This is a genomic window from Nonomuraea sp. NPDC059007 (assembly GCF_042740555.1).
Classification (GTDB): Bacteria; Actinomycetota; Actinomycetes; order Streptosporangiales; family Streptosporangiaceae; genus Nonomuraea.
This window is the reverse complement of record NZ_JBHYJD010000033.1, coordinates 1-112,491: the sequence shown is the minus strand read 5'-3', so window position 1 is coordinate 112,491 and position 112,491 is coordinate 1. Positions and strand designations below refer to the sequence as shown.

General features: G+C 72.9%; 97 protein-coding genes and 1 pseudogene (1 of these 98 only partly in view). 46 read left to right on the top strand and 52 right to left on the bottom strand.

From position 1 onward, the window contains the following. On the top strand, positions 1–1,500 hold the 3' portion of the coding sequence (locus ACFWY5_RS39720) for a PIG-L family deacetylase (RefSeq protein WP_379637889.1). It extends 477 nt beyond the left edge of the window; 1,500 of the gene's 1,977 nt are visible here — the last part of the coding sequence; its start codon lies off the left edge, out of view; it ends in the stop codon at positions 1,498–1,500. Here the strand turns inward: ACFWY5_RS39720 and ACFWY5_RS39715 are convergent. After that, positions 1,472–1,861, bottom strand: coding sequence for a MerR family transcriptional regulator (locus ACFWY5_RS39715; protein WP_379624846.1), 390 nt, complete (start codon positions 1,859–1,861; stop codon positions 1,472–1,474). The two genes, ACFWY5_RS39720 and ACFWY5_RS39715, sit on opposite strands and share 29 nt — an antisense overlap. Before the next feature lie 44 nt (positions 1,862–1,905). Here ACFWY5_RS39715 and ACFWY5_RS39710 point away from each other — a divergent pair, with 44 nt between their 5' ends. From ACFWY5_RS39710 to ACFWY5_RS39680, 7 genes and pseudogenes are all read left to right on the top strand, one after another. Further along, positions 1,906–2,799, top strand: a complete 894-nt coding sequence (locus tag ACFWY5_RS39710; protein WP_379637888.1) for an NAD(P)-dependent oxidoreductase — start codon at positions 1,906–1,908, stop codon at positions 2,797–2,799. A 176-nt stretch (positions 2,800–2,975) separates the two neighbouring features. Further along, positions 2,976–3,314 carry a YciI family protein gene (locus ACFWY5_RS39705; protein WP_379624842.1) on the top strand — a complete coding sequence of 113 codons (339 nt, stop codon included), beginning with the start codon at positions 2,976–2,978 and terminating at the stop codon, positions 3,312–3,314. Next, positions 3,311–4,486 (top strand): RNA polymerase sigma factor, encoded by a 1,176-nt coding sequence (locus ACFWY5_RS39700; protein ID WP_379637887.1) that lies wholly within the window; start codon positions 3,311–3,313, stop codon positions 4,484–4,486. Before ACFWY5_RS39705 ends, ACFWY5_RS39700 begins: the two co-directional genes overlap by 4 nt. A gap of 66 nt (positions 4,487–4,552) precedes the next feature. Continuing rightward, positions 4,553–5,030 (top strand): annotated as a pseudogene (locus tag ACFWY5_RS39695) (RNA ligase family protein); the annotation flags it as partial. A 93-nt stretch (positions 5,031–5,123) separates the two neighbouring features. Further along, positions 5,124–6,350: an AAA family ATPase gene (locus ACFWY5_RS39690; RefSeq protein ID WP_379637897.1), complete on the top strand. Its 1,227-nt coding sequence runs from the start codon at positions 5,124–5,126 to the stop codon at positions 6,348–6,350. Further along, positions 6,350–9,289 carry a poly(A) polymerase gene (locus ACFWY5_RS39685; protein ID WP_379637886.1) on the top strand — a complete coding sequence of 980 codons (2,940 nt, stop codon included), beginning with the start codon at positions 6,350–6,352 and terminating at the stop codon, positions 9,287–9,289. Before ACFWY5_RS39690 ends, ACFWY5_RS39685 begins: the two co-directional genes overlap by 1 nt. Positions 9,290–9,296: 7 nt before the next feature. Next, positions 9,297–11,030 (top strand): GNAT family N-acetyltransferase, encoded by a 1,734-nt coding sequence (locus ACFWY5_RS39680; RefSeq protein WP_379637885.1) that lies wholly within the window; start codon positions 9,297–9,299, stop codon positions 11,028–11,030. Here ACFWY5_RS39680 and ACFWY5_RS39675 read toward each other — a convergent pair. Beyond that, complete coding sequence (locus tag ACFWY5_RS39675) at positions 10,978–11,703, bottom strand: hypothetical protein (RefSeq protein ID WP_379637884.1); 726 nt, start codon at positions 11,701–11,703, stop codon at positions 10,978–10,980. The genes ACFWY5_RS39680 and ACFWY5_RS39675 overlap by 53 nt on opposite strands. 143 nt (positions 11,704–11,846) lie before the next feature. Here ACFWY5_RS39675 and ACFWY5_RS39670 point away from each other — a divergent pair, with 143 nt between their 5' ends. Together ACFWY5_RS39670 and ACFWY5_RS39665 are read left to right on the top strand one after the other, a co-directional pair. Next, positions 11,847–13,181, top strand: a complete 1,335-nt coding sequence (locus ACFWY5_RS39670; RefSeq protein WP_379637883.1) for a hypothetical protein — start codon at positions 11,847–11,849, stop codon at positions 13,179–13,181. Next, entirely contained in the window at positions 13,178–13,978 is an 801-nt protein-coding gene (locus tag ACFWY5_RS39665; RefSeq protein WP_379626664.1) for a substrate-binding periplasmic protein, read from the top strand. The genes ACFWY5_RS39670 and ACFWY5_RS39665 overlap by 4 nt, the downstream gene beginning before the upstream one ends. Here ACFWY5_RS39665 and ACFWY5_RS39660 read toward each other — a convergent pair. After that, positions 13,975–14,985: an ABC transporter substrate-binding protein gene (locus ACFWY5_RS39660; RefSeq protein ID WP_379637882.1), complete on the bottom strand. Its 1,011-nt coding sequence runs from the start codon at positions 14,983–14,985 to the stop codon at positions 13,975–13,977. The genes ACFWY5_RS39665 and ACFWY5_RS39660 overlap by 4 nt on opposite strands. A 185-nt stretch (positions 14,986–15,170) precedes the next feature. Here ACFWY5_RS39660 and ACFWY5_RS39655 point away from each other — a divergent pair, with 185 nt between their 5' ends. Both ACFWY5_RS39655 and ACFWY5_RS39650 read left to right on the top strand, forming a co-directional pair. After that, entirely contained in the window at positions 15,171–17,639 is a 2,469-nt protein-coding gene (locus ACFWY5_RS39655; RefSeq protein ID WP_379637881.1) for an FtsX-like permease family protein, read from the top strand. Positions 17,640–17,645: 6 nt separating this feature from the next. After that, complete coding sequence (locus ACFWY5_RS39650) at positions 17,646–18,404, top strand: ABC transporter ATP-binding protein (protein WP_379637879.1); 759 nt, start codon at positions 17,646–17,648, stop codon at positions 18,402–18,404. On the opposite strand, the gene ACFWY5_RS39645 is transcribed toward ACFWY5_RS39650, so the two are convergent. The 3 genes from ACFWY5_RS39645 to ACFWY5_RS39635 are packed head-to-tail and all read right to left on the bottom strand — an operon-like array spanning position 18,365 to position 20,978. Next, complete coding sequence (locus tag ACFWY5_RS39645) at positions 18,365–19,030, bottom strand: response regulator (protein WP_379626656.1); 666 nt, start codon at positions 19,028–19,030, stop codon at positions 18,365–18,367. The genes ACFWY5_RS39650 and ACFWY5_RS39645 overlap by 40 nt on opposite strands. After that, the gene (locus ACFWY5_RS39640) at positions 19,027–20,094 is read right to left on the bottom strand and encodes a sensor histidine kinase (protein WP_379637878.1); all 1,068 of its coding nucleotides are present in this window, start codon (positions 20,092–20,094) and stop codon (positions 19,027–19,029) included. The genes ACFWY5_RS39645 and ACFWY5_RS39640 overlap by 4 nt, the downstream gene beginning before the upstream one ends. Positions 20,095–20,123: 29 nt before the next feature. Next, on the bottom strand, positions 20,124–20,978 hold the full coding sequence (locus ACFWY5_RS39635) for an AraC family transcriptional regulator (RefSeq protein WP_379626652.1): 855 nt from the start codon (positions 20,976–20,978) through the stop codon (positions 20,124–20,126). Between the two features lie 84 nt (positions 20,979–21,062). Between ACFWY5_RS39635 and ACFWY5_RS39630 the strand changes: the two genes are divergently transcribed. The 4 genes from ACFWY5_RS39630 (at position 21,063) to ACFWY5_RS39615 (ending at position 25,695) form a co-directional block, all read left to right on the top strand. Continuing rightward, the gene (locus tag ACFWY5_RS39630) at positions 21,063–21,863 is read left to right on the top strand and encodes an NAD(P)H-binding protein (protein ID WP_379637877.1); all 801 of its coding nucleotides are present in this window, start codon (positions 21,063–21,065) and stop codon (positions 21,861–21,863) included. 107 nt (positions 21,864–21,970) lie between these two features. Further along, on the top strand, positions 21,971–22,849 hold the full coding sequence (locus tag ACFWY5_RS39625; protein ID WP_379637876.1) for a GNAT family N-acetyltransferase: 879 nt from the start codon (positions 21,971–21,973) through the stop codon (positions 22,847–22,849). After that, positions 22,846–23,958 carry an o-succinylbenzoate synthase gene (menC, locus tag ACFWY5_RS39620; RefSeq protein WP_379637875.1) on the top strand — a complete coding sequence of 371 codons (1,113 nt, stop codon included), beginning with the start codon at positions 22,846–22,848 and terminating at the stop codon, positions 23,956–23,958. Before ACFWY5_RS39625 ends, menC begins: the two co-directional genes overlap by 4 nt. An 87-nt stretch (positions 23,959–24,045) precedes the next feature. Next, the gene (locus ACFWY5_RS39615; protein WP_379637874.1) at positions 24,046–25,695 is read left to right on the top strand and encodes a helix-turn-helix domain-containing protein; all 1,650 of its coding nucleotides are present in this window, start codon (positions 24,046–24,048) and stop codon (positions 25,693–25,695) included. Here ACFWY5_RS39615 and ACFWY5_RS39610 read toward each other — a convergent pair. From ACFWY5_RS39610 to ACFWY5_RS39575, 8 genes are all read right to left on the bottom strand, one after another. Next, a complete protein-coding gene (locus ACFWY5_RS39610; RefSeq protein WP_379637873.1) occupies positions 25,673–27,727 on the bottom strand; it encodes a prolyl oligopeptidase family serine peptidase in 2,055 nt (684 codons plus the stop codon). The genes ACFWY5_RS39615 and ACFWY5_RS39610 overlap by 23 nt on opposite strands. Further along, positions 27,724–28,857 (bottom strand): erythromycin esterase family protein, encoded by a 1,134-nt coding sequence (locus ACFWY5_RS39605; RefSeq protein ID WP_379637872.1) that lies wholly within the window; start codon positions 28,855–28,857, stop codon positions 27,724–27,726. The genes ACFWY5_RS39610 and ACFWY5_RS39605 overlap by 4 nt, the downstream gene beginning before the upstream one ends. After that, positions 28,854–30,722: an ABC transporter substrate-binding protein gene (locus ACFWY5_RS39600; RefSeq protein WP_379637871.1), complete on the bottom strand. Its 1,869-nt coding sequence runs from the start codon at positions 30,720–30,722 to the stop codon at positions 28,854–28,856. The genes ACFWY5_RS39605 and ACFWY5_RS39600 overlap by 4 nt, the downstream gene beginning before the upstream one ends. Positions 30,723–30,774: 52 nt before the next feature. Beyond that, the gene (locus ACFWY5_RS39595; RefSeq protein WP_379626636.1) at positions 30,775–31,638 is read right to left on the bottom strand and encodes an ABC transporter permease; all 864 of its coding nucleotides are present in this window, start codon (positions 31,636–31,638) and stop codon (positions 30,775–30,777) included. After that, positions 31,635–32,585: an ABC transporter permease gene (locus ACFWY5_RS39590; protein ID WP_379637870.1), complete on the bottom strand. Its 951-nt coding sequence runs from the start codon at positions 32,583–32,585 to the stop codon at positions 31,635–31,637. The genes ACFWY5_RS39595 and ACFWY5_RS39590 overlap by 4 nt, the downstream gene beginning before the upstream one ends. Beyond that, positions 32,582–34,681, bottom strand: a complete 2,100-nt coding sequence (locus tag ACFWY5_RS39585) for a dipeptide ABC transporter ATP-binding protein (RefSeq protein WP_379637869.1) — start codon at positions 34,679–34,681, stop codon at positions 32,582–32,584. Before ACFWY5_RS39585 ends, ACFWY5_RS39590 begins: the two co-directional genes overlap by 4 nt. Positions 34,682–34,802: 121 nt before the next feature. Beyond that, positions 34,803–36,191 (bottom strand): serine hydrolase domain-containing protein, encoded by a 1,389-nt coding sequence (locus ACFWY5_RS39580; protein WP_379637868.1) that lies wholly within the window; start codon positions 36,189–36,191, stop codon positions 34,803–34,805. Positions 36,192–36,409: 218 nt separating this feature from the next. Further along, positions 36,410–37,561, bottom strand: coding sequence for an ROK family transcriptional regulator (locus ACFWY5_RS39575; RefSeq protein WP_379637867.1), 1,152 nt, complete (start codon positions 37,559–37,561; stop codon positions 36,410–36,412). A gap of 311 nt (positions 37,562–37,872) precedes the next feature. On the opposite strand from ACFWY5_RS39575, the gene ACFWY5_RS39570 reads away from it, so the two are divergent. After that, positions 37,873–41,748, top strand: coding sequence for a discoidin domain-containing protein (locus tag ACFWY5_RS39570; protein WP_379637866.1), 3,876 nt, complete (start codon positions 37,873–37,875; stop codon positions 41,746–41,748). A gap of 28 nt (positions 41,749–41,776) precedes the next feature. Then, on the top strand, positions 41,777–44,140 hold the full coding sequence (locus ACFWY5_RS39565) for a cellulase family glycosylhydrolase (protein WP_379637865.1): 2,364 nt from the start codon (positions 41,777–41,779) through the stop codon (positions 44,138–44,140). A gap of 43 nt (positions 44,141–44,183) precedes the next feature. On the opposite strand, the gene ACFWY5_RS39560 is transcribed toward ACFWY5_RS39565, so the two are convergent. The 3 genes from ACFWY5_RS39560 to ACFWY5_RS39550 all read right to left on the bottom strand — a co-directional run bounded on the left by ACFWY5_RS39560 (position 44,184) and on the right by ACFWY5_RS39550 (position 46,100). Next, positions 44,184–44,678, bottom strand: a complete 495-nt coding sequence (locus ACFWY5_RS39560; RefSeq protein WP_379637864.1) for an SRPBCC family protein — start codon at positions 44,676–44,678, stop codon at positions 44,184–44,186. Next, a complete protein-coding gene (locus ACFWY5_RS39555; protein ID WP_379637863.1) occupies positions 44,675–45,040 on the bottom strand; it encodes a metalloregulator ArsR/SmtB family transcription factor in 366 nt (121 codons plus the stop codon). The genes ACFWY5_RS39560 and ACFWY5_RS39555 overlap by 4 nt, the downstream gene beginning before the upstream one ends. A gap of 79 nt (positions 45,041–45,119) precedes the next feature. Beyond that, positions 45,120–46,100: a LacI family DNA-binding transcriptional regulator gene (locus tag ACFWY5_RS39550; protein ID WP_379637862.1), complete on the bottom strand. Its 981-nt coding sequence runs from the start codon at positions 46,098–46,100 to the stop codon at positions 45,120–45,122. 69 nt (positions 46,101–46,169) lie between these two features. On the opposite strand from ACFWY5_RS39550, the gene ACFWY5_RS39545 reads away from it, so the two are divergent. Both ACFWY5_RS39545 and add read left to right on the top strand, forming a co-directional pair. Further along, entirely contained in the window at positions 46,170–47,102 is a 933-nt protein-coding gene (locus ACFWY5_RS39545) for a nucleoside hydrolase (protein ID WP_379623495.1), read from the top strand. After that, on the top strand, positions 47,099–48,031 hold the full coding sequence (gene add / locus ACFWY5_RS39540) for an adenosine deaminase (RefSeq protein WP_379637861.1): 933 nt from the start codon (positions 47,099–47,101) through the stop codon (positions 48,029–48,031). Before ACFWY5_RS39545 ends, add begins: the two co-directional genes overlap by 4 nt. 1 nt (position 48,032) lies before the next feature. On the opposite strand, the gene lexA is transcribed toward add, so the two are convergent. Both lexA and ACFWY5_RS39530 read right to left on the bottom strand, forming a co-directional pair. Continuing rightward, positions 48,033–48,689, bottom strand: a complete 657-nt coding sequence (lexA, locus tag ACFWY5_RS39535; RefSeq protein WP_379637860.1) for a transcriptional repressor LexA — start codon at positions 48,687–48,689, stop codon at positions 48,033–48,035. Further along, positions 48,686–49,621, bottom strand: coding sequence for an NAD(P)-dependent oxidoreductase (locus tag ACFWY5_RS39530; protein ID WP_379637859.1), 936 nt, complete (start codon positions 49,619–49,621; stop codon positions 48,686–48,688). The genes lexA and ACFWY5_RS39530 overlap by 4 nt, the downstream gene beginning before the upstream one ends. 59 nt (positions 49,622–49,680) lie before the next feature. Between ACFWY5_RS39530 and ACFWY5_RS39525 the strand changes: the two genes are divergently transcribed. Both ACFWY5_RS39525 and ACFWY5_RS39520 read left to right on the top strand, forming a co-directional pair. Next, positions 49,681–50,031: a MerR family transcriptional regulator gene (locus ACFWY5_RS39525; protein ID WP_379637858.1), complete on the top strand. Its 351-nt coding sequence runs from the start codon at positions 49,681–49,683 to the stop codon at positions 50,029–50,031. Positions 50,032–50,260: 229 nt separating this feature from the next. Next, entirely contained in the window at positions 50,261–50,671 is a 411-nt protein-coding gene (locus ACFWY5_RS39520) for an ATP-binding protein (RefSeq protein WP_379637857.1), read from the top strand. Between the two features lie 124 nt (positions 50,672–50,795). Here ACFWY5_RS39520 and ACFWY5_RS39515 read toward each other — a convergent pair whose 3' ends face one another. Genes ACFWY5_RS39515 through ACFWY5_RS39495 form a run of 5 tightly spaced genes read right to left on the bottom strand, consistent with a single transcriptional unit; the run spans position 50,796 to position 57,260 of the window. Next, positions 50,796–51,629 (bottom strand): sugar ABC transporter permease, encoded by an 834-nt coding sequence (locus ACFWY5_RS39515; protein WP_379623483.1) that lies wholly within the window; start codon positions 51,627–51,629, stop codon positions 50,796–50,798. Further along, positions 51,626–53,005 (bottom strand): ABC transporter permease subunit, encoded by a 1,380-nt coding sequence (locus tag ACFWY5_RS39510; RefSeq protein ID WP_379637856.1) that lies wholly within the window; start codon positions 53,003–53,005, stop codon positions 51,626–51,628. The genes ACFWY5_RS39515 and ACFWY5_RS39510 overlap by 4 nt, the downstream gene beginning before the upstream one ends. Then, the gene (locus ACFWY5_RS39505) at positions 53,005–54,195 is read right to left on the bottom strand and encodes an extracellular solute-binding protein (RefSeq protein WP_379637855.1); all 1,191 of its coding nucleotides are present in this window, start codon (positions 54,193–54,195) and stop codon (positions 53,005–53,007) included. Before ACFWY5_RS39505 ends, ACFWY5_RS39510 begins: the two co-directional genes overlap by 1 nt. 9 nt (positions 54,196–54,204) lie before the next feature. After that, on the bottom strand, positions 54,205–55,524 hold the full coding sequence (locus ACFWY5_RS39500; protein WP_379637854.1) for an alpha/beta hydrolase: 1,320 nt from the start codon (positions 55,522–55,524) through the stop codon (positions 54,205–54,207). Beyond that, positions 55,521–57,260: a glycoside hydrolase family 13 protein gene (locus ACFWY5_RS39495; protein WP_379637853.1), complete on the bottom strand. Its 1,740-nt coding sequence runs from the start codon at positions 57,258–57,260 to the stop codon at positions 55,521–55,523. Before ACFWY5_RS39495 ends, ACFWY5_RS39500 begins: the two co-directional genes overlap by 4 nt. A 134-nt stretch (positions 57,261–57,394) precedes the next feature. Between ACFWY5_RS39495 and ACFWY5_RS39490 the strand changes: the two genes are divergently transcribed. Next, positions 57,395–58,393 carry a LacI family DNA-binding transcriptional regulator gene (locus ACFWY5_RS39490; RefSeq protein ID WP_379623473.1) on the top strand — a complete coding sequence of 333 codons (999 nt, stop codon included), beginning with the start codon at positions 57,395–57,397 and terminating at the stop codon, positions 58,391–58,393. Between the two features lie 2 nt (positions 58,394–58,395). Here ACFWY5_RS39490 and ACFWY5_RS39485 read toward each other — a convergent pair whose 3' ends face one another. Then, the gene (locus tag ACFWY5_RS39485) at positions 58,396–59,571 is read right to left on the bottom strand and encodes a sensor histidine kinase (protein WP_379623471.1); all 1,176 of its coding nucleotides are present in this window, start codon (positions 59,569–59,571) and stop codon (positions 58,396–58,398) included. A gap of 120 nt (positions 59,572–59,691) precedes the next feature. Between ACFWY5_RS39485 and ACFWY5_RS39480 the strand changes: the two genes are divergently transcribed. From ACFWY5_RS39480 to ACFWY5_RS39470, 3 genes are all read left to right on the top strand, one after another. After that, positions 59,692–60,354, top strand: coding sequence for a response regulator (locus tag ACFWY5_RS39480; RefSeq protein WP_379623469.1), 663 nt, complete (start codon positions 59,692–59,694; stop codon positions 60,352–60,354). A 244-nt stretch (positions 60,355–60,598) separates the two neighbouring features. Further along, positions 60,599–61,027 (top strand): hypothetical protein, encoded by a 429-nt coding sequence (locus ACFWY5_RS39475; RefSeq protein WP_379637852.1) that lies wholly within the window; start codon positions 60,599–60,601, stop codon positions 61,025–61,027. 85 nt (positions 61,028–61,112) lie between these two features. After that, entirely contained in the window at positions 61,113–61,490 is a 378-nt protein-coding gene (locus ACFWY5_RS39470) for a hypothetical protein (RefSeq protein ID WP_379637850.1), read from the top strand. 60 nt (positions 61,491–61,550) lie between these two features. On the opposite strand, the gene ACFWY5_RS39465 is transcribed toward ACFWY5_RS39470, so the two are convergent. Continuing rightward, positions 61,551–62,648 (bottom strand): MFS transporter, encoded by a 1,098-nt coding sequence (locus ACFWY5_RS39465; RefSeq protein WP_379637849.1) that lies wholly within the window; start codon positions 62,646–62,648, stop codon positions 61,551–61,553. A gap of 170 nt (positions 62,649–62,818) precedes the next feature. On the opposite strand from ACFWY5_RS39465, the gene ACFWY5_RS39460 reads away from it, so the two are divergent. Together ACFWY5_RS39460 and ACFWY5_RS39455 are read left to right on the top strand one after the other, a co-directional pair. Next, positions 62,819–63,238, top strand: a complete 420-nt coding sequence (locus ACFWY5_RS39460; RefSeq protein WP_379623461.1) for a YciI family protein — start codon at positions 62,819–62,821, stop codon at positions 63,236–63,238. Beyond that, positions 63,238–64,476, top strand: a complete 1,239-nt coding sequence (locus ACFWY5_RS39455) for an RNA polymerase sigma factor (protein ID WP_379637848.1) — start codon at positions 63,238–63,240, stop codon at positions 64,474–64,476. Before ACFWY5_RS39460 ends, ACFWY5_RS39455 begins: the two co-directional genes overlap by 1 nt. Here ACFWY5_RS39455 and ACFWY5_RS39450 read toward each other — a convergent pair. From ACFWY5_RS39450 to ACFWY5_RS39440, 3 genes are read right to left on the bottom strand one after another with little or no spacing between them, the layout of a single operon-like run. Further along, the gene (locus ACFWY5_RS39450) at positions 64,473–65,270 is read right to left on the bottom strand and encodes a pentapeptide repeat-containing protein (RefSeq protein ID WP_379623457.1); all 798 of its coding nucleotides are present in this window, start codon (positions 65,268–65,270) and stop codon (positions 64,473–64,475) included. The two genes, ACFWY5_RS39455 and ACFWY5_RS39450, sit on opposite strands and share 4 nt — an antisense overlap. A gap of 25 nt (positions 65,271–65,295) precedes the next feature. Continuing rightward, positions 65,296–66,474 (bottom strand): RNA polymerase sigma factor, encoded by a 1,179-nt coding sequence (locus tag ACFWY5_RS39445; RefSeq protein WP_379637847.1) that lies wholly within the window; start codon positions 66,472–66,474, stop codon positions 65,296–65,298. Then, entirely contained in the window at positions 66,471–66,839 is a 369-nt protein-coding gene (locus ACFWY5_RS39440) for a YciI family protein (RefSeq protein WP_379637846.1), read from the bottom strand. The genes ACFWY5_RS39445 and ACFWY5_RS39440 overlap by 4 nt, the downstream gene beginning before the upstream one ends. A 58-nt stretch (positions 66,840–66,897) precedes the next feature. Here ACFWY5_RS39440 and ACFWY5_RS39435 point away from each other — a divergent pair, with 58 nt between their 5' ends. Together ACFWY5_RS39435 and ACFWY5_RS39430 are read left to right on the top strand one after the other, a co-directional pair. After that, on the top strand, positions 66,898–68,094 hold the full coding sequence (locus ACFWY5_RS39435; protein ID WP_379637896.1) for an acyltransferase: 1,197 nt from the start codon (positions 66,898–66,900) through the stop codon (positions 68,092–68,094). A gap of 169 nt (positions 68,095–68,263) precedes the next feature. Then, complete coding sequence (locus ACFWY5_RS39430) at positions 68,264–68,653, top strand: hypothetical protein (protein ID WP_379637845.1); 390 nt, start codon at positions 68,264–68,266, stop codon at positions 68,651–68,653. 39 nt (positions 68,654–68,692) lie between these two features. Here the strand turns inward: ACFWY5_RS39430 and ACFWY5_RS39425 are convergent, their stop codons facing one another. Continuing rightward, positions 68,693–69,868, bottom strand: a complete 1,176-nt coding sequence (locus ACFWY5_RS39425) for a macrolide family glycosyltransferase (protein ID WP_379637844.1) — start codon at positions 69,866–69,868, stop codon at positions 68,693–68,695. Positions 69,869–69,908: 40 nt separating this feature from the next. On the opposite strand from ACFWY5_RS39425, the gene ACFWY5_RS39420 reads away from it, so the two are divergent. Next, entirely contained in the window at positions 69,909–70,511 is a 603-nt protein-coding gene (locus tag ACFWY5_RS39420) for a TetR/AcrR family transcriptional regulator (protein WP_379637843.1), read from the top strand. Between the two features lie 10 nt (positions 70,512–70,521). Here the strand turns inward: ACFWY5_RS39420 and ACFWY5_RS39415 are convergent, their stop codons facing one another. From ACFWY5_RS39415 to ACFWY5_RS39400, 4 genes are all read right to left on the bottom strand, one after another. Next, the gene (locus ACFWY5_RS39415; RefSeq protein WP_379637842.1) at positions 70,522–71,736 is read right to left on the bottom strand and encodes an aminopeptidase; all 1,215 of its coding nucleotides are present in this window, start codon (positions 71,734–71,736) and stop codon (positions 70,522–70,524) included. Then, entirely contained in the window at positions 71,717–72,859 is a 1,143-nt protein-coding gene (locus tag ACFWY5_RS39410; RefSeq protein ID WP_379637841.1) for an MFS transporter, read from the bottom strand. The genes ACFWY5_RS39415 and ACFWY5_RS39410 overlap by 20 nt, the downstream gene beginning before the upstream one ends. After that, positions 72,856–73,371: an ArsR/SmtB family transcription factor gene (locus tag ACFWY5_RS39405; RefSeq protein ID WP_379623439.1), complete on the bottom strand. Its 516-nt coding sequence runs from the start codon at positions 73,369–73,371 to the stop codon at positions 72,856–72,858. Before ACFWY5_RS39405 ends, ACFWY5_RS39410 begins: the two co-directional genes overlap by 4 nt. A gap of 96 nt (positions 73,372–73,467) precedes the next feature. Further along, a complete protein-coding gene (locus tag ACFWY5_RS39400; RefSeq protein ID WP_379637840.1) occupies positions 73,468–74,037 on the bottom strand; it encodes a TetR/AcrR family transcriptional regulator in 570 nt (189 codons plus the stop codon). 80 nt (positions 74,038–74,117) lie between these two features. Between ACFWY5_RS39400 and ACFWY5_RS39395 the strand changes: the two genes are divergently transcribed. Continuing rightward, complete coding sequence (locus tag ACFWY5_RS39395; protein ID WP_379637839.1) at positions 74,118–75,551, top strand: MFS transporter; 1,434 nt, start codon at positions 74,118–74,120, stop codon at positions 75,549–75,551. 71 nt (positions 75,552–75,622) lie between these two features. On the opposite strand, the gene ACFWY5_RS39390 is transcribed toward ACFWY5_RS39395, so the two are convergent. From ACFWY5_RS39390 to ACFWY5_RS39355, 8 genes are all read right to left on the bottom strand, one after another. Continuing rightward, positions 75,623–75,886 carry a DUF1883 domain-containing protein gene (locus ACFWY5_RS39390; protein ID WP_379623433.1) on the bottom strand — a complete coding sequence of 88 codons (264 nt, stop codon included), beginning with the start codon at positions 75,884–75,886 and terminating at the stop codon, positions 75,623–75,625. A gap of 451 nt (positions 75,887–76,337) precedes the next feature. Then, positions 76,338–77,438, bottom strand: a complete 1,101-nt coding sequence (locus ACFWY5_RS39385) for an alcohol dehydrogenase catalytic domain-containing protein (RefSeq protein ID WP_379637838.1) — start codon at positions 77,436–77,438, stop codon at positions 76,338–76,340. After that, positions 77,438–78,346 carry a DMT family transporter gene (locus ACFWY5_RS39380; RefSeq protein WP_379637837.1) on the bottom strand — a complete coding sequence of 303 codons (909 nt, stop codon included), beginning with the start codon at positions 78,344–78,346 and terminating at the stop codon, positions 77,438–77,440. Before ACFWY5_RS39380 ends, ACFWY5_RS39385 begins: the two co-directional genes overlap by 1 nt. Before the next feature lie 35 nt (positions 78,347–78,381). Beyond that, positions 78,382–78,996: a glycerol-3-phosphate responsive antiterminator gene (locus tag ACFWY5_RS39375; protein WP_379623427.1), complete on the bottom strand. Its 615-nt coding sequence runs from the start codon at positions 78,994–78,996 to the stop codon at positions 78,382–78,384. 10 nt (positions 78,997–79,006) lie between these two features. Next, on the bottom strand, positions 79,007–80,560 hold the full coding sequence (locus ACFWY5_RS39370; protein ID WP_379637836.1) for an FAD-binding oxidoreductase: 1,554 nt from the start codon (positions 80,558–80,560) through the stop codon (positions 79,007–79,009). Further along, positions 80,557–82,227: an FAD-dependent oxidoreductase gene (locus tag ACFWY5_RS39365; RefSeq protein ID WP_379637835.1), complete on the bottom strand. Its 1,671-nt coding sequence runs from the start codon at positions 82,225–82,227 to the stop codon at positions 80,557–80,559. The genes ACFWY5_RS39370 and ACFWY5_RS39365 overlap by 4 nt, the downstream gene beginning before the upstream one ends. Next, on the bottom strand, positions 82,224–83,750 hold the full coding sequence (locus ACFWY5_RS39360) for an FGGY family carbohydrate kinase (RefSeq protein WP_379637834.1): 1,527 nt from the start codon (positions 83,748–83,750) through the stop codon (positions 82,224–82,226). Before ACFWY5_RS39360 ends, ACFWY5_RS39365 begins: the two co-directional genes overlap by 4 nt. After that, on the bottom strand, positions 83,747–85,180 hold the full coding sequence (locus ACFWY5_RS39355) for an MFS transporter (protein ID WP_379637833.1): 1,434 nt from the start codon (positions 85,178–85,180) through the stop codon (positions 83,747–83,749). The genes ACFWY5_RS39360 and ACFWY5_RS39355 overlap by 4 nt, the downstream gene beginning before the upstream one ends. Before the next feature lie 394 nt (positions 85,181–85,574). On the opposite strand from ACFWY5_RS39355, the gene ACFWY5_RS39350 reads away from it, so the two are divergent. Then, a complete protein-coding gene (locus tag ACFWY5_RS39350; RefSeq protein ID WP_379637832.1) occupies positions 85,575–86,777 on the top strand; it encodes a serine hydrolase domain-containing protein in 1,203 nt (400 codons plus the stop codon). Here ACFWY5_RS39350 and ACFWY5_RS39345 read toward each other — a convergent pair. Continuing rightward, positions 86,755–87,588, bottom strand: a complete 834-nt coding sequence (locus ACFWY5_RS39345) for a hypothetical protein (protein ID WP_379623415.1) — start codon at positions 87,586–87,588, stop codon at positions 86,755–86,757. The two genes, ACFWY5_RS39350 and ACFWY5_RS39345, sit on opposite strands and share 23 nt — an antisense overlap. Before the next feature lie 124 nt (positions 87,589–87,712). Next, positions 87,713–88,822 (bottom strand): PucR family transcriptional regulator, encoded by a 1,110-nt coding sequence (locus ACFWY5_RS39340; RefSeq protein WP_379637831.1) that lies wholly within the window; start codon positions 88,820–88,822, stop codon positions 87,713–87,715. 113 nt (positions 88,823–88,935) lie between these two features. Here ACFWY5_RS39340 and ACFWY5_RS39335 point away from each other — a divergent pair, with 113 nt between their 5' ends. From ACFWY5_RS39335 to ACFWY5_RS39325, 3 genes are all read left to right on the top strand, one after another. Beyond that, positions 88,936–89,754 (top strand): acetylxylan esterase, encoded by an 819-nt coding sequence (locus ACFWY5_RS39335; protein ID WP_379637830.1) that lies wholly within the window; start codon positions 88,936–88,938, stop codon positions 89,752–89,754. Between the two features lie 188 nt (positions 89,755–89,942). Continuing rightward, entirely contained in the window at positions 89,943–90,722 is a 780-nt protein-coding gene (locus tag ACFWY5_RS39330; protein WP_379623512.1) for an IclR family transcriptional regulator, read from the top strand. Positions 90,723–90,824: 102 nt separating this feature from the next. Further along, entirely contained in the window at positions 90,825–92,183 is a 1,359-nt protein-coding gene (locus tag ACFWY5_RS39325; RefSeq protein ID WP_379637829.1) for an FAD-binding oxidoreductase, read from the top strand. Between the two features lie 30 nt (positions 92,184–92,213). Here ACFWY5_RS39325 and ACFWY5_RS39320 read toward each other — a convergent pair whose 3' ends face one another. Next, positions 92,214–93,506 carry an MFS transporter gene (locus ACFWY5_RS39320; RefSeq protein WP_379637828.1) on the bottom strand — a complete coding sequence of 431 codons (1,293 nt, stop codon included), beginning with the start codon at positions 93,504–93,506 and terminating at the stop codon, positions 92,214–92,216. A 250-nt stretch (positions 93,507–93,756) separates the two neighbouring features. Between ACFWY5_RS39320 and ACFWY5_RS39315 the strand changes: the two genes are divergently transcribed. The 5 genes from ACFWY5_RS39315 (at position 93,757) to infA (ending at position 96,489) form a co-directional block, all read left to right on the top strand. After that, positions 93,757–94,224: a hypothetical protein gene (locus tag ACFWY5_RS39315; RefSeq protein WP_379628285.1), complete on the top strand. Its 468-nt coding sequence runs from the start codon at positions 93,757–93,759 to the stop codon at positions 94,222–94,224. Between the two features lie 51 nt (positions 94,225–94,275). Next, a complete protein-coding gene (locus tag ACFWY5_RS39310; RefSeq protein ID WP_379627344.1) occupies positions 94,276–94,752 on the top strand; it encodes a hypothetical protein in 477 nt (158 codons plus the stop codon). A gap of 60 nt (positions 94,753–94,812) precedes the next feature. After that, entirely contained in the window at positions 94,813–95,238 is a 426-nt protein-coding gene (locus ACFWY5_RS39305; protein ID WP_379627346.1) for a hypothetical protein, read from the top strand. 195 nt (positions 95,239–95,433) lie between these two features. Then, positions 95,434–96,231: a GNAT family N-acetyltransferase gene (locus tag ACFWY5_RS39300; RefSeq protein ID WP_379637827.1), complete on the top strand. Its 798-nt coding sequence runs from the start codon at positions 95,434–95,436 to the stop codon at positions 96,229–96,231. Positions 96,232–96,264: 33 nt separating this feature from the next. Further along, entirely contained in the window at positions 96,265–96,489 is a 225-nt protein-coding gene (gene infA / locus ACFWY5_RS39295; RefSeq protein ID WP_379637826.1) for a translation initiation factor IF-1, read from the top strand. A gap of 4 nt (positions 96,490–96,493) precedes the next feature. Here the strand turns inward: infA and ACFWY5_RS39290 are convergent, their stop codons facing one another. Further along, positions 96,494–98,449: a prolyl oligopeptidase family serine peptidase gene (locus tag ACFWY5_RS39290; protein WP_379637825.1), complete on the bottom strand. Its 1,956-nt coding sequence runs from the start codon at positions 98,447–98,449 to the stop codon at positions 96,494–96,496. 75 nt (positions 98,450–98,524) lie between these two features. On the opposite strand from ACFWY5_RS39290, the gene ACFWY5_RS39285 reads away from it, so the two are divergent. Further along, the gene (locus ACFWY5_RS39285; RefSeq protein WP_379627354.1) at positions 98,525–99,298 is read left to right on the top strand and encodes a TetR/AcrR family transcriptional regulator; all 774 of its coding nucleotides are present in this window, start codon (positions 98,525–98,527) and stop codon (positions 99,296–99,298) included. Here the strand turns inward: ACFWY5_RS39285 and ACFWY5_RS39280 are convergent. Together ACFWY5_RS39280 and ACFWY5_RS39275 are read right to left on the bottom strand one after the other, a co-directional pair. Next, positions 99,285–99,923: an alpha-ketoglutarate-dependent dioxygenase AlkB family protein gene (locus ACFWY5_RS39280; RefSeq protein ID WP_379637824.1), complete on the bottom strand. Its 639-nt coding sequence runs from the start codon at positions 99,921–99,923 to the stop codon at positions 99,285–99,287. The genes ACFWY5_RS39285 and ACFWY5_RS39280 overlap by 14 nt on opposite strands. Beyond that, positions 99,920–100,612 (bottom strand): FadR/GntR family transcriptional regulator, encoded by a 693-nt coding sequence (locus tag ACFWY5_RS39275; protein ID WP_379637823.1) that lies wholly within the window; start codon positions 100,610–100,612, stop codon positions 99,920–99,922. Before ACFWY5_RS39275 ends, ACFWY5_RS39280 begins: the two co-directional genes overlap by 4 nt. A gap of 198 nt (positions 100,613–100,810) precedes the next feature. Here ACFWY5_RS39275 and ACFWY5_RS39270 point away from each other — a divergent pair, with 198 nt between their 5' ends. Next, positions 100,811–102,313, top strand: coding sequence for a 2-isopropylmalate synthase (locus tag ACFWY5_RS39270; protein ID WP_379637895.1), 1,503 nt, complete (start codon positions 100,811–100,813; stop codon positions 102,311–102,313). Here ACFWY5_RS39270 and ACFWY5_RS39265 read toward each other — a convergent pair. The 4 genes from ACFWY5_RS39265 to ACFWY5_RS39250 all read right to left on the bottom strand — a co-directional run bounded on the left by ACFWY5_RS39265 (position 102,276) and on the right by ACFWY5_RS39250 (position 105,686). Then, positions 102,276–103,490 carry an RNA polymerase sigma factor gene (locus ACFWY5_RS39265; RefSeq protein ID WP_379637822.1) on the bottom strand — a complete coding sequence of 405 codons (1,215 nt, stop codon included), beginning with the start codon at positions 103,488–103,490 and terminating at the stop codon, positions 102,276–102,278. The two genes, ACFWY5_RS39270 and ACFWY5_RS39265, sit on opposite strands and share 38 nt — an antisense overlap. After that, positions 103,491–103,835, bottom strand: a complete 345-nt coding sequence (locus ACFWY5_RS39260) for a YciI family protein (RefSeq protein WP_379627362.1) — start codon at positions 103,833–103,835, stop codon at positions 103,491–103,493. Positions 103,836–103,914: 79 nt separating this feature from the next. Further along, positions 103,915–104,484, bottom strand: a complete 570-nt coding sequence (locus ACFWY5_RS39255) for an NADPH-dependent FMN reductase (RefSeq protein WP_379627364.1) — start codon at positions 104,482–104,484, stop codon at positions 103,915–103,917. Beyond that, the gene (locus ACFWY5_RS39250) at positions 104,481–105,686 is read right to left on the bottom strand and encodes an FAD-binding oxidoreductase (RefSeq protein ID WP_379637821.1); all 1,206 of its coding nucleotides are present in this window, start codon (positions 105,684–105,686) and stop codon (positions 104,481–104,483) included. The genes ACFWY5_RS39255 and ACFWY5_RS39250 overlap by 4 nt, the downstream gene beginning before the upstream one ends. A gap of 59 nt (positions 105,687–105,745) precedes the next feature. Here ACFWY5_RS39250 and ACFWY5_RS39245 point away from each other — a divergent pair, with 59 nt between their 5' ends. The 3 genes from ACFWY5_RS39245 to uvrA all read left to right on the top strand — a co-directional run. Continuing rightward, complete coding sequence (locus tag ACFWY5_RS39245) at positions 105,746–108,940, top strand: BTAD domain-containing putative transcriptional regulator (protein ID WP_379637820.1); 3,195 nt, start codon at positions 105,746–105,748, stop codon at positions 108,938–108,940. Between the two features lie 18 nt (positions 108,941–108,958). Then, positions 108,959–110,083 carry a winged helix DNA-binding domain-containing protein gene (locus ACFWY5_RS39240; RefSeq protein ID WP_379637819.1) on the top strand — a complete coding sequence of 375 codons (1,125 nt, stop codon included), beginning with the start codon at positions 108,959–108,961 and terminating at the stop codon, positions 110,081–110,083. Between the two features lie 23 nt (positions 110,084–110,106). Then, positions 110,107–112,491, top strand: a 2,385-nt coding sequence (uvrA, locus tag ACFWY5_RS39235) for an excinuclease ABC subunit UvrA (RefSeq protein ID WP_379637818.1), incomplete at its 3' end; no start/stop codon positions are given.

Here is a 112,491-nt window from a genome sequence, read left to right as displayed (position 1 = left end):
ACGTTCACCGAGCGCGGCTCGCCGTACGAACAGTGCTACACCTACGGCGGGCTCGTCGGCACGCTGCGCAGGCTCATGGAGATGTTCACCCCGCACGCGATCCGTACGCAGGACCCCCAGCCGGACCTCTACCGCACGCACGACCACCCCGACCACGTCCAGACGGCCCGCTTCACCGCCGAGGCCGCCCGCCAGCACCGAGACGCGAACCCGCGGCTGGTCGAGATCAACTTCCGCGACTACTTCATCCAGGACGTGCCGGCCAACCTGGGCCCGGCCGAGCGGGACACGAAGAAGGAGATCTTCGACGCGTACGCCCCGCACGACCCGCTGGCCAGGGACTCCGACCTCAACTATCCGGCCTACGTCTGGCGGATGAACCGGATGGTCTACCGCTGGACCGGCGAGCTGCTGCGCGTGGCCGCCAACGCCGACAAGCGGCTGAGCGTCCTGTCCGTGCAGGGGCGCCGCGTGGTCTCCTGGGACCAGGGCGCCGACGGCCGCTGGCGGGGGCCCAAGTCGCTCGGGTACGCCGGTTCGTGGCTCGCCCCCGGCGTCGCCGTCGAGCGTGACCGCGACGGCAGGCTGCGCGCGTTCGCCATCCGGCTGCGCGAGAACGGGCTGACCGACGCGATCATCACGACCGCGCAGCGCAGGCCCGGCGGCCCGTGGACCGGCCAATGGACCGACCTCGGCCGGCCGCCGTACGGGGGCAACCGCACCGGCACGCCCGCGCTCGCGCTGGACCAGCTGGGCCGGATCAACGTCTTCGTCCAGACCGGCACCCACCAGATCAGCTACCGGACCCACTACGGCAACGGCAGGTGGTCGCCGTGGTGGACGCTGTCGGAGCGGGGCCTGCGCAGCGGCATCACCGCCATGCGCGACCGGTTCGGGCGGATCGAGCTGTTCGCCACGTTGTGCGCCCGCGCGGATCCGGCCAGGACCCGGTGCGACTCCGCGCGCATCCTGCGCTGGCGGCAGACCAAGCCCAACGGCGGCTTCCGCGCGGCCCCCATCGGCTCCACCACGCCCGGCAGCCCACCGACGCTCGTGCTCAACGCGGACGCGCGCCTGGAGCTCCTCTACCGCCAGGGCGACCTCGACACCGGTACGGTCACCGTCGGCGACGTCGTCAGAACCCGGCAGGAACCGCCCTCCTACGGATGGTCCGCGGCCTCCACCCTCCCGGCTCCCGGCGGCGTGGGAAACGTCCAGGCCGCCCGCGGGCCGAACGCCTCCATCCCCGCCTCCCGGGTGGTGCTGGCCGTCCGCAACCCGGCCATGGGCGTCTCGGTGGCCGTGCAACAGGAGGCGAACGGCGCCTACGGCCCCTGGCAGGACCTCGGCGGGAAGATCATCGGCGTGCCCGCCGTGTCCGCCGACCGCTCCGGCCGCGTCATGGTCTTCAGCCTCGGCGTCAAGGGCCAGCTGTTCGCCTGCTGGCAGGAGGAGGTGGGCGGTGCGCGGTTCACGCCGTGGCGGATCCTGGGGTGGTGAGCACGCGCCGTTCGGTGAGGTCGAGGTACTCGTGGAGGACCTGGCGGGTGCCGACCAGCGCGTCGATGCTCTCGTCGAGCCTGGTCAGGCGCTCGCGCAGGCCGTCCACCAGCTCGGGGCAGGGCTCGAGGTCGGGGCGCGCGCCGCTGGCGCAGGGCAGCACGTAGCCGATCTCCCGCGTCGACAGCCCGGCCGCGAGCAGCCTCCTGATCTGGGTCACGGTCAGCACGGCGGCGTCGGGGTACTCGCGGTAGCCGTTGGCGCCGCGGCCCGGCTCCAGCAGGCCCTGCGACTCGTAGTAGCGCAGCTGGTGCGTGTTGACCCCGGTCCGCCGGCTCAGCTCACCGATGTGCACGGTCACGGCTCCTTGACATTCATATCGGTGTGAACGTTGACGATTCTGCCATGAACACCAACCGGCAGGACGCCGTGACGGTCCTCGGCCTCGGGCTGATGGGCGAAGCTCTGGCCCGCGCCTTCCTGCGCGCCGGCCACCCCACGACCGTGTGGAACCGTTCACCCGGCAAGGCGGACCGCCTCGTCGCCGAGGGCGCCCGGCTCGCCGGCTCGGCGGCCGAGGCCGTCGCCGCGAGCCCGCTCGTGGTCGTCTGCCTCACCGGGTACGACGCCGTCCACGACCTGCTCGGCCCGCTGGAGGAAGTCCTTGACGGCCGGGTCCTGGTGAACCTGACCTCCGGCACCTCCCGGGCCGCGCGGGAGGCCGCCTCCTGGGCCGCGGGCCGGGGCGCCGGCTACCTCGACGGCGCGATCCTGGCCGTGCCCCAGACCATCGGCACCGCCGACGGCCTCATCCTCTACAGCGGGCCCCGGCCGCTCTTCGACCGGTACGAGCCCGCGCTGCGCGTCCTCGGCGCGCAGGCCACCTACCTCGGCACGGACCCCGGGCTGTCCTCGCTCTACGACGTGGCCTCGCTGAGCCTGTCGTGGAGCGTCCTGAACGGCTTCCTGCAGGGCGTCGCGCTGCTGGGCACCGCGGGGGTGGACGCCACGACGTTCGCCGCGTTTGCGAAGGAGGGCCTCGGCGCGGTGGCCGGCTGGCTGGAGGGGTACGCGCGGCAGATCGACGACGGCGCGTACCCGGCGCTCGACGCCACCATCGACACCCAGCGGGCGGCGATGGCGCACATCGTCCAGGAGAGCGAGGCGCTAGGCGTCAGCGCCGAACTGCCGAGGTTCGTCAAGGCCCTGGCCGACCGGGCCGCGGCCGCCGGTCACGGAGGCAGCGGCTACGCGGCGATGATCGAGCAGTTCCGCACGCCGCCTCAGGAGCCGGCGTAGCGCACGCGCTCCAGGTCGCCGGCTGACGGGCTCCTCCCTGGGAGGGGATGATGCTCCGGTGTGCCGGGAAGCGGGTACTCCTGAGCGAGGGAGAAAACCGGCCGGGCCGGGGTGTCGATTTCGCCGCGGCCCGTTTGTCTATGACACGACCCTTCCCGAGAACCCAGGAGGACACGATGAAGTACATGCTGCTGATCAGCCACGGCGATCCGGCCGCGTGGGAGAACCTGTCGGAGGAGGAGCAGAAGGCTCTGCCCGCGGCGTACCAGGCGATCGAGAACACCCCGGGGGTGACGCCGGGACAGTGGATGCAGCCGCCGGACACCGCCACCACGGTGCGGGTGCAGGACGGCAGGACGCTGACGACCGACGGCCCGTTCGTGGAGATGAAGGAGGCGATCGGCGGCTACCTGTTCTACGAGGCCGACGACCTCGACGCGGCGATCGAGCTGGCCGGGCGGATCCCGGCGGCCCGCATGGGCGGCGCGGTCGAGATACGCCCGCTGAACCCGTGACCGATGTGCTGGAGCGGGTCTTCCGCGAGCAGTGGGGACGTGTTCTGGCCGCGCTGATCGGCTTCCTCGGCGACTTCGACCTCGCCGAGGAGGCCGCGCAGGAGGCCTTCGCGATCGCCGCCGACCGGTGGCCGCGCGACGGGACGCCGGCCCATCCGGGCGCCTGGCTGATCACGACCGCGCGCAACCGGGCGCTCAACCGCGTCCGCCGCGAGCGCACGCTGGCCGAGAAGACCCGCCTGCTCGCGGTCCGGCGGTCCCGGGAGGACAAGATGGACGACGCCGTGTTCCGCGACGAGCGGCTCGAGCTCATCTTCACCTGCTGCCATCCCGCGCTGTCCATGGAGGCGCAGGTCGCCCTGACGCTGCGGGCGCTCGGCGGGCTCAGCACCGGCGACATCGCGCACGCGTTCCTGGTGCCGGAGCCGACGATGGCGCAGCGCCTGGTGCGGGCCAAGCGGAAGATCAGGGTGTCCGGGATCCCGTTCCGCGTGCCGGCCGACCATCTGCTGCCCGACCGGCTGGCGGCGGTGCTCGCGGTGGCGTACCTGATCTTCAACGAGGGATACACGGGGCGGGTGGACCTGGCGGGCGAGGCGATCCGGCTCGGCCGGGCCCTGACCGAGCTCATGCCCGACGAGGCCGAGGCGCACGGGCTGCTGGCCCTCATGCTGCTGCACGACTCGCGCCGCCGGGCCCGCTTCCGCGACGGCGAGCTGGTGCTGCTGGCCGAGCAGGACCGGTCGCTGTGGGACTCCGCCATGATCGCCGACGGGCGCCGGACGCTGGCGCGGGCGCTGGCTCTGCACGGGCGCGGGCCGTACGTCGTCCAGGCGGCGATCGCCGCCCTGCACACCGAGGAGCCGGCCGACTGGCCGCAGATCGCCATGCTGTACGGCGAGCTCGCCCGGCTGACCGCTTCCCCGGTGGTCGAGCTGAACCGCGCCATCGCGATCGCCCAGTCGCAGGGGCCGGAGGCCGGTCTCGAGATCATCGACCGGCTGCCGCTCCAGGACTTCCACTACCTGCACGCCGCCCGTGGCGAGCTGCTGGATCGCGCCGGCCGTACCGTGGAGGCCCGCGCGGCCTACGAGCGCGCGCTCGCCCTCGTCCACGACGACGCGGAACGGCGGCTGCTCCGGCGGCGGCTGGATCGGCTCGCCCGGCCTTGATTTATTGGATGGAGGGCGCTTTCTCCCCGCTTGTACAGTGGCCCCCAGCCGACCGGGGGAGGGATCATGCGCGTGCACTATCCGCGTACCCCTCACCTGCCCTGGTCGCCGGGCGTGACCCCGGACGACGTGCGCGCGGGCGAGCTGTCCGGGCTGCGCGGGCGCGAGGTCGTGGTGACGGAGAAGCTCGACGGGGAGAACACGACCCTGTACCCGGACGGCCTGCACGCCCGGTCGCTGGACTCCGCCCACCATCCTTCGCGGGCCTGGGTCAAGGGGCTGCAGGGGCGGATCGGGGCGCGGATTCCGGCGGGGCTGCGGGTGTGCGGGGAGAACGTGTACGCCCGGCACTCCATCGCCTACGAGGAGCTGGTTCTACGGGTTCTCCGTGTGGGACGGCGAGCGGTGCCTGGGCTGGGATCGCACGGTCGGCGTTCTGCGTGAGCTGGGGATTCCCGTCCCGCCCGTGCTGTGGCGCGGGGTCTTCGACGAGCGGGCGCTGCGGGGGCTGCGGCTGGATCCGGAGCGGCAGGAGGGCTACGTGGTGCGGGCCGCCGAGGGGTTCGTGCTGGCGGACTTCGCGGGGCGGGTGGCGAAGTGGGTGCGCCGCGACCACGTGCGGACGGACACGCACTGGATGCACGCGCCGGTGGTGCCGAACGGGCTCGGCACCCGTGCGGCGCTGTGGTCGGTGCGCTCGGGCGCGGAGGCGGACGTCACGGCGCTGCTGGCAGCGGTGGGTTTCGGGGCTGGGGCGATCGAAAGCACGGCCCCGGCGGCGGTGGATCCCGGACCTCGGGTAACGGCAGGCTCGGCACCGACGGCGGTGGATCTCGGGCCTGGGGCGGTGGAAGGCGCGGCTGCGGAGGCGGTGGCCGAGGTGGCGGCTCGGCTGGACGCGATCGGCCGGGGCGGGGACGCGCGGCTGGCGGGGGTGCTGGCCGTGGCGCTGCGGCCGGTGCCCCGGGCCGTGCTGGCGGCGCGGCTGGTACGGCCCCTGGGGATGCCGCTGGCCCGGCGGATCGCGGACCTGGCCGGGCTGCAGGACGCGTTGCGCCGGCCGTACCCCGACGAGGAGCGGCGGGCGGGGCTGGGCCGGATGGCGCTGGCCGCCGACCTGGGCGTGCTGCACGCCGTCGCCGCGGTGGTGCCGGCCGGGTCGGCGGAGGAGGCCGGGGAACAGGTCGCCTGGTCGGCCCTGCACGCCGAGGACGCCGGGCTGCTGGGACCGGACCCGCTGGAGCCGTTGCGGGCCGGGCTGGATGAGCGTCTGGCCGGGCTCGACGACGAGGCGGCCGGCCGGTGCTGGGCCGAGGCCCGCGCCGCCTGGGCGGCGGGAAGGATCGTCACGCCCGAGGAGGCCGTGGCCGCGACGTGGCGGTGGCGGGCGGGGACCTTCCCCCGACTGGTGCATCTCGTCGGGCCGTCGGGCAGCGGGAAGAGCACGTTCGCCGCCGGGCTGGCGGACGCCGTCCGGGTGTCGCTGGACGAGCTTCGCGCCGCGCGGGGGTCGCGGGCCGACCAGCGGGACAACGGGGCCGTGCTCGGGGAGGGGCTGGATCGGCTCGACGCCGCCCTGGCCGCGGGCGGGACGGTGGTGTGGGACGCCACCTCGCTCAACCACCACCAGCGCAGCCTGGTCCACGCCGTGGCACGCCGCCGCGACGCGCTGACGACGCACGTGGTCGTCCTGCTGGAGGAGGACGAGCTGCACCGGCGCAACGCCGGCCGCGCGGCCGCGGTGCCCGCGCACGTGCTGGACGCGCAGATGCGGCGCTACGTCCCGCCGTATCCGGGTCAGGCCCATCGCACCTGGTACGTCGGTGAGCGTGGGACCGTGGACGACAAGGACGGGCACCTGTGATGCGTACCAGCGAGGAGATCTACCACCGGGTCCGCTGGGATCCGCGCTTCGACCCGTCCCGTTTCGTCCTGGGCGTCGGCCAGCGCGACGCCGCGCCCAAGCGGGTCGCGCTGGCCACGTTCACGCCGGGCGGCGAGATCCCCTGGCATCGGGTGCTGTTCGTCGAGGCGGACGGCGAGCTGGTCTGGGACCGGGCCACGGGCCTGGACCGCCTCGACACCTGCGAGGCGGGCCGGGCGCGCGAGCCGCGCCGCCTGCGCGCGCCGTTCTTCACCGCGCGGACGCCGTACGCGTGGGACCCGGCGGGGCAATGGCGACCAGCCACCAGACCCACCGGCGGACCCGCCACCGGACCCGCCGACGGGATGCCAGGGTTCGGGGGCGGGGTGCCGGGGTCCGGGGGCGGGGTGGTGCGGGTGCTGACGTGGAACACGCTGTGGGACCGCTACGACAGCGACCGCATCGACACCGCCCGCCGCCGCGCCCTGCTCCTGCGCGACCTTGAGCAGGCCGACGCGGACGTCCTCGCGCTGCAGGAGGTCGAGCCGGCGCTGGTATCCATGTTGCTGGCCGCCCCCTGGGTACGCGCCGCCTACACCCTGGGCACCGACCCCCACGGACCGGACGTCGACGACGGCCTCCTGCTGCTCAGCCGGCTGCCCGTACGCGAGGCGGCCGGCCACGAGCTCGGCCCGCACAAGTCGGTGGCCGCCATCGTCGCCGACACCACCGCCGGCCCGCTCGTCGTCGCCGTCACCCATCTGAGCAGCGACCATTCCGCCGACGGCGCGGGCAGGCGGCGCGCCGAACTGGCCCGGATCGCCGAGGGGCTGTCCGGCCTGGACGGTGACCTGGTCCTGATGGGCGACTTCAACGACGGCACCGGCACCCCGGAGTCCGCGCTCGGCCTGCGCGACGCCTGGACCGAGGCGCACGGAGCCGACGAGACCCCCACCTTCGACCCCGGCGTCAACCCGCTGGCCGCGCTCTCCTCCCGGTCCGGCCGGGCGGCGCGCCTGGACCGGGTTCTGCTCCGCGGACGCCCCCGGGTCGTCTCGGCGGCCCTGCGCGGCGACACGCCAGACCCCGGCGGGCTGTACGTCTCCGACCACTACGGGGTCGAGGCGGTCCTCGACGTCTCCGGCGCCGAGGACGGCGGGGTGCTGGACGTGCCGCCGACGGCGCGTACGGCGGTGGCGTGGATACCGCCGCGCGAGCTGTGGCCGCCGATCCAGGAGGTCCGGCGCGCGCACGATCCGCAGCTCGACCGCTGGCCGCCGCATGTCAACCTGCTTTTCGGGTTCGTGCCGGAGTCGGAGTTCGAGGCGGCGGCGCCGTTGGTGGCCGCGGCGGCCGCCGAGGCGGAGCCGTTCACCGCCCGGCTGGAAGGGGTGCGCACGTTCCGTCACCGCACCCACACGACCTCCTGGCTCGACCCCGCCGCCGCCGGCTCCGCGCCCTGGGCCGGGCTGCGCCGTTCACTCGAACGACGTTTCCCGCGCTGCGAGGGCCGCCGCGAGGGCTTCACCCCGCACCTGACGCTCGGCCGCACCGACGCCACGATCCGCCTCGCCGCGATGACGGCGCGGGTCGGCGAGCTGGTCCTGCTGTCGCGCCGCGGCGAGGAGCCCATGCGCCCCCGCGCCCGGATCACCCTGGGCACCGGCGAGATCCACTGGCTCCCCGACCCGCCCTCCCCCGCACCCCGGACGACCGCCGCGCCAGAGCTCCCCGGCCAACTGGCCGACGGGCCCAGCCGGCGGGCCGCGGAGCCGAAGCGGCCCGACCGAGCAACCGGGGAGTCTCGGCCTGACCGGGCGATCGGCCGGGGTGACAAGGCGGCGGGTGGCTCTGATCGTCGCGACCTGGACGCGGTGGCCGGGCAGGTGGTGCGGCGGCTGGAGGAGGCACTGGAGCCGGGGGTCGTGCACGTCACCGGCTCCCGGCGCATGGGCTGTGAGCTGCCCGGCGCGGACCTGGACCTGGTGGCGGTGCTGCCCGGCGCGGCCGACGCCGAGTCCCTGGTACGCGCCGCGCTGCCCGAGGCGGCCCGGCTGCGCCAGGTGATCGGCGCCCGGGTGCCCGGCCTGCGCTTCCACACCGGCGGACTCGACGTGGACCTGACCGTGGTGCCCGCCGGTGCCGTCCCGCCGGACCAGGCGCTCGCCCGCCGGGCCGAGCTGGGCGAGCAGGCGGCGATCGCGCTCAGCGCCGTCACCGACGCACAGGCCCTCCGCACCACCGGTGACGGGCATGCCCGCTTCACCCGCCTGGCCAGGCAGGTCAAGGCGTGGGCACGGGCGCGTGGCCTGGACTCCGCCCCGTTCGGCGGCCTGCCCGGCCTGGCCTGGGCGGTCATGGCCGCACTCACCGTACGCGCGAGCGAGCCCGGGGACGACCCGCTGAACCGGTTCTTCAGCACCTGGGCCGCCTGGGACTGGCGCGACCCGATCGCCCTCGACCCCACCGCGACCGCCGGGGAAGCGGCCCCCGTCACGGTGCTGACACCCAGCGACCCGGTACGCAACTGCGCCCGCCAGGTCGGCCCCGGCGGTCTGGACCTGCTCACCCAGGAGCTCTACCTGGCCTGGGAGCTCACGGACAGCGGCCGGAGCGCCGAACTCCTGTCCGCGCCGCCGCTGCACCGCAGGCACAAGGCCTGGGCGGTGGTGACCGTCGGCTCGCCGGAGGAACTCGGCCGCGTCAGGGGCCGCATGCTGGACCTGCTGGCCGCCCTGGCCGAGGCGGGGGCGGCGGACGCGCATGCCTGGCCGCGCCCGTTCGAGAGCGGCCCTCGGCGCACCCGCTACGCGATCGGCCTGGGCCGCACTCCCCCGCCGGCCGGACGGCTGGGCGAAATCACCGGCCGGTGGGCAAGAGATCTGGCGGGCGTCTCGGTCGAGCACGCCGAGGGCGGGGCCGTACCGACCTTGATATGAATGCGGGGTGAGCGGACGGGTGCGGCTGAGGGCGGCACGGCCGGACGAGGCCGGGCCGCTGAGCGGGCTGGCGATGCGGTCCAAGGCGTCCTGGGGGTATGACGAGGCGTTCCTGGAAGCCTGCCGGGAGGAGTTACGGCTGCGCGACGTCGTCGCCCGCAGGACCGTGGTCGCCGAGCGGGACGGCGGCGTGGTGGGGTTCGCCACCCTCGACGGCGACCAGCCGGACGGCGAGCTGGGCATGCTGTTCGTGGAGCCGGAGGCGATCGGCCAGGGCGTGGGCAGGCTCCTCTACCGGCGGCTGCTCGAAGAGGCGGGGCGGATCGGGTTCACCCGGCTGTCGATCGCCGCCGACCCGCACGCCGAGGGCTTCTACCTGGCGATGGGCGCGCGGCGGCACGGCTACTCGGGCGCGCTGCCGCTGCTGGTCGCCTGGCCGCCGGGACCGGAACCGGCGTGGGTGAACGCGTGGACCGGCGGGCGGCCGGCCGTGCACGTCGGCAATGTCGCCGAGTTCAACCGGACGTTCAGCCCCATCCCGGCCGGAGGTGACCATTACTCCTGCCTCGCGGTGTTCGCGAGCCCGCATCCCGCGGTCGTGATCCTGCCGGAGCCGGTGGACGCGGCGTGGATCCGGGATCTGGCGGACGTGCTCGGCTGGGGCGAGGTGGAGGTCCACGGCGGCGTCGCCGCGGACGGCGGGGTGTCGGCGGCGATCGCATCGAGGCCGGAGCTCAGGGAGTGCCTCGGCCGGGGGCGGGTGCTGCCCTGGGGGCGTAGCGCGGAGTTCGAGCGGATCGTCCCGTCGGCGGGCGGCGTCCTCCAGGCCGTCACGAGGTTCGAGTCCAAGCGCGGCGCGCACGAGCTGTTCCGGGCGCTGGCCCCCGGGCATCCGGGCATCCTCATCCCGCGGCAGCGGCCGGTCGGCTCACGGCGGGAGCTGCTGCGCGAGCTGGCCCGGGGAGAACCGCTGGTGCTGAAGACGGAGTACGGCGTCGGCGGGTCCGGCACGCTGGTCGTGACCGGCGCCACGCCGCGGATCGGCGCACTGGCGCGGCGATGGGCGCGCGAGGGCGGGCTGGTGGAGGAGTACGTGGACGGCTCGGGCCCGTTCCGCGCCCCGACCTTCGACGCCGTCATCGACGACACCGGCCGGGTCCATCCGGTCGGGGCGGGCGCGATGGTGATGGACGGCACCCGCTACCAGGGGGTCACCGTCGGCCCCGGCGTGCTGCCCGCGGCGCTCGAAGAGACGGCCGTGCGGTTCGGCGGCGCGGTGGGCGGGGCGCTGGCCGCGCACGGGTACCGGGGGTGGTTCGACGTGGACTACGTCACCGGCCCGACCGGCCGCCTGGCCCCGACCGAGATCAACCTGCGGCTCACCGGCCCGGCGGCGGCGTTCTGTATCCAGGCCCGGCTGGACCGGCTCCACGGCGGCCGCCACTTCGTGCGCACCCTGGACTATCTGCCGCTCGGCGCCCGCCTGCCCCCGGCCGCGCTGCGCGCACATGTCGCGCGGGCGGCGGAGGAGTGCCGGGGGCTCGGCGCGACGCTGCTGGTCACGGTGCCGACGGCGGCGGCTGAGGCGGAGCCGTACCTCGGAGTGGCGATCGCCGCGCGCACGGCCCGCGCCCTGGACGAGGCGGAGGCCGCGCTGCGCGGCGCGAACGAGGCGCTCGGCGCCATCTTCACCGCCTCGGCACGGCCACGAACAGGACGACCACGGCCGCGGCGATCATGAGGGTGACGTTGAACCCGTAGACCAAGGCGGCCTGGCGCGGCCAGTCCGTCTTGGCGGCGAGCCGGTAGAAGTTGTCCTGCGGCCACCACGCGACCAGCAGCCAGGTGATCGCCAGTTGCGCGAGCGTCGTCAGCCACGCCGGGCGCCCCAGCCGGGCCAGGAACGACCGCCCGGACACCAGGAACATGACGCCCAGCCCGAACGACACGTACTCGGCGGCGTACAGCCCGCGGAAGAACCCGGCCCACGGCTGGGGCACACCGGTCAGATCCGTCGAGTACGGCCAGAGCACGTCCGTCAGCCCGAACGCCACCATCCCCGCCGCCACGGCGACCAGCACCCGGACGGGCACCATGCTTGCGGCGTCACCGCCCCAGCCGCCCGCCTTCCCGCCCCCGCTCCTGGCCGGCCCGGTCCGCACGGGCAGCGGCAGGCTCCCGTGCTCGATCGCGCCGTCCGGCGTGCGCGGCAACACGGGCACCACGGCGACCAGGTCGGGCACCTGCCGCTCCGGCAGCCGCCCGCGCAGGAACGAGGCGAGCTCCTGTCCCCGCGTGCCGCCGGGCGCGACGACGTACGCGATCAGCGTCGTGCCGTCCCTGACGACGGCGCAGTCGGCCACCTTCGGGTGCGCGCGTAACTCCCTTTCGATGACGCTGAGGCGGTCCGGCATACACGGCCCCCATCTCGAGTCGATGATCGTCGTTCCTGAGGTTGTACCCAGCCTCTTGCGGAGCCGTCGCGCTCGCGGTCATGCTCGATCTTGGAGCACAAGTCGATGTCGGGAGGCGCGGTGCGCACACGCCGGAGCGGCCCATGACGGTGACGGTGACGGCGGCGCCCCCGGCCAGGCGCGAGAGATCGGTCTCCGGGCGGGTGCGGCTGCTGTCCGGGCTGGCCCTGCTGGCGCTGGCGCTGCTGCTGGGCGCGTTCGTGGCCGGGGCGGCGAGCACCGGCACGGGCCTGCGTACCATCGGGCACGACGCCGGCCCCCAGGTGCTGGCCACCACGGGCCTGTACCGGCAGATGTCGGAGATGGACGCGCTGGTGGCCGAGACCCTGCTGCTCGGCAGAGAGTACGGCCCGCAGCAGCAGGCCGACCTGACCGGCTACGACCAGCGGCGGCTGGAGATCTCCGAGAGCCTGCTCAAGGCCTACCGGCTCGCCCTGGACAACCCCGCCGAGCAGCGCACGGTCGAGTCGCTGATCGAGGGCCTGGGCCGCTACGAACGGCTGGCCGCCCACGCCCGCCTGCTCGACACCCAGTCCGGGCACACCGCGGGCGCGCCGCCCGACAACGTGGTCGCCGCCTACCAGCGGGCCACCGACCTCATGCACCGCGAACTGCTTCCCCAGGCCTACAACCTGACGCTGGAGACCGGGACGATCGTGCGGCGCGCGCACGACGCCGAGCGCTCGGCCACCTCGCTGGCCCGCACCGCGGTCATCGTGACCGGGCTGCTCGCGCTGGGCTGCCTGCTGGCGTTGCAGGCGTACCTGACGCGCAGGTTCCGGCGGGTCTTCGCCCCGGCGCTGGTGGTGGCCACCGTGCTCACCGCGGCCGGCCTGGTGAGCGGCCTGGCCCTGCTCAACCAGCAGGGGCGGGCGCTGGAGGAGGCCAAGGCCCGCGGGTTCGACGCGGTGCTGACCCTGACCAGGACGCGGGCGATCAGCAAGAGCATGCACGGCGACCAGAGCCGCTACCTGCTCGACCGCTTCCGCAAGGACACCTACGAGCACACCTTCCTGGACAAGGCCCGCACGATCGTCGCGGTCGAGTCGACCAGCCTGCCCGACTACCAGAGCAAGCTGCACCGGGACTTCCAGGGGGTGCTCGGCGGCCTGGCCGGGCGCGACCGCGACCGGCTCTTCGCCGTCTACCAGCGCTTCCAGCAGGCCGACGCGCGGATGCGCACTATGTCGGGCGAGGCGGCGATCAAGTTCTGGGACGGCGAGCTCACCCAGGCCTACGAGGGCTACGACCAGGTGCTGGAGGAACTGGTCCGGCGGCACGAGTCGGACTTCGAGCGAGCCATCGACAGCGGCGACGGCGCTCTGGAGACGCTGTGGCGGTGGATCCCGGCGGGGCTGGCCGCCGGCGCCCTGTTCATCCTGGCCGGCATCCGGCCCCGGCTGAGGGAGTACCGGTGAGAAGACTGCTGATCTGCCTCATCCTGACGCTCACCGCCTGCGGCACCGCCCGGCCGGAGTCCTTCGTGGACAAGGACGAGCTGATCGTCGCGATCCGCTCCGACGTGCCGCTGATCAGCTTCAAGGGGCAGGACGGCGCCTACCAGGGCTTCAACATCGACGTGGCCCAGGACCTCGTCACCCGGCTGGGCAAGCGGATCCGCTGGCTGGAGATCAAGGCCGGCGACCAGATCACCGTGCTCACCGACGGGCGGGCCGACCTGGTCTTCGCCCACATGTCGGTCACGCCGGAGCGTAAGAAGCTGATCGACTTCGCCGGGCCGTACCACGTCGACTTCCAGGACATCGCGGTACGGCCCGCCGACAAGGGCGTCATCCGCGACGTCCGCGACCTCAAAGACCGCAAGATCTGCTTGGTGAAAGGCACGAACATCGCCCAGCGGATCGTGGACGAACGCCGCGTCGAGGCGAAGCCGATCGAGGCGCCCGACTACAACGTCTGCCTCGACATGATCAAGGACGGCCGGATCGACGCCATCTCCACCAACAGCCAGATCCTCGCCGGGCTGCTCACCAAACCCGGCGTCGACCTGCACCTGGTCGGCGCGACGTTCAACGAGCAGCGCACCTCCATCGGCGTGCGCAAGGGCGACGTCGACGGCTGCGAGGAGCTCAACCGGGCCATCACCCGCATGTACCAGGACGGCACCGCGCACATGCTGCTGGACAAGTGGTTCGGCAAGTCGGGCATCGACCTGTCGGTGGTCTCGGTGCCGCAGTTCGAGGGCTGCTCCTAGGCGGGCGGAGCGGCGACCTCGGCGCCGAACCTGGCGACGAGTTCCTGCTTGGCCCGCCCGGCGGCCTCCACGTCGTAGGGGACCAGCTTGACCGTCGCCGGGTCGGCCGCCTTGGAGTGCGGCGGCACCCGCGTGTTGGTGGGCAGGGCGTAGAACTTCACCAGCGGCCCGAGCCGCTGGGAGGCCCCGCTCAGCGCCCAGTCGACGTAGGTGCGCGCGCTGTCCGGATTGTGCGCCCCGGCCAGGACGGCCAGCCCGCCGAGCTCGTAGCCGGTGCCTTCCCGGGGGAAGGTCACCTCCAGGTCCGGATAGCCCTGTTCCTGGGCGGCGACGCAGTCGTGGGAGAACACGACGCCGACCGCCGCCTCCCCCTTGGCCGCCTGCACGGCGGCGTCGCTGCCGGAGGTGTTGTACCGCGGCACGTTCTGGTGGAGGCCGCGCATGTAGCCGAGCGCCGCGCCGGTGTCGCGGCCGTTCAGCTCGGCCTGGGTCCACAGCGCGGTGTAGGCGGTGCCCGAGGTGGCCGGATGGGCGATGGCGACGCCGCCGCGCAGCCTCTTGTCCAGCAGTTCGCTCCAGGAGCGGATCGGCTTCATGCCGCGCTCGGCCAGCTTCTTGGTGTTGTTGCAGAAGGACAGCACCCCGGCGTAGATCCCGCTCCAGGCGCCGTCGCGGTCGGCCCAGCCCGGCCGGATCTCCCCGGACGCCTCCGACCGGTACGGCTCCAGCAGCCCCTGCCCCTTGGCCGCCACGTAGGCGTCGGCCGGGCCGCCGTGCCAGACGTCGAACTCCTGGCGCTCCCTGGCCCCCTTGATCCGTTCCAGCGCCTCCCCGCTGGACAGCCGCACGTAGTCGGCCTCCACGCCGGTGGCGTCGGCGAACCGCTTGACCATCATCGCGCACCACCGCTCGCTCGCCCCGCACGCGACCGTGATCTTGTCCCGTCTCGGTGACGCGCAGCCCGCGGCGACCAGGATCACTACCAGCACGGCGGCCAACGGCCTCATTGCCTCTCCCAGGGGTCGCCCAGATGTGATCTCATTCGACACTCCGCCGCGCGGCTCACGCAACGGGGTACCCGGGTACTCCTCGCCGGAGTACTCCGGTACCTGCCGAAGATCCGCCTGGATGCGGAGGCCGCGCGCCACCGCCGCCGGGAGCCTGGAAGCGACGACTTTCCAGGGAGGTTCTCTTGCTGTGGCTGGCATGGCGGACGGTACGCCGGCATCCGGGCAGCGTGCTGGGCGCGCTGATCACGCTCATCCTGGCCGCCACCGTGGTCGGCGCGATGTGGTTCGTGGTCGACTCGGCCGAGCGGCAACGGCCCGTGGTCGAGCGCTACGCCGGGGTCCCGCTCGTGGTCGGCGCCGACGGCGTCGCGGGGGCGCTGCCGCCCGGCCTGGTGCGCGCGCTCGGCGCGCTGCCCGAGGTGGCGCGGACCGTGCCTGACCTCACGTTCATCGCGCCGCTGTCGGTGCGCGGGACGACGGTGAGCGTCCCGGGCGACCAGTACCCGAGCCCGGCCGGGCATGGCTGGGGCAGCGCCGCGCTGACGCCGTTCCGGATCGAGCGGGGCCGGCCGCCGGGCGCGCCGGGCGAGGTGGTGATGGACGCGCGGCTGGCCGGGGCGGCGGGGGTCGTCGTGGGCGGGCGGGTCGAGGTGGCGGTGTCCGGGGTCTTCCGGCCGTACGAGGTGGTGGGGGTGGCGGTGGCCGCGGGGGCCTGGCGCCACCAGTCGGCGTTGTTCTTCACCGACGATCACGCCGCCGAACTGGCCGGGCGACGTGGCGGCGTCGACGCCATCGGCGTCTTCCCGGCTGTCGGCGTCGATCCGGAGCGGCTGGGGCGGGCGATCGGCCGGGTGCTGGAGCCGTACAACCGGCAAACCATGCTTCCGCTGCGGGTCTTCACCGGCGACGCCCGCGGCCTGGCCGAGGGCAACGTCGTCACGAGCTCCGGCGCGGGGTTCAACACCCTGTGGTTCCTGGTGTACATGACCGGGCTGGTCGCGGTCGGCATGGTGTCGGCGGTCATGGGGCTGTCGCTGCGGCGCAGGGGCGGGGAACTGGCGGTGCTGCGGGCGGTCGGCGCGCGTCCCGGGCAGTTGCGGGCGATGCTGGTCGCGGAGGCGGTCCTGCTCGCCCTGGCCGCGGGCGCGGTGGCGGTGCCGCTGGGCGCGCTGCTCGCGCCGGTGGTGGCCGGCCGCCTGCGCGAGTTCCGCGTGCTGAACGCCGCGTTCGAGGTGCGCCACACGCCACTGCCCGCGCTCTGGACCGTCCTGTTCGGCGTGGCCGTCGCGCTGGTGGCGAGCATGCTGGCGGTACGGCGGGCCATGCGCATCCGCCCCGGCGACGCGCTGGCCGAAGCCCCGGCCGAAGGCGCCCGGCTGGCCCGTGGCCGGCTGGCCACGGGGCTGGCGATGTTCGCGCTGGCCGTGGCGCTCACCGTCGTCCTGCTCGGGAACCTGCTCGCGCTGCCGGAGCCGCTGGGGCCGATGATCGCCCAGCTCGCGATCCTGATGGCGCTGGTCACCGGCGTGGGGCTGGTGGCCCCGTGGTTCGTGCTGCTCACCGGCCGGCTGCTGCGCGCGGCGGCGGCGCGGGCCGGTCGCGCGGGCGCGTTCCTGGCCACGGCGAACGTGGTCTTCAACCACCGCCGGTTCGCGGGGGCCGTCGGCTCGCTCACGCTGGGCCTCACGCTCGCCGGTGCGATCGTCGGCACGCAGTTCTTCTACGACTGGCGCGCGGCCCACCGGGGCACGGCCGAGGTCGTCGCGGACCACGTGCTCAAGCCCTCGTCGATCGCGAACGCCGTGGGCGAGGACCTGCGCCGCGGCCTGGGCGACGGGGCGGTGGGCGTACGGATGCTGCCCATCACCGTCCTTCCCGAGGGGCGGGCGCCGGTCGCGATGACCGCCTCGCTGGTCACCGGCGATCCCACCCGGGTGCTGAGGCTTCCGGTGCGGGGCGGGCCGCTCGGCGGCCTGGCGGCCGGGCAGGTCGCGATGAGCGAGGGACTGGCCGCGGAGCACGGCGCCGGCGTCGGGTCGCGGATCCGGATCCGGCTGCCGGGCACTCTGGACGAGGCGAGCGTCACCGTGGCGGCCGTCTACGCCGACACCACCGAGCTCGGGCAGGTGCTGCTGCCCTTGGCCGGCCCGCTGCAGGCGCAGCCGTACGCGGCGATCTTTGTGCGTGGGCCGCTCGGACGGGAGGTCTCCTCCGCGGCGGTCGTCTCCCACGACCGGCGGGAGTACGTGGAGAGCAAGGCGCTGGAGAGCGCCGAGCGCAACCGCGTCATGCCCTACGTCGCGATGCTCATCGGGGTCTTCTGCCTGGTGGCGGCGGTCAACAGCCTGTGCCTGGGGGTCGTGGACCGCAGGCGGGAGTTCGGGGCCATGCGGCGGCTGGGGATGCGCCGGCGCCAGGTGATGGCGATGGCCGGGTGGGAGAGCGCGCTCACCGTGCTGCCCGTGGTGGTGTTGTCGCTGACCGCGGTCGCCGCCCTGGCGCTCGTGCACGCGGTGAGCGCCGGCGGGCTCGCCTCGCTGGGGTCCTTCATCCCCTTCGCGTGGCTCGCCCCGCTGGCGGGCGGCGCCCTGCTGGGGGCGTCGGCGGGTTCGGTCCTGGTCGTCCGTGCGGTCATGAAGAACGAGAGGTAGACGGAGATGAACATCACGCGTGAGCCCGCGGTCGTTCTCGACGGGCTCGGGAAGATCTACGGCTCGGGGGCCTCGGCCGTCACCGCGCTCCACAACATCAGTTACGGCTTCGCCCGGGGGTCGTTCACCGCGGTCATGGGCCAGTCGGGGTCGGGCAAGACGACGCTGCTGCAGTGCGCGGCGGGGCTCGTCCACCCCACGTCGGGCAGCGTGCGCGTGGGCGGCGCCGACCTCACCGGGCTGAAGGAGCGCGAGCTCGCCTCCATGCGGCGCGAGCGGGTCGGCTTCGTCTTCCAGTCGTTCAACCTGCTCCCGGCGCTGACCGCGCTGGAGAACATCGAGCTGCCGCTGCGCCTGGCGGGGCGGCGGCCCGACCCGGACTGGGTGCGGGAGCTGGTGGGCAGGACCGGCATCGCCGAGCACGTACGCAGGCGCCCGCACAAGCTGTCCGGCGGCCAGCAGCAGCGGGTGGCCATCTGCCGCGCGCTGGCCGCCGGGCCCGAGGTCGTCTTCGCCGACGAGCCGACGGGCAACCTCGACACCGCCTCGGGGCAGGAGATCCTGGCCATGCTCCGGCAGGTCGTCGACGCGCTGGGCCAGACGGTCGTCCTGGTCACCCACGACCCGGCCGCCGCCGCGCACGCCGACCGGGTGCTGTTCCTCAGCGACGGACGGCTGGTGGACGTCCTGACGGAGCCGACGCCCGAGCGGGTCGCGGCGGGAGTTCAGCGGTCCTCTCCCGGCCGCACCAGCCCGGCCTCGTAGGCGGCGATCACCGCCTGCGCGCGGTCGCGGACGCCGAGCTTGGCGAACAGCTCGCTCACCCGGTTCTTCACCGTCGACAGCGACAGGTTCGTCTCCTGCGCGATCTGCCCGTTGGACAGGCCGTGCGCGATGAGTTCGAGTACCCGCCGCTCGCGCTCGGTCAGCGCGGACAGCTCGGACGGCACCTCGGGCGCGCGGCGGCGGGCGGGGCGGACGAAGCTGCCGATCAGCCCGATCAGCAGCCGGGGCGCGACCGCCGCCTCGCCCCTGTGCACGATCCTGATGCCCTCGATCAGCTCCTCCGGCGAGGCGTCCTTGGGCAGGAAGCCCGACGCGCCCGCGCGCAGCGCGGCCACCACGTGTTCCTCCAGGTCGAAGGTGCTCAGCGCGAGCACCTTCGTCCCGGGGAGTTCGGCGACGATGCGCTCGGTGGCCGCGACGCCGTCCATGCCGGGCATGTGCAGGTCCATCAGGACCACGTCCGGGCGCAGTTCGTGGCTGCGCCGTACGGCCTCCAGGCCGTCGCCCGCCTCGCCGATCGTCACCAGGCCGGCGCCGGTCTCCAGCAGCAGGCGCAGTCCCGCGCGGACCAGGACCTGGTCGTCGACGACCAGCACTCTGATCATGTCCGCTCCGGGAGGGGGATGCGGGCGCGCACGAGGAAGCCTCCGGCCGGTGCGGGGCCCGCCTTGAGCTCGCCCCCGACCAGCGAGACGCGCTCGGCCATGCCCGCCAGGCCGAGTCCCAGGCCGGAACCGCCGGACGCCCTGCCGTCGTCGCTCACCTCGACCTCGATCCGGCCGGGCAGGTACGCCAGCCGTACGCGGGAGGCGGCGCCGGCGGCGTGCTTGCGGGTGTTGGTCAGCGCCTCCTGGACGACGCGGTAGACCGCGTGGTCCACGGGCGCGGGCAGCGTGACCACCTCGCCGGTGACCTCCAGGGCGGCGTTGCCCGACTCCCCGACCAGCGCGGGCAGACCGGCGGCGCCGACGCCCGCGAGGCCCTCGGCCTTCTCGCCGTCGGTGCGCAGCACCTCCAGCAGATGGCGCATCTCCGTCATCGCCTGCCTGGCGGTGTCCTCGCCGGTGAGCAGGGCCTGCTTGGCGCGTTCGCCGTCGGTGGGGATCAGCCGCCTGGCCGCGCCCATGTACAGGCTCACCACGCTGACGTGGTGGGCGATGACGTCGTGCAGTTCGCGGGCGATGCGGCGGCGTTCCTCGCGCACGGCGCGCTCGGCGGCCTGCTCCCTGCCGCGGCGGGCCATCTCCGCGCGCAGTCCGACGACGTGCCCGGCCGTGACCGGGAGCATCGGGAACAGCGTCATCGTCACGCCGGTCGGCGGGTGGCCCACCAGCGCGTCCGCGCTGAGCGTTCCTGAGACGGCCGCCGCGCCGAGCGCCACGGTGGCCGCGGCGCGGGCGGGCGCGTGGCGGCCCGCCAGGAACAGAGCGATGATCATGGCGCTGCCCGGGGTGTCGTAGCCGGGCGGCATGGTCCCCAGCAGGTAGAGCACGCCCACGAGCGCGACCACGGGAACCGGGTGCCGCCTGCCCAGCCCGACCAGCCCGGCGCAGGCCAGCGTGATCAGCAGGCTCTTGACGGTGCCCACCCCGCGCAGCTCGGCCGCCAGGACCACCGCCACGAGGACGAGATCACCGAGCCACGGCCGGCTCCGCACCCAGTCGATCACCGCCCCAATCTACGCGAATCGCACGCCCGTTAGCCGGTGGCGGCGGTGCGGTAGGCGGTGGGGCTCTTGCCGAGGACCCGTTTGAAGGCCGTGCTGAAGCCGAACGCGTCGGCGTAGCCCACCTTGCGGGCCACCGAGGCGACGGTCGCGGCGGGTTCGGTGAGCATGTCGGCGGCCAGCGCCATCCGCCAGCTCGTCAGGTACGCCAGCGGCGGCTCCCCCACCAGCTCCGTGAACCGTTTCGCCAGCGTGGTACGGGAGACCGACGCCGCCTCCGCCAGGGAGGCGAGGGTCCAGGGCTCGGCGGGCGAGCCGTGGATGGCGCGCAGCGCGGGTCCGACCACGTCGTCGCCGAGCGCCGCGTACCAGCCGGGCACGACCGCCTCCGGCCGGGCGAACCACTCGCGCAGCGTGCACACCAGCAGCCAGTCGAGCAGCCGGTCCAGCACGAGCTGGTGGCCGGGGCGCCCGCTCAGGAGCTGAAACTCCAGGTACTCGGCCATGGTGGAGCAGCCGTGCTCGTCGGAGACCACCAGCATCGGCGGCAGCACCCGGACCAGGCGGCGCGCGACCTCGCCGCCGATCTCGTAGGAGCCGGTCAGGAGCACGGTCCGGTCGCCGGGCCCCGCGTCGCCGGCCGGGCCGGGCTCCGGGCTGTCGGCGAACACGAACGGCTCGGGGCCGGTCACGACGGCCGCCTCACCGGCGCGTACCCGATGGGCCTGCTCGCCCCTGACCAGCCAGCCCTCGCCGCGCAGCGGGCAGCAGAGCGTCAGCGGCGCGCCCGTGCCGATCCGCACCGAGTAGGGCGGCGACAGCACCGACGCGTCGAAGACGGCTCCCTGGCCGCGCACACCTCTGAGCAGATCATCCAGCGGGTCCACCGTGCCACGATATCCGGACGATCGGACAACTCCCCCGTACGCTCACCCATGTCCCGGCCAGGCCGTCACCGGTTGGCTGGACCCATGAGTGAGATTCTGATTCTGGGCGCGAGCGGCAAGACCGGCCGCCGGTTGGTGCGGCGGTTGCGGGCGGCGGGCGAGAAGGTACGGCCGGCCTCCCGCTCCAGCCAGGTCCGGTTCGACTGGTCCGACCCCGGCACGTGGGACGAGACGCTGCGCGGGGCCCACGCCGTCTACCTGGTGGCCCCCGACAGCCCCGGCCCGGTCCACGAGTTCGTGGCGCGGGCGGCGGACGTCAGGAAGTACGTGGTGCTGTCGGGGCGTGGCGCCGACAAGCTCGACGCGGCCTTCTCCCGGAGCATGCTGGACGCCGAGCAGGCGGCGCGGGACTCCGGCGCGGAGTGGACGGTGCTGCGTGCCAACAACTTCAACCAGAACTTCGACGAGTTCGTGTGGCGCGACGGGGTGACGTCCGGGCTGCTCACGCTGCCTCTCGGGCGCACGCCGGAGCCGTTCGTCGACGTCGAGGACATCGCCGAGGTGGCCGCCGCCGTGCTGACCGGCGACGGGCACTCCGGGCGTACCTATGAGCTGTCGGGGCCGCGCGGGCTGACCTTCGAGGAGGCGGTCGAGATCATCGCGCGGGCCTCGGGGCGCTCCATCCGGTACGAGGAGGTGACGCCGGAGGCGTACCGGGCGCAGCTCGTGACGGAGGGCTGGGGCGAGGAGGACGCCGACGGGGTCCTGGCCATGTTCGCCTACATGCGCGCCGGCCACGTGGCCGAGCCCGTCGACGGGGTCCGGCAGGTGCTCGGCCGCGAGGCGGCCTCGTTCGAGGACTACGCGCGGCGCGTCTGGTCCTAGCCTGCGGGCGATGACATCGGCCGGTTGTCCGCCCGGACGAACCGGGCCCCGGCCTGATGTCCGCGCCGACCATCTACGGGACACGATCGGTTGCGACCATGGCCGTCGTGACCGATCTCATCAGCGACCGTCGCGAGTCCCCGGCCGCCACGGCCGCCCGCGCCGCGGCCGAGGCGGCCGCGCGCGGCGCGGGCGTCGACATCCGCCCCCTGGACAGCGTCGGCGAGCTCGAGGCCGTCCGCCGCCTGTACGAGCGCATCTGGCGCACCGGCGAGAACAACCCTCCGGTGACGGCCGACCTGCTGCGCGCGATGTGGAAGGCGGGCAGCTACGTGAGCGGCGCCTTCGACCGGGGCGAGATGGTCGGCGCCTGCTTCGGCTTCTTCTCCCCGCCCGCCCGCGCGACCCTGCACAGTCACATCGCCGGGGTCCTGGCCCGCACGCAGGGACGCAACGTCGGTTTCGCGCTGAAGCTGCACCAGCGCGCCTGGGCGATGCCGCGCGGGGTCGGCGAGGTCGCCTGGACCTACGACCCGCTGATCCGGCGCAACGCCTACTTCAACATCACCAAGCTGGCCGCCGATCCGGCCGAGTACCTGCCGAACTTCTACGGCCCGATGGACGACGACATCAACCGCAGCGACGACACCGACCGTGTCCTGGTCCGGTGGCGGCTGGAGTCGCCCGAGGTCGAGGCGGCCTGCGCCGGCCGGCCCCGTCCCGCCGAGGTGACGGCCGCGCACATGGGCGTCGCGCTGGGCGTCGCCCCCTCCGGCGGGCCGCTGACCGGCCGCGCCGACGCCCCCACCGTACTCGTCGGCGTCCCCGCCGACATCGAGGCCATGCGCGAGAACGATCCGGCCCGCGCCGCCGAGTGGCGCAAGGCGCTGCGTGAGGTCCTGGGCGGGCTGCTCGCCGAGGGCGCGCGGGTACGCGGGTTCGACCGCGCCGGCTGGTACATCGTCGACAGGCAGGAGAAGCCATGAAGCTCACCGGGATCGAGATCCGCACCATCCAGGTGCCGCTCGTGTCACCGTTCAGGACGTCGTTCGGCACGGAGACCGTACGCGAGGCGCTGGTGCTGCGCGCCGTCACCGACGAGGCCGAGGGGTGGGGCGAGTGCGGCGCGGGCACGGCGCCCCTGTACTCGTCGGAGTACACGCACGCCGCCGCCGACGTGCTGACCCGCCACCTGGTCCCGGCGCTGGCCGGGGTGGCGGAGCTGGAGGCGCACCGGGTCGCCCCGGCGCTGGCCGCGTTCAAGGGCCACCGGATGGCCAAGGCCGCGCTGGAGACGGCGATCCTGGACGCCGAGCTGCGCGCCCGCGGCGTCTCGTTCGGCCAGGCGCTCGGCGCCGTGCGTACCTCTGTGCCGTGCGGGGTGTCCGTGGGGATCACCGGGTCGATCCCCGAACTGCTGGACACGGTCGCCGCCTATCTGGAGGCGGGCTACCTGCGGATCAAGCTCAAGATCGAGCCCGGCTGGGACGTCGAGCCGGTCCGTGCCGTGCGCGAGCGGTTCGGCGACATCCTGCTGCAGGTCGACGCCAACACCGCCTACCGGCGCGGCGACGCCGGGCACCTGGCCGGGCTCGACCCGTTCGGCCTGCTGCTGATCGAGCAGCCGCTGGACGAGGACGACCTCATCGGGCACGCGGAGCTGGCCAAGCGGATCACCACGCCGATCTGCCTGGACGAGTCGATCGTTTCGGCGCGGGCCGCCGCCGACGCGATCGCGCTCGGGGCCTGCCAGATCGTGAACATCAAGCCGGGCCGCGTGGGCGGCTACCTGGAGGCCCGGCGGATCCACGACGTGTGCGCGGCCAGTGACGTGCCCGTGTGGTGCGGCGGCATGCTGGAGACCGGGCTGGGCCGCGCCGCCAACGTCGCGCTGGCCGCGCTGCCCGGGTTCGTGCTGCCGGGCGACACCTCGGCCTCGGATCGTTACTACCGCACCGACATCACGCCGCCGTTCCGCCTGGTGGACGGGCACCTCGAGGTGCCGTCGGGGCCGGGACTCGGCGTCAGCCCGATCCCCGACGTGCTGGACGCGGTCACGGTCGGCACGAGCTGGGTGCCCGCGAGCACCCCCTGACGGTTGTCCCGCCGGACGAACGGGATGGCATCATTTCGTCATGGCGACCCAACGACCCCGCACCCGCGCTGAGCTAGCTTCAAGCGTGTGCTCGACCCCGTGACCGGCCTCCCGCGAGCCGGCCTCGCCCGCGTGCTGGAGGAGCTCGGCTCCACGCTGCTCGACGTCGTCTGCGGAGACGTCGAGTCCGCCCGCGACGTCGGCGGCGTGGTCATCCACGACCCGCTCGACGAGCCGGAGCTGCCGGGCAACGCGCTCGTGCTGGGCGTCGGCCTGCACGATCCCGCCGAGATCGCGCGGGTCGTCACCCAGGTGGGCCAGCGGGGCGCCGCCGGGCTCGTGGTGCGCGCACCCGTCGTACCGGATGAGGAGCTTGTCGCCGCGGCGCGCGCGTCGGGGGTCGCGGTCCTGGCGTTCGCGCGCGGCGCGTCGTGGACGCACCTGACCGGGATGCTGCGGACGCTGACCGCGGAGGGCGGCCTCGACGACGCCGGCGCGTCCGCGCCCGGCCGGGCCCGGTCGGGTGATCTCTTCGCGGTCGCCAACGCCATCGCCGCGCTGCTCGACGCGCCCGTCACCATCGAGGACCGCAACTCGCGCCTGCTGGCCTTCTCCAGCCGGCAGGAGGAGGCCGACCCGTCGCGGGTGCGGACGATCCTGGGCCGGCAGGTCCCCCGTCACTACACCCAGATCCTCGAGGAGCGCGGGGTGTTCCAGGCGCTCTACCGCAGCGGCAGGCCCGTCTTCGTGGCGCCGCTGCCCGAGAGCGGCGAGCTGCCGCGGGCGGCCATCGCGGTGCGGGCCGGGGACGAGATCCTCGGCACGATCTGGGTGGTCGTGCCGGAGGCGCTGAACGAGGAGCGCAGCGAGGCGCTCTTCGAGGCGTCCAAGCTGGTCGCGATGCACATGGTGTGGCAGCGCGCGGACGAGGACAGGGAACGGCGGCTGCGGGCGGAGCTGCTGAGCACCGCGCTGGAGAGCGCGCCGGGGTCGCTGGAGGCGGTGCGCCGCCTCGGGCTGAAGGACGAGCCCGCGGTCGTCCTCGCGCTCACGGTCGTCGCCCCGGCCGCCGCCCAGCCGCTGCCCGCGCAGCTGGCCACCGAGCGCAAGCGGCTGGCCGACGCGTTCTCCATGCACCTGTCGGCCGTGCACCCGCGCGCCGCCGCGGCGCTGATCGGCGACGTCGCGTACGGCATCCTGCCGCTGCCGCAGAGCGGCCAGGACGCCGAGGAACGCGCCGCCCTGATCGCCACGGAGTTCCTGGCCCGGGTCGGCTCCCGCCTGCGTCCGCTGGTCGGGGTGGGGCAGCTCGCCCTGGACGCGTCGGCGCTGGCCCGATCCCGCTCCGGGGCCGAACGCGCGCTGCGCGTCCTGCGCGCCGGGGTCGTGGCCGGTCCGCAGGTGGCCCGGCTGGACGACGTCCACGTGGAGGCGCTGCTGCTGGAGCTGGCCGACCTGGTTCCGCGCGGCGACCTGCCGAGCGGCACGATCGCGCGCGTGGCCGCCTATGACAAGGAGCACCAGACCAGCCTGGTCGAGACGCTGCACGCCTGGCTGGACGCCTTCGGCGACGTCGCGGTGGCCTCGTCGGCCATGTACGTGCACCCCAACACGTTCCGCTACCGGCTGCGGCGCGCGGCCGAGGTGGGCCGCATCGACCTCACCGATCCGGGCGCGCGGCTGTCGGCCATGCTGCAGCTGCGCCTGATGTCGATCAGGTCGGCCCCGGACGGCTGAGCGGGCCGCGCAGGCCGAGCGTGCCGATCAGGAACGCCAGCCACTCCGCGTCCTGCGCGAGCGCGACGTCGTGCGCGGTCGCGGCGCCGTGGCCCGCGTCGTCGAAGACGTGCAGCAGGATCGGCGCGTCCCCCCGCTGGGCGGCCTGCATCCGGGCGGCGAACTTGCGCGCGTGCCAGGGCCGGCACCGCGGGTCGTTGGCCCCCGCCTGGATGTAGACCGCCGGAAAGTCACCGGGACCGGCCAGCTGGTACGGCGACAGCCGCAGGAGCCGGCGCACCTCCTCCGGATCGTCCGGGTCCGCCCAGGCCTTGCGGATGACGAAGTCGAGGTAGGGGTCGCGGGTGCCGCCGATGAGATCCAGCAGAGGCGCTCTCGGCAGGACGGCCCGCCACAGGTCCGGCCGTGTGGTGACGGCGACCCCGCACATGAGGCCGCCGTCGGACCCGCCGGTCAGCGCGAGCCGTCCGGGGTCCGTGACGCCCTCGGCGATGAGGTGCTCGGCGACCGCGACGAGGTCGGCGTCGCGCACGTGCTTGTTCTCCCGGTGCGCGGCCAGGTACCAGTCCCGGCCGAACTCGCCGCCGCCGCGCAGGTGGGCCTGGACCAGGACGCCGCCGGCGGCGACGAAGGCGGCCAGGTCGGGCTGGTACTGGGGCAGGAGGGGCACGTTCGCGGCGCCGTACGCGGAGATCAGGACCGGCGCGGGACGTGCGGGGTCGCTCCCGGCCGGGCGCACGACGTGGTACGGCACCGCCACCCCGTCGGCGGCGACGGCGTGCCCCGTCTCCAGCGAGGCGTCCAGGGTGAGCGCGGGGGCCGACAGCGTCTCCAGCCCCGCCCGGCCGGGATGGTGCCGGTAGACGCCCCAGGAGCTGGTCGGCGTGGAGAAGGCGAAGACGAAGCCGGTCGCGGGCGGGCCGGCGGCCAGGGCGGTCATCGCGAAGAAAGGGGCGGCGAGCGCGCCGCGCCCGGGTAGCGGGACCTCGCCGGTGACCGTGCCCGTGTGGTCGATGACGCGGACCCTGGCGAAGGTCTGGTCGAACTCGCTGAGGTACAGCCGCCCGCCGACCGGCTGGAGGGAGCGCAGGACGGTCTCGCCCTCGGGGACGAGCTCGGTCCAGCCCGCCGGGTCGTCGGGGTCGGCCGCGTCCAGGGGGATGGAGACCACACGCCCGCGGGCGGCGCCGACGTCGGTCACCGCGATGTAGTGGTCGCCGACGACGTGGCCGGCGATGGTTCCGGAGCACGCGGTGACGAAGGGGCGCCACGTGGCGCCGGGCCGGGACAGGTCGCGGACCGCGACCGGGATCGGGCTGCCCACGCGATGGCTGGCGACGGCCCACCGGCTGCCCGGCGCCGTCTGGACGAGCGTGTACTCCCGGGAGCCCGCGCCGACCGGGATGGGTTCGAGTGTGGTCCTGCCGTGGCGGTGGAGGAACACCGCCTGCCGGAAGTCCTGGGGCGAGCCGGTGAGGGCGAAGAAGTAGAAGCCGCTGCCGTCGGGCAGCCACGAGACGCCGCCGGCCCACGCGCTGTGCAGGACCTGTTCGGGCGCGCCGTCGAGCAGCCGTCCCGTGTCCACCTCGACGAGGCGGATGGTGTTGTGCTCGCTGCCGTCGGTGCAGACGCCGAGGGCCAGGACGCGGCCGTCGGGTGCGGGCGCCAGCCAGGACAGAACGGCCGGGCCGCCCGTGTCGCCGAGCCCGGCCAGGTCGATCAGCGCGCGCCCGGGGCCGAGCGGCTCGCCGGAGACGACCACCGAGGAGCCCTCCGCGCGAAACCACCGCCCGGCCGCGTACTTGGGCAGGGCCGGGCGGGACCCGGCGTCGTGGGCCAGGACCAGTGCCCGGACGTCGCCGGGGTCCTGGCCGGCGTAGGCGACGGCGGTGGCGAGCTCGGCCTGGCGCCGCTGCCAGAGCCGCACCTCGGGGGTCTCCTCCTCCAGCCAGCGGTACGGGTCGGGCGCGCGGACACCGGCGACGTCCTCGAAGACCTCGACGGTGCGCGCGGGCGGGTAGGGCAGGGTCATGTCGCCTCCAGTTCGGCGCGCAGCCGCTCGAACGCGCCGGGGATCCGGGTGACCCGGCGCAGGTGGATGAGTGCGTCGAAGGCGGCGGGGAAGTCGTCGACGAGGTCGAGGCCGCCGCCGGCGAGCGTGCCGTCGACGCCGTCGAAGAACGTCGTGGGCACGCGGCGCAGGTCGACGGCGGTGACCGCCCGCCCGGCGCGGTCCAGCCGCGCCTCGACGGAGTTCGGCGGCGCGACCCGGGCCTCCAGGAAGACGTCGCAGTCGAACGGCCGCGGCGAGCGCTGCGCGAACCGGACCTCCGGGCCGGAGCCGTAGGTCATCCCGACGACGACCAGCCCGTCTCCGAGCGCGGCGTCGAGCAGGCCGCCCATCGTCGGCCGGTTCAGGAACGGCGTGCGCCGCACGTGCGCGTTGTGGGCGCTCACCACCACGCGCCCCTCCCGCTCCAGGATCCAGCGCACGGTCTCGGCCATGAACACCTCGCGCGGGTACGGCCCGGCCGCGGGCGGATCCAGCTCGGCGGCGAAGGCGTGGAGCGAGGCGGCGCACCGGCGGGCGACCTCGTCGCCGTCCGCGGCGGCACGCTCCTCCAGTTCGCGCAGGCCGCCGAGCAGCCGGGCCCGATCGGCCGCCGGCATGGCCGCGTAGCCGAGCGCCGCCTCGGTGCGTCCGCCCAGGTCGCTCAGGTGAACGAGCTCCCGGTCGCCGGGGCGGCCCGGGATCCGGCCGAGGATCGCGCGGACCGCGGGGCCGGGTGAGGTGGAGGAGCCGGGCAGGTCCATCCCGTAGAAGCTCACCCGGGCCGCTCCGGCGGCGTTGCGGGCGCGCATCCAGCGCAGTTGCCCGCGCATCGGCTCGCACTCGCCGAACCGGTAGGTGATGCCGTCGCGGGCGACGTCCTCGGCCCGGCCGGGGCCGCCGTGGACCCAGGCGTCGACGGTCAGGCCCTCGGCGTAGCCGGACTCCATCACGAAGGCGGAGAAGCCGAGCTCCTCGGCGAGGGTGCGGAACAGCCGGTCCTTGAGCTCGTAGAACTCGGTGATGTTGTGCGCCCCCTCGCCGAGGGCGACCACCCGCGCGTCGCCGACCAGCTCGCGCATCGACGCGGCGTCACCGGGGTCGATCATCATGGGCGGGTGCCGGCCGCGTCGTGGAAGTACCACAGCTCCGGGGTGTAGAGGAAGCTGATCAGGGCGTTGAACGACGACTGCGGGCCGGACAGCGTGTTCTTCCACACGACGAGCGTGTGCGGGGTCGGCAGGAAGAGCACGGGCAGGTCCTCGGCCAGGCTGCTCACCTCGGCCGACAGCGACTTCTCGTCCGAGCCGAACGTGGAGGCGTTGATCAGCTTGTCGACGGCGGCGTTCTGGTAGCTGCCCAGGTTGAAGCTGCCCTCCGTGTTGAGCACCGTGTTGCTGCTCGGGTAGCCCGCGGCCAGGTAGAGCGGTCCGTAGTCCTGCATCGCCCATTCGTTCTTGGTGGCGGGGGCGTAGGTGTTGCCGTAGTTGGCGTACATGTAGTTGAGCGACTTGGTCACGATCTTGACGTCGATGCCGAGCTTCTTGGCCGCCGAGGCGAAGGCGACGTCGCGGGCGCCGACGAAGGCCGGGGCGTTGGCGGAGGCCAGGGTGAAGCTGATCGTCTGTCCCCGGGGGATGCCGGCGCCGCACTGGCCGGGGCCGGTGCCGGGGCGTTCGCAGGTGGTGGCCCCGTTCGGCGTCACCTTCCAGCCGTTGCCGGTGAGCAGCTTCTCCGCGGCTGCGGGGTCGTAGGGGTAAGGCGGCCGGTCGCCGAACGCGGGCGGGTAGGGCGAGCCGTGGCCGGCCGTGCTGTAGTTCGGGGAACCGGCGCCGTTGTAGACGCCCCTGCTGGTGATGTAGCCCTGCTGGTCGATCAGGTGCTGGAGGGCCTGGCGGGCGTACCTCTGCTTGATGATCTTGTCGAAGTTGTTGACGGTGTTCTTGAAGTTGATGACCAGCGAGTCGAGGCGGGCGGGCGCGGGGGCGCCGTAGACGTTGTACCCCTTGGTCTTCAGGGCGGCGATCTGGGTGACGAAGCTGGAGTCGAGCGTACCGACGGTCAGGTTGCCGGCCTTGAACTGGTTGAGCACCGCGGCGGCGGAGGTGAAGGCCTTGAAGTCGACCTGGTCGAGCCGCGACTCGCCGGGACCGCTGTAGGCCGCGTTCGGCGTCAGCGAGAACGAGCCGGTCGTCGGGTCGAAGCTCTTGAGCAGGTACGGCCCGTTGACCACCTTCCAGAGCGGGTTGCTCGCGAAGGTGGACTGCGACTCCGACTCCTTCGTCAGGTACTTGTAGATCGCCTTCGCGTGTTTCGGCTGCTTGAAGTCCAGGTGCGGGCCGCCGGTGCGGGCGATGTTCCACTCCGCCGACGGCATCACGTACAGCAGCGTGAGCATCGACAGGAGGTACGACGGGTTGTACGCGGTCTCCAGCCTGAGCGTGAGCGTGTCCGGCTTGGCCGCCTCCGCCGTGACTCCGTCGGGGAACTGGCCGGGGGTGTAGAAGCTCCAGTTGGCCGGGCTCTCCGCGAGCGCGGCCTTGAGCAGCGCCATGGAGAAGACGACGTCGTCGGCCGTGACCGGGGCGCCGTTGGACCACTTGTAGTCCTTCATCTTGATGGTCACGGTCTTGCGGTCCGGGCTGTAGGCGGGCGGCTCGGCCAGGCTCAGCTCGGCGTCGGCGATCTGGTCGCCCTCCCCGCTGGGCCGGTAGAGGGAGCGCCACAACAGTCCGCGGGCGACGACGGTCCCGTTGGCGGCGGCCGGCGGGTAGGGGTAGATGTAGTTGGGGCTGAGTCCCGGGGTCAGCGCGACCGTGGCGGTCCCGCCGTCCTTGGGGGTGCCCGTCTGCTTCGGCTGGGCGCTGTAGCCGCCGGCGACGTCCTTCGTCGCGCCCCCGCCGCCGGTGCACGCCGTGGCGAGCACCGCGGCCACGGCGAGTGCCACGGACAGCCGCTTACCGGACACATGGGTCATGGATGGCTCCCTGCTGGTGAAGTGGGTCGAAGATCGCGGCGGACGGGCGGGCTCAGCCGGCCCGCCGCCCGACGGCGTCGCGGAGCGTGTCGGCGAGCAGGTTGAGCGCCAGCACCGTGACGATGATGCAGCCGCCGACCGGGTAGATCAGCCACCAGTAGTCGGCGGAGATGTAGGTGACTCCGCTGGCCAGCTGGCTGCCCCAGTCCGCGGTGGGATAGGTCAGGCCGAAGCCCAGGAATCCCAGGGCGGCGACGACGAGCACGGCGTCGGCGACCTGGAAGGTGATGTTGACGATGATCACGCCGAGCGCGTTCGGGATCAGGTGGGTGAAGATGATCCGCCGGCGCGAGGCCCCCATCACCCGCGCGGCCAGCACGAACTCCCGCACCCGCAGGGTCAGCACCTCGCCGCGCACGAGCCGGGCGGACACGAGCCAGGAGAACGCGCCGATGACGAGGCTCAGCGACAGGGCGTCGGCGTGGAAGCGGGCCGACAGGATCAGGACGAAGAACAGGAAGGGGATCGACAGCATGACGTCGACCAGCCGCATCATGAACCCGTCGACCACTCCCCCGGCGAGCCCGGCCACGGCGCCGTAGACGGTGCCGATGGTGGTGGCGAAGAGCGCGGCGAGCAGCCCGATCTGCAGCGACACCTGCCCGCCCGCCATCAGCCTGCCGAGCACGTCGAACCCGTTGGTGTCGGTGCCGAGCGGATGTCCGGGGCCGGGGGGCAGGGCCGCGTTGATCAGGTCCACGTCGGTCTGGTTCGTCGGGTAGACCAGCGGCCCGAGGAAGCAGAACGCGGCGATGAGCACCAGGAGCAGCCCGCCGGTGAGGCCGAGCGGGTGCCGGCGCAGCCCGCGCAGCGCCGGGATCCGCCGCGCCGGGGCGCTCACGTCCAGTGTGGTCATTTTCTCAGCTCGATTCGCCGGTCGGCGGCCGCGACCACGATGTCGGCGATGAAGTTGCCGGCCACGGTCAGCACGCCGCCGATGAGGGTGTAGGCCAGCAGCACCGGATAGTCCTCGCGCTGCAGGCTGTTGAGGAACAGCAGGCCCAGGCCGGGATAGTTGAACAACGACTCGACGATCAGGTTGCCCGCCAGGAGGGTGGGGACGAGCGTGCCGACCAGCATGACCAGCGGCAGGCAGGCGTTGCGCAGCAGGTGGCGCACCAGGATCAGCCGTTCCGGCAGCCCCTTGGCCCGCGCGACCCTGATGTAGTCCTGGCCGAGCTGGTCGAGGGCGGAGGAGCGCTGGTACTGGGCGAAGACCGCGACGCTGGTGACGGCGAGCGTGATGACGGGCAGCGCCATGGCCTGCGGATCGGTGAAGACGACCCAGGGCGAGTGCGACTGGGACGCCTCTGCCGGGAAGATCGGCAGCGCCTGGCTGAAGACGGCGATCAGGACCAGCCCGAGCAGGAACGACGGCGTCGCGTACAGCACGTACGACACGGTCGTGGCGACCCGGTCGGCGACGCTGTTGCGCTTGACCGCCTGAAAGACGCCGAGCGGGACCGCGATCGCCAGGGCCAGCACCAGCCCGGTCAGCGAGAGCATGGCGCTGCGCCCGGCGTTCTGCCCCAGCAGCGTCGCCACGTTCTCGTTCAGCTTGTAGGACCGGCCGAGGTCGCCGTGCAGGAGCTGGTTGAGGTAGCCGACGTACTGCACCACCACGGGCCGGTCGAACCCGTGCTGCCGGTTGAAGTCCGCCACCGCCTCCAGCGAGGCGCGCTGGCCCAGGACCACGCGCCCCGGGCTGTCGGACACCAGGTGCAGCAGGAAGAAGGTGACGGCGGAGATGCCGAGCAGGACGAACAGGGAGATCGCCAGGCGTCGGACCACGTACCAGGTCATGCGGGCGAGTCCTCTCCGCGCAGGGGGTGGTGGCAGGCCACCCGGTGGGTACCGGTGACCGGGCTCAGCACGGGTTCCGTCGCGGCGCACAGCTCGGTCGCCAGCGCGCACCGGGTGCGGAAGCGGCAGCCGCTGGGCGGGTCGACGGGGCTCGGGAGTTCGCCGTGCACCCGCGCGCGGTTCTCCCGGCCCCGCGTGCGCGGGTCGGCCTCGGGGACCGCCGCGAGGAGCCCGGCGGTGTAGGGGTGGGCGGCGGCGCCGTACACCTCCTCGGTGGTGCCGGTCTCGACCAGCTTGCCGAGGTACATGACGCCGACCCGGTCGGCCAGGTAGCGCACGACGGCGAGGTCGTGGGAGATCACCACGCTGCTGAGCCCGCGCTCGATCTGGACGCGGCGCATCAGGTTGAGCACCTGGGAGCGGATGGAGACGTCGAGCGCGCTGACCGGCTCGTCGGCCACCAGCACCTTCGGGTCCAGCGCCAGCGCGCGGGCCAGGCCGACGCGCTGGCGCTGGCCGCCGGACAGCTCATAGGGGTAGCGCTCCATGACGTTCGCCGGCAGGCCCACGTCCCGCAGCAGCTCACGCACGCGGGCGGTGCGCTGGGCGCCGCTGCCGACGCCCTGGATCGCCAGCGGTTCGCGCAGGATCGTGCCGATGCGCATGCGCGGGTCGAGGGAGGCGTTGGAGTCCTGGAACATCATCTGCAGCTGGGTACGGCGCGGCCCGAGCGCCCGCGCGCTCATCCGGGTCACCGGCTCCCCGTCGAAGATCACCTCGCCGGAGGTGGGCCGGTCCAGGGCCACGAGCATCCTGCCCAGGGAGGACTTGCCGCAGCCCGACTCGCCGACCAGCCCGAACGTCTCACCTGCCGCCACGTCGAAGCTCACGCCGGAAACCGCCTTCACGGTACGGCGCCCGCCGAACGGGCCCCCACCGCCCGCCGGATACTCCCGCCGCAGATCGACGACGCGCAACCTGGGAGCCTCGCCGATCGGAGCCTGAGCGATCGAGGGCGGGGTGGTTGGGGGCGGGGTGGTTGGGGGCGGGGTGTCGAACCGGGGGCGGGGGCTGATCGTCCGGTTCTCGGCCGGGTGCCAGCAGGCGTGGGCGTGGCCGTCCGCCTCCGGGGTCAGGACCGGGGTCTCCTCCCGGCACCGGCCGGTCGCGGCGTCGCACCGGGGCGCGAAGGGGCAGCCCGGCCGGGCCGCGGTCAGGTCCGGGGGCGCGCCCGGAATGCTGTGGAGCTCCTCGCCGCGGTCGTGGGTGAGCGACGGGATCGAGGACAGCAGCGCGTGCGTGTAGCGGTGGCGCGTCCTGGTGAAGAGCGCGGAGGTCGGGCCGGTCTCGGCGACGCGCCCGCCGTACATCACCCCGACACGGTCGGCATGCCGGGCGATCACCCCCATGTCATGCGTGATGAGGATCATCGACATGCCCAGCCGGGACTTGAGGTCGTCCAGGAGGTCGAGGATCTCCGCCTGGATCGTGACGTCGAGCGCGGTGGTCGGCTCGTCGGCGATGACGACCCGGGGCTGGCAGACCAGCGCCATCGCGATCATCACGCGTTGCCGCATGCCGCCGGAGAGCTGGTGGGGATGGTCGTCCAGCCGTTCCGCCGGGCGCGGCAGCCCGACCAGGGCGAGCATCTCCTCGGCCCGGCCGCGCGCCGCGCGCTTGGACAGGCCGTGGTGCAGGCGCACCGGTTCGGCGACCTGCTCGCCGATGCGCCGGGTCGGGTTCAGCGCCGTCATCGAGTCCTGGAACACCATCGCGACGTCGTTGCCGCGGATGGCCCGGTAGCGCGCGGCGGGCAGGCCGACGAGCTCCTCGCCGTCCAGGTCGATCGACCCTCCGCTCACCCGGCCGCCGGCCGGCAGCATGCCCATGACCGCGAGGCCGGTCATGGACTTGCCGGACCCGGTCTCGCCGACGATGCCCAGGGTCTCGCCGCGGTTCAGCTCCAGGCTGACGCCCGAGACGGGGCGTACGACCCGCTCGCCGCGCCGGATCTGCACCGACAGGTCGGCGATCGTCAGCACACGATCGCCGGCGGCGGGGCCGCGCGTCTTCCGGGAACCATCGGCCGTGCTCACGGCAGTGCTCTCCAAATCCACCCTGCGATAGTGGGACGCGAAGCCCCTCGCGGTGTTTGTCGCGGTCATCGAATGTTCATGGCCGAAATGGTCCGCTCCGACGAACTGATCGTCGTGAGGGTCAGCGCGGCACGCGGCGGTCGGCCCGGCCGGTGTGCAGGTACGCCGCGTGGCCCTGGCCGTCGTCGCCGAGGAAGGCGAGCGGGGCGCGTACACCGTGCTCCGGTTCGACCGGGATGAGCGTGTCGCCGCGCCAGGTCACCAGCTCCGTGCGGTAGGGCAGCTCGTCCAGCTCGGCGGTGACGCCGATGGGCAGGCGCTCCAGCCACAGCCGGCCCTGCTCGTCCTGGCTCACCGTGGTCTCGCTGGTGCTGGAGGCGTAGGTGCCGGTGTAGCGGGCGGCGTCCGGCGCGGGCGCGAGCGCGGGGTCGGGCATCGGCGTCGCGGCCGGCTCGATACCGCCGAGCTCGCGCAGCACGCGCCGCTCGATCTGGCGGAACACCCGCTTCGGCGAGCCGCCGTTGGTGACGAGCGCCAGCGCCACGTCCTTCCCCGGCACCACGCGCAGGAACGCCGACTGGCCGACGGTGTTGCCGTCGTGGCCGAAGACCGTGTCGCCGGACAGGTCGAACAGCTCCCAGCCCAGGCCCCAGGCGGCACCCTGGCCGATGTCGGGCTGCGTGATCTGGGGCGCACGCATCGCCGCGACGCTCTCCGGGCTCAGCACCCGGGCGCCGTCCGGGCCGACGCCGCCGTTGAGGTGCATGCGGGCGAAGGTCAGCAGGTCGCGGGCGCGCATCGCCAGCATCGACCCGGCGGGCGCGTTGGAGCGTGCCAGCGCCCAGACGGGGGCCGGCTCGGGGGCGGCGCCCGGCGCCGGTTCGATGTGGCCCACCGCGGCGCGGTGGAGGATGGCCTCGTACGGATCGTTGGCCGCGTGGGTCAGGCCCAGGGGCGTGAACAGGTGAGCCCGCATGCAGGCGTCGAACGGGGCGCCGCGCACGACCTCGATGATCCGGCCCAGCACGCAGAAGCCGGCGTTGTTGTAGGAGAACATCTCGCCGGGGGCGAACAGCTGGGGCACCTCGCGCAGGACGTCCACGTACTTCTCGACACAGTCGTCGCCCTTGCCGGTGTCGGTGAAGATGTCGCCCTCGAAGCCGGCGGTGTGGGACAGCAGTTGCCGGACGGTGATGCGCGCGGCGGCCCGTTCGTCGGCGATCCGGAACCCGGGCACGTATTGGCGTACGGGGGCGCCGAGGTCCAGCTCGCCCTCGTCGGCCAGTTGCATGGCCAGCGTCGCGGTCAGCACCTTGGTGATCGAGCCGATCTGGAAGATGGAGTCGGCCGTGGCCTCGACGCCGGTGGCGGTGTTCAGCACTCCGGCCGCGACGTCGACGGTCCGCCCGCCGTGACCGATCGCCACCACGGCTCCGGGTACCTGGCTCTCCGCGAGCAGTTCCGGCAGCCGGTCGCGCAGCCACGTGCCGATCTCATCCAGTTTCGTCATCGGTGTACCTCCCGCGTTCACTCCGCAGGAGCCTAGGATCGGCGTGACCAGCGGTGTTCGTCTGCTCCGACCATCGAAGGCGGGCCGATTCGTGGAGCCGGCCAAGCCCGCTCGGTCAATGGCCAAGTCCGCTCAGTCAGCGGCCAAGCCTGCTCGATCAACGGCCAGGCCCGCTCGATCAACGGCCAGGCCTGCTGGTCAGCGGCCTGGCCTGTTGGTCAGCGGCCGAAGAGGTCGTCGCGGACGGTGGCCAGGGCGAGGTCCATGGCTCCGGCGAGCACGGGGTTGCCGGCCAGCTCCGATGCGCGCACCGCGGGCCGGGTGGGAAGCAGGACGTGGAGTTCACGCTCCACGAGGTCGCGCAGCCGTTCGCCACCGGCTTCCATGACGCCCCCGGCCAGCACGATCAGTCCGGGGTCGACCACCGAGGCGATGGCGGCGAGACCGACGGCCAGCCGCCCGGCCACGAGCCGCAGGCCCGCCGCCGCCTCCTGGGCCGCACGGCCGGGCTCTTCCGCCATGGCCACGGCCGCGCGCACGGACTGCCGGTAGTCCGGGCGGTCGATCCCGTAGGTGGCGAGCAGGTCGCGGATCGCGCCGCCGCCGCCGACCGACTGGAATCCGTGGCTGCCGTGCCGCCCGCCGTCGCGGGCGGTCACCGTCCCCGAGATCGGCATGTGGCAGATCTCTCCGGCGGCGCCGAAGAAGCCCCGGTGCAGGCGGCCGCCGATCACCAGCGCCGCGCCCAGGCCGTCGTCGGCCCACAGCAGGACGAAGTCGGGGCAGCCGGCGGCGGCGCCCCTCTCCTGTTCGGCCAGCGCGACGAGGTTGACGTCGTTCTCCACGCTGACCTCGGCGCCGAGCGCCGCGCTGAGCGTGGGCACGAGGCCGGGCAGGTGCCAGCCGGGCATGTCCGCCTCCGCGACGTGGCCGAGGCGGCCGGTGGCCGGGTCGACGGCGGCCCGCACGCCGATGACCACCCTGCTCAGCGGTCCCGGCGGGGCCGCGCCGTCCAGTGCCGCGCGCAGCCGCTCGACCGCCGGGCCGCCGTCCGGGTCCGGAGTGGGCAGCACGAACTCGCCCACGGCGGCGCCGGTGATGTCGGCCACCCGGACCTCGATGGCGCCGGGGGTGACGCCCATGGCCGCCACGTGGGCGGCCGCCGGGTTGATCCGGTACGTCTCCGCGTTACGCCCGGCCAGGCCGGAGCGCATCCCGTCGCTGACGACCAGGCCCGCGGCCTGAAGGCGGGCCAGGAGCTGGAAGGCGGTCGGCTTGGACAGGCCGGTGAAGTCGCCGAGTTCGGGACGCGTCAGCGGGCCGCGCTCCAGCAGGACCCTGAGCGCGATGCGCTCGTTGATGGCCCGCATCAAGCTTGGAGTCCCGGGTTGTGAGGGGTTCACGGCTTCAGAGCGTATCCGAGTGGCCGCTCAAATTTCTTTAGTTAATAAATTTTCCTAACTCCCAGCTCGGGGCCATCTTGACTGCCGGCAACCCCCTGGAGGGAAACCCGCTGTTCAGATATGTGAATGCGGAGAGCTGCGCGCGCTGACTTTCAGTAAAGTTGGGGCTTGCATCTGCCGCCGCGGCCTCCTACGCTCCGCAATAGTTAGGAATATTTCTTAACTATCGGTTGCGCGACCGGACTTCTCACCCCCCGAGATTCTGTCAGGAGCCGTTGATGTCAGGTGTGATCCCCTTACGACGCCGTCTCGCCACGGCAGCGGCCATGTTCGCGCTCGCCGCGCTCCCCCTGCCGGCGCTGCCCGCTCAGGCCGCCGCCGCAGCCGCCATCCCCGATCTGACCAGCGCGAACCGCCGGGCGCCCATCACCGGACTGCCCGACTGGAGCAAGGCGGGCTTCCGCGGCGGCGCCGCCCTGCCGGGGCCCGGCGCCATGAACCCGGACGCGGCCTGTCACATCACCCCGCAGGAACTGGCCGGCCAGTACGGCGTACGCCCGGACGGAAGCGACGCCACCACGGGCCTGCAGGCGGCCATCGACGCCATCAGGACCACGTGCACGCCGAGCGCCGGTTACACGAAGCTGTCGTCGATCACCCTGCCCGCCGGCCGGTTCGTGGTCACCAGGCAGCTCGGCCTGGACGCCGACTACCTGGTGCTCAAGGGCGCGGGCATGGGCCAGACGGTCCTGTCCTTCCGCCCGGACGCCAACACCCGCTACGACACGCTGACCGAGGACGGCAGCGACTGGGACGAGGACGGCGCCACCCACGGCGCCGGGAAGGGCGGCTGGACCTGGCCGGGCCGCGGCCTGCTGCGGGTGCAGACCCGCGAGGTCCACAGCAAGTACGCCGGCGACCACTCCTCCGCCCCCGCCAACCGCAAGGACATCTTCGAGGGCAGCGTCAACCAGCACTGGGCGGCCGGCGTCCCGCTGCGCGCCGCATCGGTCACCGGAGAGACCCAGATCAGGCTGGCGGGCAACGCCGACATGGCCCGCTTCAAGGCCGGCGCGCACCTGTGGGTCGGCGCCGCCAACAGCGTGAAGTTCTACCAGCAGCAGACGGTCACCGACACCTCCAAGTACATGAACCTGCACATGCGCCAGCAGATCTTCACGATCACCGCCGTGGACGCCGCGGGCAGGAACCTCACGATCGACAAGCCGCTGGAGTACGACCTGCCGGTGAACTCCACCTCCGACGGCTCCTCCGCGATCGGCGGGACCGTCTACCCGAGCCGGGTCACCCCGCTGAAGGTCGTGCAGGGCGTCGGCATCGAGGATCTCACCCTCACCCAGGACATGGCGGGCATGCCCAAGCTGGGCGGCGGCACGTACGACCTCGACCAGGCCGACGCCCGCTTCAACTACGGGAACATGGCCCCCGAGTACGCCCAGCACGGCATCGTGCTCAAGTGGGCGGCCAACGTCTGGATCCGCCGGGTCGGCACCGAGATGACCGGCTCACACGCGGTCGTCACCGAGAGCGCCAAGAACATCCAGGTCCAGGAGTCGAGCTTCGACGGCTCGTGGAACAAGGGCAAGGGCGGCAACGGCTACTTCCGCGGCTCGCGCGTCTGGGACTCGCTGTATGCCTACAACACCTCGCGCAACCTGCGGCACTTCACCTTCCAGTGGTCGGCATCGAACAACGTGGCGATCGGCAACGACTTCGACTCCGACCTGAACGTGCACGGCGGCTGGGAGCGGCGCAACCTGTTCGAGAACAACAAGGTGCGCGTGCCGTTCGAGCACGCCTCGAAGAACTGCCGAGCCAACTGCGGCGACGAGGGCGGCGGCGGTCCCGACAACTCGACCTGGTGGCCGATCTGGTGGGCGGCGGGGCCGAAGGCGGCCAAGTGGTCGGGCTCCAGCGGGCCGCAGAACGTGATCTACAACAACGAGATGAGCAAGCAGACGGCGGCGGGCGGGCCGTACCAGAGCTACTATCCGGACCGGCAGCGGCTCTACCAGTTCGGCAGCTCGGCCGGTGACGCGACGAGGTTCCAGCACCTGGCGATCAACGGGACCACGATCGCCGACTGGGCGGGCAACGAGAGCGCCGACTTCACGGGTTCCGGCGTCAACGCCTCGCGGACCGACGCCTCGGGCTCGCTCTTCCTGAAGGGCCAGGGCGGCAGCGAGGACACCACCCCGCCGAGCACCCCGTCCGGCCTGCGCTCCACCGCCACCACCGCGAACACGGTCTCCCTGACCTGGAACGCCGCCACCGACAACATCGCCGTCACCGGCTACGAAATCCACCGGGGCAGCACCCTGGTCAACACCGTCACCGGCACCACATTCACCGACACCGGCCTGACCCCGTCCACCGCCTACACCTACACCGTCAAAGCCCGCGACGCCGCCGGCAACACCTCACCCGCCAGCACGTCCACCACCGCCACCACCCAGCCAGGCGGCACCGAAACCCTCCTCTCCCAAGGCAGGCCCGCCACCGCCTCGTCCATCGAGGGCACCGGTTTCGAGGCGGCCAAGGCCGTGGACGGTGACACGACCGGCACCCGCTGGGCCAGCGCCGAAGGCAACGACCCCGAGTGGATCGCCATCGATCTCGGGGCCACGGCCGACATCTCCCGCGTGAAGCTGAACTGGGAAGCCGCCTACGGCAAGTCGTACAAAATCCAGACCTCGCCCAACGGCACGGCCTGGACCGACATCTACGCGACCACCGCCGGCGACGGCGGCACCGACGAGGTGACCTTGTCGGGCAGCGGGCGCTATATCCGCATGTACGGCACGGCTCGCGGCACCACCTACGGCTACTCCCTCTGGGAGTTCGAGGTCTACGGCTCCTTCCCGGGCGTCGGCGAGGACACCACCCCGCCGAGCACCCCCGGCAATGTCCGCTCCACCGCCACCACCGCGAACACGGTCTCCCTGGCCTGGAACGCCGCCACCGACAACATCGCCGTCACCGGCTACGAAATCCACCGGGGCAGCACCCTGGTCAACACCGTCACCGGCACCACATTCACCGACACCGGCCTGACCCCGGCCACCGCCTACACCTACACCGTCAAAGCCCGCGACGCCGCCGGCAACACCTCACCCGCCAGCAGCCCGGTCACCGCCACCACCCAGCCGGGCAGCGGCGGCTCGATCGTGGACGTCTCCACCGCGGCCCAGCTGATCAGCGCCCTTGCCGCCGCCCAGCCCGGCCAGACGATCCGTCTCGCCGCGGGCGAGTACCGGGGGGCGTTCCTCACCCAGCGGGCCGGGACCGCCGCCGCCCCCATCACGCTGACCGGCCCGTCCGGCGCCGTCCTGGTCAACGACGGCCCGTCGGGGACCGCCCCGTCGTGCCCGGCCCCTGGTGGCGGGTGGGACTCCGGGTACGGGCTGTGGTTGTCCAGCGCGCCGTACTGGAAGCTGACCGGCTTCACCGTCAAGGACTCCAAGAAGGGCATCGTCCTCGACGACTCCCACCACGTGACCATCGACGGCGTCCATGTGCACCACACCGACGAGGAAGGCGTGCACTTCCGGCGTTCCTCCGCCGACGGCGTGATCCAGAACTCCACGATCAGCCACGCCGGTCTGGTCCAGCCCGGCTACGGCGAAGGCGTCTACATCGGCTCGGCCGGTTCCAACTGGAGCTGCCACGGCAACTCGGGCGGCGTCGACCGCTCCGACCGGGTCAAGGTGCTCGGCAACGACTTCGGGCCCGGCATCGCCGCCGAGCACATCGACGTCAAGGAAGGCACCACCGGCGGCGTGATCCGCGGCAACTCCTTCAACGGCACCGGCATCTCCGGCGCGAACTCCGGTGACTCCTGGGTCGACGTGAAGGGCGTCGGCTACGTGATCGAGAACAACACCGGCACGTTCTCCGCGCCCGGCACCTTCGCCAACGGCTACGAGACCCACAACCCGTCCACGTCACCGTCGTTCGCCAACGGCTGCGGGAACGTCTGGCGCGGCAACCGCTCCGACCTGGGCGGCACCGGCAAGTACGCCATCTACGTCTCCTCCACCTCCAAGTGCGCGAGCAACCCGAACGTCGTCCACGCCTCCAACACCGTGAGCAACGCCCGCACCGGCCTGACCAACATCCCGGTCACGCCGTAACCCCCCAAAGAGAAGGACGAACGTCAAGATGAGACCACGAACACTCGCGGCCTTAGCCGCGGTGCTGGCCCTCCCCCTCACCCTCCTGAGCACACCGGTCTCCCAGGCGGTGGCCGTGACGGCGACCGCGTCCTCGACGGAAGGCTCCGGCTTCGAGGCGTCCCAGGCCATCGACGGCGACGGCGCCACGCGGTGGGCCTCGGCGGAGGGCGTGGACCCGCAGTGGATCCGGCTCGACCTGGGCGCCACCGGCACGATCAGCGGGGTCACGCTCACCTGGGAGGCGGCCTACGCCAAGTCCTACAAAATCCAGACCTCGCCCGACGGCACGTCCTGGACCGACGTCTACTCCACCACCACCGGCGACGGCGGCACCGACCAGCTGGCCCTGTCGGGCAGCGGGCGCTATGTCCGCATGTACGGCACGCAGCGCGGCACCACCTACGGCTACTCCCTGTGGGAGTTCGCGGTGCAGACCTCCTCCGGCGGCGACACCACGCCACCGAGCACCCCCGGCAACGTCCGCTCCACCGCCACCACCGCGAACACGGTCTCCCTGGCCTGGAACGCCGCCACCGACAACATCGCCGTCACCGGCTACGAAATCCACCGGGGCAGCACCCTGGTCAGCACCGTCACCGGCACCACATTCACCGACACCGGCCTGACCCCGGCCACCGCCTACACCTACACCGTCAAAGCCCGCGACGCCGCCGGCAACACCTCACCCGCCAGCAGCCCGGTCACCGCCACCACCCAGCCAGGCGGCACCGAGACCCTCCTCTCCCAGGGCAGGCCCGCCACCGCCTCGTCCATCGAAGGCGCCGGATTCGAGGCGGCCAAGGCCGTGGACGGTGACACCACCGGCACCCGCTGGGCCTCCGAGGAGGGCGTGGACCCGCAGTGGATCCAGGCCGACCTCGGCACCGACGCCACCATCTCCCGCGTCAAGCTGGCCTGGGAGGCCGCCTACGGCAAGGCGTACAAGATCCAGACCTCCGCGAACGGAACCAGCTGGACCGACGTCCACAGCACCACCACCGGCGACGGCGGCATCGACGAGGTCGCCGTGACCGGCAGCGGGCGTTTCGTCCGCGTCCACGGCACCCAGCGCGGCACCGCCTACGGTTACTCCCTGTACGAGCTGCAGGTCTACGGCACCGCTGGAAGCGGCGGCGACACCACCCCGCCGAGCACCCCCGGCAACCTGCGCTCCACCGCCACCACCGCGAGCTCGGTCTCGCTGGCCTGGAACGCCGCCACCGACAACGTCGGCGTCACCGGCTACGACGTCTACCGGGGCAGCACGCTGGTCAACACCGTCACCGGGACGACGTTCACCGACACCGGCCTGACCGCGAGCACGAGTTACACCTACACGGTCAGGGCCCGCGACGCCGCCGGGAACACCTCAGCCGCGAGCAACGCGGTCACCGCCACCACGCAGCCGCCCACCGGCGGCGGCACCCCGGTCGAGGCCAACGGCCGGCTGCGCGTGTGCGGCGTCAAGCTCTGCAACGAGAACGGCAAGCAGATCCAGCTGCGCGGCATGAGCTCGCACGGCCTGCAGTGGTACTCCCAGTGCCTCAACACCGCCTCGCTCGACGCCCTGGCCACCGACTGGAAGGCCGACGTCCTGCGGATCTCGATGTACATCCAGGAGGACGGCTACGAGACCAACCCGCGCCTGTTCACCGACCGGGTGCACAACCTCATCGAGCAGGCCACGGCCCGCGGCATGTACGCCATCGTCGACTGGCACATGCTCACGCCCGGCGACCCGATGTACAACCTGTCCAGGGCCAAGACGTTCTTCACCGAGATCGCCCAGCGGCACAACAACAAGAAGAACCTCTTCTACGAGATCGCCAACGAGCCCAACGGCGTCTCCTGGTCGACGGTCAAGAGCTACGCCGAGCAGCTCATTCCGGTGATCCGCGCCATCGACGCCGACACGCCCATCCTCGTCGGCACCCGCGCCTGGTCCTCGCTCGGCGTCTCCGACGGCGCCAGTGAGACCGAGGTGACCGGCAACCCGGTCAACGCGACCAACATCATGTACACCTTCCACTTCTACGCCGCCTCGCACGGGAGCAACTACCTCAACACGCTGTCCCGCGCGGCCGACCGGATCCCGATGTTCGTCACCGAGTTCGGCACGCAGACCGCCTCCGGCGGCGGTGGCAACAACTTCGGGATGTCGCAGCAGTACCTCGACCTGATGGCCCAGAAGAAGATCAGCTGGGTCAACTGGAACTACTCCGACGACGGCCTGTCCGGCGCCGTCTTCACCGGCGGCACCTGCCCGAACGGCCCGTTCACCGGAACGAGCCGGCTGAAGGAGGCGGGGGTGTGGATCCGCGACCGGGTTCGTACTCCTGACGACTTCTGAGCCACCGGCCCCGCCCGCTCCCCGGCGCGGGCGGGGCCGTCCCTCAGCCGCGCAGCTCCTCGAAGTACGCCTTCATCGCGGGGTAGTAGTCGTCGAAATCCGGCTTGGGCGATCCGTCGCGGGCGGCCACGAGCATGTCGAGGTAGTACTCCCAGCCGGGACCGACGTCGCCGATGGCGTCGAGGCTGTCGAAGTGCTGCACGAACTCCAGCCGCGTGGTGCCGTCGCTCTCCGACAGCAGCAGTTCGAGCCGCCACTCGCCGTGCTCGTCGGTGGCCGAAGCCACCAGGCGCTCCGGCGGCTCGCAGGCGTCGATGCGCAGGTCCATCCACGGGGACTGCTCCTCGTACGCCATCTGGACCTTGATCGTCCGGCCGGGTCCCGGTTCGCCCTCCCACGGCCCGAACCAGCGGGCGGTGCGCTCGGACTCGGTGACGCTGGCCCACACGTCCTCGATGGGCGCGCGGAAGGTGCGGGTGAGCACGAGATCGTTCTCGGTGTCCTTGCGCAGAAGTCGCGCGGTGGGGCGGGGTGTCATGCGGTGTCCTCCTTGACGTCTTCTGCCGCGCCGCTCGTGCGGTGTTCGCGGCGGGTTCGGTAGACCTCGGTCTCCAGTGCGTCCAGGCGCCGCTCCCACGCGGGCCGCCCGGCGAAGAACTGATCGAGCCACTCGGCCAGCTCGTGGAGCCGCCCGGTGTCGAGCTCGTAGAGGCGTTGCCTGCCGACGAGCTCGTCGTGGACCAGCCCGCCCTCCCTGAGCACGCGCAGGTGGCGGCTCACGGCGGGTCGGCTGATCCGGAAGCGCCCGGCGATCTGGCCGGCCGACATTCGCCCTTCGCGCAGCATGACGAGAATCTCCCTGCGCACCGGGTCGGCGATCGCGCCTGCCACCTCATCCACGGGCAGAAGCGTAACACACTGGTTACGCGTTAACCACGCCGACAGTGTTGTCAGCGGTGTTCGCGGATTTCCGGCCGGTCTATCGCTGGTCGCAGCCGCAGCTGCGGCGCGCGACGAGGGTGGCTCGGGGTGCGGGCACGGGGGCCGCGCGGTCGAACAGAAGGGCGACCGCCTGCCTGGCCATGGCGGCGAGCGGTTGGCGGGTGACGGTCAGCGTGGGGGCGGTGTGGGCGCTGTCGGGGGTCCCGTCCAGGCTGATCACCGCCAGGCCCTCCGGTACGGCCAGCCCCGCGGCACAGGCGCCGGACAGCACGCCGACGGCCTGCTCGTCGGTCGCCGTGATCAGCGCCCGGGGCATGGCTCCGTCGGCGATGAGGCGGCGGGTGAGGGCGTCGGCGTCGGCCCGGGAGTAGGTAGAGCGCAGCGGGACGGCTCCGGGGGCGACGCCGTCCTGCCAGGTCCGCCGGCGCAGTCCCACCGGGCCGGTGTCGTGGGGGCCGGCGAGGAAGGCGGGGTCGAGGTGCCCGTGCGCGCGCAGGTGGGCGAGCGCCTCGCGTACCGCGTGCTCGTTGTCGGCGGCGACCAGGGGCGCGCTGCCGGCCGCCGGGCCGTTGTGCAGGTAGACAGCGGGCACCCCGGCCTGCGCCGCGTGCCGGGCGACGTCGTCGGCGGCGTCGGCCGAGACGATCACCAGGGCGTCGACCTGGGCGGCCAGGAAGCGTTCGACGAGGTGGCGCTGGCGTTCGGCGGAGTAGCCGGCGTTGCCGATGAGCATGAGGCGGTCGTGCTCGGTGAGCGCCTGCTCGACGTGTTCCGCCAGGGCGCCGAAGTAGGGGTTGGGCGCGTCGGCCAGGATCAGGCCGACCACGCCGGTGGTGCGTGAGCGCAGCGCGCGGGCGATGCGGTTGGGGCGGTAGCCGAGCTCGGCCGCCGCGGCCAGCACCCGTTCGCGGGTGGCGGCGGCCACGGGGCGGGGGCCGTCGTTGATCACGTAGCTGACCACGGCGGTGGAGGTGCCGGCCAGGCGGGCTACGTCGGCCAGGGTGATCGGCTTGTTCATGGCGGTTTACAGTCTCACAGCTCATCGTTTAGATTTCGCCAATCTAAACGATTAGACCCCGAGGTGCGCATGATCATCGATACCGACACCGGTTCCGACGACGCGGTGGCGCTGCTGCTCGCGCTCGCCGCGCCCGGCGAGGTCCGCGCCGTCACCACGGTGGCCGGCAACGTGCCGCTCGCCACGGGCACGCGCAACGCGCTGGTCACCCTTCAGGTGGCCGGGCGCGCCGACGTCCCCGTCCACGCCGGGTGCGAACGTCCGCTCGTCCGCCCCATGTCCACCGCCCAGCACGTGCACGGCGACGACGGCATGGGCGGCCACGAACTGCCGGACCCCGTGCGCGGCCCCGAGCCGGACCACGCCGTCGACGTCCTGCTGTCATCGCCCCGCCGCCGTCCCGGCGAGCTGACGCTCGTCACCCTGGGACCGCTCACCAACCTCGCCGCCGCGCTGCTGCGCGACCGCGCGCTGCTGTCGCGCTTTCGCCACGTGTACTGCATGGCCGGCGCCGCCGACCTGCGCGGCAACATCTCCCCCACCGCGGAGTTCAACGTCTGGGCCGACCCCGAGGCCGCCCGCGTGGTTCTTCAGGAGGCCACGCCCGAGACCGTGACCTGGATCGGCTGGGACGTCTCCCGCCAGGACGCCGTCATGACCCCCGCCGACCAGCGCCGCCTGGAGGAGCTCGGGACCCCGCTGGCCGTGTTCGCCCATCGCATCAACAGGACCGTGGCCGACTGGGCCCGCGACGTCACCGGGCTGGCCGGCTACGACCTGCCCGACCCCCTCGCCATGGCCGTCGCGCTGCGCCCCGAGCTGGTCCTGGAACGGGAGACCGTACACGCGGACGTCGCCCTCGGCGACGAGACCCGCGGCCAGCTCATCATCGACCGCCGCCGCACCGCTCCCCCGCCCAACGTCACGCTGGTACGCCGCGTCGACGAGCAGGGCTTCAAGCACATGCTCTTCGACGCCTGCGCCCGCGAGGTCCGCCCATGAACACCCGCCACGAGCTGCACTGCCACCTGGACGGCTCGCTGCGCCCGGCCACGGTCGCCGACCTGGCCCGCGGCCAGGGCCTCACCCTCGACCGCCCCGTCCGGGATCTGGTCGTCGCGCCCGCCCGCTGCGGCAGCCTGAGCCGCTACCTCACCTACATCGACCTGCCGCTTCAGGTCCTGCAGACCCCGGACGCCCTGCGCCGCGCGGCCCGCGAGCTGGTCGAGGACTGGAGCGCCGACGGCGTCGTCCACGGCGAGGCCAGGTTCGCGCCGCAACTGCACGGCCGCCAGGGCATGACACTCGACGAGGCCGTCACCGCCGTGGCCGAGGGCCTCGCGGAAGGCCGCGCGACGACGGGCGTGTCCACCGCCCTCCTGCTGTGCTGCCTGCGGCACCAGAGCCCGGACGAGAGCGTGGCCGTGGCCGAGACGGCGGTCCGGCGGCGCGAGGTGGTCAGCGGCCTGGACCTGGCCGGCGACGAGCGCCTGTACCCGGCAGCGCCGCACCGGCCCGCCTTCGACCTCGCCCACCGGGCGGACCTGCCGTGCACGGTCCACGCCGGCGAGGCCGCCGGCCCGGCCAGCGTGTGGGAGGCCGTCGAGGTGCTCGGCGCCCGCCGGATCGGGCACGGCGTGCGGTGCGCCGAGGACGAGGCCCTGCTCGAACGGCTCCGCGCCGACCACATCACGCTGGAGATGTGCCCGACCAGCAACGTGCAGACCGGCGCCGTCCCCAGCCTCGCCCGGCACCCCGCGACGCGGCTGCTGGCGGCCGGCCTCGCCGTGACGATCAGCACCGACGCCCGCACCACCTCGGACACCAGCCTGGACCTCGAGTTCGCCCGCCTGCGCGAGACGGCCGGATGGGGCGAACGGCAGGAAAACCTGGCCCAGGACCACGCCCGCGCCGCCGCCTTCGGCGGATGACTCAGACGCTGCGCAGGACGCTCACCACGATGCCCAGCACCACGGCGTCGTCGCCGTCGATGACGTCGTAGGCCGGGTTGCGGGGTTCGAGGTAGACGTGCCCGCCCCGCCGCCTGAACACCTTGACGGTAGCCTCGCCGTCGATCATCGCCGCGACGATCTGGCCCGTGTGGGCCTCGGCCTGCTGGCGTACCACGACGAGGTCGCCGTCGCAGATCGCGGCGTCGATCATCGAGTCGCCGCGGACGCGCAGGCCGAACACGGTGCCCCGCCCGGTGAGATCGCGGGGCAGGGTCAGCGTGTCGTCCACGTGCTCGTCGGCCGGGATGGGCGTGCCCGCGGCGATGTCGCCGACCACGGGCACGCTCACCAGGCCCGTGTCCTGCTTCGGCGCCGCGCCACCCAGGAACAGCCGCAGGTCGATGGGCCGGGTCATCGTGTCGCTCCGGCGCAGGAAACCCTTGTCCTCCAGACTTCTCAGGTGTTTCGACACCGACGACGACGACCGGAGCCCGACCGCCCGGCCGATCTCTCGGGCGCTCGGCGGGTAGCCGTACCGGATCGCCCAGTCCCGGATCGTGGCCAGGATCCGCTGCTGGCGCTGCGGCAGGGCGGAGAAGTCCAGGTACTCGAACGCGTCGTCGTCGTAGGAGGTCACCTGGACATGCTAGAGGCCGGAAAACCAGCGTCTGCCGCGCGTTTCTTGAAGACCTCGTATACCGCGAGGTAGTTCTGGTCGCCGCGGCCCTGCGCGACGGCCCGCTCGGCGAGCTCCAGCATCAGCCGCGGCTGCTCGGCCGGGACGCCCTGCTCGACGCTCGTGCGGGTGACGTGCTCCAGGGCGGTGAGGTTCATCTCCAGCGTGCCGAGGTCGCCGGGGTAGCTGCCCTCCGCCAGCGCGGCCGCCATCCCGGCCGTGGACGGGCCGAACATCATCGGCACGAACCAGCCGAACGCCAGCTCGGCGAAGTCCCCGACCGGAAGGTCCGCCGCGTCGATCAGCGCCGTGGCGTGCAGCCAGCCGTTCATGGTGGCGTACATCATCTCCAGCAGGCCCACGTTGTAGAGCACCGCCAGTTCGACGGCCGCGCCGAGGTAGCGGGGGTCGCCCACGCCGGCCAGCGTGGCCCGGTGCTCGTCGAAGACCTCGCGCGGGCCGCTGTAGAGGAACACCGAGCCGGGCTCGCCGACCAGCGGCGGCGGCACCATGATCGCGCCATCGAGGTAGCGCGCGCCGCGCTCACCGGCCAAGGCCGCCATCTCGCGCGCCTCCGACGGCGTCCCCGACGTCAGATTCACCACGGTACGGCCCCGCAACCCGTCCCCCACCGGCTCGAGCACCCGGGTCGTGGCGGCGTAGTCGTTCAGGCACACGATCGTCACATCGGCCGCGGCCACCGCCTCGTCCACGCTCGCCGCGAGCCGGGCGCCGCGGGCGACGAGCGGCTCGGCCTTGGCGGCGGTGCGGTTCCATACGGTCGTGGGGTGCCCGCGGTCCAGGTAGACCTCGGCCAGCACCCGTCCCATGGGCCCGAGCCCGATGATCGCCACGGTTGCCGTGTCATGTCCGGTTTCAAGAAGATCAGTCATGACGGCTAAGCTAAACCCTCACATCGACGTGAGAGTCAAAGGTTGGTGACGGAGGTCACATGCGCATCGGAGAACTGGCCGGCCGTACCGGGGTCAGCATCCGCGCCCTGCGCTACTACGAGGAGCAGGGCCTGCTGCGCCCCCACCGGCGTTCCAGCGGCTACCGCGAGTACGCCGACACCGACGTGCGCGCCGTCGCCCGCATCAGGACGCTGCTGGCCGCCGGGCTCGGCACCGCCGTCATCGCCGAGGTGCTGCCCTGCATGGTCGACAGCGGCGAGATCCTCGCCCCCGGCTGCCCGGAGCTGGTCGACGTCCTGGCCGAGGAACGCGACCGCATCACCGGCGCCATCGACGAACTCCAGAGCGCCCGCGCCATGCTGAACGGCATCATCGCCGCCACCCCGTGAGGGCGTTTATCGACACAATGCACTGATCAAAATGGTTTGGATGTGCATCATGCACATGGTGGAGGTATGTCCGGTTTTTAGTCTGTCGAGATGAGCACCGATGCCTCCCCAAGTCCGGTGACGTATCCCGTGCCGCAGGTGCGGAAGCACCAAGACCATTAGGAAGTGCCATGTGCCAGCACTGCCCTCTACCCGCCCGACCGAGCAGCGCGAGCGTCAGGTTTGCGGCATGGAAACGCTGACGACGCCCGAGGAGTCCACGATCGCGTCGTGGTCTCTGCCGCCCCACTTCCGCTCGGCCGCCGAGGCGCGTCGCCACACGGCCGGCTACCTCAACAGCTGGGGCTTCCACGACACCGACACCGGCGTGCTGCTGGTCAGCGAACTGGTCACCAACGCCCTGCGGTACGCCCCCGGCCCGGTCACGCTCACCGTCTGGCTCATCGACGGCCTGATGCGCTGCGAGGTCGAGGACACCAGCGCGCAGCCGCCCGCGTGGCACGAGCCGGCCGTCCACGCCGAGGGCCACCGCGGGCTCTACCTCCTGGACGCGCTCGCCTGCTGCTGGGGCTTCGTCCGCACCGGCGAGGGCAAGGCCGTGTGGTTCGAGCTGCCCGTGTCCGGAGAGCACGATGCGTAAGATCGTGCTGCCCCGGCCGCGTCCGCGCCCACCGCGCCAGGACCAGGATCTGCGCACCCCCTCCGGGCGCAAGCTCCCCTACTGACACCGCTCCGCCACCCCCACGAGCCCGGGGCTGGCTGGGTCAGGCCTTGACGGCGCCGCTGGTCAGGCCGCCGACGATGTAGCGCTGCAGGAACTGGAAGAGGATCAGCACCGGCAGCGCGCCGATGAGGGCGCCGGCGGCGAAGACGCCCCAGCTCTGCCCGAGCTGGTAGGAGACGAGCTGGTACAGGCCGACGGCGAGCGTCTGCTGCCCGGGGTCGGTCAGGACGAGGCCGGCGATGACGAAGTCGTTCATCGTGGCCACGAAGGAGAACAGCGCGACGACGACCAGGATGGGCCGCACGAGCGGCAGCAGGATCAGGAAGAAGACCTGCGCGTGCGAGGCTCCGTCCATCTGGGCGGACTCGTCGAGCTCGCGGGGGATGGAGTCGAAGAAGCCCTTCATGAGATAGGTGTTCACGCCGAGCGCGCCACCCAGGTACACCATGATCAGGCCCAGCGTGCTGCCCAGCCCCAGCGGCGGAAACACCTCCTTAAATGCCGACAAAAGCAGAAAAATCGCGACGTAGGCCAGCACCTGGGGGAACATCTGGATGAAGACCAGGCCCACCAGGCCGCTCTCACGGCCGCGGAAGCGGAACCTCGAGAAGGCGTACGCGGCGCAGGCGCCCATGAACACCGATCCGGCCGCCGTCGAGACCCCGATCACCAGCGAGTTCACGAACCAGCGGGGAAACGGGTGCAGCGCGTCGGTGAACAGCGTCGCGTAGTGCTGCCAGGTCACCTCGGCGAACAGGTCGTTCGAGCCGGTCAGCGTCCCGCTCGGGTTAAGCGAGGCGGCCAGCACGAACACCAGCGGGAACAACGCGACCACCGAGGCCAGCACGCCGGTCAGGTGTCTCCAGACCTTCATGACGCCGCCTCCAGCCGCCTGGCCCGCCGGAACCCGGCCAGCGACACCGCCGCGATCACCGCGAAGATCAGGATCGAGACCGCGCAGGCCAGGCCGTAGTTTCGTGAGGTCCCGCCGAAGGCCAGCTTGTACACCAGCGAGATCAGCAGGTCCGTCGAGCCCACGTCGATCGGCGCCCCGGTGTCGCGGGGACCGCCGCCGGTGAGCATGTAGATGACGTTGAAGTTGTTGAAGTTGAACGCGAACGTGGCCACCAGCGCGGGCGCCGTCGAGGCCAGCAGGAGCGGGAGCCGTACCGACGCCAGGACCCGCCACGGACCCGCCCCGTCGACCTGGGCCGCCTCGGCGAGCTGGCGCGGCACCGCCTGCAACGCCCCCGTGCAGATCAGGAACATGTACGGGAACCCGATCCACACGTTGACCGCCAGCACGCTCAGCCTGGCCAGCCAGGGATCGGACAGCCACGGCACGGTGGCACCGCCCAGCAGCACCTCGTTGACGAACCCGTGGTCGGTGTTGAGCAGCCCCTGCCACAGCAACGCCGCCATGAACGCCGGGAACGCGTACGGGAAGACCAGCAGCGAGCGGTAGACGCGATAGCCGTCCAGGATCAGCGCGAGCACCAGCCCGAAGCCGAAGCTCAGCGCGACCGACAGCGCGGCGAACACGAACGTCCAGACCAGCACGCCCAGGAACGGCCCGCGGATCTCGGCGTTGGTGAGCACACTGGTGAAGTTCTCGGCGCCGACGAAGACCTTCCAGCCGGGGCTCAGCGACCGCCCGCCGGCCGAGGTGAAGGCGCCGCGCCCGTCGTCGCGGTAGACGGTTCCCGCCCGGTCGGTGAAGACGCCGCCGGCGTAGGTCAGGGTGGGCCGGTACAGCGCGGCCGTCACCCCGTCGGCGGTCTTCAGCACGCCGCCCTCGGCCGGGACCCGCAACTTGACGATCTCCGCCTGCCTGGCCACGATCTCCGCGTACGGCAGCGCCCGCCACCCCGGCCCGCTCTGGAAGCCCAGCTCGCCGTCCTTCTCCGCCACCCGGATCGGCCGGCTCTCGCCGGTCTTGACCTCGCTGGCGGCCAGGATCGCCGCGACCGCGTCGGACTTGGTGGCGTTGTGGCCGTCGCCGTAGTTGGTGAAGGCGGCGTAGCCGGTGTAGAGCACCACGTACACCTGGTAGATCAGCAGCAGCACGATTCCCGGCGCCAGGTACTTGGCGGGGACCGCCCGCTTGCTCAGGTAGATCGCGTTGACGGCCACCGTCCCGGCCAGCAGCAGCGCGAACATCCACCACGAGCGCTGCCCGCCGAGCGCCACCAGTCCGTAGACGGCCAGCGCGTCGGCGACGGCGAGCGGCAGAAAGCGAAGCGCGCGCATCAGGACCCGATCTTCGCGCGGATGCGCTCCGCGGCCTTCCTGGTCAGCTCGGCGGGCTCGCCCCGGCCGGTGATGATCGCGAGCTGGGACAGTCCCCAGTCGGCCCAGACGGCGTCCATCTGGGGCACGTTCGGCGTCGGCACGCCGTCTGCGGCGGCCTCGGCGAACCCGGCCAGGACCGGGTCACCGGCCAGTTCCTCGCGCACCGAGGTCATCGCCGGAGGCCGCCCGCCCGCAGCGTGCAGCGCCTTCTGCGCCTGCGGCGTGGCCAGGTAGTTGACGAGGAAGTCGTTGGCCAGGATCGGGTTGGCGCTCTTGGCGCTGACGAAGAAGCCCTGCACGCCGGCGAACGGCCGCGCCTTCTCCGGGCCCGCGGGGGGCACCGGGTCCACGGCGAACGGCACGCCCGCCTTGGCCAGCGCGGGCGCGTCCCACGGACCGGTGACCAGGAACGGCGTCTCGCCCTTGACGAAGGCGTTGGTCGCGATGTCGCCGGTCAGCGAGGTCGAGACGGCCTTGTCCGCGGCCAGCCGCTTCAGGTAGGCCGCGAACTTCAGCCCGCCCGGGTTGTCGATCTCCAGCTCGCCGTCCGGGCCGAAGACCTGCGAGCCGAAGGAGGTCTGCAGCGCGTACAGGTGGAAGGGCGAGCCCGCCTTGGGGTCGACGGGCAGCCCGACCGGATACGTGCTCTTACCCGCCTTCACCAGGCTCTTCCCGCGCGCCACCAGCTCGTCGAAGGTGGCGGGCGCGGTGGGGACGAGCTTGGTGTTGCGCAGCACGGCCACGCTCTCGATCGCGTACGGCAGGCCGTACGTCTGCCCGTCGTAGGTCATGGCCCGCATGGCCGCCGCGGAGAACAGCGCCGCCTTGGCCGACAGGTCGAGCGGCGCGACGACGCCGTTCTGCACCAGCTTGCCCAGCCAGTCGTGCGGGCCGACGATGACGTCGGGCCCCTGGCCGGAGGGCGCCTGGGAGACGAAGTCGTCGCGCAGGTTGCCCATGGCCTTCTGCACGATCTTGACCTGGACGCCGCGGTCCTTCTCGAACGTCGCGGCGATCCGCTGCAACGGCGCGGCCCGGCTGTCGTCGGCCCAGACGGTGAGCGTGGCGGGGGGCGGGGCCGCCGACTTCTCCGCGGCGCAGCCCGCGACGAGCAGAGTGGTGGCCGCGAGTACGGTGAGCTTGCGCATGGTCGCTCCTCAGGATCCGGCGTGCGGGTCGTTCTGGGCCGGATCGCTCCAGCTCGCGACGCGTACCCACACGCGCCGGTCCGCGTCGTGCCTCAGGGGGGTTCGGATGGGGAAGCCGTCGGTGTCGAGGCCGTCGCGGCGCCAGCCGCGCCCGACGGTGCCGTTCAGGCCGACGCCGCGCGGCAGCCGCCAGACGCCGTGGTGGACGCCGGGCGCGACCTTGGTGGTGACCAGGCCGGAGAAGTAGACGGGCGAGTCGTCGGGGGTGTCGAGGGGGACCACGACCGTGACGTCGAGCAGCGCGCCGGGGGCGCCGTCGACGACGGTGACCCGCTCGCTCACCTCCAGCTCGCCGGTGCGGGCGACGACCCGCGCTGCGCCGGGTTCGACGCCTTGGAGCAGGGCGTGGCCGGCGCTCTTGAGCGGGCCGGCCGGCTGCCAGGTCACCTGCGCGCCGAGGGCTGAGTACACGCAGCCGTCGGCGCGTTCGGCGATGGGCGCGACGTCGAGGTCCTGGCCGGTGGCGGTCTCGCCGCCGGTGGCCGACAGCAGGACGGGCGGGCCCGCCGTACCGAAGAGATGCAGGAGCGCGCTGCCGGCGCGCGCGGCCCAGGCGTCCTCGTGGTGCGGCGCGGACGGCTCGTGCAGGTAGCGCAGTTCCTCGTCGGGCGCGTAGCCGAGGTCGAGCAGGTGCTCCGCGAGCTCGCGGACCGGCCTGACCATGATCAGGCCCTCCATGCCGCCGATGTCCAGCCATACCCGGCGCGGGCCGCGGGCCTCGAAGCGCCGGTAGACGGGGGTCTCTTCGAGCGTGCGCGGGTCCACGAAGACGAGGAACGGCGAGAGCGCCGCGGCCAGGCCGAACACCTCCGGCCGCCGGAAGGCCAGGTGGTAGCTGACCAGCCCGCCCATCGACGAGCCCATGACGGCGGTGGCGGCCGGGTCGGCGGTGACCGCGTAACGCTCGCGCAGCGCCGGCAGCAGTTCCCCGATCAGGAACTCCTCGTACAGCTCGCCCCTGCACACGCCGTCCGGGTCGCGCGGGTAGGGCGCCACGTGCGAGTACTCGTTGCCGCGCTGGTCACCGGCGTTGGAGACGCCGACGGCGACGAGCGGCGGCAGCAGACCGCGCCCGATCAGGTCGTCGAGCGTCTCGTCCACCCGCCAGCTCGGGCTCAGGCCCGCTCCGGCGAACACGTGCTGCCCGTCCTGCAAGATCACCACGGGGTACGGCCCCGCCGCCGGGTCGTGGCCGGGCGGCAGGTAGACGAAGACGTCGCGGGAGTTGCCCAGCGCCCGCGAGCGTACGCCGGTCAGGGTTTCGATCATCGTGCGGTCTCCCAGATGTGGAAGGCGGGCCCGTCGGCGGGCATGGGCTCGCCCGGTGCGAGGTCGGGGGCGCCGAGCAGGCCGGCGAGCGCGGCGGGTGCGGGCATCGGGGCGTGGGCGTTCCTGCTGACCTGGATCAGCAGCGTCTCCCCCGGCGCCGCCCGCTCGAAGAGCACCACGTCCCGCTCGGCGCGCAGCCAGCGCAGCCCGCCGCGGCGCAGCGCCTCCCGGCCGCGGCGCAGGGCGATCAGCTCGCGGTAGAGGCGGTGGGTGCCGTGGTCCTGCGCGGCCGGGTCCCAGGGGAAGGGGCGGCGGCCGTCCTCCAGGTGCACGCCCTCGACCCCGACCTCGTCGCCGGCGAAGACCATGGGCAGGCCGGGCAGCGTGAACAGCAGGGCGGCGCCGAGGTGCTGGTGGTCGCGGCCGGCGATCGAGCGGAAGCGGGCGGTGTCGTGCGAGCCGAGCAGCGTGAGGTTGTGCGCGTGGGAGCGCCAGGGGATGCGGGCGGCGTACGCGCGCATGACGGCCGCCAGGTCGTGGCCGCCGTAGGCGGGGATGGGGCCCGGCGTGCCCCAGAACTCGGTGGAACGTTCCCTGGCCAGCCACGACCACACCGGGCGGGCGAAGCCGGCGTAGGCCATGGTCCCGTGCCAGCCGTCGCCGCGCAGCGCGGAGGAGGCGTCGAACTGGTTCTCCGCCAGCAGCAGCCTGTCGTCGCCGAGCGCCGCCCTGGTGGCGGTAGCGACCTGGGCGTTCAGCTCGACCGCGCCGTGGCGTCCGGCGGACTGGGCGACGTCGACGCGCCAGCCGTCCAGGCCGTACTCCTCGGGGTAGCGGGCGATCACGGCGTCCAGGCGGCGGCGCAGCTCCGCCGAGCGGTGGTCGAACTTGGGCAGGCTCTTCACCCCGGCGAAGGTGGCGTAGTCGTCGCCGTCGAAGTAGTAGAAGTCCCGTTCCCTGCTGGCGTGGTCGTTCCTGGCCGTGACGAACCAGTCGTGGGCGTCGCCCGAGTGGTTGAGCGTGATGTCGCCGATGACCCGCATGCCGCGGGCGTGGGCCCGGGCGGTGAGCGACTTCAGCGCCTCGTCGCCGCCCAGGAGCGGGTCGACGTGGTCGAAGGTGCTGGCGTCGTAGCGGTGGTTGGAGCGGGCGGGGAAGAACGGGGTGAGGTAGACGAGGTTCGCGCCCAAGGTCTCGACGTGGTCGAGGCGCTCGGCCACGCCCCACAGGTCGCCGCCGTAGATCTGCTGGAGGGCGTGCGGCCTGCCGTACGGGATGGGCTCGTCCCATGCGGCGGGGCGCGCCCACGACGGGAGGGGGCCGCGCGGCCGCTCGGAACGGGCGAACCGGTCGGGGAAGATCTGGTAGATCACCGCGTCGGCGGCCCAGGCGGGCGGCGGCGGGTAGGCGGTGAGGGTGAAGTCGGCGGCGTCGGTGACCTCGGTGCGCGAGAGTCCCGCGGCGCTCAGCCACAGCGGTCCCGAGTCGGTGTGCAGCAGGAAGCGGTAGCCGCACTCGGGGTTGACCACCCGCAGCGTGGCCCGCCACCAGGTCTCCTCAGGGGTGACGCGGTCGGCCGTCGCCTCGGTGAACGCCGGCTCGCCGTCGGGGGCGCTGCGGACGAAGACGCGCCGGGTCCCCAGCGCGCCGGCCGTGCGGGCGAACACCTCGACCCGGTCGCCCAGTCCGGGCGAGGGGTCGGAGACATACAGCGGCGAACCGTCGTGGTGTGCCACTGTGTTGCAAAGTGTTTCCGGCTGGACCATGCTGTTAACGCTCCCTTTACCTGCTTTGATGGTCAGGAGCCTAAGCAGCCTCCCTCAGGTGCGGCAACGTCGCGCAACATGTTTCAACGGTTTCTGGAGTCCCCGTGGCACGACTGTCGGTTCGCACGATCGCCAAGCGCGTCGGCGTCAGCGCGGCGACGGTCAGCCGCGTGCTCAACGACCGTCCCGGGGTCGCGGAGGAGACCCGCGCCCGGGTGCTGCAGGCTATGCGTGAGCAGGGCATGGTCGCGCCCGCGCCGGTGTCGCAGCCGTTCGTCGGCATCATCGTGCCGGAGCTGGACAACCCGGTCTTCCCGTTGCTGGCCGGGGCCATCGAGACCAAGCTCGGCGGGCACGGCGTCACCGCGCTGATCGGCAGCTCCACCAAGCAGGGGCCGACCGAGCTCGACTACATCGCCTCGCTGGTCCGGCAGCGCATCCAGGGGCTCGTCCTGGTCTCGGGGCGGCACGCGAACCCCTCGGCCGACCACGGCTTCTACTGGCAGCTACACCAGCAGCAGCTGCCGATGGTGCTGGTCGGCGGGCACGTTCCCGACCTGCCCGTCTCGACCGTCACCACCGACGAGGCCGCGGGGGCCGCGATGGCCGTCGCCCACCTGCGCGCGCTCGGCCACACCCGCATCGGACTCGCGGGCGGCCAGGGCTACCTGCGCCCCTCCCAGAACCGCCTGCGCGGCTACGGCCGGGAGATGCGCCGCTGGTTCGGCTCCGTGGACGACGCCCTCTACGCCGAGACCGACTACTCGCTGACCGGCGGCCACGCCGCGGGCCTGCGCCTCATCGACGCGGGCGTCACGGCGGTCATCGCCGGCAGCGACCTCATGGCACTCGGCGTCCTGGCCGCCGCCCGGCAGGCGGGGCTGTCGGTGCCCGGCGACCTGTCGGTGGTCGGCTACGACGACACCTATCTCGCCGCGCACAGCAACCCGCCGCTCACCACCGTCCGCCAGCCGGTGGAGCAGATGGCCGGCGCCGTGGCCACCGCGCTGTGGGAACGCCTGCAGGGCTACCACACCCCGCACGTCGACCACGTCTTCCCGCCCGCCCTCGTGGCGCGCGGATCCACGGGCCCGCCCGCCTGACCTCACCCCTCCCCCGCGGTCAGCGGAAAGGTGGCGCGGACCACGAAGCCGCCGGTCAGCAGGGGTCCGGCGCTCAGCGAGCCGTGGTACAGCTTCACCCGCTCGGTCATCCCGATCAGCCCGTGCCCGTCCGGTCCCGGCGGCGGGGCGCCGGGGCGGCCGTCGTTGCGCACGCTCACGCTCAGCGTGTCGCCGGAGTACAGCAGCGACACCTCGGCCCGCGCCCCCGGCGCGTGCTTGATGACGTTGGTGAGCGCCTCCTGGATGACGCGGTACACGCACAGGCTCATGCCCGAGGAGATCGCCCGCCGCTCGCCGCCGGCCGTCACCTCCGTCTCGACACCTGCCGCCCGCACGCGTTGCACCAGGCCGTCGAGGTGGTCAAGACTCGGCGCCGCACTGTACGGCTGCGCGGTGCCGTCGTCCACCTCGATGCGCAGCACCGACAGCATGCGGCGCATCTCGGCCAGCGCCTCGCCGCTGGTCTCGGCGATGGTGCGCAGCGTGTCCTCGGCCGTGGCCGGGTCCGACCGGATGACGTAGTGGCCGAGCCCGGCCTGTACGGAGACCACCGACATGTGGTGGGCGACGACGTCGTGCAGTTCCCGCGCGATGCGCACCCGTTCCTCGGTGACCGCCTGCCTGGCCGCGACCGCCTTCTCCCTGCGCAACTGGTCGGCCAGGTCGGCGAGCTGGGCGTTGCGCACCTTGAGCGTGCGCATGCCGAACGCGAACGCGACGGTCCAGCCGATGACGATGGCGGAGTACCAGGCGGCCGTCCACGCCTGTCCCGGCAGGGCGTTGGCGTAGATCCACTCGGCCAGCACGAGCGCGCCCGCGGGCAGGGCGGCCCGCCGGGAGTGGTGGACGACGACGGAGTACAGCGCGAGCAGCGGGCCCATCGAGTTCGCCCCATAGTGAAAGCCCAGGGCGTGGTAGGCGAACGCCGCGGCGCAGGAGATCACCAGCACCGGCGCCGGGCACCGCCTGCGCCAGGTCAGCGGGAGGTTGACCAGGGCGCAGAGCAGAAGCGCGAGCGCGTCCGGCCGGCGGTCGAGCGGATGCGGGGCGAGCACCGGCCACACCCAGGAACCCCAGGTCAGCGTCATGGCGAGCAGGCCGTCGACGAACGTGGGATGTTTCCTGGCGAAGGCGACGAGGGCCGCGGGCGGGGGCATGGATCGCATCGTCACCGTTCGGCTTGATCGCGCTGTACTGACATGTCACGCTTTGCTGGAAGATCATGGTTTGCTGGTACCCACGTAGGCCCCGCGGCGGACGACTGGCTGGTGACACTTATGATCAAGGTGCTGGTCGCCGACGATCAGATCCTGATCCGCGCCGGACTGGCCGCCCTCATCCGCGCCGCTCCCGGCCTGGAGGTCGTCGGCGAGGCGAGCGACGGCGAGGAAGCCGTGGCCCTGGCCGCCACCACCCGGCCCGACGTCATCCTCATGGACATTCGCATGCCCGTCTCGGACGGCATCAGCGCGACCCGGCAGATCCTGGCCGCCGCCGAGCAGCCTCCGCCCCAAGTGCTCATCCTCACCACCTTCGACATCGACGAGTACGTCTACCAGGCCCTGCGCGCCGGAGCGTGCGGCTTCCTGCTGAAGGAGACGCAGCCGGAACGCCTGCTGGCCGCCATCCGCACCGTGGCCGCCGGCGACAGCCTCCTTTCTCCCGGTCTCATCCAGCGCCTCATCGAGACCTTCCAGCCCGAGCCCGACGCCGCCGGGCCCATCCCGGACCTGGCCCCGCTCACCGGCCGCGAGACCGAGGTGCTCACGCTCGTGGGCCGCGCCCTGTCCAACGGCGAGATCGCCGCCCGGCTGATCGTGAGCGAGGCCACCGTCAAGACCCATCTCAACCGGGCGATGGCCAAGCTGGGGCTGTCCAGCCGGGCCCAGGCGGTGGCCTTCGCCTACGAGTGCGGCCTGGTGGCGCCCCGGCGCCAGTGACGGGCGCGCCGCCGCCGTGACCCGAAGCAGCCGGCCCCGCCCCCGTGCGGGCCGCCGAGCGAGCGCGTCACGTCGTGGCCGCGGACGGTCTCCGGTGCTGAGGCCGGTCGCGGCGGTCCAGACCCACACGAGGCTACGAGGGCATCGCTTCCCCGCCCATACCGCCGAAGATCGAACTTTTCCCTGCGACTTCGGCGGTACGAGGGTCAACCTTCCGCGGTAGGCCGGCGTTAGGATCCGCACCATGTCCCGTATCCCGTCATTCGCACGCGTTGCGCTCGCCGGATACCTGCTCGCGGCCGGGTGCGCAACCCAGCCGGAGCCCGGGGCGGCCGACCCGCGCGCCGCGGTCGACGCCTACGTCGCCGGGCTCAACGCCGCCGACCACCGGGCCGTCGCCCGGCTCGCGCCGCCGCTCAACGACCCCGCAGAAGACATCCGGCGGCGGCTGGCCGCGTACGGCGGAAAGGCGATCAAGCTGACCTCCGTCGAGCTCAGCAGCGACATCACGCCGAAGGCCGTACGGGCCGAGCTGGCAGGGGCCGGAACCGGCGGCAGGTACAGCGAGACGCTGACCCTGGAGCGCCAGGACGGCCGCTGGTTCATCGCCCTCGGCAGCAACCCGGACGTTCCCGCGGACCGGAGGACGGCCTCGACGACCCGGCCGGGCTGAGCTCAACACGCGCTCAACAATTCTTCAACCCGCCGCGCCCTACCTTCCTGCCACCGATCTCCGAACGAGCACGAAGGGGCGCAACATGAATCACACCAAGAAGCTGGCGGCGGCCTTCCTGACCGCGGCCGTCCTGAGCATCGGCGCACCGGCCACCGCGCAGGCGGCCTCGGCCCCGGCACATCCGGTGCCCGTCTCGGCCGCCGCCGTCATGTCCGGGAACTCGGCGGAACTGGCCGCCCTGGGCGCCTGCAGCCGGGCCAAGGGCTGGAAGATGCGGCTGGCCTGCGAGGCGCTGGTGCGCTCCGGCGGCCTGTGGGTGTGGAGGAAGCTGGAACAGGGCGCGCGAGGCGGCTGGAACACCTACTCCGACATCTTCGAGAACGACATCCCGTACGTGTACAAGAAGATCATCAAGAAGCTCAAGCGGCCCATCTACTGCGCGCTCTCCCGCTCCTGCTAGTCCACCAGGACCCGCCGACGGCGGCGGCGACGCTTGTGATCGCCGCCGCCCGGCCCCCGTTCAGCGACGGCTCGCCACCGCCATCGCCAGGTACGGCACCGCCACCAGCGCGACCAGCACCCACGGCGGCGCCCACCCCGATCCGAACCCGTAGAACGCGAACACCCCGAGCGCCGCCACCTCCGATCCCAGCCCCGCCATCGAGGTCACGGTCGCCCGCGCCTCGTCGCCGATCGTGTCCTGCAGGCGCGCGTCCAGCACCGCGACCGCCCAGTAGAAGGCCGCGAACGCCACCGCGATCGCCACGAACCCCGCCCAGAGCCCAGCCGCACCACCGCCGGGCCCGCTCAAGACCGCGCCGCCGCCGAGTGCCAGGGCGCCGGCCGCCAGGATCAGGGGCAGCAGCCGGGCGCCGTACCCGGCCAGCCAGCCGCCCGCCGCGATGCCCGCGATCACCAGCCCGATCAGCAACGCGACCACCGGCGTCGTGGCCCCACCGGCGGTGGCCAGGAGCGGCAGGTACTCATCGATCGAGGTCAGCCCGGTCACCACCGCGAGGAGCACCAGCACCCGGCCGACGGCCGGCGCCCGCCGTACCTCGGAAAGGCCGGTGCGCAGGACGGACAGGTAGGACGCCTCGGCGCGCTCGGCTGCGGGCGGGCGCGACTCGGGCAGCAGGCTTCCGGTGAGGGCGCCCAGCAGGCCGACCGCGACGCTGGCCAGGCCGACCGCCAGATAGCCGCCGGCGGCGAGGACGGGCGCGGCCAGCAGGCTGGCCGCGACGGCGGCGAGCGAGGCGAGCGCCTCGGAGCGCCCGATCAGCCGCGCGTAGTCACCGGTCCGGCCAAGGCGGCCGAGCTCCTCGTAGACCAGCGCCTGCAACGTGCCCGACTGCATGGCCGCCCCCGCGCCCCACAGCACGAACCCGGCGGCGAACGCCCAGTACGCCGGCACGAACGTCCAGAGCGCGAACCCGGCCGAGGTCACCAGCGGCGCGAGCACCAGCAGGCGCCGGCGCGAGAACCGGTCGGCCCACACGCTGGACGGGATCTCCAGCACGAACCCGGCCACCGACCAGATCGCGAACAGCGAGGAGACCTCGGCGGCCGACAGGCCGGTCTGGGTGAAGTACACCGCGTAGACCGGGTAGAAGAGCACGAACTCCGCGGTGAAGGTGTAGGCGTAGAGCCTCGGTTCAGGTCAATGTCGCCAACTCATGCCACCACGGTACAAAAAAGTCGGCCAGGATGTGTCGGAGCGGGCCGCGTGGCTCCGACGTCCCGGGTGAGAGGCGCCGCGGCGGCGCCGGTCACGGAAGAGGGAAAACCATGAAGTACATGATCATGCTCTACGCCTCCCAGCAGGACTACGACGCCCTGGCCGGCAAGGGCAGCGAGGGCAACCCCGGGTGGAGCGCCGAGGACTTCGCCGCGATGACCGCGTTCATGGGGGCCTGGAACCAGGAGCTGGTCGAGTCCGGCGAGTTCGTCGACGCGCGCGGCCTGGCCGCCCCGGTCCACACCCGGCGGGTCGGCAGCAAGGACGGCGTGCCGTTCGTCACCGACGGGCCCTACGCCGAGACCACCGAGGTGCTGGCCGGATACACCATCGTCGAGTGCGCGAGCTTCGACCGGGCCACCGAGCTCGCCGCCCGGCTCGGCGACTGCCCGGCGCCGGGTCACGCGCGCGCCAGGGCGTACGCCGACATCCGCCCGATCGTCGACGGCGCCGGCGACCACCTGGGCTAGTGGCGGGCATCCCGGCCGAGGACCTGTTGCGCGAGCTGGCGCCGCAGGTCCTCGGCGCGCTCGTGCGCCGCTACGGCCACTTCGACCTGGCCGAGGACGCCGTCCAGGAGGCGCTCATCGCGGCAGCGGGCCAGTGGCCGCGGGAGGGACTGCCGGACAACCCGCGCGCCTGGCTGATCACCGTCGCCTCGCGCCGGCTGACCGACCTGCTGCGCAGTGAGCAGGCCAGGCAGCGGCGCGAGGACGAGGTCGCCACCTGGGCGCTGCCCGAGGACCGGCAGTCCCCCGCGGCCGACCGGCGGCCCGCCGACGGCGACGACACGCTGATCCTGCTGTTCCTGTGCTGCCACCCGGCACTCGCGCCGAACCTCCAGGTCGCGCTCACCCTGCGCACGGTCGGCGGCCTGACCACGCGGGAGATCGCCCGCGCGTTCTTCGTGCCGGAGCCGGCCATGGGCCGGCGCATCACCCGCGCCAAGCAGCGCGTCAAGGCCAGCGGCCTGCCCTTCCGGCTGCCCGCCGAGGCCGAGCGCGGCGAACGGCTGGCGGCGGTGCTGCGCGTGCTGTACCTGATCTTCACCGAGGGGTACGCGAGCACGTCGGGACCGAGCCTGGTCAGACCCGAGCTGGCGGCCGAGGCCATCCGGCTGGCCAGGATCGTGCACCGGCTGCTGCCCGGCGACGGCGAGGTGGCCGGCCTGCTTGCGCTGATGTTGCTGACCGACGCCAGGACGCCCGCGCGCGACGGGCCCGGCGGTGAGCTGGTGCCGCTGGCCGAGCAGGACCGGACGCTGTGGCGCAGGGACTACATCGAGGAGGGGGTGGCGCTGGTCGGCGGGGCGCTGCCCAAGGGGCCGGCGGGGCCGTACCAGGTGCAGGCGGCGATCGCCGCCCTCCACGACGAGGCGCCGAGCGAGCGGGAGACCGACTGGCCGCAGATCGCCGCCCTGTACGGGGTGCTGATGGAGCTGTCCGGCAACCCGATGGCCGCGCTCAACCACGCCGTCGCCGTCGCCATGTGCCGGGGCCCGCGCGCCGGTCTCGACCTGCTGGAGGAGCTGGGCGCCGATCCGCGCGTCCGCGGCCATCACCGGCTGCACGCCGTACGGGCGCATCTGCTGGAGATGGCGGGTGATCGCGAGGGCGCGCGGGCCGGCTACGAGCTCGCCGCCGCCCGCACCGCCAGCCTTCAGGAACAGCGTTACCTGTACGGCAGGGCCGCCCGCCTGACCGGCTAACTCCAGTGATCGGGCCGGATCAGCGCGCCGGACAGTGTGGTCGCGGCGTCACCGGCGGCGGCGTTGACCTGGAACTGGGTCAGGAACAGGCTGCCGGCCAGCCGCGCGCCCCTGACGTCGGCGCCCCGCAGGTCCGCGCCGATCAGGTCGGCCTGGCGCAGGTCGGCGCCCCGCAGGTCGGCGCCGATGAGGTAGGCGCCGCGCAGGTTGGCTCCGCGCAGGTCGGCGCCCCTGAGCTTGGCGCCCATGAGGTCGGCGCCGCGGCGGTTCTTCTGCTTACGGCCGCTCCCGGCGCGCACGAGCTCGCTGACCCGCAGCAGCAGCGTGTTGACCTCGCCGCGCACCTGCGTCACGTCCAGCTCAAGCAGGCGCTCCGGCGGCTGCCGGGTGAGGCCGTCGACGTGGTCGAGCGCCTTGCGCAGCTCCTCGTGCACCGGCTCGGCGGCGGGGTGCTCGAGCGACTCGGCGAGGTACCACAGCAGCTCGTGGAGCTGGCGCATCACCGGGAAGACGGCGAACATCTGCCCGGCCGACTCCTGCCGCCAGTCGACCCCGCCATAGGTGACCTGCGCGACCTTCTGCCCGGCGCCGAAGCAGTCGTAGACCGTGCAGCCGGTGAAGCCCTTCTGCCGCAGCCGCGTGTGGATGCCGCAGCCGAAGTCCTCGCGCAGGTTCGGGCAGGGCCGGCCGGCCTCCTTGTCGATGGCGAAGTCCGCCGAGCGGGCGAACGGCAGGGCCACGCAGCACAGGCCGAAACAGTTGGCGCAGTCGGCGCGCAGAGAGTCGTCGAGCATGATGCCACGAGGATATCGTGCGAGCTCAGCGGGCGCGGGACTCCAGATAGCGGCGTTCCGGCAGGCTGAGGGTGCGCCGGGCGGCGAGCCGGTACTCCTCGCGGGCCGCCTCGCGCTCACCGGCCAGGTCGAGCAGATGGGCGCGGACGGCGTGCAGGCGGTGGTGTCCCGACAGCTCAGCCTCCACCTCGGCCAGGCGCTCAAGCCCGGCGCGCGGGCCGTGGACCATGGCCAGCGCCACGATCCGGTTGAGCGTCACCATGGGGCCGGGGGCCAGCGTGGCCAGCAGGTCGTACAGGGTGAGGATCTGCGGCCAGTCGGTCGCCCCCGTGCTGGGCGCCTCGTCGTGGAGCGCGGCGATGGCCGCCTGCACCTGGTAGGGGCCGATCGGGGCGCCGGTCAGGGCCTCGGTGACCAGCGCCACGCCCTCCGCGATGTGGTCGGCGCGCCAGAGCGTACGGTCCTGCTCGGCCAGCGGGATCAGCTCGCCGTCGCGGCCGTCGCGGGCGGGACGGCGCGCGTCGGTCAGCAGCATGAGCGCCAGCAGCCCGGCCACCTCGGTGTCCCCGGGCACCAGCGCGCGCAGTTGCCTGGTCAGCCGGATCGCCTCGCCGGACAGCTCCACCCGTTGCAGGTGCTCGCCGGAGCTGGCCGTGTGGCCCTCGTTGAAGATCAGGTACAGGACGTGGCGTACCGCGGCGAGGCGCTCGCCGTACTCGCCTTCCGGCGGCAGGACGAACGCCGCGTTCTTGATGCGCTGCTTGGCGCGGCTGATGCGCTGCGCCACCGTGCTCTCCGGCACCAGCAGCGCGCGCCCGATCTCCGCGGTGGTCAGGCCGCCGACCGCGCGCAGCGTCAGCGCGACCTGCGAGGTCGTGGTGAGCTCGGGGTGGCAGCACAGCATGAGCAGCGTCAGCCCGTCGTCGGCGGAGGGCGCCTGGAGCGGTTCCGGCGGCTCCAGCGCCGCCGCGTTCTCCTCCCGGCGCCGCCGCGCCGACTCCGAGCGCAGCGCCTCGATCCGCCGCCGCGAGGCGACCGTGATCAGCCAGCCCTTGGGGTGGTCGGGCAACCCCTCTTCCGGCCACTGTACGGCCGCCGCCAGCAGCGCCTCCTGGACCGCGTCCTCGCAGGCGTCGAAGTCGCCGTAGCGCCGCACGAGCGCGCCCAGGACCTGGGGCGCCAGCTCGCGCAGCAGCTCGTTCACAGGAAGTCGCTCAGCTCGATGACCGGGCGGACCTCGATGCGCATGACCTCGGCCTCCGGCACCCGTGCCGCCGCCTCGATCGCCCGTTCCTCGCTCTCGCACTCGATCAGGTAGATCCCCGCCAGGTACTCCTTGGCCTCGGCGAACGGCCCATCGCTGACGACGACCTCGCCCTGGCTGACCGTCACCGTCTTGGCCGCCGACGGCTGGGCGAGCGCGGCGTTGGCGATCAGTTCACCGGAGGCGGCCAGGTCGCCGGTGAGCTTGGCGTAGGCGTTCAGTCCCGCCGAGCGCTGCTCCACCGGGAGCGTGTCCCACACCTGGCGGGTCTCGGGGTTGCTGTAGATCAGGATCAGATACTTCACCCTGCCGAGCGTAGTCTCGCTGGCGCTACCCGCCGGTCAGGCGGACACTGGACCGGTGATGACCGCACGCAGCGAGCCCCTCTCGACGTCGCGGCCGGAACGGCGCACCGCCCTGGACGCCCTGCGGGCCATGGTCGTCGTCGGGCTGGTGTTCTTCCACTCCTCCCTGGTCTTCGACGAAGGCAGCGACTTCTACGTCAAGAACGCCGACACCACCGGCGTCACGATGATCTTCGCGGGGCTGGCGGTCGTGTGGGCGATGCCGCTGCTCTTCCTCATCGCCGGCGTGGGGTCGTGGCACTCGCTGGCCAAGCGCGGGCCGGGCGGGTTCGCGCTGGAGCGGCTGCAGCGACTGGGCGTGCCGCTGGTCTTCGCCATGGTCACGCTGCTGCCGATCCCCCAGTGGTTGCGGTTACGCTCACAGCCCGGCCACCACGAGTCGTACTGGCAGTTCCTCCCCGACTTCTTCACGGTCCATCTGGAGTGGGGCAAGTTCCCCTTCGTGCTGCAGGGCCGCTACGTCGAGACCGGGCACCTGTGGTTCGTCCTGCTGCTGCTGACGTTCGCGCTGCTGCTGGCGCCTCTGGTGCGGTGGGTACCGGCCGCGCGGGCCCGCGCCGCCTGCGAGCGGATGGCCGCGCTGACCGGCCGGCGCGGGACCATCCTGCTGCCCGCCCTGCTGCTCGGCGCCGCCTGCGCCCTGCTCGGCATCGAGCAGGAGTACGGCGGCTGGCACCACTGGACGTACCTGCTCTTCTTCGCCTGCGGCTTCGTGCTCGCCGCCGACAGCCGCTTCCGCGAGGCGATGCGGCGCGACGCCAAGCTCGCGCTGATCGCCGGGATCGCCTTCTTCGTCGCGGGCGCGCCCGCGTTCATCATCGCGGGTGACGAGATGTTCTCGGCCATGACGCCGTCCGCGATGGGCGCCAGAGTCCTGTACGGCGCGGCGGGCTGGTCCTGCGTCGTCGCCATCATGGGCCTGCTCGACCGCCCCAGCGCCCCCTCCACCCCTTCTGCCCCTTCTGGAGGCGGCAGCCGGTTCTACGCCTACCTGGCGCCCGCCGTCCTGCCGCTGTACGTGCTCCATCAGCCGGTCGTGGTCATCGTCGCGTTCTTCGTGGTGTCGTGGCACCTGCCGCTGGCGGTGAAGCTGGCCGTGGTGGTGCTGGCCTCGCTGGCGATCATCTTCGCCGTGTACGACGTGGCCGTCCGCCGTACCAGGCCGACCCGTTTCCTGTTCGGCATGCGCGTCTAGCCGCGAGCTCTATGATCAGGTTCGTCCTGATCGCTGACCTGCGGAGACGATGTCCGTCTCATGCGCCGTGCCACGCCGCTACGACCGCCTCCGCCGCCGGCCCCGCGCGCGTCGCTTCCACACGCGGATCGGCCGTCCCGCCCGGTGGCACGCGGATGCCGTTCCATCTGTGGGGCGACACTTCATGTTCGCCGCAGGCGGCTACGGCGAGCGCGACCTGACCTTCTTCGTCGACTCCGGGCTGGTCCATCTCCTGGAGGACGGCGGCACGCGGCGCCAGGCCGCCGTCCTCGCCACCAGGAGCCAGTACCGGACCTGGGGCGTCGCGCCCGGCGAGCTGTCCGGCACCCATCTCAGGGCCGCTCGCCCGCTGCGGCTCGGCCCGCTGGAGCAGGACGGACACCTGCTGTCGATCGCGCCGGGCCGGCGGCCGCCCTGGTCGGACCTGGGCGGGGTGAGGGTGGACGGCCTGCTCTCGCAGGCGTTCCTCGCCCGGTACGCCTGGACGCTCGACTTCGATCGCCACGAGTACACCTTCAGACCGGGATCACGGCCCTGAACGGATCCATCCTCCTCCACGCCACACCGCCGGCTGCGATCACAGGCCGGCGGCGATGAGCTTTTCCACCTCGTCGGCGGCGGCCGTCGCGCCGCCGGCGGTGGTCAGTTCGCCGTGCATCCAGTCGAGGCGGGCGCGGACCCGTTCGTCGTCCGCGACCTGTTCCACCGCCGTCCACAGCGTGGTGGCGTCGAGCTGGGACGGTTGGAGCGCCGTGCCCAGGCCGAGTTCGGCGATGCGGTCGGCGTTGGCCCGCTGTTCGGCCATCTGCGGCACCGCCACCATCGGCACCCGGCTGTGCAGGCTCTCCATCGTGCTGCCCATGCCCGCGTGGGTGACGAACGCGCGCGCGTGCTCCAGCACCGCCAGTTGCGGCACCTGCCGGCGCACCTCGACGTTGGGCGGGATCGGGCCGAGCGTGGCCGGGTCCGCCCCGCCCACGGACAGCACCACCTGCCATGGGCGGTCTCCGGCCGAGTCCAGCACCATGCGGTAGAAATCCGGCCGGTCGTTGTAGGCGGTGCCGAGGGAGACCAGCACCACGGGCAGGTCGCCGGACGGGCGCCACCCGCCCTGGTAGGCCCGTTCCGTCAGCGCCGGGCCCACGAAGGCGTAGCCGTCGCCGAAGGTGGCGCCCGCGTACTGGAAGGCACGCGGCAGCATGACCAGCCGCACCCCCGCCTCGCCGCCCTCCATGAAGCTCCGCAGGTCGGCGAAGCCCTCCCTGCGCAGGAAGCCCGCGATCGGCACGACGGTGAACAGGAAGCGCAGGCTCCGGGGATTGAACGTCGTGTATTTCTCGGCCATCGACCAGTGCTCGTTGCCGACCAGGTTGGGCCAGACCTCCGCGGAGGGAACCTGCCAGCGCCTGGTCATGATCCGCCCCCACCAGCCGAGCGGCCCGTCGTGGACCACCAGATCGGGACGTTCGCTCTGCGGCACCTGCGCCAGCATCGCCTTGGTCTCCTCGAACAGCATGCGCATGGCCCGGATGAACTCCTTGCCGTGCATCTGCGGCGCCCGCGCGCCGTCGAGCGACTCCCACAGCGAGGTGACCGGCACCACCTCGGCGCCGGTCTCGGCCACACGACCGGCGAACGCGGCCGTGGTGGCGAAGGTGAGGCGATGGCCCCGCCGGACGAGCTCCGCGGCGAGGCCGAGCATGGGGTTGACATGACCCGCGGCAGAGGGAGCGAAGAACGCGATGGTCGCCATACCGCTGTATTATAATACATAGGTATGAGAATGGAGAACCGTGCCGAAATGGGTTGACCACGACGAACGGCGGCGCCACATCGCCGAGGCGGTGCTGAGCATCGCGGGCCGCGACGGGCTGGACCGGGCCACCCTGCGCGACGTGGCGCACGAGGCCGGGATCTCGCTCGGATCGGTGCAGCACTACTTCGGCACCAAGGACGGCATGCTCCGCTACGTGGTCGGCTACCTGGGCGAGCAGGTCACCGCGCGGATCGTGGCCGGGACGGATTTCGGGGCGGAGGACCGTCCGGTCCGGGCGTTCCTGCGCTCGCTGGCCGCGGAGATCCTTCCCCTGGACGCCCGGCGCACGTCCGAGCGCCGGACCGGCCAGGCGCTGGCGGCACGGGCGCCCGGCTCTCCGGAGCTGGTCGAGGTCCTGCGCGAGAACAGCTCCTGGCTCCACGCCCGGGTGGCCGAGCTGATCACACGCGCGCAGCGAGACGGCCAGGCCCCCGCCCACCTCGACGCCGGGCAGGAGTCGATCGTGCTGCTCGCCCTGCTGGAAGGACTGGCGACCGACATCCTGCACGGCGTACGCGAGCCCGGACAGGCGCTGGCGAGCGCGCACTACCACCTGGACCGTCTGTTCACGACGGACTGAGGGTCCGGGGTCAGAACTGCCAGGTGTCGTCGCGCAGCAGCACCACGTTCCGGCCGGGCGCCAGGCCGGTGACGGTGACGTCGGGGCCGCCGACCATGAAGTCGACGTGCACGCGGGAGGTGTTCACGCCGGCCTCGTCCAGTCGCGCGGGGACGTCCGTGCGCAGGTGGGCGGGTACTCCGGGAGGAAGGCCCGCGCCCCAGGCCAGGTGGCAGGTGGCGTTCTCGTCCAGGAGGGTCTCCATGTAGGTGATGCCGCTTTCGCCCACACGCGAGGAGCGGTCGACCAGGGCGAGTTCACCCAGGCGGGCCGCCCCCGCGTCGGTGGCCTGGTGGGTGCGCACGACGTCGGCTCCGGTACTGGCCTTGACCTCGGTCACGACGCCGCCGGCGAAGGTCAGTTCGAGGTCGTGGATGACGCTGCCGTCCAGGGACAGCGGCCGGGTGGCGCGGACGGTGCCGTCGACACGCCGGTAGTCGGGGGTGGTGAACACCTCCTCGGTCGGCAGGTTGGCCTGGAACGGGCGGCCTTCGACGTCCCGCAGCCGGGCGGCGGTCCAGTGGGCGCCGGGGAGCAGGCCGATGGTCAGGTCGGTGCCGGGGCCCTCGAAGCGCACGGCGTCCAGGCGCATCTCGGTGAGCTGCCCGGCGCGGTCGAGCAGGTCGGCGATGCGTTGCCGCCAGGCGGCGCGCGGGTCGGGCTCGTCGAGGCGGAGGATGCGGCGCAGGTGCCGCCACAGCCGGTCCTCGTCGGGTTCGCCGAAGACGGTGCGGGCCCACTCGGGGGTCGGGCAGGGGATGATCGTCCAGCGGACGAGGTTGTTGAGCTGGAGCCGCTGGCGGGAGGTCAGGGACGGCATGCGGTCCAGCCCCGTGCGTACCGGATCGAGCCCTGCCAGGAGGTCCGGCGCGGCGGCGCCGCGGAGGTTGACCAGGACGCCGCCGTGCCGTTCGAGGTCGTCGTTGCGGGCGTCGAGCCAGGAGGGGACCTCGGCCAGCGTCGCGGCGTCCGCGTGCCGGATACGCGAGCCTTTGGCATGCGGGTCGAAGTACCAGATGTCGACGTAGCGGGCGCCCCTGGCGTAGGCGGCCTCGACCAGCGCGCGGGCGAGCGGGGCATGCTCGATCTCGGCGTTGATCAGCACCCTGTCGCCGGCCAGCAGGGGCACGGCCACGTCGAACACGACGTCGGAGTAGCGGGACAGGTCAGCGGCGGGAAGCGTCACGAGATGCTCCTTGGTGTTCGTCGTGGCGGACAAGAGGCAGGAACAGCAGAGCGCCCGCGGCGGACACGGCGCCGGCGAGGACGAAGCCGCCGGAAAGGCCGCACCGGCCGGCGAGGGCGCCGAGGGTCAGGGCCGCGCTGAGGAACCCGATGTCGAAGAAGGCCGTCGTGGTGGCCACGGCGGATCCGCGTGCGGCGGCCGGCACGCCGTACACCGCCATCCTGAGGAAGGCGGGCAGCCCCAGCCCCTGTCCGGCGCCGGTCAGCGCGATCGCGCACCAGGTTCCGGTGGGCGAGGGCCAGGCGGCGAGCAGGACCGATCCCGCCCCGGTCAGCAGGAGGGACGTGACGGCCAGGCGGGCTGGGGAGGCCGTGGCGAGCAGGCGCTGCCCGGCCAGCCGTACGGCCAGGAGAACGATCCCGTAGGCGAGGAAGTACGGGCCGCCGGAGCCCGCCCCGAGTGCGGCCAGGTGCAGCGGCAGGAAGGCGCTGACGACGGTGTAGCCCCACACGGAGGCCAGGTAGCCGAAGCCGGCTCGCAGCGCGGACCTGGGGCGGCGGGATGGAGCCTGTGGGGTGCCCGAGCCCGGCGGGCTCATGGACTTCGGCACGGTCGCGCCCGCGATCGCCGGCACCAGCGCCGAGACCGCGGCCGTGATCCAGACGGCGGTGAACCCGGCGGCGGCGTACAGCGTCTCGGCGACGGCCGGTCCCATGAGCAGACCGGCGTTGACGGCGACGGAGAAGTGGTTGATCGCGGCGCCGGGGCGCCGGTGGTCGCTGGCCAGGGCGGCGAGACCGACGTACACCAGCGCCTCACCGATGCCGGCGACCCCGCGCAGGAGGAGGAAGAGCGGCAGATCCCGGGCCGTGAGCAGGGCCAGGGACGACCCGGACAGTAACAGCGCGCCCGCCCACACGGCCGCCCGGCGTCCCGACCGATCGGCCACCCGCCCGGCCAGCGGCCGGGCGAGCAACCCGGCCGCCGCGGTGACGGCCAGCGAGACGCCCACCCAGCCCGTCTGCCCGCCCAAGGGGCCGGTGACAAAGCGGGGCACCGCGGGGATGAGCAGCCCGATCGACAGGAACGCACCACCCGTGCAGAGGAGCAGGCGACCGGTCATCGCTCATCACGTAGTTCGAGCAGGAGCGCCGTCATGCTGACCTTGACACCGTCACGCGGCGGGCCGGCGTGGTCGTGAACGAGCGCCACGGCCTGGCTGATCAATCCGACGACCTCCTCCCAGACGGGCCTGGCCAGCCACACCTCGGCATCGGTGGAGACGCGCTGGCGATCGGTCTCGGCCAGGCGCCTGCCCAGGTCGGCACTCATCGCCTGGTGAAGGAGCTGGCGCCCCTCCGATCGATCGATGCGGTCGCCGCTGGACACGTCGTACCGGTAGCGCCGCCGCGGGCGCCCCCTCCCGGCCGCGGGCTGCTCATCGGTCTGCCGCAGGAAGCCCGCCTTGGCCAGCTGCCGCAGGTGGTAGCTGGCCGAGGCGTGCGCGATGCCCAGCTCGTCGGCGACCTCGGTGGCCGACATCGACGTGCCGGTCAGCAGCGACACGATGCGGATACGCAACGGGTTGGCCAGCGCGCGCAACGGCACCAGATCGTCCCGCTTTTCCAAAGACATGTTGGGATTATGACTTACCCAACAACTCTTTGGAAAGTGGGCAGGCGCTCGCCGCCTTGAGATCGCCAGTACGTGCCCGCGAGGGCGGGGTCTGGATCAGGCGAGCAGCCGGTCGATCAACCCGTCGAGGTAGTCAGGGGTGAGCGGGACCGCGCCGAACAGGACGCGCACGTAGATCGGCGCCAGGAGATGGTCCAGCACCTCCAGTGCGCCGGGCGGGTCCTCGCCGCGGTCGCGGGCGCGGTCGAGCATGGCCTGCAACTGCCTGGTGCGGTCGGCCAGGAGTTCGTCGCGCGCCTGGAGGCCCTGCCGGCCCTCGCCTGACAGCGCGACGGTCAGCCGTACCAGCGCCAGGCCGTCGGGGCCGGTGACCTCGCGGGCCACGTTGGCGGCGTAGGTCCGCAGATCACCGGCCAGGCTGCCGGTGTCAGGCATCGGCGACTGCGCGTTGAGCCGGGTCAGCAGCACATCGCCGAGCAGGGCCTGGAGGTTGCCCCAGCGGCGGTAGAGGCTGGTGTCGGCCACGCCCGCGCGGGCGGCGACGTCGCCGACGGTGAAGTTCCCGTAGCCGCGCTCGCCGACCAGGTCGGTCACGGCCTGGTGCACGGCCGCGCGGACCCGGGCACTGCGCCCGCCGGGCCGCCTGGCCCGCCCCTGTTCATCCATGCTCCTCACCTTAACGCAGTCGAGACTTGCGTTAGAGTCTCTCCTAACGCAGTTGATAACTGCTTTTAGGAGGGATGTGCGTGAAAGCACTGCTCACCCTGACCTGCGCGGGTCAGTTCATGGTGCTGCTCGACAACACCATCGTCGGCGCCGCCCTGCCCGACATGCAGCAGCGGCTCCACACCGGGCTGACCGGCCTGCAGTGGATCGTCGACGCCTACGTGCTGCTGGTGGCCATGCTGCTGTTGTCGGGCGGCGTCTTCGCCGACCGGTTCGGCCGCAGGCGGGTGTTCCTGGCCGGGGTGGTGGTGTTCACGGCCGCGTCCGTGGTGTGTTCGCTCGCGCCCTCGATCGGCTGGCTGATCGCCGGACGCGTGCTGCAGGGCATCGGGGCCGCGGCGCTCAGCCCCGCCTCGCTCGCGCTCATCGCCGCCGCGTACCCCGCCCCGAAAGAGCGCGTCAGAGCGATCGGGTTGTGGGCCGGGTTCAGCGGCATCGGCCTGGCCGCCGGACCGCTGGCGGGCGGAATCCTGGTGGAGGCCTTCGGCTGGCCCGCCATCTTCCTGGTCAACGTGCCCATCGGGGCGGTCCTGCTGCTGGCCGGGCTGCGCGCGCTCAAAGAGTCCCGCAACCCGGGCGCGCCGCCGATCGACGTCCCCGGCACGATCCTGTCCGTCGCGGGCGTGGGCGCCGTGACGTACGGCCTGATCGAGGGCGGCTCCCGAGGCTGGACCTCGCCGGTGATCCTGGGCAGCTTCGCCGCCGGACTGGCGCTGCTGGCCGCGTTCGTCGTGGTCGAGAGTCGCGTGCCGGCGCCGATGCTGCCGCTGCGGCTGTTCCGTCAGCGGCTGTTCACGGTGTCCAACACGGCCATGGTGGTGGTCGGGTTCGCGCTGATGGGGTCGTCGTTCTTCTTCTCCCAGTTCTTCGTCTACGTCCAGGGCACGTCGATCCTGGTCGCCGGACTGCAGACCTTGCCCCTCTCGCTGGCCATGGTGGTCGTCAGCCCGTACGCGGGCCGGTTCGCGGCCAGGTACGGCTACCGCGTCGTCACCGGCATCGGCCTGGCGCTGGCCGGGCTGGGGCTGCTGGCACTGGGCCTCGTCCACGCCGACACCGGCTACGGCAACGTGTGGTGGCGGCTGGCGGTCGTCGGCATCGGGTTCGCACTCACCATGTCGCCGCTGACCGGGGCCGCCATCCAGGCGGTCAGCCCGCAGGAGGGCGGCCTCGCCTCAGGCGTCAGCAGCACCACCCGGCAGATCGGCGCGGTACTCGGCGTGGCGGTACTCGGGGCGATCGTGCACACGCGGCAATCCGGCGGCGCCTCCTTCGAATCCGGCCTCAACACCGCCTTCCTCGTCGCGGGGGTCGTGACGCTGGCCTGCGCCATGTTCACCGGCCTGTGGCTGACCGCATCCCGGATACCGAGGAGCGTTCAGGCCGAACAGCCGGGAGGCCGAACAGCCACCGAACCGCCCGTGACAGCTCCACCCAATCGGCCCACGTATTGAGCCGCTTGGCGTAGGCCTGCTGGGTCATCCGTGGCCCTCTTACGCGTGGGCGCGCGCAAGGCCCGGCGTGCTCAGTCGAAGAGCTGGCTGACCCAGACCTTCACCCGCCCACCGTAGCCGTCGACGACGAGGTACCAGTCGTCGTCATAGGGGACCTCCAGGACGACGGGGCTGGTGTCGGAGAAGCCGCCGTAGTACTCGTGGGCGTCCTGGTCGAGGTAGGCCTGGTACTCGTCGGCGTCCATGAGGCACACCCGGCGGGCCGAGCCACGCAGTTCCACCTCGAAGCGGGCGCCGACCGCGACAGATCCGAGGTCCCAGTACAGGTGCTGCATACGTCCTTGGTAGCCGCTCACGCGGCGACTAGGGACTGATTTGTCCGTTTTTTACGCTCTGGGGGGTGGCGGGGCACCACGGCGGCGCGCACCTCACCTGGGTTGCCGCCGCCAGGTTGTCGCAGTGTGGTGGCGCGCACCTCTCGTGGGTTGCCGACCGCACGTTCTCGCAGTGTGGTGGCGCGCACTTGTCGGCGCCCGGCCGGCCGCAGAACGGAGGCGGGCAGGGCGCGGGGACGCTGGATGCCTCCCACGGCAGGGCGTTGGCCACACCCCCTCCGGCGAGCAGGCAGAAGAGGATCGCCCCGGCGGTGACGACGAGGCGGTAGGCGGTGCGCATGGAAGCTGTCCCTTCGTGAAAGCGGTCCGGGCATCTCGGACGGGCCCGGCGCCTCGGTCAGCCTAGGAAGCGCGCGCCGAGCCGTTCGAGGACTTTCACGCCGGCGTGAAACTACCGGTCGAAGATGATCAGCTGGCGCAGGGTGGTGCCGTCGGCCAGGTGGTCCATCGCCTCGTTGATGGACGCCAGGCCGATCCTGGACGACACCAGCTTCTCCACCGGCAGCCTGCCCTCGCGCCACATCTGGGCGAACACCGGGATGTCGCGGGCGGGCAGTGCCGAGCCCAGGTAGCTGCCGACAATGCTGCGTCCCTCGGCGACCAGGGAGAGCGGGGAGATGGCGGCGCGGGCGCCGGGGGCGGGCAGGCCCACGCTGACGGTGCGGCCGCCGGGGGCGGTCGCGGTCACCGCGGTCTCGAACGCCCGCGCGCTGCCCGCCGCCTCGACCACGACCTCGGCCCTGGCCGGCAGGTCGGCCGGGCCGTACACCTCGTGGGCGCCCAGTTCGCGGGCGGCGGCGAGCTTGGCGGGGTTGGCGTCCACGCCGATGACCCTGATGTCGTCGAGGGCCAGCGCGGTGAGCAGGGCCGCCATGCCGACGCCGCCCAGCCCGACGACCATGACGCTCTGCCCGGGGCGCGGCCGGCCGACGTTGAGCACAGCGCCGCCGCCGGTCAGGACGGCGCAGCCGAGCAGGGCGGCCACCTCGGGTGGTACGTCGTCGCCGACCGGGACGACCGAGCGGTGGTCGACGACCGCGTGCGTGGCGAACGCGGACACCCCGAGATGGTGCAGCACCGGCGTCCCGTCCCGGTGCTGGCGGACCGCGCCGCTCAGCAGGGTGCCGCCGTTGTTGGCGGCACTGCCCGCGACGCAGGGCGTGATGCCGTCGGTGGCGCAGCCGTCGCAATCGCCGCACCTGGGCAGGAACGTCATGACGACACGCTGCCCGGGAGCGAGGCCGGGAACGCCGGGGCCGGTCCGTTCCACCACGCCCGCCGCCTCGTGGCCGAGGAGCATGGGCAGCGGCCGTACCCGGTTGCCGTCGACGACCGACAGGTCCGAGTGGCACACGCCCGCGGCCTCTATCCTGACGAGCAGTTCGCCCGGTCCCGGCGGGTCAAGCTCAAGATCACAAACCGTCAAAGGCCGCGATTCGGCGTACGGCCGCGCCCGGCCGATCTCTTCCAGGACAGCTCCGCGAATCCGCATCAGATCGCCCTTCTTGTCGAGAGGTTGGCCAGCAGCACCCCGCAGCCGCCCAGGACGAGCCCGGCGACCGCGAGCGGGGACAGCGGCTGCCCGGCCAGCGACCAGGCCAGCACCGCGGTCACTGCGGGGGTCAGGAAGAACAGGGTGCTCACCCGGCTGGCCGGCGCGCGCAGCAGCATCCGGTTGAGGAGGATGAACGCCGCGATGGAGTTGACCAGCGCCATCCAGCCCACGGCCAGCCCGAAGGCGGTCCAGTCCGACACCGCGATCGGCCCGGTCGCCACCCAGGCCAGCCCGGCGACGGGCGCGCTGACGAGCAGTTGGACGGCGGTGCCGCTCAGCGCGTCCATGCGGGGCACGTACCGCTGCTGGTAGAGGGTGCCCGCGCTGAGCCCGGCCAGCCCGAGCAGGCACAGCGCCACCCCGGAGGCGGACAGGCTGACGCGGTCGGCGACCGCCAGCACCACCCCGGCCAGGCCGAGCCCGAACCCGAGCCACTGCCCGGCGCCGATCCGCTCCCCCAGGAAGCGCGCGGCCAGCACGATGACCACCGGGTTCAGCCCCTGCACCAGGGAGACGACCGCGGCCGGCAGCCCGGTGCCGAGCGCGCTGAAGAAGGCGCCGAACTGCACGGCCTGGATCAGCAGCCCGGCCACGGCCACGTGTACCAGAGCCCGTCCGCGCGGCCACGGCACCCGCCTGACCAGCGCGTACGCGCCCAGCAACAACCCGGCGACGGCGAACCGGGCGAACATCAGCAGCAGGGGCGGCGCCGCCTTCACCCCCGGGATGCCGGCGATGAACGCGCTGCTCCACAGCACGACGAACACGGCGGGCGCCGGCGACCACCCGGAAGGCCACCGGACCCGCCGCGCGGGCGCGGCCTCCCGCACGGGGGCAGAGGTCATCGCAGGAGTCCTTCCACGAAACACGAACGCGGTTCTCAGGAGGCGTGCAGCGAGGAGCGGCGCAGGTCCCACAGCTCCTCGTCGGAGGTGCACACGCCGACGGCCCCGTGCTTCAGCGCCGCCACCACGTCGTCCGCGCTCTGCACGAACCCCGCGGCCAGGCACGGCACCCCGACCTCCCTGATCTGCCGCTCGACGTGCCGCAGCACCATGGCCGGCATGACCTGCACCAGGTCGGGCTGCGAACGGGTGATGGACTGCAGGCTGCGCCGCAGGTTGGACCGGTCGGTCACGAACACCTTCTGCATGGTCAGCAGCCCCATCCCGGTGGCCCGTTCGATCATCGCCTGCCGGGTGGAGCAGATCCCGACCGCCCCGATCCCCCGCAGGTACGCCAGCGCCCCCGGGTCGTGCCCCAGCCCCGGCGTCGAGTCGATGTTGACGAACCCGATCTTCCCGGCCTCCACGGTCAGCCCGACCGTCGCCGCCAGGTCGCCGAGCGGGATCGAGGCCAGGATGCCGAGCGGCGTGGCGGTGGAGGAGGTGAACCGCTCGGCCATCTCCACGCCGACCAGCGACGCCATGACGGGATGCTCGGCCAGTGCGGCGAGCAGGCGCCGGTCCATGGGGCGCTTGTGGCGAGAGTTCACCGCATCCACCTTAGTGCGCCGTGTTTTCGAAGGGTCCGGGCAGGCCCAGCTTGCCGGGGTTCATGATGCCGCGCGGGTCGAGCGCCCGCTTGAGCGCCACCAGGGTGTTGTGGCCCTCCCCCAGCGCGTCCCGCATGTACGGCGAGCGCAGCAGGCCGACGCCGTGGTGGTGGCTGATCGCCGCGCCGTGCTTGATGAGCACCTCGGCGGCGGCGTCCCAGGCGGCCCGGTACCAGTCCCGCCGCCGGTCGCGTTCGACGTCGCCGCGCAGCGAGAAGTACAGGCAGGCGCCGTCGGTGTAGGCGTGCGACTGGTGCGCGGAGGCGCGCAGGGTGCCGGGTACGGCCTCGATGGCGGCCACGACCTCGTCGTACAGGGTGGGCAGCGCGGCCCAGGGCCCGGCGATCTCGCAGGTGTCGGAGACGAACCCGGGGCCCCTGACGAAGCCGTCCGCGGCCTTGCCGACGATCATCCGCTCGTCCAGCCAGCGGGCGAGGATCGCGTCGCCGTCCAGGGTGACCGACGCGCGTTCCGCGCAGACCTCTTCCGCCACGGCCATGACGGCGTCGACCAGCAGCGGGTCGCCCTCGTCCGCGATGAGCAGCAGGTTGGTTTCCGGATGGCCGAAATGGGTGCCGCTCTCGTGCGCGTCGTACAGGCGCAGCGCGGCCGGGGTGGCGCCGCGCTGCAGGATCTCCCGGCACGCGTCGAGCCCGGCGGCGAAGGTGTCGAATCCGTAGGCGATGCCCGCGGCGTAGTCCGGCAGCCGGTGGGTACGCAGCCGCAGCCGGGTGATGACGCCCAGCGTGCCTTCCGAGCCGATGAACAACTGCCGCAGGTCGGGCCCGACCGCGGCGCGCGGGTAGGTGCCGTAGCTGGCGGTGGTGCCGTCGGGCAGCACCACGTCCAGGCCGACCACCATGTCCTCGATCTTGCCGTAGCGGGTGGAGAGCTGGCCGGCGCCGCGGCAGGCGGCCCAGCCGCCGACGGTGGAGATGGCGAACGCCGACGGCCAGTGCCCGGTGGTGGCGCCGTGGGTCTCCTGCAGTTCCTTCTCGAACAGGTCGCCGAACATGCCCGCCTGCACCTCGACGATCATGGATTCCGCGTCGTAGGACAGGATGCGGTTGAGCCGGCACACGTCCAGTACCACACCGCCGAACACCGGCAGCGCGGCGCCCAGGACGTTGCTGCGGCCGGCCGAGACGGTCAGCGGGATGCGGTGCTCGTGGCAGATCCTGACCACGGCGGCCACCTGCTCCTCCGCGTCCACCTCGACCACGACCGCCTCCGGGGTGGCCGGACGGCCGTCGGTCTCGCCGATGGAGGTGCCCGCCCACCAGTCGCGGGTGCGCAGGACCACCTCGTCCCTGTCGGTGTGCACGGCCGCGCCGACCGCCCGCAGCTCCGCCACCACGCTTCCGGGGACCGGCACCACCCGGTCCTGCAGGCTGGCCGGGCCCGTCCCCGGCGGGCAGTCGGCGGCCCAGCGCGGCGGGGTGGGCGCGCCGACCACGTAGTCGCCCCGGTTGAACGGGTGGGTGACGGTCTGCCTGCTGATCATGAAAGTCCCTCCATCAGTACGCTCTTCTCGCGGTCCACGCCGCGTACGTAGTCCTCGAGCTGCCTGGCCACCTCGTCGTCGGACAGTCCCAGTTCGCGCTGGAGCAGCCGGCCCACCTCGGGCGCCGCCTTGACCGACAGGTCGCGGGCGAAGATCCGCATCCGGGTGCGCCGCGACAGCACGTCGTCGACGTTCCTGGCCAGCTCGTACCTGGCCGCGTAGACCACCTCGGCGCGCAGGTACTCGCCGCCCTCGATGAGCGGCCCGGCCAGCGACGGGTCCTCGGCGATCAGGTCGGCGACGAAGCGCGCCTCGGTGCCGTACCGCTCACCCAGGTGGGCGCCGAGCCCGCCGGTCGCGGTCGTGGCCTCGGCGTCGTAGCCGGCGCCGCCGAGCAACGGCAGTTTGGCGGTACGGCAGCGCGCCTGGCGGCCGAGCACCTTCAGCGCCCGGTCGACCACCAGTTCGCCCATGTGCCTGCTGGTGGTCAGCTTGCCGCCGGTGACCGTGACCAGGCCGAAGGAGTCGGTGGTGATCTGGTGGTCGCGGCTCATGTCGAGCGTGGCGCCCTCCTTGGAGCCGACCAGCGGGCGCAGCCCGGCGAGGGAGCCGACCACGTCGTCCGGGGTGAGCTCGGCGTCGAAGGCGGTGTTGGCGCCGTCGAGCAGGTACCGCATCTCCTCGCGGGTGCACAGCACCTCGTCGGGCGAGCCGTCGTAGTCGGTGTCGGTGGTGCCGACCACGACCACGTCGCCCCAGCGGGTGCAGGTGGCGCGGCGGGCCCGGCCGGGCACCGGTACGGTCACCGTGCCGTCGATCGGCAGCCGGGTCCACGGCACGACGATGTGCACGCCCTTGGCCGGACGCACCCGCGCCCGGTGCGCCGGGTCGGACAGGGCGTCCAGGGTGTCGGACCACACGCCGGTGGCGTTGACGACCACGCCGGCGCGCACCTCGACCGTGCGGCCGTCCACCTCGACGCGGGCGCCGCGCACCCGGCCGCCCTCCTTGACCAGTTCGCGGCAGGTGGCGCCGTTCAGGACGGTGGCGCCGAAGTGGGCGGCGGTCCTGGCGATGGTCAGGGTCAGGCGGGCGTCGTCGGTGCGGCTGTCGTAGTAGAGCAATCCGCCCTTGAGCCGGTCGGCGCGCAGCCTCGGGGCCCTGGCCAGCACCTCGGCCACGCTGAGCCGCCGGTGCAGCCGGCCGATGCGCCAGCCGCCCGCCAGGTCGTACGTCCACAGCAGGCCTTCGAAGGCCTTGGCGACGCGCGCGTCGAACACGCCGTCCTGGGTGAGGATCGGCAGCACGAACGGCAGCCGCCTGACCAGGTGCGGCGCGTTGCGGCGGAAGCGCTGGCGTTCCAGCAGCGAGCGGCGTACCAGCGGCAGGTTGCCCTGCTCGATGTAGCGCAGGCCGCCGTGCACCATCTTGGAGGACTTGGAGGAGGTGCCCGAGGCGAAGTCGTCGCGTTCCACCAGCGCCACGCTCAGCCCGCGGGTGGCGGCGTCCAGCGCGGCGTAGCAGCCGGTGATGCCGCCGCCGACGACGAGCACGTCCACCGGCCTGGCCAGCCGCTCGATCTGCGCCTGGCGGTCCAGCCGCAGCGGGGTGCGCCGGATGGCGCTCCTGGTCTCCGATCGGGGCTTGCGTCCTGGAAGCCGGATCACGAGGGGGTTTCCTCCTGTACGTGCGAGATGTGCCGGGTGAGCAGGTCGCGCCAGCCGGCACGGGCCTCCTCGCGGGCGGCGTCGGGCATCGTGGGCTCGAAGACGGGAACGTCGCCGAGCCCGGCGAGCGCGGCGGGCAGGTCGGGCCAGAGCTGGGCGCGCACGCCGCCGAGGTAGGCGGCGCCGCGCAGGCTGGCCGTCTCGTTGGCGCGGGCGCGGCGCACCGGCCGCCCGATGAGGTCGGCCTGGGCGGCCATCAGCACGTCGCTGCTGGCCAGCCCGCCGCCGCAGAACAGATCGGTGACCGGCTCGCCCAGCGCCCGCTCCACCCCGTCGAGCAGGTCGCACACCGAGTGCGCGATGCCCTCCAGGACGCCGCGGGCCAGTTCGGCCCTGGTCGTGGACAGGCTCAGCCCCGTCAGAGCGCCGGTGGCCTCGGGTGACCAGACCGGGGTACGCATGCCGGCCAGCGCGGGCAGGAAGCGTACCCGGCTGGGCCCGGGATGCTCGCGGGCGAGCGCGGCGAGCTGGGCTGGCGAGTCGAACAGCCCGATCTCCTCGCACAGCCAGCGCACCGCGGAACCGGTCGTCGCGGCGTAGCCCTCCAGGCTGAACACCGCCGAGCCGCGCGAGCGCCAGCCGACCAGCGTCAGCACCCCCGGCACCGCCCGGCGGTGGGTGGGCGGCCGGTCACCGGCGACGGCGTCCAGGAACGTTCCCGTGCCGTGCACGCACATGGCCTGGCCCGGCCGGTGCGCGCCGAGCGCGATCATCGCCGCGTGCTGGTCGCCCATCACGGACAGCACCGGCAGTCGCACGCCGAGCACCGACGGTTCGGTGTGGCCGTAGTCGCCGTCCTCGTCGAGGATGCGGGGCAGGACCTCGCGCGGGCAGCCGAGGAAGCCGGCCCACAGCTCGTACCAGTCGCCGGTCCGCAGATCGTAGGCGCCGGCGGCGACCGCGTTGGTGGCGGACATGACGTGCCGGGCGCCGCCGGTGAGCCGCCACACCAGCCAGGTGTCGATCGACCCGAACGCCACGCGGCCCGCGTCGTGCGCCCGGCGGACGGCCGGGTCGTCGCGGATGACCTCGGCGGCCCACAGCAGCGGGGCGCGCGAGCCGACCGGCCGGCCGGTGTGCTCGATCAGGCGGGCGTCCCAGGCGGGTTCCCACGCGCGCAGCCGGGCGGCGTAACGGCGGTCCTGCCAGACCACGGCGGGGGTGAGCGGCTCGCCGGTGACGGTGTCCCACAGCAGCACGGTGGCGCGCTGGGTGGCGATCGACACGCCGGTGACCTCCACCCCGTGGGCGCGCGCCCACGCCAGGGCCTCCAGGCAGACCTCGGCGGTCTTCTCCCAGATCTCCATGGCGTCCTGCTCGACCCGCAGGTGGTCGGGCGAATGGACGGAGATGGGCCGGTACGCGGGCGGGGCCGCGCTGCCGTCGTCCAGGACGATGGCGGCGCGGGTGCCCGTGGTGCCCTCGTCGACGCTGAGGACGCCGCGCCGGGTTCCGCCGGTCATCGGCTCCCGCCTCCGGTCGGCAACGCGATCGCCTCCTCTTCCAGGTTGACCTGCACGCGGGTGGGGTCCCACTTGATCAGCAGGCAGGTGATCAGTCCGGCCAGCGGCACCACCGACAGCACCATGAGGCTGGCGCCCACCCCGATGCCCGCCTGCAACTGCGGGAACAGGTACAGGCCCGCGACCGAGCCGAAGCTGCCCAGCATTCCGGTCACGCCGGTGCCCAGGGTGCGGACGTCACTGCGGTAGGACAGCGCGGCGATCGACTTGCCGTTCGGGCCGGGACCGGCGGAGTGGAAGAAGATGAACAGCGCGGGAAGCAGCGCGGCCAGCGCGATCGGCAGGTCCTTGAACGTCGCGCCCATCACCAGCAGGACCGCGAACACCACCGCGTAGCCGGTCATCGAGCTGACCCGCAGCCCGAGGCGGCGCCCCGCGTAGGCCGACAGGCAGCCGCCGACGATGCCGACCGCGTTGAACGCCATCGATCCGATCGTGGCCTTCTCGAACTCCCTGCCGAACAGCTCCAGGCTGATCACCGGCAGGTACCAGCCGACCGCGAAGTACTGCATGGCCTGGGTGAGGGAGATGACCGTGGACAGCACCGTGCGCGGCAGATAAGGCTTGCGGAACAGCACGCCGGCGTCCCGCATCCCCACCTGCCGCGCCTGCGGGGCCGTACCCCCTGCCTGCGGGGAGTCTTCCTGTACGGCGAAGCCGTACATGTGCCGCAAGGCCGCGGCGGACTCGCGCAGCCGGCCCTTGGCGGCCAGCCACGTCGGGCTCTCCACCAGGAACGTCAGCTGCAGGATCAGCAGCGCCAGGGCGAAGGCGGCCGAGGAGCCCACCGACCAGCGCCAGATGTCCGCGCCCACGTCGAAACGGTAGAACACCAGCGTGAGCAGCAGGTTCGTGGTGGTGGCCGTGTACCAGACGCCTTGCCAGAAGTTGAGCCTGCCCTTGAGCGAGGCCGGCGTGTACTCGGCCAGCAGCGCCATGGCCACCGCGAAGTCGATGCCGTAGGCGATGCCGACCAGCGCGCGCCCGGCGAAGACGGTCTGGAAGTCGGAGCCGGTCGCGGTCAGCAGCGCGCCGAGCCCGAACACCACCTTGGTCAGGAGCAGCGGCTTGATCCGGCCGATGCGCGCGGCCAGCCAGCCGCCGAACGGGTTGGAGACGATGGCGACGGCCGGCGCCATGGCGGTGAGCAGGCCCACCTGGCCCGGCGAGAGGCCGAGCTGCTTGACCATGGGAGACAGGCCGGCGCCCAGGGCGGCGTTGGAGTAGGCGTCCAGGAACAGGCCCGCCAGGGCGAGGAACCAGATCCAGTTCGCCCTGAGGGGCAGGCTTTTCAGGGTGTCGATGACGTCGGCCGCGTCGGCTGCGTTGCGGATGCGGGTCATCGCGGTGTTCACGGGGGCGTCGCTCATGCCCAGCCGCCTTTCAGGGGGGTGTAGTCCCTTGCCAGCGGTCCGGAAATGACAAAAGCACAGACGAAGACCACTGACAGGGATGTCTTCGTCTGTGCCTGCCGATTGACCGGACACTATTCACCAGGTGTCCGAAATGTCAAGAAAGGGACCGTAAATCGGCCCGCACCATCAGGAGGCCGGCTCCCCCTGATCGCCGGTGGTCCCCGCCGATCCCTGAGCCGTGGCGGACCTGCGGAGCGGCATCCAGAAGGTTCTTTGGCCGATCCGATAAGCCGGGCGGCCCCGGGTTTGGCGATCACCCCAAAGCCGCACACCAGGGAGCGCTCTCACACTGGTGACGTGTTCTTGTCCGAGGTCCTGTGCATTCCCCTCCAGAAAGGAACGGGCAGCCATGCCGGCCACCAGAACCCGAGCGCTCCTGGCCCTCGTCAGCCTCACCGGGCTCCTCCTCACCGCCGCCCCCGCCACCGCGGCCACCTCGGCCCGCTCGGGCGCCGGCCTGAGTGACGCGCTGGACGCCGCCCTGGCCGAGGGCGCCGCCAAGGCGGGCGACCCGGGCGTCCAGGCGGTCATCCTGCGCCACGGCCGGCTCGTCTGGTCGGGCAGGTCCGGCAACGCCGTCGACGCCCCACCCGCCCCCGTCACCGACGACACGATGTTCGGCTTCGCGAGCTACAGCAAGCTGCTGCTGGCCGCCTACGCGCTCAGCCAGGTCGAGGCCGGCGAGCTCGCCATGGACACCCCGATCAGGGCCTACGTCGGCAACACCGTGCCCGGCTCCGGCGTGGTCACGCTGCGGATGCTGCTCACCCACACCGGCGGCTATCCCGACGTGTACGAATCGCCCGAGCTGGCCCCGCTGATGCCCGGTGGCGACCGGTATCGGCCGGGCGTGCCGTACACGTGGCGGATGATCGCCCGCGGCCTGCGCGCGCCGGTGAACCCCGGCAAGACGTACAGCTACTCCAACACCGGGTTCCTCATCCTGGCCCATGTGCTGAGCGTGCGCGCGGGCGGGGACCGGAAGCTCACCGCCGCCGTCAACGCCTTCACCGCCCGCGCCGGCTCCGTCGTGCCCGAGGACGGCAGGGTGCTGACGATGGAGCGTAAGCGGTCCGACTACGCCCGCTTCGCCCACGGTTACGAGGACCTCCCCGGCCTGGGGAAGGTCGACATGTTCACCCACCACGGCGACACCGGCATCCCGGCCGACATGTTCGGCCTGCCCTGGGGCGACGGCCTGTTCGCCGGGACCGCGCTCGGCGGCGCCCAGTTCATCGACGCGCTGTACGCGAGGAAACGGCTGCTGAGGCCGGCAACCGTACGGGCGATGATCAAGCCCACCCCGCAGTCCGTCGCGGCGAAGGAGCCCTACGGGATGGCCACGGAGATCTTCGAGGCCGGCGGCCGCTCCTGGCTCGGGCACTCGGGCGCTTACGGCGGGTTCAACACGCTGGGCGGCACGGACCAGGCCCGCGGGGTGACGCTGATGGTCGTGACCAACCGCCTCGGCACCCGCGCCGCCGACACGATCTTCAAGCAACTCGTCAAGGCGTACACGAGCTCCGACGTCAGCTTCCGCAGAACGCCCTGACGCGCATGAAGGAGTCCTCGTCGATGATGTTCTTGACGTGGACGGTCCAGGTCGTCCCGTCCGAGCTCGGGTAGGTGTCGGTGATCAGGTTGCCGCCGCGCGGGGCGGAGTCGCCCCCGCCGCTCAGCACCTTCGACCCCGCCGGGCAGGTGACCGAGGTGTTCGCGCGACCGCCCTTGGCGACCTTGACCGTGTCGCTCAGCTGAAGGGACCTGGTGACGCCGCTTCCGCAGATGGTGAAGAGCGTGGTGCGCAGATCCGAGGTCAGGGAGAGGTTGTGGACCGTGCTCTGCCAGTCGTTACCGCCGCCCGGGTAGGAGTCGAGCAGCCTCAGCCCCTGGGGTCCGTCGCTGCCGCCGCCCAGCGTCAGCGAACCCGCCGGGCAGCCGAGCGAGAACTCCTTGCGGGTACGGCCGCGCGGGACGAGCTGGTCCCGCAGGAGGTTGAACTCGTGCCCGGTGATCCCGCTGCCGCAGACCGCGTGCGTGCGAAGAGTGACGGGAAGCAGTTGCGACCCGTTGTGGAAGCTGGTGATCCACCCGTTGTTGTAGATGTCCGGCTTCGAGGAGGTGAGCTCGGCCCCGGTCGGCAGCAGCACGGTGTTCGACTCGCCGCCGCCGAGCACCACGGTTCCCGCCGGGCACCTCGCGAACGACTGCCGGCCGTCGCCCGGGGCGGCGGTGACCGGCTCACCGGTGACGACCTGGTACGTGGCGAGAGCCCGCACCCGCGCCTTCGCCTCGACCGGCGCGGACCCGGCGACGGGGAGCGCCAGGGCCATCGCGGCCGCGCCGAACCGGACACTCAGCATGGACTACCTCCTCGTATGGCGACCAGCCCTTCCCAAGCATGCCCCGCACGTCGCTCTGTCACCGGGAACACCACGGGTAACGTCCGGTAGCAGTTGCCTTACCGGTGGGTCGCGAACGATCGTGTCAGGGGTTCAGGGTGCGGGCGGTCAGGGCGGCTTCCAGGAGGCGGGCCTCGGCGGGGACGGTCAGGTCCAGGCCGGTCAGCGCGGCCACCCGGTGCAGCCGGTAGTCGAGGGTGTTGCGGTGGATGTGCAGGTCCAGCGAGGTCTGGCGGCGGTTGTGGCCTCGTCTGACGTACGCGCGCAGCGTCTCCAGCAGGTAAGGGTGCTCGTCCAGCGGGTCCAGTTTGGCCGCCAGGCGGGTCAGGCCGTTGCCGGGGCGGGCGAGCTGGTACTCCACCAGCACGTCGTCGAACCGGTAAAGGCCGGGCGGGCGGCCGAGGCGCTGGACCAGTTCCAGGACCCTGCGGGCCTCCTCGGCCGCCTCCGGGACACCACCCAGGCCGGTGGCCGCGGCGGCGCTGAGCAGCGCGTCGCCGCCCACGGCCGCGGTCAGCGTCTCCCACAGCGCCGCCCCGGCCGAGGGGAGCAGGGCGATGCCCTCGGTGTGGTCGGCCAGGACGAGTGTGCCGGCGTGGGCGTCCAGGGCCGACTGCACCAGTCGCGGGGGCGGCGTCTGGTCGAAGGCGAAGCAGACCACCTCGTGCGCCTGCCCAAGCTCGACGCCCGCCGCACCGGCCAGCGCCTCGTGCGGGCGGCCGCCGAGAAGGGCGGCCAGCAACGCGCGCCGTACCCTCTTGTCCTCCCCGCTGATGTCCTCAAGCGCCTGCTGGTGGGCCAGGGCGACGGCGGGCATGGCTGTGCGCAGGCAGCCGAGCAGGCCCGCGCCCGCCTCGGCCAGTTCGTGCGGCTCGGCGGCGGCGCCGAGCGCGCGCCACCACGTCTCGGCGCCGATCAGGTACGCGGCCAGCGCCGCCTCCAGCGGGACCCGCTGCTCCGCCCGCCGGGCCGACCACTCGATGAGCCTGGCCAGCTCACCGGGCCCGACCGCGTCCTGGCGGCGTAACGCCCGCAGGAGCAGGCCGAACACGGCCGTGACCGATCGGGTGACCTCGCCTTCCAGCACCTCGCGCGGCAGGTCCCGGTAGAAGGGCAGTTCGGCGGCGCAGCGGGCGACCACCTCGCCGGTGAGCTCGCGGACGCGCGGGGCCATGCGGGTGTGCAGATCTGCCATCAGCGGATCGTCACATTGCACAAACCGCACCGTCAATGATTGCCGCATGTGCGGACTGACGGCGGGCGCCGTCGCGGCCACGATCGAGCAAACCCCCCAGCCTGGAGGACGCCGTGTTCCGCCGCCTGCTCGTCGCCTTGCTGGCGTTAACCGCCGCCATCACCACCGCCCCCGCCCATGCCGGCGCCGCCTTCCCGTCCGCGGGCGGCGACTGGGGCGCGCCGGGCCCGTACGCGACCGCCGTCGAGATCGGCGCGGTCAACACGCTCTACTACCCGCGCGACATCGCCCGCAGCCCGCTGCGCCACCCGGTGATCGTCTGGGGCAACGGCACCGGGGCCGTGCCGCTCGTCTACCGTGAGCTGCTGCTGCACTGGGCCTCGCACGGCTTCATCGTCTCGGCCGCCAACACGCCCATGTCGAACCTCGGCATCTCGATGCGCGCCGGGATCGACGGCCTGACCGCCCGCGACGCCGACCCGTCCAGCGTCTTCCACGGCCGCGTCGCCCTCGACCGCATCGGCGCCTCCGGCCACTCCCAGGGCGGCGCCGCCGCCATCGTGGTCGGCGCGGACCCGAGGGTTGACACGATTCTGCCGATCCAGCCGGGGCCGCTGGCCGACATCGACGCCGTGCGCGGACCCGCCTTCCTGATGGCCGGGCAGTACGACAGCATCGTCTGGCCCGCGCTCGTCAAGGCCTTCTACAACGACGCCGACCACATTCCGGCCCTGTACGGCGAGGTGAGAGGCGCCGACCACATCACGGTCGCCGGCGACCCGGGCCCGTTCGCGGCGCCGACCACGGCCTGGTTCCGCCTGCAGCTCATGGACGACCCCGAGGCGCGTCCCGTCTTCTACGGCCCGGACTGTGGCATCTGCACCGATCGCCGCACCTGGTCCGACGTGCGCCGCAACCCGCGCGTGCCGTGATCTGACCCCGGCGTCACGCGCTCTTCGTCTCCGACCAGGTCGTGCCGTCTCCCGTGCTTCCTCAGACGGCCGGCCTGGTCCCCACACGCCGGACCCTCCCGCGCCGTTCGGCATCACAGAATAGCCCTCTCCACCACCGAACACCGCGGTTGACAATGCTTTCCGGATTCGGACACGCTTGTTCGGTGATGACGAACGAACTGGACAAGCGCTACGAGGTCCGCAGCGTCTCGCGCGCGGTCGAGATCCTGGAGTGCCTGGCCCAGCGCGACGGCCGGACCGTGACCGAGATCTCCCGCGAGGTCGGCGGTTCCAAGAGCGCGACGTTCTCCACCCTGCAGACCCTGGAGATGCACGGCTTCGTGGCCTCCCAGGGCGAGGGCGCCTCGCGCCGCTACCGCCTCGGGCTCGCGCTCGCCCGCCTCGGCGAGAACGCGATGGCCCAGGTGTCGCTGCGCAACCTGGCCCGCCCGGTCCTCGACGACCTGACCGCCGAGACCGGGATGTCCTCGCGCGTGGCGGTTCCCGAGAACGGCTTCGCCGTCATCGTCGGCCGGGTCGACGCCCCCTCCGCGGTCCGCTTCGACCTGCACATGGGCCACCGCGAGGCGCCCCACTGCACCGGCCTCGGCAAGGCCCTGCTGGCGGAGCTGCCCGAGGCCGACTCCGCGCGCATCATCGAGCAGTACGGCCTGCCCGCCCGCACCGCCCACACCATCACCGATCCGGCGGCCCTCGTCGCCGACCTGACCGAGATCCGGCGGCGCGGCTACTCCGTCGACGACGAGGAGGACGCGGAAGGCGTCTTCTGCGTCGGCTCGGCCGTCCGCGACCACCGGGGCGAGGTGGCCGGCGCGATCAGCGTGACCGGCCTCAAGCTCGACCTTCCCGTGTGGCGCATCCACCAGATCGGGGACACCGTCCGCGCGCACGCGGCCCGCCTCACCGCGCTGTACAGCGGACGCTAGGCTTACCCGGCGAACTACGTTTTGCACTACCGAACGGAGTCGCTGTGACCCGCCGCCCCGCCCCCGCCCGCCGTGCGTCGCTCGTGTTCCCGGGCCGCCGCGATGGCTGACCTCGCCGCCGCGCTGCGCGGCGCCGTCCCCGGCCTGACCGTGCTGGACGACGCAGACGTCATGGACTCCTACCGCCGTGACCAGGCGCCCGGCCTGCCCGCCGGGCTGCCGGCCGCGGTCGCCATGCCCGAGGACACCGCCCAGGTGGCCGCCGCCGTCGCCACCGCCGCCGCCTACGGCGCGCCGATCGTGGTCCGCGGCGCGGGCAGCGGCCTGGCCGGGGCGGCCAACGCCGTCGACGGCTGCCTGGTGCTGTCCACCCAGCGGATGAACCGCATCCTGAGCGTCGACCGGGCCGAGCGGCTGGCCACCGTGCAGCCCGGCGTGGTCAACGCCGACCTGCGCAAGGCCGTGGCCGAGCACGGCCTGTTCTACCCGCCCGACCCGGGCAGCTACGAGATGTGCACCGTGGGCGGCAACGCCGCCACCAACGCGGGCGGCATGTGCTGCGTGAAGTACGGCGTGACCGGCGACTACGTACGCGGCCTCGAAGCGGTGCTCGCCGACGGCTCGGTGCTGCGCACCGGCGGGCGCACGGTCAAGGGCGTCGCCGGCTACGACCTGACCAGCCTGCTCGTCGGCTCCGAGGGCACGCTGGCCGTCATCACCGAGCTCACGCTCGCGCTGCGCCCGGCTCCGGCGCCGCCGCGCACGATCGTGGCCCAGTTCGACTCGGCCGCGGCGGCCGGGGCGGCGGTGACGGCCGTGCTGGCCTCCGGCGCCGAGCCGTCGATCCTGGAGATCATCGACGCCACGACGCTGCGCGCCATCGAGGAGTGGCAGCCGCTCGGCGTCGAGGCGACCACCGCGGCGATGGTCATCGCCCAGTCCGACTCGCCGCACGAGGAGGACCTGCGGCGCATCGAGGCCGCGTGCGCGGGGGCGAGCGAGGTCATCGTGGCCGACGACGCCGCGGAGTCCGAGATGCTCATGCAGGCCCGCAGGCTCGCCTACCCGGCGCTGGAGCGCCTGGGCGCGACGCTGCTCGACGACGTGGCGGTGCCGCTGCCGAGGCTGGTGGAGCTGATCGAGGGCGTCGAGGCCATCGCGAGGGACCGGGACATGACCGTGGGCCTGTTCGGCCACGCCGGCGACGGCAACATGCACCCGACGGTCGTCTACCCGCACGGCGACGCCGGCGCCGAGGTCCTGGCCTTCCAGGTCTTCGACGAGATCGTCGCCCTGGCGCTGCGGCTCGGCGGCACGGTCACCGGCGAGCACGGGGTCGGCCTGCTCAAGCGGTCCTGGCTGGAGCGGGAGCTGGGCGAGCCGGCCCGCCGTACCCAGCGGGCGATCAAGGCGGCGCTGGACCCGCACGACCTGCTCAACCCCGGCAAGGCCATCGCCTAGCCATGGGGCCGGCGCGCGCCGGCCCCATGGTCAGTCCGTCCACTCCTTCTTGCGCGAGAGCGTGAACGCCACCGCCGCGCCGCCCAGCGTCAGCGCGCTGACGACCAGCAGCCCCCACACGGCCGTGCCCGTGGTCTCGCTGATCCACCCGATGGCGTACGGCCCGGCGAACCCGGCCAGGTTGCCCACCGAGTTGATGAACGCCAGCCCCGCCGCGGCGGCCGTACCGGTGAGGAACTTCGGCGGCAGGCTCCAGAACAGGGGCGTCGTGGAGAACAGCGCCGCCAGCCCGACGCTGATCGCCGCCAGCGCCAGCCAGGGCACGTCGCGGGCGGCGACGGCGGCCAGCAGCGCGAGCGCCGTGACGGTCAGCGTGATGCCGGCCTGGCGCGGGATGTTGCCCCGGCGTCTGGCGAAGCGTTCCCAGGGCAGCATGACCAGCGCGGCGAACAGGTTCGGGATCATGACCAGCCAGCCGGTGACGGTCGAGGAGTAGCCGCCCATGCCCTTGACGATCGTGGGCAGCCACAGGCCCAGGCCGTAGGCGCCGAAGACGACGCCGAAGAACAGGAAGATCAGGCTCCACAGCCGGCCGTTCCCGAACACCGCGCCCACGCCGAGGCGGCCGTGGCGCCTCTCGGTGGCCGCCTGTTCCTCGGCCAGGGTGGTGGCGATCCAGGTGCGCTCGGCGTCGTCCAGCCAGCGCGCGTCCTGCGGCCGGTCGGGCAGCCACCGGTAGGTGACGAAGGCCAGCAGGACGGCGGGGATGCCCTCCAGGACGAAGACGAGCTGCCAGCCTTGGAGCCCCCACAGGCCGTGCAGGTCCATGATCCAGCCGGAGATGGGCGCGCTGATCGCGTTGGCCAGCGGGTTGGAGACCGCGAAGATCGCCAGGATCGTGGTGCGGTACTGCTGCGGGAACCAGAACGTGATGTACAGGAGCACACCGGGGAAGAAGCCCGCCTCGGCCACGCCGAGGATGAAGCGCGCGACGGTGAACTGGGTGGCGTCGGTCACGAACGCGGTCGCCACCGCGACGATCCCCCAGCTCACCATGATGCGGGCGATCCACTTGCGGGCGCCGAAGCGCTGCAGCATCAGGTTGCTCGGCACCTCGAACAGCAGGTAGCCGATGAAGAAGATGCCGGCCGCCAGCCCGAAGGCCGACTCGGTGATGCCGAGCGCCGTGGTCATCTCCAGCTTGGCGAAGCCGGCGTTGTTCCGGTCGATGTAGGCGATGAGGTACAGCAGGCCGAGGAAGGGCCCGAGGCGCCACATCGCTTTGCGCATGGCGCTCGCGGCGACGTCTGTGGTGGTCGTCATGTGATGCACTTCCCCACTTGTTCGGTATGACCGAACGCTGTTCTGTGTTAGAGGTATGCTCGTAGAACAGCAGGTGAACCGTCAAGAGCTACCGCGGGAGTTTCAGTACGCCGCCCTGCGTGTACCGCGAAAGCTTCGGGCACGGTCAACCCCCTGGTAGATGTGCGCGACAAAGCCACGAACCTAGCCTTCCGTGATGTCGGGCGCGGCCCACCCGCCGCGCCGGTTCCTCTCGGAAAGGAGTTCACCGGTGAGCGTTACCAGGGTGATCGGAGCACTGGCCGTGGCCGCCGGGCTCGCGGCCGTGACGCTGCCCGCGGGTCAGGCGGGCGCCGCCGTTTCCGTGGAAGCCGTGGAGTCGGCCGCCCGTCCGTTGCCTTGCGGGGGCGGTTACGTGCGGATGGCCGCGCCATGGCGGAGCGGGGCGTACATCAAGATCTCCACGATCGCGCACTGCGACCGTTACAGCGGGCCCATCGGGCGCAGCGGGTACGTCGACGCCCGGCTCGACCAGTACCGGGGCCTGGGGGTCTGGCGGAACAAGGCGTACACGCGCCGGCACTTCACCCGCGCGGCCGTCACCCTCACCATGCAGCCGGCCTGGAGATGCTCGGGCGGCAACCAGCTCTACCGCAACCACACCAAGGGCTGGATCGCCCAGGGCGGCAGCGGCACCCGGTCGTTCGGCTACACCGAGCAGCGCCGGATCTCCTGCTGACCCCCGCCGGGGTGCGGCCCGCACCCCGGCACCACTCTCGTGGAGGAGCGCATGGACGCGCGTGTCGTCTTCGGCGTCGTCATCGTCGTGGCCGCGGCGCTGCTGCCGTCCTCGCAGGACACCCTGGCCGCCAAACGGCGCTACGTCGCCGCGGCCGAGGCCGCCTGCCTGGCTGCCGGGCGGCAGACCGACCCGGAACGGTATCCGGTGAGCACGGAGCAGGAGGACGTCGAGGAACTCGACCGCGCGGCGCGGGTCATGCTGGCCACGGTCGAGCGCATCGCGGCGATCCGGCCGCCGGAGGCGGACGCCGCGACGCTGCGTGCCCGGTTCGTCGAGCCGGGCAGGCTGCTGGCCGGTCGGCTCGGCGGCCACGCCGCGCTGGCGCGCGCGGCGCTGGCCGCCGGGGACACGGGAACGGTCCGGAACCTGGTCGAGGCGTCGCTGCGGCCCGATCCGGTGGAGGCCTCGATGCGCACCTTCGCCCTCTCGTACGGCTTCGCCGCCTGCGCGGGAGAACAGCCCTGACCGTGCGGGTTAGGCTGTAGGAACGTAGGCGGGAAGGATTCGATCACCATCAGCGACTCCTTGCCCCTGCCGGACCGGCCCCCGCGGCGCCGGCGCGTCGTCGAGGCGGCGGCGCTGGGTGAGCGCGAGCAGAGCCGGGCGGAGGCCGCCCGGTGGACCTGCCCGCACGGCAGGCACGCCGGGCGCGGCTGCGTCACCTGTTACGAGGAGTCGGCCGAGGACGATCCGGCCCTGCACCTGTGGGAGGTCGCGGCGTGGTTCACCACCGCGCGCCCGATTCCCATCAAGACCCTGCAGGACATCCACCGCCACGGCCGCGGCTTCGGGATCGCCCAGCCGTCCACGCCGCTCGTCTACCTCCTGAGCGGGCAGGTACGGGCGGCTCTGGCGGCGCAGGCGGTGGCGGGCGTGATCGGGTTCCTGCTGCAGAACCGGCACGTCGTCGACGCCTTCACCGTGACCGAGATCCGCGCCACCCACTCCTAGGCACCCGGGCGGAAAACGGCTGGACACCACGACGTTCCCGCTGTTAGCGTGCCGCGAACCGTGAAAGAACCCGAGGAGGTGAGACCCATGAACGCTGCATCGATGTGGGTGCTCCCTCTCGTTGTCACGGTCGAGCGGCTGACGTAGGTGTCGCCGGGAGCGCCTCGACTGGGCGATCCCGAAAGGCGACAACCTATGAACTCCACCTCCGGCATGAGCATGCATGCCGTATCCATCAATCGGGTCGCGCCGGCGCAGTGGCATGCCGTGGAGGACGACCTGACGGTCGGCCGCGGCCACACCTCGCGCAGACCCGACGGGCGGATGTTCCTCAGCATCGACGCGTGGCACGACGCCGCCTTCGACCGGCTCGCCGGCGCCATGCTGGCGGACCTGCCGAGGCCGCTGTTCACGGTGGTCGACGAGCCTGATCTCGACCTGGCGTCCCGGTGGGAGCGAGCCGGCTTCACGATCCGGCGCCGTGAGTGGGAGTGTCTCGTGCCCACCGATCCGCGTATCACGGGACTCGGCACGGCGCCGCCGCCGCCGGACGTGACGATCGTGCCCGTCGGCCGGGCGCAGGAGGGTCCTCTGCGCGCGCTGGACCGCGTGATCCGCGATGAGGTCGAGGCCTCCATCGGCTGGCGGGAGATGCCCGCCGAGATGCCGCCCCGCCCGGACGGCCTCGCCGCGATGAACCCGTCGGAATACGCGGTGGCGGTACGGGCAGAGGCGTACGTGGGAATGGTCCGGGTGACGACGGTGGCCCGGCGGCCCCGGTGCAGGCGGATCGGGCTGATCGCGACCCGGGCCGGCCAGCAGCGCCGCGGCATCGCCAGGGCGCTGCTCGCCCATGTCCTGGGTTCCCTGCACCGGTGCGGGATCGAAACCGTGTCAGCCGACGTGAACGAGTCCAACCCGGCCGCCGTCGCCCTGATCGAGAGCATCGGCGCCCGGCGCGTGAACAGCAACCTCGAACTGGTGCTGCGCTGACACCGTCAGCGCGACCGGACAAGGATGAGAACTTTGGCAAGAACAGCAGGTGGCATCGAAGTCGCAGGCACCGTCGTCGAATGCCTGCGCAACGCCACCTTCAGAGTCGAACTCGAGAACGGGCACAAGGTTCTGGCGCACATCAGCGGGAAGATCCGGAAGAACTACATCAAGATCTTGCCGTACGACCGCGTGCTCGTAGAGCTCAGCCCGTACGACCTCAACCGCGGCAGGATCCTCTACCGCTACCGGACATAGCAGGTCACGTGCAGCGGGCGTCGATCCAGGCGGCCGCACGATCGATGAGGTCACGCTGGTTGCGCGGATCGTCCAAGCCATGCCCCTCATCGGGATAGATCAGGAATCGCACGTCGACACCACGCCGGCGCATCGACGCGGCCAGGTAGCGCCAGCTGAAGCTCTCGGCCGGACCGCCGGCCGCCTGGCCGCCCGCCACGAACAGCGTCGGCGTGGTGATGGCGCGTGCCCGATGGGTGGCGCTGTTGCGAAGGACCCGATCGTCATCGTGCTGCCAGGGCGGCCCGCCGAACTGCCACTCCTGCATCTCCGACCCGGTGCCGCCGATGGCGGTCGGCGCGTAGAAGTGCTCCGCCCAGCCGTCGTTGAGCACGGCCGCCCTGAACATCGACGTCTGCGTCAGCAGGTAGCAGCCCGTGTCCGCGCCCGCGCTGAACCCGGTGAGCGCCAGCCTGTCCGGGTCGGCGATTCCGGCCTCGACCAGCGCGCGCACGCCGCTGATGACGTCCAGCCCGTCGCGCTCGGCGAAGTCGCCGGCCTTCTTGGCCTCGGTGACCGCCTCCCATCCGGGGATCGCGCTGCTCCGGTAGTCGGGCACGAACACGGCGTACCCCTTGCCCGCCCACAGCTGCCACTCCACCGGCGAGGAGGTCAGCAGGGCGCCGCCGGTGAGATGGACCCCGCCTTCGGGGCCGCCGTGAACGTCCACCACCGTGGGACACCGCCTACCCGGCTCGTATCCCGCAGGCAGCAGCACCAGCCCGTGCAGCCTCAGCCCGTCCGCACCGTGCCATGACACCTCGTGGAAGGTCCCCAGCAGCATGCCGGCGGGCGCCGGTCTGATGGTCGTCACGGTCTGCGGCGCGCCTGCGGCCCGGCCCTCGGCGACCGGGATGATCTCGACGTGCTCCCCGCCGTACACGTCGTACAGGACCCGGGCGACACGCGTGCCATCAGGCGAAACCATCACCCCCGTGGCGTCGCCGCGCCCCGGATGCAGGGGTGCGGCCTCCGCCTTGCCGAGGGCGTCCACGACCGCGTACGTCTCCTGGAACACCTTCGCCTTGCCGCCGGCGTAGAGCGTGCCGTCCGCCGCCCACTGCAACCGCCCGCCCACGCAGGCGCCGACCGGAACGCGGCGCGGCGTCCCGCCGCTCACCGCGACGATCCCCAGATCCATGTACGCGGGCGAGGCCACCTCATCCCGCGCGTACTCGAACGCGACAAAAGCACCGTCCGGCGACACCACCACCTCCGACGGCTGCCCGCCCGGGTCGTCCAGCAGCAGGCGGCTCTGCCCGGACGTCACCGACACCACCCACAGGTACGTGTTCGTCTCGATGCCCTCGTCCCCATAAGTCAGCATCAGCACCTCATCGGTGCCCGGCACCGGCTCGAAGGACTCCACCGCCGGTCTGGTCGTCAGCAGCTTGACCGGCTCCGCGTCAGCGTCCAGCGACCGCACGAACACGTCGGACTCCTCATGCTCGCGCAGGAGCGCGTCCACGACCTTGGCGCGGGTGCCCTTGAGCCGGGCCGGATCGACGGTCCGGGTCACCGCGTACACCAGAGACAGCCCGTCACCGCTCCACCCGAACACGGCCGCCGGGCGCAGCCCCTTCACCACGACCGGCCGGCCACCGCCGACCGGGACCACCCGCACCTGCCCGTCGCGTCCCCGGTAGGCGACCCTGCCCCGATCCGGCGACAACACGGCCTCCGTCCCCGCCGCGAGCGACCGGCTCGCCGCGGAGGCGGTGTCCTTGATCTCGATGTACGGCGTGCCGTCCGCATCCCGGTAGGCCACCAGCAGGCGGCGCGAATCGGCCAGCCAGGCGAGCCGTACCGGATCCTCCCTGCGCCGCCCATAACGCTCGACCAGCCAACGGCTCGTCACCGCCCTTCTCCCCCGCCGCTCCGGCCTGCCGAAGGTCACCGGCGGCCCGATCTCCATCGTCATGGCTCCATTCTGATCATGGATGGGGCGCTTCCGTTATCCTTAGGGTGTAAAGAGATCTTGGGTGAGGGAGTCAGGATGACCGTCTACGCAGGTCAGGGTGATGCCCGCCGTACCATGGCGTTGTTGTGGGGAACCGAGGAGCGCAAGGAGGCGCGGCCGGGACCCAAGCCGGGGCTGAGCGTCGGGGTGATCGTCGCGGCCGGGATCGAGGTCGCGGACGCCGAGGGCATGGCGGCGCTGTCGATGCGGGCGGTCGGCGAGCGGCTGGGGCGGACCGCGATGGCGCTCTACACCTATGTGCCGAGCAAGACGGAGCTGGTCGACCTCATGTACGACCGGGCGCTGGGCGAGTTGCCCACCTCCTACCCGGTGGACGAGGGGTGGCGGAGCGCCGCCGTCGCGTGGGCGCATGATCTGCGGGAGTTCTTCGTCCGGCATCCGTGGGTGCTGCAGGTGTCGCAGGCGCGGCCGGTGCTGGGGCCGAACGAGTTCGCGATGATCGACACCGTGACCGGGATCCTGCGCGGGACCGGGCTGCCGCCCGAGCGGCTGCGGGGGGTGGTGGCCGCGCTCATGGACGTGGTGCGCGGGGCGGCCAGGACCGTCGCCGAGACCCGGCAGGCGCCTTCGGCCACGGGGGTGTCCGACGAGGAGTGGTGGCGGGCGCGCTCCGCGCTGCTGCTGGAGGTCGCGCCCGACTTCGCCGGCCGTTTCCCGTCGGTGTCGTGGCTGGAGCGGGGCGACGCCGTGCCCGCCGAGGACGGGGCGGTGCCCTACCTGGAGCAGGTGGCGCGGCGCACGTTCGCCACCAGCCTCGGCACGCTGCTCGACGGCGTCACAGCCCGGTGAGGCGCATGGTGACGTTGAGCCGCCCCCGCAGGCCGACGGCGGGATCGGCGGTGCCCGGGTAGACCTTGGGCACGCCGTGGTAGGCGAAGCGCGAGGGCCCGCCGAAGACGAACAGGTCGCCCGATTCCAGCCTGACGTCCGTGTACGGCCGGCCGCGCGTCTCGGTGTTCCCGAACCGGAACAGGCACGCGTCCCCGATGCTCAGCGATACCACGGGGGCGTCGGAGCGTTCGTCCTTGTCCTGGTGCATGCCCATCCTGGCCTGATCGTCGTAGAAGTTGATCAGCGCGGTGTCGGGCGTGTATCCGGCGGCGAGCTCCGGCAGACCGGCGCCGGTGAGGGCGCGGCGGCCCAGTTCCACCATCCAGCCGGGGAACTCGGCCACCCGGCGGCCGTTCACGTCGTCGGCGGTGCGCGTGTACCGGTACGGCTGCCAGTGCCAGCCCACGCACACGGTCCGCACCGACATGACGCCGCCTCTGGGCAGCACCGTGTGCCGGATGGGGACCGGGCCCGTCGCCCACTCGCGGCAGGCGGCCACCAGCGCGCGCTGCTCGTCCAGCCCCAGCCAGCCGGGCACGTGCACGGCGCCGGGGGCCACCTCGCGCGGCGGGAGCGGCATCATCGCAGGTGCGCCAGGGTCTCGCGGAGTTCCCGCTCCAGGATGGCGCCGGCGGCGCCGGCGTCACCGCCCGCGACCGCCTCGACCAGGGCGGCGTGGGCCGCGTCGCCGTGGCCGCGCTCGTGGGCGTGGACGTCCAGCAGGCCGAGCAGGTCGATCAGGCCCGCGCGCAACGCGGGGACGAACTCGGCGAACAGGTCGGTCAGCACCGGGTTGTGCGCGGCGGCGACCACGGCCGCGTGCAGGGCGATGTCGGCGTCGATGAACCGGGCGTCCGGCTCTCCCCCGCCCGCCGCGACCTCGCGGCGGACGGTCAGGGCCGTTCTCAGCGCGGTGATGTCGGCGTCGGTGCGGCGGACGGCCGCGAGCCGTGCCGCCTGCACTTCGACGAGCATGCGCACCTCGTAGATGTCTCCGATGGCCGCCCGCCGCAGCCGGGCCGGCCAGTCCTCCTGTGCCTCCGTCGCCAGGACGAACACCCCCGACCCCTGCCGGGGTTGCACCAGCCCGGCTCCGGCCAGCGCCCGGAGGGCCTCGCGCACGGTCGAGCGGCCCACGCCGAGCTGGGCGGCGAGCGTGGTCTCGCCCGGGAGCCTGGTGCCCACGGGCCAGCGACCGGCGGCGATCTCCTCGCGCAGCGCCTGGGCGGCCTGCTCCACGAGGGGGCTCGGGCGGAGGGCGCCGAGCGGCATCGTTCACCTCTCAGGTTGTCTGAGGAGTTGGTTTTGTGTCACTATACCCGGCATGTCGTACACCGGGCTTCTTCTCGGCTGCCGCGGCGGGGCTTGATCCAGACCGGCACCCCGCCGCGGGGTGCCGTGCTGCCGGTCTCTCCCTGGCAGGACGACGACAGAGGACGAAACCCTGTGAATCCGCAACGCCCGAGCGGCATGCCGTACCGGAAATATCGGCCTATTCAGGAGCGGGTCGAGATACCGCCGACCGAGCGCCGCTGGCCCGGGAACCGGATCGAGACCGCGCCGCTGTGGGTCCCCGTGGACCTGCGCGACGGCAACCAGGCGCTGGCCGAGCCCATGGACACCCCGCGCAAGCGCCGCATGTTCGACCTGCTGACCGGCATGGGCTACAAGGAGATCGAGGTCGGCTACCCGTCGGCCAGCCAGACGGACTTCGACTTCGTGCGGCATCTGGCCCAGGACGGAGATGTTCCCGACGACGTGACGGTCGTGGTCTTCACCCCGGCCAGGCAGGACCTGATCGAGCGGACGTTCGCCTCGATCGAGGGGCTGCCGCGTACGGTCGTGCACCTGTACACCGCCACCGCGCCGGTCTGGCGGGACGTGGTGCTCGGGCGCGGGCGCGAGGAGGTGCACGCCATGATCCGGCGGGCGGCGACCCAGATGGCGCGGCTGGCGGACGGCACGACCCGGTTCCAGTTCTCGCCCGAGGTGTTCAACCTGACCGAGCCCGATTTCGTGCTGGAGATCTGCGACGGCCTGACCGAGCTGTGGGACGCCTCGCCCGACCGGCCGGTGATCCACAACCTGCCCGCGACGGTCGAGGCGGCCACCCCGAACGTGTACGCCGACCAGATCGAGTACATGCACCGCAACCTGTCCAGGCGCGACTCGGTGATCCTGTCGGTGCACCCGCACAACGACCGCGGCACCGGCGTGGCCTGCGCGGAGCTGGCGGTGCTGGCCGGGGCGCAGCGGGTGGAGGGGTGCCTGTTCGGCAACGGCGAGCGTACCGGGAACGTGGACCTGGTCACGCTCGCGCTCAACCTGTACGCCCAGGGCGTGGACCCGATGATCGACTTCTCCCGCATCGACCGGGTCCGCGAGGTCGTGGAGCACTGCAACCGCATCCCGGTCCACCCCCGCCACCCCTACGGCGGCGAGCTCGTCTACACCGCCTTCTCCGGCACTCACCAGGACGCCATCAGCAAGGGCCTGGCCCGCCACACGGGCGGGCACTGGGAGGTGCCCTACCTGCCGATCGACCCGGCCGACGTCGGCCGCACGTACGAGGCGGTGATCCGGGTCAACAGCCAGTCCGGCAAGGGCGGCATCGCGCACCTGCTCAGGACCGGCTACGGCCTGGACCTGCCCGCCCGGCTGCGCGCCGACTTCTCCCAGGTGGTGCAGCGGGCCACCGACGCCAGCGGGCGCGAGGCCACGCAGGAGGACCTGTGGGAGCTGTTCGCCGCCACCTACCTCACGCCGGGCCGCGCGGGGTCGCCCCACGACTCCCACGAGCCGGCAGAGGTCGAGATCCTGGAACTCACCACTCAGGAGAACCCCGCCGCCGCCTATGCCGAGTGCCGGGTGAACGGGGCCACCTGGTGGGGCGCCGCCGCCCCGGGCACCTCCGCGCAGGCGGTGCGGTCGGCGGTCAACCGGGCCCTCGCGTCCGCTCCGCCCGCTCCGTGAGATAGCGCTGCTCGGGCAGGCTGGTGGTACGGCGGGCCGCCTCGCGATAGGCGTCGTGGGCCGCCGCCGCCTCCCCCGCCAGCTCCAGCAGGTGCGCCCGCACCGCGTACAGCCGGTGGTTGGCGGCCAGCGGCTCGGCCAGCGCGTCCACGAGTTCCAGGCCGGCCCGCGGCCCGCGGACCATGGCGACGGCGATCGCGTGGTTGAGCCGCACGACGGGGTTGTCCGACACCCCGGCGAGCAGCTCGTACAGGGCGAGGATCTGGGGCCAGTCGGTGTCGTCGGCCTTGGGCGCCTCGTCGTGGACGGCGGCGATCGCGGCCTGCAGCTGGTAGGGCCCGAGGGCGGTCCCGGCCAGCGCGGTGCTGACCAGGTCGACGCCTTCGGCGATCATCGCCCGGTCCCACAGCGAGCGGTCCTGCTCGGCCAGCGGGATCAGGCGGCCATCGGCGTCGGCGCGGGCGGGCCGCCTGGCGTCGGTGAGCAGCATGAGGGCCAGCAGCCCGGCGACCTCCCCGTCGGCGGGCAGCAGCCGACGCACCGCGCGGGTCAGCCGGACGGCCTCGGCGGTCAGGTCGGTGCGGTGCAGGTCGGGGCCGGAGGTGGCGGTGTAGCCCTCGTTGAAGATCAGGTAGAGGACGTGCAGGACGACGCGGAGCCGTTCGGCCCGCTCGCCTTCCGGCGGCAGCGTGAACTGCGCGCCGGCCGTCCTGATGCTCTGCTTGGCGCGGCTGATGCGCTGGGCCATCGTGGCCTCGGGCACCAGGAAGGCGCGGGCGATCTCGGCGGTGGTGAGGCCGCCGACGGCGCGCAGCGTGAGCGCGAGCTGCGAGGGGGCCGACAGCGCCGGGTGGCAGCACAGGAACAGCAGCGTGAGCGTGTCGTCCCGGTCGGGGATCTGTTCCTCGGGCTCGGGGCCGGCCCAGGCGGAGACCGTCTCCTCTCTGCGGCGCCGGGACGCGTCGCTGCGTACCTGGTCGATGAGGCGGCGCGAGGCGACGGTGACGAGCCAGGCGCGCGGGTTGTCGGGCAGACCGCGCTCGGGCCACTGGACCGCGGCGTCCAGCAGCGCCTCCTGGACGGCGTCCTCGCACGCGTCGAACTGCTCGTAACGGCGCACGAGCACGCCGAGGACCTGAGGCGCGAGCTCGCGCAGCAGGTCCTCGACGTGCCTCACCTACTCGACCTCGCCGACGACCGGGCGGATCTCCATGGCGCACAGCGCGGCGTCCGGCCAGCGGGCGGCGATCTCCGTCGCACGCTCCATGCTGTCGACGTCGACGGTGATGTACCCGGCCATGAGCTCCTTGGCCTCCAGGAACGGGCCGTCGGTGACGACCGGCACGCCGTCCCTGACCTTGACCGTGCGCGAGCCCTCGGACAGCGCCATGCCGCCGACGAACTCGCCGGACTCCTGCAGCTCGCTCATGATCTCGTTGACCTTGGCCATGACCGTGTCCATGTCCGCGTCGATGGCCTTGCGCGACTCGGCGTTGTTGTAGATCAGCAGCATGTATTTCATGCACGTGCTCCTCTCGTGTCACCCCTGAGTCGGAGCGAAGCCGCGGGTCTCTACATCCACCAGGGAGAATACTCACAGATCATGGCTGGACTGTGACGAGACGCGCCTCGCGCAGGGTGTGCGCCCACCAGCTGAGCCGCTCCAGCATGTGGTTCAGCTCGGCGTTGCAGGTCGCGGTGGCCTTGGGCCAGGTGCCGTCGGCGGCGAAGAGCTCCCAGTAGCAGGGCAGCGTGACCGCTTCGCGGATGCCCACCGCGTCGAGTTCGGTGAAGACCTGGCGGAGCTGGCTGATCGCGTGGTGGCCGCCGGACTCGCGGCCGTAGCCGACGAAGGCGACGGGCTTGGCGCGCCACTCCTCGTAGTACCAGTCGATCGCGGTCTTCAGCGGGGCGGGGAAGCTCCGGTTGTACTCGGGGGTGACGACGGCGAAGGCGTCGGCGGCGGCCAGGCGCGGGGCCAGGGCGGCGACCCGCGGCGGCAGGGGCTCGTCGGGGTCGGTGAGGTCCTGCGGCAGGCGGGTCTCGGCCAGGTCGACGAGGTCGATCTCCAGGTCGGCGCGGCGCCTGGCCTTGGCGGTCAGCCAGGCGGCGACGGTCGGGCCGAAGCGGCCGTGCCGGGTGCTGGCGACGATGACGGCGAGCCGGATCACGGCTGGATGTTGAGGTTGAGGCGGAACATGTTGCCCGGGTCCCAGGCGCGCTTGACCTCGCGCAGCCGGCCCAGATTCGCCGCGGTGTAGGCGTTGGCGATGCGCGCCGGGTCGTTCGAGAAGTTCAGGAAGGACCGTCCGACGGCGTACGGCAGCGCCACGGGCTTGGTGACGATCACGGAGAACTCGGTGTCCCGGTGACTGGCCGGCCCGGCGCCGGGCCCCGGATCGGCGATCGCCCCGCCCCAGTGGCGCACCTCCACGGCGGCGCCGTCCACGTCCGCGGCGGTCTCCAGGACCTCGTCCGGCAGGCTCCTGTACAGCTCCAGCGTGACCGCGGGGTTGCCGCCCATGGCCGCCGAGGCGAAGGGGATGACCCGCAGGTCGTCCTGGATGACCGTGCCCATGCGGCGCAGCAGCGGCTCGACCGCCGCCCGGTCCGGGCCCATGGCCTTGATCACGAGGGTCCGCTCCCTGGTCAGGACGGCCGCGGTGCTCAGCTCCGGCGGCGCGGCGGCGGCCCAGTCGCGATAGGCGGCCAACTGGGCGGCGGCGTCGGTGACGGCGAAGGTGACGGCGCCGGCGCAGACCTCGGCGACCGGGTACAGCCGGAACTCCAGCGAGGTCACCACGCCGAAGTTGCCGCCGCCGCCGCGCAGGGCCCAGAACAGCTCCGGGTTGTGCTCGGCGTCGGCGGTGACGATCCGGCCGTCGGCGGTGACGACCTGGGCGCTCAGCACGCTGTCGGCGGCGAAGCCGTACCTGCGGGCCAGCCAGCCGAGGCCGCCACCCAGCGTGTAGCCGGTGACGCCGACCGTCGGGGAGGAGCCGGACAGCGGCGCCAGCCCGTACGGCGCGGCGGCGGCGAGCACGTCGGCCCAGACGGCGCCGGGCCCGACGGTGGCGGTGCGGCGGTGCGGGTCGACCGTGACGGTGTTCATGTCGGTGGTCTTCAGCAGCAGCCCGCCGTCGGAGGCGACGTGGGTGCCGTGGCCGGTCGCCTGGACCGCCAGCGGGAGCCCGCGCCCGCCGGCCGCCAGCACCGCCATGCGGACGTCGTGCGCGGTGAAGGCACGGGCCACGAGGGCGGGACGGGCGTCCATGTCCGGCCGGAACGGCTGGCCGCGCTGCTCGTCGTAGCCGCTCTGGCCGGGCAGGTAGGCGGTGAAACCGAGGTCGGTGGTGAACGTCTGCTGCGTCATGGCCTTACTGTGCGCCTCGGCGTTTACGGAATCTTTCTCATCCACTTACGGTGGCCCTTATGCGTTTCGGCATTTTGGGACCCCTGACCGTATGGACTTCCGGCGGCCGGCCCGTCAGCGTGCCGGGACTCAAGGTGAGAGGCCTGCTCAGCGACCTTCTCGTGCACGCGGGCCGGCCGGTCCCCGCCGACCGGCTCGTGGACGACCTGTGGAGCGACGACGAGCTGCCCGGCAACCCGTCGGCCGCGCTGTCGGTGAAGGTGTCCCAGTTGCGGAGGATCCTGGAGGACGCCGAGCCCGGCGGGCGCGACCTCGTCGCGAACACCCCCGCGGGCTACGTGCTCAGGGGCGAGAGCGACGCGGCGTCCTTCGAGTCGCTGCTGGCCGAGGCGGCGGCAGCCGGGGAGCCGAGGGCCCGCGCCGAGCACCTGGCCGAGGCGCTGGCGTTGTGGCGGGGTCCGGCCTTCGCCGACTTCGCCGACCACGACTTCACCCGCGCCGCCGCCGCCCGCCTGCACGAACTGCGGCTGACCGCCCGCGAGGACCAGGCGGAGGTACGGCTCGCGCTCGGCGAGCACGCGGCGCTCGCCGCCGAACTGGGCGACCTGCTGACCGAGCACCCGCTGCGCGAACGGCTGCGCGCGGCCCACATGCGCGCCCTGTACCGCTCGGGCCGCCAGAGCGAGGCGCTGGCCAGCTACGAGACGCACCGCGAGGTGCTGGCCGAGGAGCTGGGCCTGGATCCGGGCCCGGATCTGGCCGCGCTGCAGCAGGCCGTACTGGTGCAGGATCCCGCGCTCGCCGCCCCGGCGGCGCGCGCGACGGCGGGCCCCGCCCGGCCGAAGGGCAACGTCCCGGCGCCGCTGGGCGCGCTCATCGGCCGTGAGGAGGCCGTCGCGGAGATCCTGGCCAGGGCCGGGGAGGAACGTCTGGTCACGCTCACCGGCCCCGGCGGCGTCGGCAAGACGCGGCTGGCCGTCGAGGTGGCGGGCCGGATGTCGGCGCCCGACGGGGTGTGGCTGGTGGAGCTGGCCGCGGTGGACCGTCCCGGCGACGCCGACGCGGTCGCCAGGCTGGCCGAGGCGATCGGCGTCGTGCTGAGCCTGCAGGGAGCCGGCGACCCGGTCGAACGCCTGGCCGAGACGCTGCGCTCGCGCCAGGCCGTCCTGGTGCTGGACAACTGCGAGCACGTGATCGACCCGATCGCCGAGCTGGCCGGGCGGCTGCTGTCCCGCGCACCCGGTCTGCGGCTGCTGGCCACCAGCCAGGAGCCGCTCGGCCTGGCCGGTGAGCTGGTGTGGAGCGTGCCGCCGCTGCGCGTGCCCGGCCCCGGCGAGGCGGCCGAGCGCGTACGGCAGGCCGCCGCGGTCCGCCTGTTCGTGGAACGGGCCGCCGCCGCCGACCGGCGCTTCTCCCTTGACGACGAGGACGCCGCGGCGGTCGCGGTGCTGTGCCGGCGGCTCGACGGGATCCCGCTGGCCCTGGAGCTGGCCGCCACCCGGGTGCGGGCCCTCGGCGTGGGCGGGGTCGTGGAGCGGCTGGACGACCGGTTCCGGCTGCTGGCCACCGGGCACCGGGGCGCGCCGCCGCGGCAGCAGACGCTCATGGCGATGATCGACTGGAGCTGGGAGCTGCTCGGCGAGCAGGAGCGGGCGGTGCTGCGGCGGCTGGCCGTGCACGCGGACGGCTGTTCGATGGAGGCGGCCGAGGAGGTGGGCGGCGCGGGCGGGCTCGACGTGCTCGACCTGCTCGCCCGGCTCATCGACCGGTCGCTGGTGAGCGTGCACGAGGGGCGCTACCGGCTGCTGGAGTCGGTGGCCGCCTACTGCGTGGAGCGGCTGCGGGAGGCGGGCGAGCTGGAGGAGCTGCAGGCCCGGCATCACCGCTACTACACCGGGCTGGCGGTGCGGGCGGAGCCGTACCTGCGCGGGGGTGAGCAGCGGCGGTGGCTGCGGCGGCTGGACGCCGACGCCGCCAACCTGCGCGCGGCGCTCGGCCACGCGGTCAGGAACGGCGCGGCCGGCGACGCGCTCGCGCTGGCCGGGGCGCTCGGCTGGTACTGGTTCCTGCGGGGCCGGCTGTCGGAGGGCGTGCGCTCGCTGACGGCGGCCCTGGCCCTGCCCGGCGGCGCGCCCCTGCAGCGGGCGGTCGCGCTGGCCTGGAAGACGGGCCTGGAGTTCTTGCACCAGCCGGAGGCCACGGGCGAGGCGGCCGGGCGGGCGGCGCTGCGGGCGGCGGCGCTCGACGCCTTCGGCGCGGACGGGCCGCAGAAGGCGCGGGCGCGGTGGTTCCTGGCCTACACCTCGGTCGACCTGGGCGACATGGCCGCGGCGGAGGAGCTGGCCGCGGCGGCGCTGCCGGTCTTCGAGGCCCACTACGACGAGTGGGGCACGGCGGCCGTGCGCGCCCTGCGGGCCAAGCTCGCCCATGTGCGCGGCGACGTCGCGGGGATCGAGCGCGACGCCGAGATCAGCCGGGCCGCCTTCGCCCGGCTGGGCGACCGCTGGGGGCTGATGGAGGCGAACGGCTGGCTCGGCGGCGCGGCCGAGCTGCGCGGCGAGGCGCGCGAGGCGGAACGGCTGCAGCGCGAGGGTCTGCGCATGGCCGAGGAACTGGAGCTGTGGGTCGAGGTCGCCGGGCGGATGGGCTGGGTCGGCTGGCTGGCCCACCAGCGCGGCGACCACGACGAGGCCGTCGCGATGTGCGAGCGCGGCTTGGAGCTGGCGAAGTTGCAGGGCCACCACCCCTCGCAGGTGCTGGCCGCCATGTCGCTGGCCTTCGCCGCCCGTCAGCGGGGCGAGCTGGAGCGGGCCGACGCGCTGCTGCGCGAGATCCGCGCGCTGGCCTCTCCCGGGGACGAGGTCGCCGAGCCGCCGCCGTACCTTCCGCTCGTGCTGGCCGAGCAGGCGTTCGTGGCCGAGGGGCGCGGCGACGCGCGGCGGGCGCTGCGGCTGAGCCTGGCCGCGCTCGACGCCTCCGAGGCCCTGCGCGACGAGCTCGGCTTCCCCCTCGGGCAACTCGCCCTGGCCACCGCGCTGACCGCCTGCGGGTGCCCCGAGCAGGCGGCGGGGCTGGTGGCGATCCACGACGAGCTGCGCGAGGGCACCCCGGTGAGCACGGCCGAGCGGCGGGACTACGACCGCTTGGCGGAGCGGCTGCTGGCCGAGCTGGGTGAGGAGCGCTACAAGGCGGCGCGGGCCACGGACCGGACGAGAGAAGACCTGATCAATGCGGCACGAACCATGCCGCAATAAGCTCTAACGTGGGGTTTCATGAAAGCACTTTCGTGGCCTGAGGTCAGTGCGCGGCGGTTGTTGCGTCAGGGACTGGCCGACCCGGTCAAGGACGCCTCCCCGGCCGACCTCGCCTCGGCGATGGCCGGCGTCCACGCCCAGGTGCTGTCGGCGGGCGAGCACTCGCTGGCCCTGCGCCTGGACGGGGCGACCAGGACCGACGTGCAGAAGGCCCTGTGGCAGGACGGCGGCCTGGTCAAGACCTACGGGCCGCGCGGCACCGTGCATCTGCTGGCCACCCGCGACCTGCCCATGTGGGTGGGCGCGATGTCCACGATCCCGGCCGTGCACAACAGCTTCCCCGACGCGATACGGCTGACGCCCGGCCAGACCGAGGAGGTCGTCGAGGCGCTGCGCCGGGTGCTGACCGGCGCCGTGCTGACGATGGACGAGCTCAGCGAGGCGGTCGTGGCCGAGACGGGCCCGTGGGCCGGTGACAAGGTCATGCCCGCCTTCCAGGACATGTGGCCGCGCTGGCGGCAGGCGGTGGCCCACGCCGCCCACCGCGGCGCGTTGTGTTTCGGCCCGAACCGGGGCAGGAAGGTCACCTTCACCGCCCCTCCCGCGTTCGAGCCCGCCCCGGGTCGCGGGGCGCTGGCCGCGGCGTACCTGCATGCGTACGGCCCGGCCACGCCGCAGCAGTTCGCCCGCTGGCTGGGCACGCCGGTCGGCTGGGCGAGCCAGGCGTTCGGCGAGCTGGAGCTGGAGGAGGTTGCCTACGAAGGAGGCAGGGCGTGGGTGCTGGCCGGTGACACCTCGGCCCCGGCCGCTCCGGCGCAGGGGGTGCGGCTGCTGCCGTACTTCGACGCGTACACGATCGCCGGGCAGCCGCGTGAGCTGCTCTTTCCCGGTCGCGCGTTCGAGCGGGCGCTGGCCAGGGGGCAGGCGGGCAACTACCCGCTGGTCCTGCTCGACGGGGTCGTCGGCGGGGTGTGGCACCAGAAGCGCTCGGGCAGGAAGATCGCGGTCACCGTGGAGACGCTCGAACCCCTCTCCCCCGCCCACCGCGACGAGCTCGACGAGCAGGTCGCCCGGCTCGGCGAGATCATGGAGGGCACGCCCGCGCTGACGCTCGGCCAGGTCAGCGTGGGGCCGCACGCATAACCCGCACGCATAACCTGGACGCCATGGACTCCATGATCCGGGTCAGGGACGCCCGCGAGCACAACCTGCGCCACGTCGACCTCGACGCCCCTCGCGACGAGATCGTGGTGTTCACCGGCGTGTCCGGCTCGGGCAAGTCGTCGCTGGCCTTCGGCACCGTCTACGCCGAGGCCCAGCGCCGCTACCTGGAGTCCGTCGCCCCCTACGCCCGCCGCCTCATCGAGCAGGCCGGCGCGCCCCAGGTGGGCGACATCACCGGCCTGCCGCCCGCGGTCGCGCTCCAGCAGGCGCGCGGCGGCGGCAGCACCCGCTCCTCGGTCGGCACCGTCACCCACCTGTCGAACGTGCTGCGCATGCTGTTCTCCCGCGCGGGCGACTACCCGCCGGGCGCCGCGCCGCTCGACTCCGACGCCTTCTCCCCCAACACCCCGGCCGGCGCCTGCCCGCACTGCCACGGGCTCGGCACCGTGCAGGAGGTCACGGAGGAGAGCCTGGTCCCCGACCCGTCGCTGAGCGTGCGCGAGGGCGCCATCGCCGCCTGGCCGGGCGCCTGGCAGGGCAAGAACTACCGCGACATCCTCGCCGAGCTGGGCTTCGACGTGGACCGGCCGTGGCGGGAGCTGCCCGCCGAGCAGCGCGAGTGGATCCTCATGACCGACGAGCAGCCCGTCGTCACCATCCACCCGGTCCGTGACGCCTCCCGGATCACCCGGCCCTACCAGGGCACCTTCGCCAGCGCCAAGCGCTACGTGCTGCACACCTACGCCACGACCAAGAGCGCCGCGCTGCGCGCCAAGGCGGAGCGGCACCTGGTCTCCTCACCGTGCCCGGTCTGCGCGGGGCGGCGCCTGCGGCCGGAAGCGCTGGCCGTACGGTTCGGCGGAAAGAACATCACGCAGCTGGCCGCGCTGCCGCTCACCGACCTCGCCGAGGCTCTCGCCGCCGACCCCGGCCTGGACGGCGCGCGGGCGCAGGCCGCGCACGCCCTGGCCGAGAATCTGCGCGGCCGCATCGAGACCATGGCCGAGCTGGGCCTCGGCTACCTCAGCGCCGACCGCACGACCACCACGCTGTCGGCGGGCGAGCTGCAGCGGCTGCGGCTGGCGACGCAGCTGCGCTCCGGCCTGTTCGGCGTGCTGTACGTGCTCGACGAGCCCTCCGCCGGCCTGCACCCGGCCGACACGCGCGCGCTGGTCGCGGCCCTGCACCGGCTGCGCGCGGCGGGCAACTCGCTGTTCGTGGTGGAACACGACCTCGAGGTGGTACGGCAGGCCGGCTGGATCGTCGACGTCGGCCCCGGCCCCGGCGAGCACGGCGGCCGGGTCCTTTACTCGGGCGAGGTGCCGGGCCTGGCCGGCGTCGAGGAGTCGGTCACCCGCCGCTACCTGTTCGGCCGTCCCCCGGCCGCCAGGACGCCCCGCGTGCCGTCGGGCTGGCTGGAGCTGCACGGCGTCACCCTGCACAACCTGCGCGAGGTGGACGCGAGCTTCCCGCTCGGCACGTTCACCGCGGTGACCGGCGTGTCGGGCTCGGGCAAGACGACCCTGGTGACGCACGTGCTGACCGCCGCGGTGGAGGCGTACCTGGCCGGCGAGGAGCCGGCGGTGAAGGCGAGCGGCCTGGAGCGGGTGGCCCGCCTGGTACGGGTGGACCAGAAGCCGATCGGCCGTACGCCGCGCTCGAACCTGGCGACGTACACGGGCCTGTTCGACGCGGTGCGCAAGATGTTCGCCGCGGCCCCGGCGGCGCGCGAGCGCGGCTACGATGCCGGGCGCTTCTCCTTCAACGTGCAGGGCGGGCGCTGCGAGAACTGCCAGGGCGAGGGCGAGATCTCCATCGAGATGCTGTTCCTGCCGGGGGCCGCCGCGCCGTGCCCGGTCTGCCACGGCCGCCGCTACAACGCCGAGACGCTGGAGGTCCGGGTCGACGGGCGGTCCATCGCCGACGTGCTGGACCTCACCGTGGACGCGGCCCGCGAAGCGCTGTCCGGCCTGCCCGCCGCCGCCCGCAGCCTGGACACGCTGGCCGAGGTGGGACTCGGCTACCTGCGGCTCGGGCAGCCCGCCACCACGCTGTCCGGCGGCGAGGCGCAGCGGGTGAAGCTGGCGGGCGAGCTGCAGCGCGTCCGCCGCGACCACACGCTGTACGTGCTGGACGAGCCGACCTCCGGCCTGCATCCGGCCGACGTGGACCGGCTGATGGCCCAGCTCGACGGGCTGGTGTCGGCGGGCAACACGGTGGTGCTGGTGGAGCACGACATGGACGTGGTCGCCCGTGCCGACTGGGTCGTCGACCTCGGCCCCGGCGGCGGCGCGGCGGGCGGCCGGGTGGTGGCCGCGGGCCCGCCGCGCTCGGTCGCCGTCGCCGATTCATACTTCAAGGCTCGGTTCCTGGCTGGTCTTATGTGG

What these genes read in the sequence shown, in the direction of transcription:
- ACFWY5_RS39710 (WP_379637888.1), top strand. Translation starts at nt 1,906, where the DNA reads ATGAACACCAACCGGCAGGACGCCGTGACGGTCCTCGGCCTCGGGCTG.
- ACFWY5_RS39705 (WP_379624842.1), top strand. Translation starts at nt 2,976, where the DNA reads ATGAAGTACATGCTGCTGATCAGCCACGGCGATCCGGCCGCGTGGGAG.
- ACFWY5_RS39690 (WP_379637897.1), top strand. Translation starts at nt 5,124, where the DNA reads ATGCACGCGCCGGTGGTGCCGAACGGGCTCGGCACCCGTGCGGCGCTG.
- ACFWY5_RS39685 (WP_379637886.1), top strand. Translation starts at nt 6,350, where the DNA reads ATGCGTACCAGCGAGGAGATCTACCACCGGGTCCGCTGGGATCCGCGC.
- ACFWY5_RS39675 (WP_379637884.1), bottom strand. Translation starts at nt 11,703, where the DNA reads ATGCCGGACCGCCTCAGCGTCATCGAAAGGGAGTTACGCGCGCACCCG.
- ACFWY5_RS39670 (WP_379637883.1), top strand. Translation starts at nt 11,847, where the DNA reads ATGACGGTGACGGTGACGGCGGCGCCCCCGGCCAGGCGCGAGAGATCG.
- ACFWY5_RS39660 (WP_379637882.1), bottom strand. Translation starts at nt 14,985, where the DNA reads ATGAGGCCGTTGGCCGCCGTGCTGGTAGTGATCCTGGTCGCCGCGGGC.
- ACFWY5_RS39650 (WP_379637879.1), top strand. Translation starts at nt 17,646, where the DNA reads ATGAACATCACGCGTGAGCCCGCGGTCGTTCTCGACGGGCTCGGGAAG.
- ACFWY5_RS39645 (WP_379626656.1), bottom strand. Translation starts at nt 19,030, where the DNA reads ATGATCAGAGTGCTGGTCGTCGACGACCAGGTCCTGGTCCGCGCGGGA.
- ACFWY5_RS39630 (WP_379637877.1), top strand. Translation starts at nt 21,063, where the DNA reads ATGAGTGAGATTCTGATTCTGGGCGCGAGCGGCAAGACCGGCCGCCGG.
- menC (WP_379637875.1), top strand. Translation starts at nt 22,846, where the DNA reads ATGAAGCTCACCGGGATCGAGATCCGCACCATCCAGGTGCCGCTCGTG.
- ACFWY5_RS39610 (WP_379637873.1), bottom strand. Translation starts at nt 27,727, where the DNA reads ATGACCCTGCCCTACCCGCCCGCGCGCACCGTCGAGGTCTTCGAGGAC.
- ACFWY5_RS39605 (WP_379637872.1), bottom strand. Translation starts at nt 28,857, where the DNA reads ATGATGATCGACCCCGGTGACGCCGCGTCGATGCGCGAGCTGGTCGGC.
- ACFWY5_RS39600 (WP_379637871.1), bottom strand. Translation starts at nt 30,722, where the DNA reads ATGACCCATGTGTCCGGTAAGCGGCTGTCCGTGGCACTCGCCGTGGCC.
- ACFWY5_RS39595 (WP_379626636.1), bottom strand. Translation starts at nt 31,638, where the DNA reads ATGACCACACTGGACGTGAGCGCCCCGGCGCGGCGGATCCCGGCGCTG.
- ACFWY5_RS39590 (WP_379637870.1), bottom strand. Translation starts at nt 32,585, where the DNA reads ATGACCTGGTACGTGGTCCGACGCCTGGCGATCTCCCTGTTCGTCCTG.
- ACFWY5_RS39580 (WP_379637868.1), bottom strand. Translation starts at nt 36,191, where the DNA reads ATGACGAAACTGGATGAGATCGGCACGTGGCTGCGCGACCGGCTGCCG.
- ACFWY5_RS39575 (WP_379637867.1), bottom strand. Translation starts at nt 37,561, where the DNA reads ATGCGGGCCATCAACGAGCGCATCGCGCTCAGGGTCCTGCTGGAGCGC.
- ACFWY5_RS39570 (WP_379637866.1), top strand. Translation starts at nt 37,873, where the DNA reads ATGTCAGGTGTGATCCCCTTACGACGCCGTCTCGCCACGGCAGCGGCC.
- ACFWY5_RS39565 (WP_379637865.1), top strand. Translation starts at nt 41,777, where the DNA reads ATGAGACCACGAACACTCGCGGCCTTAGCCGCGGTGCTGGCCCTCCCC.
- ACFWY5_RS39560 (WP_379637864.1), bottom strand. Translation starts at nt 44,678, where the DNA reads ATGACACCCCGCCCCACCGCGCGACTTCTGCGCAAGGACACCGAGAAC.
- ACFWY5_RS39550 (WP_379637862.1), bottom strand. Translation starts at nt 46,100, where the DNA reads ATGAACAAGCCGATCACCCTGGCCGACGTAGCCCGCCTGGCCGGCACC.
- ACFWY5_RS39545 (WP_379623495.1), top strand. Translation starts at nt 46,170, where the DNA reads ATGATCATCGATACCGACACCGGTTCCGACGACGCGGTGGCGCTGCTG.
- add (WP_379637861.1), top strand. Translation starts at nt 47,099, where the DNA reads ATGAACACCCGCCACGAGCTGCACTGCCACCTGGACGGCTCGCTGCGC.
- ACFWY5_RS39530 (WP_379637859.1), bottom strand. Translation starts at nt 49,621, where the DNA reads ATGACTGATCTTCTTGAAACCGGACATGACACGGCAACCGTGGCGATC.
- ACFWY5_RS39525 (WP_379637858.1), top strand. Translation starts at nt 49,681, where the DNA reads ATGCGCATCGGAGAACTGGCCGGCCGTACCGGGGTCAGCATCCGCGCC.
- ACFWY5_RS39520 (WP_379637857.1), top strand. Translation starts at nt 50,261, where the DNA reads ATGGAAACGCTGACGACGCCCGAGGAGTCCACGATCGCGTCGTGGTCT.
- ACFWY5_RS39515 (WP_379623483.1), bottom strand. Translation starts at nt 51,629, where the DNA reads ATGAAGGTCTGGAGACACCTGACCGGCGTGCTGGCCTCGGTGGTCGCG.
- ACFWY5_RS39510 (WP_379637856.1), bottom strand. Translation starts at nt 53,005, where the DNA reads ATGCGCGCGCTTCGCTTTCTGCCGCTCGCCGTCGCCGACGCGCTGGCC.
- ACFWY5_RS39505 (WP_379637855.1), bottom strand. Translation starts at nt 54,195, where the DNA reads ATGCGCAAGCTCACCGTACTCGCGGCCACCACTCTGCTCGTCGCGGGC.
- ACFWY5_RS39500 (WP_379637854.1), bottom strand. Translation starts at nt 55,524, where the DNA reads ATGATCGAAACCCTGACCGGCGTACGCTCGCGGGCGCTGGGCAACTCC.
- ACFWY5_RS39485 (WP_379623471.1), bottom strand. Translation starts at nt 59,571, where the DNA reads ATGCCCCCGCCCGCGGCCCTCGTCGCCTTCGCCAGGAAACATCCCACG.
- ACFWY5_RS39480 (WP_379623469.1), top strand. Translation starts at nt 59,692, where the DNA reads ATGATCAAGGTGCTGGTCGCCGACGATCAGATCCTGATCCGCGCCGGA.
- ACFWY5_RS39475 (WP_379637852.1), top strand. Translation starts at nt 60,599, where the DNA reads ATGTCCCGTATCCCGTCATTCGCACGCGTTGCGCTCGCCGGATACCTG.
- ACFWY5_RS39470 (WP_379637850.1), top strand. Translation starts at nt 61,113, where the DNA reads ATGAATCACACCAAGAAGCTGGCGGCGGCCTTCCTGACCGCGGCCGTC.
- ACFWY5_RS39460 (WP_379623461.1), top strand. Translation starts at nt 62,819, where the DNA reads ATGAAGTACATGATCATGCTCTACGCCTCCCAGCAGGACTACGACGCC.
- ACFWY5_RS39450 (WP_379623457.1), bottom strand. Translation starts at nt 65,270, where the DNA reads ATGCTCGACGACTCTCTGCGCGCCGACTGCGCCAACTGTTTCGGCCTG.
- ACFWY5_RS39435 (WP_379637896.1), top strand. Translation starts at nt 66,898, where the DNA reads ATGACCGCACGCAGCGAGCCCCTCTCGACGTCGCGGCCGGAACGGCGC.
- ACFWY5_RS39425 (WP_379637844.1), bottom strand. Translation starts at nt 69,868, where the DNA reads ATGGCGACCATCGCGTTCTTCGCTCCCTCTGCCGCGGGTCATGTCAAC.
- ACFWY5_RS39410 (WP_379637841.1), bottom strand. Translation starts at nt 72,859, where the DNA reads ATGACCGGTCGCCTGCTCCTCTGCACGGGTGGTGCGTTCCTGTCGATC.
- ACFWY5_RS39405 (WP_379623439.1), bottom strand. Translation starts at nt 73,371, where the DNA reads ATGTCTTTGGAAAAGCGGGACGATCTGGTGCCGTTGCGCGCGCTGGCC.
- ACFWY5_RS39400 (WP_379637840.1), bottom strand. Translation starts at nt 74,037, where the DNA reads ATGGATGAACAGGGGCGGGCCAGGCGGCCCGGCGGGCGCAGTGCCCGG.
- ACFWY5_RS39390 (WP_379623433.1), bottom strand. Translation starts at nt 75,886, where the DNA reads ATGCAGCACCTGTACTGGGACCTCGGATCTGTCGCGGTCGGCGCCCGC.
- ACFWY5_RS39385 (WP_379637838.1), bottom strand. Translation starts at nt 77,438, where the DNA reads ATGCGGATTCGCGGAGCTGTCCTGGAAGAGATCGGCCGGGCGCGGCCG.
- ACFWY5_RS39380 (WP_379637837.1), bottom strand. Translation starts at nt 78,346, where the DNA reads ATGACCTCTGCCCCCGTGCGGGAGGCCGCGCCCGCGCGGCGGGTCCGG.
- ACFWY5_RS39370 (WP_379637836.1), bottom strand. Translation starts at nt 80,560, where the DNA reads ATGATCAGCAGGCAGACCGTCACCCACCCGTTCAACCGGGGCGACTAC.
- ACFWY5_RS39360 (WP_379637834.1), bottom strand. Translation starts at nt 83,750, where the DNA reads ATGACCGGCGGAACCCGGCGCGGCGTCCTCAGCGTCGACGAGGGCACC.
- ACFWY5_RS39355 (WP_379637833.1), bottom strand. Translation starts at nt 85,180, where the DNA reads ATGAGCGACGCCCCCGTGAACACCGCGATGACCCGCATCCGCAACGCA.
- ACFWY5_RS39350 (WP_379637832.1), top strand. Translation starts at nt 85,575, where the DNA reads ATGCCGGCCACCAGAACCCGAGCGCTCCTGGCCCTCGTCAGCCTCACC.
- ACFWY5_RS39345 (WP_379623415.1), bottom strand. Translation starts at nt 87,588, where the DNA reads ATGCTGAGTGTCCGGTTCGGCGCGGCCGCGATGGCCCTGGCGCTCCCC.
- ACFWY5_RS39340 (WP_379637831.1), bottom strand. Translation starts at nt 88,822, where the DNA reads ATGGCAGATCTGCACACCCGCATGGCCCCGCGCGTCCGCGAGCTCACC.
- ACFWY5_RS39330 (WP_379623512.1), top strand. Translation starts at nt 89,943, where the DNA reads ATGACGAACGAACTGGACAAGCGCTACGAGGTCCGCAGCGTCTCGCGC.
- ACFWY5_RS39325 (WP_379637829.1), top strand. Translation starts at nt 90,825, where the DNA reads ATGGCTGACCTCGCCGCCGCGCTGCGCGGCGCCGTCCCCGGCCTGACC.
- ACFWY5_RS39320 (WP_379637828.1), bottom strand. Translation starts at nt 93,506, where the DNA reads ATGACGACCACCACAGACGTCGCCGCGAGCGCCATGCGCAAAGCGATG.
- ACFWY5_RS39310 (WP_379627344.1), top strand. Translation starts at nt 94,276, where the DNA reads ATGGACGCGCGTGTCGTCTTCGGCGTCGTCATCGTCGTGGCCGCGGCG.
- ACFWY5_RS39300 (WP_379637827.1), top strand. Translation starts at nt 95,434, where the DNA reads ATGAACTCCACCTCCGGCATGAGCATGCATGCCGTATCCATCAATCGG.
- ACFWY5_RS39290 (WP_379637825.1), bottom strand. Translation starts at nt 98,449, where the DNA reads ATGACGATGGAGATCGGGCCGCCGGTGACCTTCGGCAGGCCGGAGCGG.
- ACFWY5_RS39285 (WP_379627354.1), top strand. Translation starts at nt 98,525, where the DNA reads ATGACCGTCTACGCAGGTCAGGGTGATGCCCGCCGTACCATGGCGTTG.
- ACFWY5_RS39280 (WP_379637824.1), bottom strand. Translation starts at nt 99,923, where the DNA reads ATGATGCCGCTCCCGCCGCGCGAGGTGGCCCCCGGCGCCGTGCACGTG.
- ACFWY5_RS39275 (WP_379637823.1), bottom strand. Translation starts at nt 100,612, where the DNA reads ATGCCGCTCGGCGCCCTCCGCCCGAGCCCCCTCGTGGAGCAGGCCGCC.
- ACFWY5_RS39270 (WP_379637895.1), top strand. Translation starts at nt 100,811, where the DNA reads ATGCCGTACCGGAAATATCGGCCTATTCAGGAGCGGGTCGAGATACCG.
- ACFWY5_RS39260 (WP_379627362.1), bottom strand. Translation starts at nt 103,835, where the DNA reads ATGAAATACATGCTGCTGATCTACAACAACGCCGAGTCGCGCAAGGCC.
- ACFWY5_RS39250 (WP_379637821.1), bottom strand. Translation starts at nt 105,686, where the DNA reads ATGACGCAGCAGACGTTCACCACCGACCTCGGTTTCACCGCCTACCTG.
- ACFWY5_RS39245 (WP_379637820.1), top strand. Translation starts at nt 105,746, where the DNA reads ATGCGTTTCGGCATTTTGGGACCCCTGACCGTATGGACTTCCGGCGGC.
- ACFWY5_RS39240 (WP_379637819.1), top strand. Translation starts at nt 108,959, where the DNA reads ATGAAAGCACTTTCGTGGCCTGAGGTCAGTGCGCGGCGGTTGTTGCGT.